This is a genomic window from Streptomyces sp. NPDC001617, assembly GCF_053596855.1.
The window spans coordinates 1-105,836 of record NZ_JBSFHA010000029.1 but is presented as its reverse complement, the minus strand read 5'-3'; the positions used below and the strand labels follow the sequence as shown (position 1 = coordinate 105,836).

At 68.4% G+C, this 105,836-nt stretch carries 106 protein-coding genes, 1 tRNA gene and 6 pseudogenes; 81 read left to right on the top strand and 32 right to left on the bottom strand.

Features of this window, described 5'->3' with window-relative positions; all coding sequences use genetic code 11:
* Positions 1 to 8: 8 nt before the first annotated feature.
* The 3 genes from ACWC09_RS22980 to ACWC09_RS22970 all read left to right on the top strand — a co-directional run bounded on the left by ACWC09_RS22980 (position 9) and on the right by ACWC09_RS22970 (position 952).
* Positions 9 to 227 (top strand): DUF7737 domain-containing protein, encoded by a 219-nt coding sequence (locus ACWC09_RS22980; RefSeq protein ID WP_450852439.1) that lies wholly within the window; start codon positions 9 to 11, stop codon positions 225 to 227.
* On the top strand, positions 227 to 619 hold the full coding sequence (locus tag ACWC09_RS22975) for a hypothetical protein (protein ID WP_450852429.1): 393 nt from the start codon (positions 227 to 229) through the stop codon (positions 617 to 619). Before ACWC09_RS22980 ends, ACWC09_RS22975 begins: the two co-directional genes overlap by 1 nt.
* A 144-nt stretch (positions 620 to 763) precedes the next feature.
* The gene (locus ACWC09_RS22970; RefSeq protein WP_450852428.1) at positions 764 to 952 is read left to right on the top strand and encodes a TIGR02679 domain-containing protein; all 189 of its coding nucleotides are present in this window, start codon (positions 764 to 766) and stop codon (positions 950 to 952) included.
* Here ACWC09_RS22970 and ACWC09_RS22965 read toward each other — a convergent pair.
* The gene (locus ACWC09_RS22965) at positions 879 to 1,391 is read right to left on the bottom strand and encodes an ATP-binding protein (protein ID WP_450852427.1); all 513 of its coding nucleotides are present in this window, start codon (positions 1,389 to 1,391) and stop codon (positions 879 to 881) included. The two genes, ACWC09_RS22970 and ACWC09_RS22965, sit on opposite strands and share 74 nt — an antisense overlap.
* 151 nt (positions 1,392 to 1,542) lie before the next feature.
* Between ACWC09_RS22965 and ACWC09_RS22960 the strand changes: the two genes are divergently transcribed.
* From ACWC09_RS22960 to ACWC09_RS22945, 4 genes are all read left to right on the top strand, one after another.
* Entirely contained in the window at positions 1,543 to 2,394 is an 852-nt protein-coding gene (locus tag ACWC09_RS22960) for a helix-turn-helix domain-containing protein (RefSeq protein WP_450852438.1), read from the top strand.
* Positions 2,391 to 2,606, top strand: coding sequence for a DUF397 domain-containing protein (locus ACWC09_RS22955; RefSeq protein WP_450852426.1), 216 nt, complete (start codon positions 2,391 to 2,393; stop codon positions 2,604 to 2,606). The genes ACWC09_RS22960 and ACWC09_RS22955 overlap by 4 nt, the downstream gene beginning before the upstream one ends.
* 361 nt (positions 2,607 to 2,967) lie before the next feature.
* Positions 2,968 to 3,621, top strand: a complete 654-nt coding sequence (locus ACWC09_RS22950; protein WP_450852425.1) for a hypothetical protein — start codon at positions 2,968 to 2,970, stop codon at positions 3,619 to 3,621.
* Between the two features lie 640 nt (positions 3,622 to 4,261).
* The gene (locus ACWC09_RS22945) at positions 4,262 to 5,188 is read left to right on the top strand and encodes a phosphotransferase family protein (protein WP_450852437.1); all 927 of its coding nucleotides are present in this window, start codon (positions 4,262 to 4,264) and stop codon (positions 5,186 to 5,188) included.
* A 9-nt stretch (positions 5,189 to 5,197) separates the two neighbouring features.
* On the opposite strand, the gene ACWC09_RS22940 is transcribed toward ACWC09_RS22945, so the two are convergent.
* Positions 5,198 to 6,505, bottom strand: coding sequence for a hypothetical protein (locus ACWC09_RS22940; protein WP_450852436.1), 1,308 nt, complete (start codon positions 6,503 to 6,505; stop codon positions 5,198 to 5,200).
* Positions 6,506 to 6,850: 345 nt separating this feature from the next.
* Between ACWC09_RS22940 and ACWC09_RS22935 the strand changes: the two genes are divergently transcribed.
* The 3 genes from ACWC09_RS22935 to ACWC09_RS22925 are packed head-to-tail and all read left to right on the top strand — an operon-like array spanning position 6,851 to position 8,043.
* Positions 6,851 to 7,411 carry a bifunctional DNA primase/polymerase gene (locus tag ACWC09_RS22935; protein ID WP_450852424.1) on the top strand — a complete coding sequence of 187 codons (561 nt, stop codon included), beginning with the start codon at positions 6,851 to 6,853 and terminating at the stop codon, positions 7,409 to 7,411.
* The gene (locus ACWC09_RS22930; protein ID WP_450852423.1) at positions 7,401 to 7,718 is read left to right on the top strand and encodes a hypothetical protein; all 318 of its coding nucleotides are present in this window, start codon (positions 7,401 to 7,403) and stop codon (positions 7,716 to 7,718) included. Before ACWC09_RS22935 ends, ACWC09_RS22930 begins: the two co-directional genes overlap by 11 nt.
* Before the next feature lie 4 nt (positions 7,719 to 7,722).
* Entirely contained in the window at positions 7,723 to 8,043 is a 321-nt protein-coding gene (locus ACWC09_RS22925; protein WP_450852422.1) for a hypothetical protein, read from the top strand.
* A gap of 295 nt (positions 8,044 to 8,338) precedes the next feature.
* On the opposite strand, the gene ACWC09_RS22920 is transcribed toward ACWC09_RS22925, so the two are convergent.
* On the bottom strand, positions 8,339 to 8,926 hold the full coding sequence (locus tag ACWC09_RS22920; protein ID WP_450852421.1) for a hypothetical protein: 588 nt from the start codon (positions 8,924 to 8,926) through the stop codon (positions 8,339 to 8,341).
* Between the two features lie 670 nt (positions 8,927 to 9,596).
* Here ACWC09_RS22920 and ACWC09_RS22915 point away from each other — a divergent pair.
* The gene (locus tag ACWC09_RS22915; RefSeq protein ID WP_450852420.1) at positions 9,597 to 11,273 is read left to right on the top strand and encodes a hypothetical protein; all 1,677 of its coding nucleotides are present in this window, start codon (positions 9,597 to 9,599) and stop codon (positions 11,271 to 11,273) included.
* A 508-nt stretch (positions 11,274 to 11,781) separates the two neighbouring features.
* Here the strand turns inward: ACWC09_RS22915 and ACWC09_RS22910 are convergent.
* Together ACWC09_RS22910 and ACWC09_RS22905 are read right to left on the bottom strand one after the other, a co-directional pair.
* Entirely contained in the window at positions 11,782 to 13,080 is a 1,299-nt protein-coding gene (locus tag ACWC09_RS22910; RefSeq protein WP_450852419.1) for a hypothetical protein, read from the bottom strand.
* 447 nt (positions 13,081 to 13,527) lie between these two features.
* Positions 13,528 to 14,268 carry a GntR family transcriptional regulator gene (locus ACWC09_RS22905; RefSeq protein WP_450852418.1) on the bottom strand — a complete coding sequence of 247 codons (741 nt, stop codon included), beginning with the start codon at positions 14,266 to 14,268 and terminating at the stop codon, positions 13,528 to 13,530.
* Positions 14,269 to 14,470: 202 nt separating this feature from the next.
* Between ACWC09_RS22905 and ACWC09_RS22900 the strand changes: the two genes are divergently transcribed.
* From ACWC09_RS22900 to ACWC09_RS22870, 7 genes and pseudogenes are all read left to right on the top strand, one after another.
* Positions 14,471 to 14,818, top strand: coding sequence for an SCO3933 family regulatory protein (locus ACWC09_RS22900; protein ID WP_450852417.1), 348 nt, complete (start codon positions 14,471 to 14,473; stop codon positions 14,816 to 14,818).
* Entirely contained in the window at positions 14,818 to 16,137 is a 1,320-nt protein-coding gene (locus ACWC09_RS22895; protein WP_450852416.1) for an FtsK/SpoIIIE domain-containing protein, read from the top strand. The genes ACWC09_RS22900 and ACWC09_RS22895 overlap by 1 nt, the downstream gene beginning before the upstream one ends.
* 12 nt (positions 16,138 to 16,149) lie before the next feature.
* The gene (locus ACWC09_RS22890; protein ID WP_062234062.1) at positions 16,150 to 16,344 is read left to right on the top strand and encodes a hypothetical protein; all 195 of its coding nucleotides are present in this window, start codon (positions 16,150 to 16,152) and stop codon (positions 16,342 to 16,344) included.
* 32 nt (positions 16,345 to 16,376) lie between these two features.
* The gene (locus ACWC09_RS22885) at positions 16,377 to 16,667 is read left to right on the top strand and encodes a hypothetical protein (protein ID WP_450852415.1); all 291 of its coding nucleotides are present in this window, start codon (positions 16,377 to 16,379) and stop codon (positions 16,665 to 16,667) included.
* A gap of 361 nt (positions 16,668 to 17,028) precedes the next feature.
* Positions 17,029 to 18,398: pseudogene (locus ACWC09_RS22880) on the top strand (replication initiator).
* Positions 18,388 to 18,600, top strand: coding sequence for a helix-turn-helix transcriptional regulator (locus ACWC09_RS22875; protein WP_280849307.1), 213 nt, complete (start codon positions 18,388 to 18,390; stop codon positions 18,598 to 18,600). Before ACWC09_RS22880 ends, ACWC09_RS22875 begins: the two are co-directional and overlap by 11 nt.
* On the top strand, positions 18,597 to 19,982 hold the full coding sequence (locus tag ACWC09_RS22870; RefSeq protein WP_450852414.1) for a tyrosine-type recombinase/integrase: 1,386 nt from the start codon (positions 18,597 to 18,599) through the stop codon (positions 19,980 to 19,982). The genes ACWC09_RS22875 and ACWC09_RS22870 overlap by 4 nt, the downstream gene beginning before the upstream one ends.
* Positions 19,983 to 20,115: 133 nt before the next feature.
* Here ACWC09_RS22870 and ACWC09_RS22865 read toward each other — a convergent pair whose 3' ends face one another.
* Both ACWC09_RS22865 and ACWC09_RS22860 read right to left on the bottom strand, forming a co-directional pair.
* On the bottom strand, positions 20,116 to 20,322 hold the full coding sequence (locus ACWC09_RS22865; protein ID WP_450852413.1) for a hypothetical protein: 207 nt from the start codon (positions 20,320 to 20,322) through the stop codon (positions 20,116 to 20,118).
* Positions 20,319 to 21,122 carry a hypothetical protein gene (locus tag ACWC09_RS22860; RefSeq protein WP_266521563.1) on the bottom strand — a complete coding sequence of 268 codons (804 nt, stop codon included), beginning with the start codon at positions 21,120 to 21,122 and terminating at the stop codon, positions 20,319 to 20,321. The genes ACWC09_RS22865 and ACWC09_RS22860 overlap by 4 nt, the downstream gene beginning before the upstream one ends.
* 574 nt (positions 21,123 to 21,696) lie before the next feature.
* Here ACWC09_RS22860 and ACWC09_RS22855 point away from each other — a divergent pair.
* Entirely contained in the window at positions 21,697 to 22,701 is a 1,005-nt protein-coding gene (locus ACWC09_RS22855) for a hypothetical protein (RefSeq protein ID WP_450852412.1), read from the top strand.
* Positions 22,702 to 23,267: 566 nt separating this feature from the next.
* Here ACWC09_RS22855 and ACWC09_RS22850 read toward each other — a convergent pair.
* Together ACWC09_RS22850 and ACWC09_RS22845 are read right to left on the bottom strand one after the other, a co-directional pair.
* On the bottom strand, positions 23,268 to 24,239 hold the full coding sequence (locus tag ACWC09_RS22850) for a BsuBI/PstI family type II restriction endonuclease (protein ID WP_450852411.1): 972 nt from the start codon (positions 24,237 to 24,239) through the stop codon (positions 23,268 to 23,270).
* Positions 24,236 to 25,696, bottom strand: coding sequence for an Eco57I restriction-modification methylase domain-containing protein (locus ACWC09_RS22845; protein WP_450852410.1), 1,461 nt, complete (start codon positions 25,694 to 25,696; stop codon positions 24,236 to 24,238). The genes ACWC09_RS22850 and ACWC09_RS22845 overlap by 4 nt, the downstream gene beginning before the upstream one ends.
* A 501-nt stretch (positions 25,697 to 26,197) precedes the next feature.
* On the opposite strand from ACWC09_RS22845, the gene ACWC09_RS22840 reads away from it, so the two are divergent.
* Together ACWC09_RS22840 and ACWC09_RS22835 are read left to right on the top strand one after the other, a co-directional pair.
* Complete coding sequence (locus ACWC09_RS22840) at positions 26,198 to 27,433, top strand: helix-turn-helix domain-containing protein (RefSeq protein ID WP_450852409.1); 1,236 nt, start codon at positions 26,198 to 26,200, stop codon at positions 27,431 to 27,433.
* The gene (locus ACWC09_RS22835; protein ID WP_450852408.1) at positions 27,415 to 27,993 is read left to right on the top strand and encodes a flavoprotein; all 579 of its coding nucleotides are present in this window, start codon (positions 27,415 to 27,417) and stop codon (positions 27,991 to 27,993) included. Before ACWC09_RS22840 ends, ACWC09_RS22835 begins: the two co-directional genes overlap by 19 nt.
* A 216-nt stretch (positions 27,994 to 28,209) precedes the next feature.
* Here ACWC09_RS22835 and ACWC09_RS22830 read toward each other — a convergent pair whose 3' ends face one another.
* Positions 28,210 to 28,605, bottom strand: coding sequence for a GntR family transcriptional regulator (locus ACWC09_RS22830; protein WP_450852407.1), 396 nt, complete (start codon positions 28,603 to 28,605; stop codon positions 28,210 to 28,212).
* A gap of 162 nt (positions 28,606 to 28,767) precedes the next feature.
* On the opposite strand from ACWC09_RS22830, the gene ACWC09_RS22825 reads away from it, so the two are divergent.
* The 14 genes from ACWC09_RS22825 to ACWC09_RS22760 all read left to right on the top strand — a co-directional run bounded on the left by ACWC09_RS22825 (position 28,768) and on the right by ACWC09_RS22760 (position 39,093).
* A complete protein-coding gene (locus tag ACWC09_RS22825) occupies positions 28,768 to 29,064 on the top strand; it encodes a hypothetical protein (RefSeq protein ID WP_450852406.1) in 297 nt (98 codons plus the stop codon).
* A gap of 41 nt (positions 29,065 to 29,105) precedes the next feature.
* Complete coding sequence (locus tag ACWC09_RS22820; protein WP_450852405.1) at positions 29,106 to 29,327, top strand: hypothetical protein; 222 nt, start codon at positions 29,106 to 29,108, stop codon at positions 29,325 to 29,327.
* Positions 29,328 to 29,335: 8 nt separating this feature from the next.
* On the top strand, positions 29,336 to 30,322 hold the full coding sequence (locus tag ACWC09_RS22815; RefSeq protein WP_450852404.1) for a DUF2637 domain-containing protein: 987 nt from the start codon (positions 29,336 to 29,338) through the stop codon (positions 30,320 to 30,322).
* Positions 30,319 to 30,969 (top strand): GGDEF domain-containing protein, encoded by a 651-nt coding sequence (locus tag ACWC09_RS22810; RefSeq protein WP_450852403.1) that lies wholly within the window; start codon positions 30,319 to 30,321, stop codon positions 30,967 to 30,969. The genes ACWC09_RS22815 and ACWC09_RS22810 overlap by 4 nt, the downstream gene beginning before the upstream one ends.
* Positions 30,969 to 31,352, top strand: coding sequence for an RRQRL motif-containing zinc-binding protein (locus ACWC09_RS22805; RefSeq protein ID WP_450852402.1), 384 nt, complete (start codon positions 30,969 to 30,971; stop codon positions 31,350 to 31,352). Before ACWC09_RS22810 ends, ACWC09_RS22805 begins: the two co-directional genes overlap by 1 nt.
* A gap of 76 nt (positions 31,353 to 31,428) precedes the next feature.
* Entirely contained in the window at positions 31,429 to 33,672 is a 2,244-nt protein-coding gene (locus ACWC09_RS22800; protein WP_450852401.1) for a cell division protein FtsK, read from the top strand.
* A gap of 140 nt (positions 33,673 to 33,812) precedes the next feature.
* Positions 33,813 to 34,067 carry a hypothetical protein gene (locus ACWC09_RS22795; RefSeq protein WP_450852400.1) on the top strand — a complete coding sequence of 85 codons (255 nt, stop codon included), beginning with the start codon at positions 33,813 to 33,815 and terminating at the stop codon, positions 34,065 to 34,067.
* A 20-nt stretch (positions 34,068 to 34,087) separates the two neighbouring features.
* On the top strand, positions 34,088 to 34,282 hold the full coding sequence (locus tag ACWC09_RS22790) for a hypothetical protein (RefSeq protein ID WP_144315779.1): 195 nt from the start codon (positions 34,088 to 34,090) through the stop codon (positions 34,280 to 34,282).
* Positions 34,283 to 34,296: 14 nt separating this feature from the next.
* Positions 34,297 to 34,773: a hypothetical protein gene (locus tag ACWC09_RS22785; RefSeq protein WP_450852399.1), complete on the top strand. Its 477-nt coding sequence runs from the start codon at positions 34,297 to 34,299 to the stop codon at positions 34,771 to 34,773.
* 19 nt (positions 34,774 to 34,792) lie between these two features.
* Positions 34,793 to 35,302, top strand: coding sequence for a hypothetical protein (locus tag ACWC09_RS22780; protein ID WP_450852398.1), 510 nt, complete (start codon positions 34,793 to 34,795; stop codon positions 35,300 to 35,302).
* Positions 35,303 to 35,391: 89 nt separating this feature from the next.
* Positions 35,392 to 36,291 (top strand): bifunctional DNA primase/polymerase, encoded by a 900-nt coding sequence (locus ACWC09_RS22775; RefSeq protein WP_450852397.1) that lies wholly within the window; start codon positions 35,392 to 35,394, stop codon positions 36,289 to 36,291.
* Positions 36,288 to 37,445, top strand: coding sequence for an AAA family ATPase (locus ACWC09_RS22770; RefSeq protein WP_450852396.1), 1,158 nt, complete (start codon positions 36,288 to 36,290; stop codon positions 37,443 to 37,445). The genes ACWC09_RS22775 and ACWC09_RS22770 overlap by 4 nt, the downstream gene beginning before the upstream one ends.
* On the top strand, positions 37,442 to 37,636 hold the full coding sequence (locus tag ACWC09_RS22765; protein ID WP_450852395.1) for a helix-turn-helix transcriptional regulator: 195 nt from the start codon (positions 37,442 to 37,444) through the stop codon (positions 37,634 to 37,636). Before ACWC09_RS22770 ends, ACWC09_RS22765 begins: the two co-directional genes overlap by 4 nt.
* Entirely contained in the window at positions 37,633 to 39,093 is a 1,461-nt protein-coding gene (locus ACWC09_RS22760) for a tyrosine-type recombinase/integrase (RefSeq protein ID WP_450852394.1), read from the top strand. The genes ACWC09_RS22765 and ACWC09_RS22760 overlap by 4 nt, the downstream gene beginning before the upstream one ends.
* Positions 39,094 to 39,168: 75 nt before the next feature.
* Here ACWC09_RS22760 and ACWC09_RS22755 read toward each other — a convergent pair whose 3' ends face one another.
* Entirely contained in the window at positions 39,169 to 40,191 is a 1,023-nt protein-coding gene (locus ACWC09_RS22755; RefSeq protein WP_450852393.1) for a toll/interleukin-1 receptor domain-containing protein, read from the bottom strand.
* 179 nt (positions 40,192 to 40,370) lie between these two features.
* Positions 40,371 to 40,442, bottom strand: a tRNA-Arg gene (locus ACWC09_RS22750).
* Between the two features lie 220 nt (positions 40,443 to 40,662).
* Between ACWC09_RS22750 and ACWC09_RS22745 the strand changes: the two genes are divergently transcribed.
* From ACWC09_RS22745 to ACWC09_RS22620, 26 genes are all read left to right on the top strand, one after another.
* Positions 40,663 to 41,112, top strand: a complete 450-nt coding sequence (locus ACWC09_RS22745) for a response regulator (RefSeq protein WP_450852435.1) — start codon at positions 40,663 to 40,665, stop codon at positions 41,110 to 41,112.
* Between the two features lie 423 nt (positions 41,113 to 41,535).
* Complete coding sequence (gene nrtL / locus ACWC09_RS22740; RefSeq protein WP_450852392.1) at positions 41,536 to 43,092, top strand: ArgS-related anticodon-binding protein NrtL; 1,557 nt, start codon at positions 41,536 to 41,538, stop codon at positions 43,090 to 43,092.
* A 12-nt stretch (positions 43,093 to 43,104) separates the two neighbouring features.
* A complete protein-coding gene (gene lysA, locus ACWC09_RS22735; protein ID WP_450852391.1) occupies positions 43,105 to 44,496 on the top strand; it encodes a diaminopimelate decarboxylase in 1,392 nt (463 codons plus the stop codon).
* Positions 44,497 to 44,685: 189 nt separating this feature from the next.
* Positions 44,686 to 45,978 carry a homoserine dehydrogenase gene (locus ACWC09_RS22730; protein WP_450852390.1) on the top strand — a complete coding sequence of 431 codons (1,293 nt, stop codon included), beginning with the start codon at positions 44,686 to 44,688 and terminating at the stop codon, positions 45,976 to 45,978.
* 6 nt (positions 45,979 to 45,984) lie between these two features.
* Positions 45,985 to 47,043, top strand: a complete 1,059-nt coding sequence (gene thrC / locus ACWC09_RS22725) for a threonine synthase (RefSeq protein WP_450852389.1) — start codon at positions 45,985 to 45,987, stop codon at positions 47,041 to 47,043.
* Between the two features lie 240 nt (positions 47,044 to 47,283).
* On the top strand, positions 47,284 to 48,213 hold the full coding sequence (gene thrB / locus ACWC09_RS22720; RefSeq protein WP_450852388.1) for a homoserine kinase: 930 nt from the start codon (positions 47,284 to 47,286) through the stop codon (positions 48,211 to 48,213).
* Positions 48,214 to 48,630: 417 nt separating this feature from the next.
* On the top strand, positions 48,631 to 50,664 hold the full coding sequence (gene rho / locus ACWC09_RS22715; protein WP_450852387.1) for a transcription termination factor Rho: 2,034 nt from the start codon (positions 48,631 to 48,633) through the stop codon (positions 50,662 to 50,664).
* Positions 50,665 to 50,829: 165 nt separating this feature from the next.
* Positions 50,830 to 52,632 carry a trypsin-like serine protease gene (locus tag ACWC09_RS22710; RefSeq protein ID WP_450852386.1) on the top strand — a complete coding sequence of 601 codons (1,803 nt, stop codon included), beginning with the start codon at positions 50,830 to 50,832 and terminating at the stop codon, positions 52,630 to 52,632.
* A 206-nt stretch (positions 52,633 to 52,838) separates the two neighbouring features.
* The gene (locus ACWC09_RS22705; RefSeq protein WP_450852385.1) at positions 52,839 to 53,978 is read left to right on the top strand and encodes an LCP family protein; all 1,140 of its coding nucleotides are present in this window, start codon (positions 52,839 to 52,841) and stop codon (positions 53,976 to 53,978) included.
* 160 nt (positions 53,979 to 54,138) lie between these two features.
* Positions 54,139 to 54,363, top strand: coding sequence for a 50S ribosomal protein L31 (gene rpmE / locus ACWC09_RS22700; RefSeq protein WP_019326867.1), 225 nt, complete (start codon positions 54,139 to 54,141; stop codon positions 54,361 to 54,363).
* Positions 54,364 to 54,468: 105 nt separating this feature from the next.
* Entirely contained in the window at positions 54,469 to 55,545 is a 1,077-nt protein-coding gene (prfA, locus tag ACWC09_RS22695; protein ID WP_450852384.1) for a peptide chain release factor 1, read from the top strand.
* 40 nt (positions 55,546 to 55,585) lie between these two features.
* Positions 55,586 to 56,431, top strand: coding sequence for a peptide chain release factor N(5)-glutamine methyltransferase (gene prmC, locus ACWC09_RS22690; protein WP_450852383.1), 846 nt, complete (start codon positions 55,586 to 55,588; stop codon positions 56,429 to 56,431).
* 52 nt (positions 56,432 to 56,483) lie between these two features.
* Complete coding sequence (locus tag ACWC09_RS22685; protein WP_450852382.1) at positions 56,484 to 57,131, top strand: L-threonylcarbamoyladenylate synthase; 648 nt, start codon at positions 56,484 to 56,486, stop codon at positions 57,129 to 57,131.
* Positions 57,128 to 57,808 (top strand): arsenate reductase/protein-tyrosine-phosphatase family protein, encoded by a 681-nt coding sequence (locus tag ACWC09_RS22680; RefSeq protein WP_450852381.1) that lies wholly within the window; start codon positions 57,128 to 57,130, stop codon positions 57,806 to 57,808. Before ACWC09_RS22685 ends, ACWC09_RS22680 begins: the two co-directional genes overlap by 4 nt.
* Positions 57,809 to 57,923: 115 nt before the next feature.
* Positions 57,924 to 59,165: a serine hydroxymethyltransferase gene (locus tag ACWC09_RS22675; RefSeq protein ID WP_450852380.1), complete on the top strand. Its 1,242-nt coding sequence runs from the start codon at positions 57,924 to 57,926 to the stop codon at positions 59,163 to 59,165.
* Positions 59,166 to 59,314: 149 nt separating this feature from the next.
* On the top strand, positions 59,315 to 60,667 hold the full coding sequence (locus ACWC09_RS22670) for an MraY family glycosyltransferase (protein WP_450852379.1): 1,353 nt from the start codon (positions 59,315 to 59,317) through the stop codon (positions 60,665 to 60,667).
* 303 nt (positions 60,668 to 60,970) lie between these two features.
* Entirely contained in the window at positions 60,971 to 61,408 is a 438-nt protein-coding gene (locus ACWC09_RS22665) for a hypothetical protein (RefSeq protein WP_450852378.1), read from the top strand.
* A 273-nt stretch (positions 61,409 to 61,681) separates the two neighbouring features.
* Positions 61,682 to 62,452 carry a F0F1 ATP synthase subunit A gene (gene atpB / locus ACWC09_RS22660; RefSeq protein WP_450852434.1) on the top strand — a complete coding sequence of 257 codons (771 nt, stop codon included), beginning with the start codon at positions 61,682 to 61,684 and terminating at the stop codon, positions 62,450 to 62,452.
* Positions 62,453 to 62,527: 75 nt separating this feature from the next.
* A complete protein-coding gene (locus ACWC09_RS22655) occupies positions 62,528 to 62,764 on the top strand; it encodes an ATP synthase subunit c family protein (RefSeq protein ID WP_310766993.1) in 237 nt (78 codons plus the stop codon).
* Between the two features lie 39 nt (positions 62,765 to 62,803).
* Positions 62,804 to 63,355, top strand: a complete 552-nt coding sequence (locus ACWC09_RS22650; protein WP_450852377.1) for a F0F1 ATP synthase subunit B — start codon at positions 62,804 to 62,806, stop codon at positions 63,353 to 63,355.
* On the top strand, positions 63,352 to 64,167 hold the full coding sequence (locus ACWC09_RS22645; protein WP_450852376.1) for a F0F1 ATP synthase subunit delta: 816 nt from the start codon (positions 63,352 to 63,354) through the stop codon (positions 64,165 to 64,167). Before ACWC09_RS22650 ends, ACWC09_RS22645 begins: the two co-directional genes overlap by 4 nt.
* 129 nt (positions 64,168 to 64,296) lie before the next feature.
* Positions 64,297 to 65,886 carry a F0F1 ATP synthase subunit alpha gene (atpA, locus tag ACWC09_RS22640; protein ID WP_450852375.1) on the top strand — a complete coding sequence of 530 codons (1,590 nt, stop codon included), beginning with the start codon at positions 64,297 to 64,299 and terminating at the stop codon, positions 65,884 to 65,886.
* 21 nt (positions 65,887 to 65,907) lie between these two features.
* The gene (locus ACWC09_RS22635; RefSeq protein WP_450852374.1) at positions 65,908 to 66,825 is read left to right on the top strand and encodes a F0F1 ATP synthase subunit gamma; all 918 of its coding nucleotides are present in this window, start codon (positions 65,908 to 65,910) and stop codon (positions 66,823 to 66,825) included.
* Entirely contained in the window at positions 66,825 to 68,261 is a 1,437-nt protein-coding gene (gene atpD / locus ACWC09_RS22630; RefSeq protein WP_450852373.1) for a F0F1 ATP synthase subunit beta, read from the top strand. The genes ACWC09_RS22635 and atpD overlap by 1 nt, the downstream gene beginning before the upstream one ends.
* A 217-nt stretch (positions 68,262 to 68,478) precedes the next feature.
* A complete protein-coding gene (locus tag ACWC09_RS22625; RefSeq protein WP_450852372.1) occupies positions 68,479 to 68,853 on the top strand; it encodes a F0F1 ATP synthase subunit epsilon in 375 nt (124 codons plus the stop codon).
* Positions 68,854 to 68,995: 142 nt separating this feature from the next.
* On the top strand, positions 68,996 to 69,442 hold the full coding sequence (locus ACWC09_RS22620) for a DUF2550 domain-containing protein (RefSeq protein ID WP_450852371.1): 447 nt from the start codon (positions 68,996 to 68,998) through the stop codon (positions 69,440 to 69,442).
* On the opposite strand, the gene ACWC09_RS22615 is transcribed toward ACWC09_RS22620, so the two are convergent.
* From ACWC09_RS22615 to ACWC09_RS22605, 3 genes and pseudogenes are all read right to left on the bottom strand, one after another.
* Positions 69,429 to 69,578, bottom strand: a complete 150-nt coding sequence (locus tag ACWC09_RS22615; RefSeq protein ID WP_450852370.1) for a hypothetical protein — start codon at positions 69,576 to 69,578, stop codon at positions 69,429 to 69,431. The genes ACWC09_RS22620 and ACWC09_RS22615 overlap by 14 nt on opposite strands.
* 231 nt (positions 69,579 to 69,809) lie before the next feature.
* The gene (locus tag ACWC09_RS22610) at positions 69,810 to 71,630 is read right to left on the bottom strand and encodes a glycosyl hydrolase family 18 protein (RefSeq protein ID WP_450852369.1); all 1,821 of its coding nucleotides are present in this window, start codon (positions 71,628 to 71,630) and stop codon (positions 69,810 to 69,812) included.
* A 106-nt stretch (positions 71,631 to 71,736) separates the two neighbouring features.
* Positions 71,737 to 71,841 (bottom strand): annotated as a pseudogene (locus ACWC09_RS22605) (DNA-binding response regulator); the annotation flags it as partial.
* Positions 71,842 to 71,962: 121 nt separating this feature from the next.
* Here ACWC09_RS22605 and ACWC09_RS22600 point away from each other — a divergent pair.
* From ACWC09_RS22600 to ACWC09_RS22585, 4 genes are read left to right on the top strand one after another with little or no spacing between them, the layout of a single operon-like run.
* Positions 71,963 to 72,655: a response regulator transcription factor gene (locus tag ACWC09_RS22600; RefSeq protein ID WP_450852368.1), complete on the top strand. Its 693-nt coding sequence runs from the start codon at positions 71,963 to 71,965 to the stop codon at positions 72,653 to 72,655.
* Positions 72,652 to 74,115, top strand: a complete 1,464-nt coding sequence (locus tag ACWC09_RS22595) for a sensor histidine kinase (protein WP_450852367.1) — start codon at positions 72,652 to 72,654, stop codon at positions 74,113 to 74,115. Before ACWC09_RS22600 ends, ACWC09_RS22595 begins: the two co-directional genes overlap by 4 nt.
* Before the next feature lie 54 nt (positions 74,116 to 74,169).
* Positions 74,170 to 74,577 (top strand): hypothetical protein, encoded by a 408-nt coding sequence (locus tag ACWC09_RS22590; protein WP_450852366.1) that lies wholly within the window; start codon positions 74,170 to 74,172, stop codon positions 74,575 to 74,577.
* Entirely contained in the window at positions 74,577 to 74,783 is a 207-nt protein-coding gene (locus ACWC09_RS22585) for a hypothetical protein (RefSeq protein ID WP_450852365.1), read from the top strand. Before ACWC09_RS22590 ends, ACWC09_RS22585 begins: the two co-directional genes overlap by 1 nt.
* A 31-nt stretch (positions 74,784 to 74,814) precedes the next feature.
* Here ACWC09_RS22585 and ACWC09_RS22580 read toward each other — a convergent pair whose 3' ends face one another.
* Positions 74,815 to 75,387 carry a cob(I)yrinic acid a,c-diamide adenosyltransferase gene (locus tag ACWC09_RS22580; protein ID WP_450852364.1) on the bottom strand — a complete coding sequence of 191 codons (573 nt, stop codon included), beginning with the start codon at positions 75,385 to 75,387 and terminating at the stop codon, positions 74,815 to 74,817.
* 78 nt (positions 75,388 to 75,465) lie between these two features.
* Between ACWC09_RS22580 and ACWC09_RS22575 the strand changes: the two are divergent.
* From ACWC09_RS22575 to ACWC09_RS22560, 4 genes and pseudogenes are all read left to right on the top strand, one after another.
* Positions 75,466 to 75,612 (top strand): annotated as a pseudogene (locus tag ACWC09_RS22575) (TetR/AcrR family transcriptional regulator); the annotation flags it as partial.
* 138 nt (positions 75,613 to 75,750) lie between these two features.
* On the top strand, positions 75,751 to 76,599 hold the full coding sequence (locus ACWC09_RS22570) for a 3-hydroxyacyl-CoA dehydrogenase family protein (RefSeq protein WP_450852363.1): 849 nt from the start codon (positions 75,751 to 75,753) through the stop codon (positions 76,597 to 76,599).
* Positions 76,600 to 76,737: 138 nt separating this feature from the next.
* A complete protein-coding gene (locus ACWC09_RS22565; protein ID WP_450852362.1) occupies positions 76,738 to 77,061 on the top strand; it encodes an STAS domain-containing protein in 324 nt (107 codons plus the stop codon).
* A 230-nt stretch (positions 77,062 to 77,291) separates the two neighbouring features.
* Complete coding sequence (locus tag ACWC09_RS22560) at positions 77,292 to 79,829, top strand: ATP-binding protein (RefSeq protein ID WP_450852361.1); 2,538 nt, start codon at positions 77,292 to 77,294, stop codon at positions 79,827 to 79,829.
* 62 nt (positions 79,830 to 79,891) lie between these two features.
* Here ACWC09_RS22560 and nucS read toward each other — a convergent pair whose 3' ends face one another.
* Entirely contained in the window at positions 79,892 to 80,563 is a 672-nt protein-coding gene (nucS, locus tag ACWC09_RS22555; RefSeq protein WP_450852360.1) for an endonuclease NucS, read from the bottom strand.
* 256 nt (positions 80,564 to 80,819) lie between these two features.
* Between nucS and ACWC09_RS22550 the strand changes: the two genes are divergently transcribed.
* Complete coding sequence (locus ACWC09_RS22550; RefSeq protein WP_356357096.1) at positions 80,820 to 81,212, top strand: SCO5389 family protein; 393 nt, start codon at positions 80,820 to 80,822, stop codon at positions 81,210 to 81,212.
* 104 nt (positions 81,213 to 81,316) lie between these two features.
* Here ACWC09_RS22550 and ACWC09_RS22545 read toward each other — a convergent pair whose 3' ends face one another.
* Complete coding sequence (locus ACWC09_RS22545; RefSeq protein WP_450852359.1) at positions 81,317 to 82,345, bottom strand: LLM class flavin-dependent oxidoreductase; 1,029 nt, start codon at positions 82,343 to 82,345, stop codon at positions 81,317 to 81,319.
* A gap of 220 nt (positions 82,346 to 82,565) precedes the next feature.
* Between ACWC09_RS22545 and ACWC09_RS22540 the strand changes: the two genes are divergently transcribed.
* The gene (locus tag ACWC09_RS22540) at positions 82,566 to 82,907 is read left to right on the top strand and encodes an ATP/GTP-binding protein (RefSeq protein WP_450852358.1); all 342 of its coding nucleotides are present in this window, start codon (positions 82,566 to 82,568) and stop codon (positions 82,905 to 82,907) included.
* A 7-nt stretch (positions 82,908 to 82,914) separates the two neighbouring features.
* On the opposite strand, the gene ACWC09_RS22535 is transcribed toward ACWC09_RS22540, so the two are convergent.
* The 7 genes from ACWC09_RS22535 to mce all read right to left on the bottom strand — a co-directional run bounded on the left by ACWC09_RS22535 (position 82,915) and on the right by mce (position 93,035).
* Positions 82,915 to 83,790: an ABC transporter permease gene (locus ACWC09_RS22535; protein WP_450852357.1), complete on the bottom strand. Its 876-nt coding sequence runs from the start codon at positions 83,788 to 83,790 to the stop codon at positions 82,915 to 82,917.
* On the bottom strand, positions 83,787 to 85,160 hold the full coding sequence (locus ACWC09_RS22530) for an ATP-binding cassette domain-containing protein (protein ID WP_450852356.1): 1,374 nt from the start codon (positions 85,158 to 85,160) through the stop codon (positions 83,787 to 83,789). The genes ACWC09_RS22535 and ACWC09_RS22530 overlap by 4 nt, the downstream gene beginning before the upstream one ends.
* 147 nt (positions 85,161 to 85,307) lie before the next feature.
* A complete protein-coding gene (locus ACWC09_RS22525; RefSeq protein WP_450852355.1) occupies positions 85,308 to 86,078 on the bottom strand; it encodes an ABC transporter permease in 771 nt (256 codons plus the stop codon).
* Between the two features lie 2 nt (positions 86,079 to 86,080).
* Complete coding sequence (locus tag ACWC09_RS22520) at positions 86,081 to 87,040, bottom strand: ABC transporter ATP-binding protein (protein WP_450852354.1); 960 nt, start codon at positions 87,038 to 87,040, stop codon at positions 86,081 to 86,083.
* Positions 87,041 to 87,356: 316 nt separating this feature from the next.
* Positions 87,357 to 88,292 (bottom strand): cellulose-binding protein, encoded by a 936-nt coding sequence (locus ACWC09_RS22515; protein WP_450852353.1) that lies wholly within the window; start codon positions 88,290 to 88,292, stop codon positions 87,357 to 87,359.
* Between the two features lie 207 nt (positions 88,293 to 88,499).
* Positions 88,500 to 92,384 (bottom strand): polarized growth protein Scy, encoded by a 3,885-nt coding sequence (gene scy / locus ACWC09_RS22510; RefSeq protein WP_450852352.1) that lies wholly within the window; start codon positions 92,382 to 92,384, stop codon positions 88,500 to 88,502.
* 210 nt (positions 92,385 to 92,594) lie between these two features.
* Complete coding sequence (mce, locus tag ACWC09_RS22505) at positions 92,595 to 93,035, bottom strand: methylmalonyl-CoA epimerase (protein ID WP_367320744.1); 441 nt, start codon at positions 93,033 to 93,035, stop codon at positions 92,595 to 92,597.
* Between the two features lie 148 nt (positions 93,036 to 93,183).
* Between mce and ACWC09_RS22500 the strand changes: the two genes are divergently transcribed.
* From ACWC09_RS22500 to ACWC09_RS22485, 4 genes and pseudogenes are all read left to right on the top strand, one after another.
* Positions 93,184 to 94,386 carry an acetyl-CoA C-acetyltransferase gene (locus tag ACWC09_RS22500; RefSeq protein WP_450852351.1) on the top strand — a complete coding sequence of 401 codons (1,203 nt, stop codon included), beginning with the start codon at positions 93,184 to 93,186 and terminating at the stop codon, positions 94,384 to 94,386.
* A gap of 35 nt (positions 94,387 to 94,421) precedes the next feature.
* On the top strand, positions 94,422 to 95,378 hold the full coding sequence (gene meaB, locus ACWC09_RS22495; RefSeq protein WP_450852350.1) for a methylmalonyl Co-A mutase-associated GTPase MeaB: 957 nt from the start codon (positions 94,422 to 94,424) through the stop codon (positions 95,376 to 95,378).
* A 172-nt stretch (positions 95,379 to 95,550) separates the two neighbouring features.
* Positions 95,551 to 96,228, top strand: a pseudogene (locus ACWC09_RS22490) (MFS transporter); the annotation flags it as partial.
* A gap of 15 nt (positions 96,229 to 96,243) precedes the next feature.
* Complete coding sequence (locus ACWC09_RS22485) at positions 96,244 to 97,497, top strand: MFS transporter (protein ID WP_450852433.1); 1,254 nt, start codon at positions 96,244 to 96,246, stop codon at positions 97,495 to 97,497.
* A gap of 59 nt (positions 97,498 to 97,556) precedes the next feature.
* Here ACWC09_RS22485 and ACWC09_RS22480 read toward each other — a convergent pair whose 3' ends face one another.
* The gene (locus ACWC09_RS22480; RefSeq protein ID WP_450852349.1) at positions 97,557 to 98,015 is read right to left on the bottom strand and encodes a DUF4279 domain-containing protein; all 459 of its coding nucleotides are present in this window, start codon (positions 98,013 to 98,015) and stop codon (positions 97,557 to 97,559) included.
* Positions 98,016 to 98,072: 57 nt separating this feature from the next.
* Positions 98,073 to 99,269 carry an IS110 family transposase gene (locus ACWC09_RS22475; RefSeq protein WP_450852348.1) on the bottom strand — a complete coding sequence of 399 codons (1,197 nt, stop codon included), beginning with the start codon at positions 99,267 to 99,269 and terminating at the stop codon, positions 98,073 to 98,075.
* Between the two features lie 235 nt (positions 99,270 to 99,504).
* Between ACWC09_RS22475 and ACWC09_RS22470 the strand changes: the two are divergent.
* Positions 99,505 to 99,713 (top strand): annotated as a pseudogene (locus tag ACWC09_RS22470) (ATP-binding protein); the annotation flags it as partial.
* Here the strand turns inward: ACWC09_RS22470 and ACWC09_RS22465 are convergent.
* The 4 genes from ACWC09_RS22465 to ACWC09_RS22450 form a co-directional block, all read right to left on the bottom strand.
* On the bottom strand, positions 99,667 to 100,143 hold the full coding sequence (locus ACWC09_RS22465; protein WP_450852347.1) for a MarR family winged helix-turn-helix transcriptional regulator: 477 nt from the start codon (positions 100,141 to 100,143) through the stop codon (positions 99,667 to 99,669). The pseudogene ACWC09_RS22470 and the gene ACWC09_RS22465 overlap by 47 nt on opposite strands.
* A 95-nt stretch (positions 100,144 to 100,238) precedes the next feature.
* Positions 100,239 to 101,036: an AIM24 family protein gene (locus tag ACWC09_RS22460; protein WP_450852432.1), complete on the bottom strand. Its 798-nt coding sequence runs from the start codon at positions 101,034 to 101,036 to the stop codon at positions 100,239 to 100,241.
* A 2-nt stretch (positions 101,037 to 101,038) separates the two neighbouring features.
* A complete protein-coding gene (locus ACWC09_RS22455; protein ID WP_450852346.1) occupies positions 101,039 to 101,689 on the bottom strand; it encodes an AIM24 family protein in 651 nt (216 codons plus the stop codon).
* Between the two features lies 1 nt (position 101,690).
* Positions 101,691 to 102,323, bottom strand: coding sequence for an AIM24 family protein (locus ACWC09_RS22450; RefSeq protein WP_450852431.1), 633 nt, complete (start codon positions 102,321 to 102,323; stop codon positions 101,691 to 101,693).
* Positions 102,324 to 102,481: 158 nt separating this feature from the next.
* On the opposite strand from ACWC09_RS22450, the gene ACWC09_RS22445 reads away from it, so the two are divergent.
* The 5 genes from ACWC09_RS22445 (at position 102,482) to ACWC09_RS22425 (ending at position 105,344) form a co-directional block, all read left to right on the top strand.
* Positions 102,482 to 102,826 (top strand): DUF3817 domain-containing protein, encoded by a 345-nt coding sequence (locus ACWC09_RS22445; RefSeq protein ID WP_450852345.1) that lies wholly within the window; start codon positions 102,482 to 102,484, stop codon positions 102,824 to 102,826.
* Positions 102,823 to 103,116, top strand: coding sequence for an MTH1187 family thiamine-binding protein (locus ACWC09_RS22440; protein ID WP_450852344.1), 294 nt, complete (start codon positions 102,823 to 102,825; stop codon positions 103,114 to 103,116). The genes ACWC09_RS22445 and ACWC09_RS22440 overlap by 4 nt, the downstream gene beginning before the upstream one ends.
* A 142-nt stretch (positions 103,117 to 103,258) precedes the next feature.
* Positions 103,259 to 104,020 (top strand): hypothetical protein, encoded by a 762-nt coding sequence (locus ACWC09_RS22435; protein ID WP_450852430.1) that lies wholly within the window; start codon positions 103,259 to 103,261, stop codon positions 104,018 to 104,020.
* Complete coding sequence (locus ACWC09_RS22430; protein WP_450852343.1) at positions 104,017 to 104,703, top strand: DUF4166 domain-containing protein; 687 nt, start codon at positions 104,017 to 104,019, stop codon at positions 104,701 to 104,703. The genes ACWC09_RS22435 and ACWC09_RS22430 overlap by 4 nt, the downstream gene beginning before the upstream one ends.
* Complete coding sequence (locus ACWC09_RS22425; RefSeq protein ID WP_450852342.1) at positions 104,700 to 105,344, top strand: TetR/AcrR family transcriptional regulator; 645 nt, start codon at positions 104,700 to 104,702, stop codon at positions 105,342 to 105,344. The genes ACWC09_RS22430 and ACWC09_RS22425 overlap by 4 nt, the downstream gene beginning before the upstream one ends.
* A 123-nt stretch (positions 105,345 to 105,467) precedes the next feature.
* Here ACWC09_RS22425 and ACWC09_RS22420 read toward each other — a convergent pair.
* Positions 105,468 to 105,836: pseudogene (locus tag ACWC09_RS22420) on the bottom strand (hypothetical protein); the annotation flags it as partial.

Here is a 105,836-nt window from a genome sequence, read left to right as displayed (position 1 = left end):
GGCTCTCGGTGGCGTCACCGGGTCACCGATGCCAAACGCCTGCTACTTCGCGTCGATCTCAGCGATCAGGGCCTCGATGCGCTTCTGGATCTCGCTCGAACGGCAAGGTGTTCCTGCCGTTCGAGGACGACCGCCTCTCACTGATCCTCAGCAAGGCATTCCTGCTGGCCGCCGACACCGAGATAACCGACGAGTCCATCCTCATGCAGATCAAGCGAGGTGTCTGATGGCCACAGTGACATTCCGGGACGAGACCGCGACGGGCAAGCCGCTCACCGACTGGGAGGTCTCCGGGCTGCCCGAACGGATGACCGTACAGGAGCTCATCAGGCTCCGGGTCCGTGAGGAGGTCGCCCGGCACAACGCCCGACCGACCAACCGCTTCAACGGCCTCGTCCGCCCCGACGACGCCGAGACGGAGCTGAACGGCTACCGACTCCGCGAGCCCCGCCGCATCGACTGGGAGCGCCAGGCCGAGATCGCCGAGCGCGCCTTCCTGGCCAACGGCTTCTTCATCCTGGCCGGCGATCGCCAGGTCGTGGACCTCGAGGAAGTCGTGGACCTCACCGCCGACCCTGACCTGGTCTTCATCAAGCTCGTCGCGCTGGTCGGCGGCTGAGGGGTCGGTACTTTTCGGCTAGGTCGGCGTGCGACCGCGAGCCCGTTCCGCCCGACAGGTGGGAACCATTGTGGCAGTGCGGTTCGCGGGGTTTGGGGTGGCGAGGTCCTTCGCTGGCGCACGGTTCGATCCCGCCCTCTCACCTTGCGGCGGTGCGAACTGGCCACCTACCCAACGTATTCGGCCCACGGCCTGGACGATGGCACCCCGCCGGCCCGCCTGATCCTGCGTGGTGTCGCGACGGCCCAGGACGCCGGCCTCATTCCTCCAGAATCAGCATGCCGGCCTGAACAGTCCTGGTTGCAGACCGAGGGGTCGATTCGGAAGAGGTGATCACGGGGCAGGGAAGAGCGATCTCCGCCCACACGGCCTTGCCGGACGGCGGCCACGGCTCGCTGCCCCAGCTGGTGGCCAGCGCATCGATGAGGAGCAGCCCGCGGCCCGTGTCGCCGTCGGGGCCGGCGGTACGACGAGCGAGCGGCCAACGGTCCCCTCGAGGGTCGACCACCTCGATACGAAGCGTGTCCGAGTCCTCGACAGCGAGCGTGAGTCGGAACCCGCGGCCCTGCAGGCGCCCGTGCGTGACGGCGTTCGCTGCCAACTCGGCGACGACCAGAGCCGCGGACTCGCTCACCGCGCAGGTGGGCGGCCAGCCCCACTCGTCGAGCTGCTGCACAGCCAGCAGCCGGGCGAGGCGGGCACCGTGAGGTGTGGCGCTGAGGAGCTGGGTGTAGTGGTGAGTGAACTGCCGGGTGGAGATTTCTGGCTTCATGTCACTGAGCGTGTCCGCCACGCTCTACCCTGACCAGGGAGTCCTTCGGTACGGAGGGTACGTGTACCGGTACGGACGGTGTCCTGTACGGGGTGTCGGCCGTGACGGGTGAGGGTGTGCGTGACAGCAGCCTGGTGGGATCGGGGTGGCGATGACGGAGTCGCGGGAGACGTACGACGAGGGCGAGTATGCCGGCGATCTGAACCGCGCGATCGGCAAGCAGGTCAAGTTGCTTCGGGAGCGGGCCGGGCTCACGCAGAAAGAGCTGGGGGACCAGCTTGGATACAGCGAGGACCTGATCTCGTCGCTGGAGCGGGGGAGACGGACGCCGCAGCGGGAGTTCCTGGAGACGGCCGACGAACTGCTCGGCGCCGGTGGCCTGTTGAAGGCGACGATCGAGGATGTGGAGAAGGCAAAGGCGAAGGCGCGGGTTCGGCATCCGGCCTGGTTCCGGGACTATGCGCGGTTGGAGCGTGAAGCGGTCGAGATCAACTTCTACAACAACCACGACGTCCCTGGTCTTTTGCAGACCGAGTGGCGAACCCGGGCACTGTACGAGATGCGTAAGCCGCTGCTGGACGAGGAGACCATCGAGCAGCGCGTAGCCGCCCGGGTGGACAGGCAGAAGATTCTGACCGGCTGGCCTCTGCCTTTGGTGACGGCCGTTATCGAGGAGACCGTGCTGCGGCGCCCGCTCGGCGGACCGGAGGTGCACCGGGAGCAGCTGGAAAAACTGCTCAAGCTCGGACAGCTGCGCAATGTAGAACTTCAGATCATGCCGACGAACCTCCGCGAACACGCGGGGATGGGCGGCCCGTTCGTGCTCCTCACGCCGAGGGGCAAAGTGCAGCTGGGATACACCGAGGCACAGAACTCCAGCCGACTGATCACGGACCCCGAAGAAGTACGTATCCTGGCCGCACGGTACGGCAGCATCAGGGCTCAAGCGCTCACCATGCGGGAGTCCATGGCCATGATCGAGGACTTGCTGGGGGAACGATGACCGCTGAGGAACCCGCGCGACTCTCTTGGTTCAAGAGCAGCTACAGCGGCAACGAGGGCGGCGAATGCCTGGAGGCCGCCACGACTCATGCCGCAGTCCACATCCGGGACTCGAAGGACCCAGCCCGCGCCCAACTCGCCTTTCGTCCCTCGGAGTGGGCCGCATTCATAGGGTACGCAGGGCGACCCGGGGTCGGCGACGCACGAGACTAGGCCTTGCTCTCCCCGCCCCTCAGCGATGACAGGACCAGGCGCCCGTCCCAGCGGGCGATCTTGGCGAGCGGCAGATCGGTGCCGGTCAGTAGCCGGCCTGCCTCGGTAATCTCAGGGGTTCCCTCTGCGGGTCTACAGCGAAAGCGACGGCAGTCTGGGTGACTTCGACCTCGGCAGCGACGCCGATGAAGGCCGTGTCGAGGGATATACCTGCTGTTCTTCGAACGGGTGCTCCTCCTGAACCGCCCGCCTCCGCTCGACATCAGGCGCCAGTCCGAGACAGGGGCGGACGCCCGGTGAAGGCGCGTTCGTCCCTGTCTCTGCCCGAAAGGCACATTCTTTGTCCTCGACGCTCTACCGTGTGTGCGAATCCTTTCCCGACGCCGCGAGTGCGCTGGCGCGGGCGCGGGTGATCATGCGTGATCTGGCCGACTGGTCCACGGTCCCCTGGCCTCAACTGGAACCGATCAGCACAGCCGAGCAGTACACATACGCCCTTCGTTCCTTCGACACTGCCCGCATGGTCGCGGACCGGGATCCCGTCGTCGTCTTCCCCTTCCTGGACGAACTCGTGCGCCGTGATGCCATCGCGTTCGACGCGAAGCAGCCGAAGTTCTGTCTCACCGCGAACCTACATCTCAGCCCCAACCTGGCCGACCTCTGGCCGCTGCCCGAGGGCGTGATGCTCTCCCTGGACACGACCCTGCCCTTCGGTACCCCCGACAGCGAGGCCGACGACGACGCCACCGAGGAGGAACTGGACCAGATGGTCTCCGTGCTCGGGCCGCTGAGCCTGGACGTCAGCTGGGACTGTGGCTGGCGCGGCCTGTCCGATTCCAAGAACTGCGGCATGCAACTCTGTCTGAACGCGGTCTGGGATGAGCAGACCTCTGAACTGTCCCTCGGTGAGTTCGGCGTCTGGATCCGACTCGGCGCCCGCGTCGCCTGGACACCCGAGGGCGAAGCCTGGCGTCGGGAATCGGGACTCGCGCTGGGCGAACCCCAGCAGGGGTGACCCGGACGCCCCGAGGCCCTTACGCCCCGGTGGAGGCGAGAGATGCGCGACACTCGCGCGGGGTGACGCCGTGGGCAGGGCGGAATACCCGGGCGAAGCAACGGGGGTCGGGCAGGCCGACCCGGCGATCGACTCATCGACCGGCAGATCGGTGCCGGTCAGTAGCCGGCCCGCTTCGGTGAGCTCAGGGGTTCCAGCTGCGGGTCTACGGCGAAAGCGGCACCAAGCTGGACGACTTCGACCTCGGCAACAACGCTGACGAAGGCCATGTTGAGGGACATACATTCGGCGTTCCCATGTCCTGGGTGCCTCCAGGGGCACCCACCTGCGCAGAAACCCAGACCTGCCCCGGCCTGCGTAAGAACGGGAAAGCTGAGGGACCAGCCAGGAAAACCTAACTGTCCCTCAGCTACCGAGCTGCCCCAAGAAGCACACTGACCTGCAGTTATACCGCGCAGGCGAGCGCCCCCGGCAGGATTCGAACCTGCGCACACGGCTCCGGAGGCCAGCAGAGGCCGTTGCGCTTTTGGGGCGCTGACCTGCAAGGGAGGGGCGGGACAGACTTCGCTGAGCAAGATCATTACGCCCCTATTACGTGGGCGGTCTGTTGGGCGGTCGGTCCGGCCCGTATGGTCGAAGCATGATCTCGGGCAGCAGCGGGGGACCGGACGGCGGCGCGGAGTTCACGGCGGAGGGACTGGAGCCTGTCCTCCGGGAGGCATGTACGACGGTCGAACTCGACTCCCGCGGCGCGGAGTTGCTGCGGCTCGGCTCGAACGCGGTCTATCGCCTGACTTCGTTACCGGTCATTGTCCGCATCGCGCGTGATCCGGCGGTGCTCGGGGAGATGGAACGGGCCGTGAACGTGGCCCGGTGGCTTGAGACGCAGGATTTCCCGGCCATGCGCGTGCCAGCGTCGGTCACCCAACCGCTTGTCGTCGGCGGCTTCGTGGTGACCTTCTGGGAGAGCGTCCAGGAGCGCGAGGAGTACGCGACGGTCGGGGAACTTGCCGATCTTCTCCGCCGCTTGCACTGGCTTGAAGAACCTGAGTCTCTGCGCCTGCCGTACTTCGACCCGCTGGCCAAGGTGGCAGCGTCCCTTGAAGGGCTGGACGGTATCTCGGCGGAGGACCGAACGTTCCTGGAGGAGCGAGCGGCGAGACTCGGCAAGGACTACGACCGTCTGGACTTCGTCCTTCCCTTCGGCATGATCCACGGTGATGCCAGCATCGGGAACATCCTCCGCCATCGGGACGGGCACGCAGTGCTCATCGACCTGGACGGCTTCGCTCTCGCTCCACGCGAGTGGGACCTGGTCCAGACAGCAGTGTTCTACGAGCGGTACGGCTGGCACAGCAAAGCGGAGTACGCAGAGTTCGTGCACCGGTACGGCTTCGACCTGATGAATTGGCCCGGGTACGAGACTCTTGCAGACCTGCGTGAACTGATGATGGTGGCCTGGCTCGGTCATCAGGTCACGAGCAGCGACCGGGCAGCCGCCGAGTTCGCTCGGCGAGTAGGGTCCCTTCGCACTGGTGAGGGCCGAGACGAATGGGGCCCGTTCTGACCGGGCGTCTCAGGGACTGACGTGGTCGCCAGACGCGAGCCACAACCTGTGGTCTCTGACCTGATCGGTGAAGGTCTGTACGTCCTTGCTGCTACCCACACCTGCAAGGCTCTGCCGGAACTCGGCAAGGTAGCTGATGCAGCGAGCCGACTTGAGCTGCTCGCCCAGGTCGAGCGCATCGAGTGCGACACGGCAGGCTTCCTCGACGTCGCCGGCGCGTAGGTGGGCGCCTGCCAGCACCATGGTCGCGAAGAAGTCGCTCCGTACATGGCTGCCGCTCATGGCGTTCTCGGCGTGGGCGACGGCCTTTCGCGCGCTGTTGACGTCGCGGAAGCAGTGGGCGGCCTCAGCAGCAAGTTCAGCTTCGTCGAAGTAACTGATCCACTCGGGCTCGTCGTCGCTGTTCCTGCTCTCCAGTGCTTTCGTGGCCGCGGTCAGGGCGGCTTCGCAGGCCCGTACGTCGCCGGTGCGGGCAAGAGCGCGGGCCTCCATGGCGTGGAACTGGGCGCGCAGTGTTGGCGTGGCCACGGGCGAGATGCCCATGAGCGCCGCGCGGGCGAGCGTGGCGGCCTGCGTGTAGCGACCGAGGAACGTCGCCTGATGGCTCATGGCGGACAGGATGCTTCCGGCGAGCCGGCGGTCGTTGGCGTCCTGGGCCAAGCGGAGGGCCTGGAGGAAGTACCGCTGCGCCAAGCCGTGACGGCAGGCGTCGTACGACATCCAACCGGCCAGGAGGGTCGCCTCTGCCACAGTGGAGAAGAGGGCTCGCCCAACCTGCTCGGAATACTGCCCGCGCAGGAGCGGGGTAACTTCGGTGCTGAGGTACTGAACGGCTGCGTGCCGAGCGTGGTCGCCGCCGAACCGGTCGTCCAACTCGGCGAACATGTCCGCAGTGGTCTTGATGGCGGCCACGTCTCCGAAACCGACACGCATTCCGTCCCGACGCTGCCGAGGAACGGCCGGCTCGGGTGCGACCAGCCAGCGGAGCGAGGCTTCGTTCCACGCGGGCTCGGACGGCTCGGCCTGCAACAGGGGCTCGTACCGGTTGAGATCAGCGCGCCACAGTTGGCCCACCGTATCGATCGCGCCTTCGGGACTCGCCGGATAACTGGCGTCCAAGAGTCCCGTGTCCCGCTCGCCCTCGTGGTTCAGCCCCAACTCGGCGGCGCTGAGGTCGTACGCCTCGCACAGCAACGGGCCGTAGAAGTCGTCCGGCGTGCTGTGGCCATTCTCCCAACTGGCGATACGGCGCTTCACGCTGGCGTCCGACGGAAGTTGGTGGCCACGACGGAGCGCAACCTGACGCAACTCGCGCACCAACCGCGGCTGACTCCAGCCGCGACCCACGCGGGCTTGCCGTAAGCGAACGCTGATTGGCTGCAGCGAAGACGTGACCGTTCCCTCCTCACCTGAGTACGGGTGCGACTTCTGGGGCGCACGGCTCTTTGGCCTCACGACCGAATGTACGCGCTGTTTACTGCTACGCGCTGCAAGTAACCGGAGATCGTGGGCTGTTGGTTCGTGACGGGGGATGACGCGTCCACGCGTGACACGTCATCCCCCGTCACCTCTCGTCATCTGCCCCAGCCACCGTGGCGACCCCGAGCCTGGACACAGGGCGGCATTGCGGCCGCAACTCAGTCTCGACCGAGGTGAGATGACGTGCAGAGGATGACCAGGAGGGGCACGGAGTGGTTGTCCGCAGCAGCGGACAACCCCGCCGAGTGTCGGCAGATTTGGGCGGACGATCCCCGGAGGCCCTGCCTGCTTCCGACCGGCCGCTACTTCGACGTGCTGAGCGTGGAACAGCGCCTCGGGATGGAGATGTTCGACCGCCTACGGCGGAGTGGGATGCCCTTCGGACCGACGGTCGCCGACCGCAAGGCACAGCGAGTCGGGTTCTTTCTCGGCTCGGAGAGCCGCGAGACCTTCACGTACTACCTGGAACGCGAAACGTCATCACCACCGTCATACCGGTACCTCGGCGACGGCGGCGCTGTCGTCGTACCGGGCGCCATCCCGCTGCTCGATGACCGCTATCAGTGGCTCCGCGCGCCTACGCGTCGGCCGGAAGCCAATCCGCTGCGCCCGGTCGCTCTCGCCACTGCACTGGTCGCCTCCGCGGAACTCTTGGCAAGGATCGACCGCTTCGAAGAGCAGTACCCGACGCCTTACTCGGCGGTCGCTGCGCTCCCCGAGGAGACGATCACGGATGCCGGATAAGCCGACCGACGGACGCGACGCTGCCGCGTGGTCGCCTCTCGACAGCGACGGTTGGTATGCGGCCCGAAACGCGACCACCGCACTGCGAGACGCCCTCGTTCGCGCCGGCCTGGAGAAGGACGTCCCCTACCTGCGCGCGGACTTGAACGCTTTCGGACACGGCCTCGTCGAACTGGGCCGAGTGTCCCCCGCAACGGCCGAGCGCCTCTCAGAACTTCTGCGCCTGGCTCTGGCAAGCGGCTTCGGCCGAGACCGTAGCGATGGTCAGGGAACGACTGTTGCCGAACAACACAAAGGAAGGGCCTGAGGTCATGACTGACCGGCGCAGAGTGGTAGCCAATCGAGCGGAGAACCTGGCGCCTGGCGTGGCCTACGTCCGTGGTTGGAACCGCGCACGTCGGACCGCCGGCGCCCTGGCTGATCAATTGGTGATGCTCGGGCTGGACTCCGACTTTCCCGGCCTGGCGGCCGACGTGAACGTCTTCGGTGACGGGCTGGTGCAACTCGGGACTGTTCGTCCTGAAGCCGCTGAGCTGCTGGCGAGGCTGCTTATGGCAGGACTGGCGGCAGAGTCACGTGAGTTGACGACGGACGTGTCCCTGCCCCCTCATCGGGAAGCGCCTGCGGCTTGAACTGCTCCTCGGCGGTCAGTTGTCCTGCCGCTCGGCCGGGACCGGCGCCCCTGCGCCGCAGCCCGGACGAACGGCAGGACAACAGGAGAGAGCAGACAAGCTGCGATCATTTTGCGGGTGGTTCGGGCGCTGACCTGGGCAAACGGCCGAAGTGCGGCCTCGTCGGGCCCGATTCCTTTCACCGCGATTCCCTGCTGTTCCCCGCTCGATCTGGTGCGGCTATGGTGCGCTGCTAGGCAGCTCGATGGGTTAATCTGGTTGGACTGGCGGAAGTTGCCGAATATGGGCAGGTCTTCTACTCCTTCAACCTGGGGGCGGCAGACGTTTCTGAGCCTTCTTCGGCTTGTCCTTCATCTCCGTCCTGGTCCTCCATGTACGCGTAACCAGGCGGCGGAAGTGTGAGATCGGCTTCTGGTATTGAGAGGTTCTGCCGCATCAACAGGAGCATCTCAAGCTCAGCCTGATCGTACTTCTGCTGCCGGTCATGGAAGCTACGGTCGTCGGGAGCGTCGTACTCTCCGAACTGGCCCCAGGACCAGGCGGCGCTGTAGGCAGCAGAAGCGGCAGCTGCTACAGCGCGGTCGGCGTAGAACTCCAACTGCGCGAGCTTGGCGAAGGCATCAGACTGCCAACCTTCTGGCAACTCGGGCTCGTCCGTGATGCCGTAGCAATGGTTGTAGGCGGTCCTGGCCAGCGCTTTCACAGCTTCGTAAAATTCTACGTACGATTCTCGGCGGTGTTCGAAGGTGCGAGCCTGATCCTCGCGAGACCAGCGTTCGTGCTCACGCTGTCGCTCACGAGCCCAGGCGACGGTTTCACGGCGATCCGACCAGCGCTGCGTAATCAGAGCACTTATGGTCCCGGCGACCAGCGTGGCTGTCACGCCTATGCCAGCCACTACCAGCGGTACCCAGAGGGGAGTTGAAGTCACTCTTCGATAGTCTCAGCCGCGGCGCTGGCCGAGCGCTCCTCAGCCCAACACGATCTTCCGGCGCACTATTCAAGCATCGCGGCGAGGTCGTCCCGTTCCGCGAGCTGACGATCATCTCTGCATCGCTGCCTTAGACGGTGGATCTCCTGAAGGGCGGCTGCGGCTTCCGGCTCGTTCATCCATCACCGTACCAGGCGCTGGCAGTGAGCCGGCCGAGCGCTCCGAGGAGCTGGAGTGAGCCGGAGTGCATCGGCCAACGTGTCGCCGTGCCCGTAGGAGCTCAGCAGGAGCGTTGCGCGGGACTTCCGCCAATTGCGGATAGGCCGCGTTGAGTGCAATTCCAGATCAACCCGCACGCTCCGCTCCATGATGCACACGCTGAGCTGTTGCCCAGCCAGAGTTGACCGACGGCAGCTGTGACCCGCTTCATCGACCACAATGCGAGCAGCTTTTCGAGATTCAAAGATTGAAAGAAGCACTTAATGGTGAACGATTCGACTAATCGTTGCCAGTACGGTCCAGTTGACACGCGCGTCGCCGTGTGGCGTAGTGGGAACTAAGGTTCAAGTCGAACCGAGCAGCTGGAGCAGTACACCGGAGCACAAATTTCAGGTGAGCCGCAATGCAAAAGAACTGCTTTGTCATAATGCCCATCCGGAAAGCAGGGACCCCGGAGCATAAGCATTTTCGCTCATTGCGTGATTTGGTAATCGAGCCTGTTATAAAAAACCTAGGGCTCACGGTGACTCGCGCAGATGATATAGCAAAAGGTGGGGCGATAGTCGCTGGAATCATTCACCATCTCGCTACGGCGGATCTCGTGATTGCAGATCTGACCGACTTGAACCCCAACGTATTTTATGAGATCGGAGTTAGGCACGCCCTTCGGGGCAAAGGAACGGTGATGATTGTCGACACAAGTAGGACTGAAACACCGTTCGACCTGAAGCCATACCGCATGATCGAATTTACCCCCGACCTGGAGGGCATCGAAAAGCTCCGCATGCTGTTGGATCGATTCTCTCGCGATATACTGGAAGAAGCTGGGGAAGTGCAGAAGGATAACCCAGTACATGACTTCCTTCCATCCCTTCCGACCGACATCTTTTCGCACGTGGAGGGTTCCATTGAAGGTGAATTGAGGGAAGAGATATCCAGCCTTCGCGCGTCGCTGAGCAGATATGGATTTGATTCGGTGAGTGAAACGCGAACCGCGGACGCTGCTAGCGTTGTTTCAGAAGTCCTATCTAAATCCCAACGTGGCGAACTCCCTGCCGATCTCTTTAGTCAAGCACGGTCGGCGGCGCAGGACGAGAACCGAACAGAATTCTTGAATCTCATCATGCAGCTGGTGAATGATTCCCCCTTCGTTATTGCGGCACTAGACTGGGCGGCACTTTCCGGTGATGCCCAAAGACTAAATTTGCCCGAAATATCGCTGGTGCTGCGCGAGCGCGCTCTGCAGTTGCGCCCCAACGATCAAGGGCTCAAGCGTATGCACCTTTCTGCCCTCGCTCATTCCGAAGACCCGCGTCACCGCGAGCGAGCCCGCGAAGAACTCGCAGCGCTCCTTAATATGTCGTGGGATGACGGGGAACTAAGACTTCCTGCAGAACTTGAAAAGAGGCACCTTGGCACGTTCGGCTTGATGCTCGATGCGTACCACCGCGACGGACTGGATGGCCCAGCACTCAAAATTACTACGGCGCTAGTAGAGAAATATCCAGAGTGCACCGTTTCTCTCAGAAATCACGCTCGGGCATTGTCGCGTGCAGAACGCAAGGATGAAGCTGAGGATTGGTATCGCCGAGCTGTGCTGGCCGGTGACGTCGATGACGTCTCTGCGGAATGGTTGGGCAATGAGCTAGGAACCAATGCGGAGCGCCTTATAGATGCCATCGAAAGTTATCTGCGAGCATGTGAGCTAGACCCGCAGGATTCAGACCATTTCGCTCAGGTGGCGGACGAAATAGCCGAAGCTGCGGCGTACAAAGAACTCGGTGTCCATTCGAATCAACGACTGCTTCCGGATGAGATTTCTACGTCGTCTGTGGTTGACTTCCTGGCTGCCGCTTTTTCATGCACATCGCTGACGCCAGAAACTATCAAGTTGGCGAGATCTGCAATTCTAGAAGCAGAGCTCCGTCAGGGAATTCTTGATGATTTGGTTGCCGTGCGTCAGGGATCTACTAAGAAAATCGAGGGACGCGACATCTCCCTCCTTGCGAGGAGAGAGCGCTTGCAGCTAGTTCGGGAACATTATGCTCTCGTTCACAGTGACCTAACGAAACCAGAGTGACGGCGCAGCCGGCCGCACGCCAGTTGTGGAACACCTTTGCTGGTATCTGATCGTCCGACGAACACGGTTACCGGCTGTCAACTATGATCGGCAGGTCGGCTGAGCGAAAGCTGTTCGCATCCGTAAGAAGGACCGGTGCCGCCGGATAGCAAGAAGGTCCGAGACTCCGTGAGATGGCCACCCATGGAACAGCTTCGCCCTGGAGCGTGTGACGAGAATCGAACTGGCGCTCAGCTTGGGAAGCTGAGATGACCTAGGGCTCGCTGCCGCGCTGACCTGGGGTGGAGCGGCGCCAGCGGCTGGCGGGCGGGCGGCTGGTTTCCCAGTAATTCCCCGTGGCTATCCGCACGATCTGGCACGGGTCTGACCCGTAACCCGTAGGCGCCCTCGATCAAGGGAGTCCACGGGTTACGGGCTCGAGTAGTTCTCTGCTACCCACCCTTGGGAACCTGGCCGTGGCGTGTGCCGAAAACGCCTGAGAGATTCCCGGAAAGCCAGTGGGCCGCGATCAAATTACTTTTCCATGCTCGATGATTACTTGCTCTGCACAAAAGCGAATAAGTGGAATCTCTCTGGTCAATTCGGCATCATTCACGAATGGAAAATATTTCGGACGCGTGCCATCCTTGGCGTGAACGAGCGAATTTCGCGTCTGGTAAATGCGTTTCGCTAGCGCGGTGATGATCTCGGACTCCCGTTCGGCCTCAAGGTTGACTGGAAGGTTATCGGTAAACGAAGGGGAAGTGGTTCGGTAATGCTCAATTAGAGAGTCGTCGTTCGCTTTGATGTCGCCTATTAGCCGAGGGAGGTCGACATAGCGCTCAAGCACCAGTGCGAGTGCCTTTTGCTCGTCTACGCCTCCCTCGTCTCTAACTTTACGCTGCGTGTTTGTGACGAGCTTGATGACACCTTGGATATCTTTGGATCGCTTAAGGGAAAAAGACGGGTCTGCGATCTTCTTCCGTACTTGTTCAACGAAGTCATCATTGAACACCTTCTCAAAGAAATGCTCTGCGATGTGATAGTACGACAGGTACTTGAGCATCGGACTCTCGGCAGATACTGCCAATTGATAGTGGTGGACGAGGTCGGATGTGTATGTCATTCGAGGAGCATCCATGCCTGCATCCACAGCCCTTCCGCGTCGCCGTACTCGACCTCCGCCCGTAAGGTGATCGAGGTTGTACGCAGTGCGATATGAGATGTCATAGCTGTAAGCCAGCTGAAAAAGGAATGCTTCAGCCAGTTCAGCGTAGTCATTCCTCGGCCTTGCTGATTCCACTTTCAGGGTGAGGAGGGGAAAGGCGCCCCCGATAACCTCTGCGGTCGTTACAGGGTGTCGCTCCTGCCTGATGGGGTCCGGTGCGGAGAATGTGTAACGTCGATCACGGAGGCGACGTCGGATCGATTGGAGCATCACGGGCATGCGGGGCGCATCCTTCAACGCTCCGAGGAAGTTCAGTACGTAGGGGAGTGAAGGCTCTCCGATCGAATACTTAATTCCACTCTCGTCTGATGACGAGAGCTCTCCAAACTCCCTAATAATTGCCGCTCTGGGGCCGGTTGAATTGCTGATTAGCATGAGTTCGCATCTATTATTCCAGGCGAGAGTGCATCCACTTCTATCCGATGTCTCGTTAACGCTCGCAATAGCCGCCTTGATTTCGGTAATGTCTAGGCGGTCGAGTGTGGTCTCCGGGTCGACATAGATCGGCTGATCTAGGATTACTTGGCTGTCCGTCCATGCGTCGACTCCCACGATGAGCTTCAATGATTCGATTGCCTCTTCGAAAATCATCTCTGTCACGGGTCGACTCCTCAGGGTTCGGATGATCACCTACTTATATCTGACTGAGTGGCTGGATGCTGCTGGTTCCTGCCAACTGCACAAGCACAAGAGGCCGGTGGAAGGGCTTTGGGCTGGAGCTGCTTTGGCGCGAGTGATCATGGCCCCGTAAGCTTCCGGCGCGTCGGGCGGTCTGTGGACCTGCCCGCTAAAGCACGACGTTGGGGCCATGATCTTCGAGGCTCGCGCCAAAGTGGCTGCCTAAAGCCGTTTCATCGACCGCCCCAGCCACGACGTACCCCTTCTCACCTCAAGCGGCTGACTGCTGCAGCGCGCGGCACGGGCGCCGGCCGGGCTGGAGCGGGGCGGAGACATGAGCGCAGGCCCGGCCGGGGGTCGGGACGCGCGCGGGGAGCGAAGCGAGCCGCCTTGATCACGTGAAGAAAGTTTGAGCCAACTCGGGTTCGGCTACAGCTTGAACGACAGCTCCAACTCGTCGCCCGGCAGGTGGAACTCCTCTAGAGCCAAGGGCTTGTACGCCGCTGCGAGCGTGACGCGGATGACGTGCAGGAGTGGCACCCCATCCGTGAGCCGGAGGGCCTGGGCCTGGTCCGGGAGAGGCATCCGGGTGCGGACGTACTCCGTGAAGTGGAGTTCGTGGCCCAGGTCGGCGAGTGCGCTGTAGAGCTCCGGCGCCGGCGGCGGTGCCTCCTCCTCGTACTTGGTATCGATCAGCACCGAGAACGGCACGTACGTCCGGTGGAGTTGGCGGAGGCGGCCATGGTCTGCCGTTTGTAGGGCGTCGTACGTGAACATTGGCTCGCCCGGCGGGATCCGGAGTAGATCCGCCAGGGCCAACGGGGCGTCGGTGCGGGTGGCTACGGGTGGCTCGGCGTCGGTCCAGCGGATGCCGTCGGCCTCGACGTAACGGCCGTCGGGAACTCTGCGTACGCCGCGCGGGCGCGTGTGGCTGGGGCGGCTGTGAGGGGAGCGGGCGAAGGTGCCGCGGCCCATGATGGCCTCGACGAGACCTGATGCTCGTAGCTCGGCGAGGCCCTGACGGACTGTGGGACGCGTCACGCTGAACTGTTTCGCCAACGCCTCTTCCGACGGGAGCGGCTGGCCGGCCGGGAAGGTGCCGTCCAGGATGCCATCGCGCAGGTAGTCGGCGATCTGCCGATACTTCGGCTGCGTGTTCTTCGGCGGCATGCGGGCCCTCCGTGGCCGTGGCTTCTGCGGCTGTGCGTCGGCGTAGACGGCTTGTCTACTAGCGTGCACAGCTTCTCTCATCGCTAGGTCGGTTGACAACCCGTACTACGGGTTGCACTCTTGTCTGGGTCACCCGTACTACGGGTGGTCTAGCAACCCGGAGGATCGGCCTTCGGGTGCCAGAGAAGAGGAGATCCGAAAAGTGGCAAGCCTTCCGATCGACACCGCGAAGTACACGGGGATCATCTGCGCCGTGCCCCCGGCTCCGCGGGTCGCGAACCGAGAGACCGGTCAGGTTCGCGTCGACCGCGAGACCGGCAAGACCATGTACCAAGTCGGGCTCTGCCTGATGGCCGGGTCGTCGGCGGACGTCGTGAACGTGAGCGTGGCCGGTGAACCGAGCGGTGTGCAGCTCGGTATGTCGGTGGCCGTGCGGGACCTGGTCGCGACGCCCTGGGAGAACGAGGGGCGGCACGGGATCGCGTTCCGCGCGGCGGAGATCCGGCCCCTCAGCGCTCCCGCCCCGGCGGGTAAGGGGGCCGCGCAGTGATGAACCTGGCCTCCGCCACTTCGGCCGGTGCGTCCGGGCCGAGTTGGGTTCTGGTGGTGGCCGCGGTGCTGGTGTCGGGCCTGCTCCTGGCGGGCCCGGCCCTGCGCCGCCGCTATCCCGTTGCCGGGTGGCTGTTACTCGGCTTCCCGGTCGCTGCCTTCCGTGTCATGCAGACTTGGCGGCCCTTGATGGCCGGGTGTGGGCTCGCCGTGAGTCGGCGACCGGCGCTGACGGTCGTGTCCGGGCTCGTCGGCAATGGGGCGCCACCGCCTCAGCCGCGGGTGCCGCGTCGCGGTCTCATACGCCCGACCGCTGGCGGCTTCGTGTTGCTGGTACGGCTGTTACCGGGCCAGGTGCCGGAGGACTTCGTCAAGGCTGCGCCTGCTATGGCGGAGGACTGGCAGGTTCACGCGGTGCGGGTGACCTCCTGGAAGCCGGGGGTCGTACGGATCGTAGCTTCGGCGGCCGACCCGTTGGCTGCTCCTCGGGTGCCGAAGCAGCGGGGCCCTGGCCACCTGCTCCGGGTGACTGTGGGCGCACTGGAGACCGGGGCCGCGTGGGTGCTCGACCTGCGGCGCGTGCCGCACTGGCTGATCGTGGGTGCCACCCGCTCCGGCAAATCCACGCTGATCAACGCACTCGTCGCGGGGCTTGCTCCGCAACCCGTCGCCCTCGTCGGCATCGACTGCAAGGGCGGCATGGAACTGTCCCTCTACGAACCGCGGTTGTCCGCCCTCGCGACCAACCGTGAGCAGGCGGTCCGGCTGCTGGCCGCGCTCGTAGACCTGACCCTCGACCGCATGACCGTCTGCCGGGCGGCTCGTGTCCGCAACATCTGGGGTCTGCCGGACAAGGAACGTCCGGTCCCTGTCGTCGTGATCGTTGATGAGCTCGCGGAACTGTTCCTCGTCGCGAGCCGGAACGAGAAGGACGAAGCTCAGGCGGCCGGTACGGCACTGATCCGACTGGCCCAACTCGGCGCGGCACTCGGGGTGTTCCTCGTCGTCGCCGGCCAACGTGTCGGCTCCGACCTGGGGCCCGGTGTCACCGCCCTTCGGGCACAGCTCGGCGGCCGGGTCTGCCATCGCGTGGCCGACCCCGGTACAGCCGAAATGGCGCTCGGAGATCTGAACCCCGACGCCCTGAAGGCTGCGCAGGCCATCACGCCGGAACAGGCCGGTACGGCCGTCCTCGCCTCCGGCGACGGCTGGGAGCGGGCCCGGTCACACCTGATCACGGAGGCAGAAGCGGAAGCCGTCGCCGCCGAGTACGCGCACCTGACTCCCGTCCTGTCCGAACTGGACGTCGAAGCACCGTGAAAGGGGCCTGCCGTGCTGGTGTCCATGTCCGCCGTCCTGCTGCTGGGCCTACTGATCTGGTTCCTGCTGCGCATCCGGTACCTGCGGTGGGTCGACGCGCTGCTCTGCGGAGCGTTCGGCTTCCTGCTCTCCAAGACCGTGGCCGCGCCGTTCGCTCAGGCCTTCCTCGACGGTGTGAACGGCTTCCTGGGCCAACTCCGCTTCTGAAACGACCCGTTGACCCGAGAGGGGGACATCCCGTGTCCGCGTACGTCATCCGCTCCGGTGATCGCGCCGCGTTCCTGGCCGGTCTGCGGGAGCTGGTCGACTTCCTGGCAGCCAACCCCGCGGTCGTCGTACCGCGCCAGGCATCCATCGCCGTCCTGGTCGATGCGTCCGACTCCGCCGGTCGGCGAGAGGGAGTGGCGTCGGTCGCCGTTCCGCTCGGCGTGCCGACGGAAGACCTCGGCCAGGGCTACTTCAACGCTCGCCGCGAATTCGGACCGATCGCGTACGTCGCCGTCGCGATCCCGCCCGAGGAGCAGCAGTGATCGCCCGTATGACGGGCTCCCGACGGGGCGCGAAGTCGCCAAACCCGACCCCGTCAGGAACCCACTCCATCCGCCACATGAGCAGTGATAGGAGTACTCACACTTTGTCCAGCGCGCCTCATTCGCGCAAATCCCCGTTGCCCGACTGCGAGCTCAGGCAGCGAGACTCGGAGGTCTCGACCTGCGCCGGACGGGAACAGGTCGTCCTCGTCGAGCTCGACGACACCGAGCGGTGGGTGTGCCCCGCGCACGCTGCCGCTCTCTGGCTCACCGACCCGACGCTTCGCTTCAGTGCCAAGACCCGACCCGAGGGCATCTCGGCCGTGATGGGGCACGCGTTCGGCGGCGGGGGTGGTCGCCGATGACCACGGTCCTGCCGAACAACGCTGCGGCCCTGATCGCCAGGGCCTCAGAGGCGGACTTCGCGGCCTGGCGCCGGAACATCGTCCGCCTCGGCGGCTGCACCAACCCGATTCATCTGGTCGGTGCAGCGACTGTCTACGACACGACGACGGGTGCGGCCCTGCTCTCCTACGGGTCGGACGTCAATGGCGGTCGCCTGCTCATCGCGTGCGGCAACCGGCGGGCGACGGTTTGCCCGGCCTGCTCGGGGTTGTACCGGGCGGACACGTATCAACTCGTCCGGGCCGGACTCGTCGGCGGCAAGAATGTCACGGAGGCGGTGAGCGGGTACCCGCGCGTGTTCGCCACGCTCACCGCTCCCAGTTTCGGTCCGGTTCACACCCGCCGGGAACACGACGGGCTCGTACGGGCCTGCCGTCCTCGTCGGCCGGGGGAGCGCTGCCCCCACGGGCGGCCGGCTGGATGCCGTGAACGTCATCCGTCGGACGATGCCCGTCTCGGTGAGCCGCTGTGCCCGCGCTGCTACGACTACGCGGGAGCTGTCCTCTGGCACGCGTTCGCCGGTCGGCTCTGGCACCGGTTCGGGCTCGAGTTGCGGCGGGACGTTGCGCGGCGTGCCGGGCTGTCGCGTACCGAGTTTGGGGAAGTCGCCCGGCTCTCGTACACGAAGTCGCCGAGTACCAAAGGCGCGGCCTGGTCCACTTCCATGGCGTGATCCGCGTCGACGGACCGGACGGACCCGACTCGCCCCCGCCGGATTGGGTGACTGTCCCACTCCTGACGGACGCCGTAAGGGCGGTGGTCGGCCGGGTGCGGCTGACCGCTCCGGGTGCGGCCGTCGTCGGCCCGCGGGAGCTCCGCTTCGGTACGCACGTCGACGTACGACCGGTCACCTCGTACGGCAGGGACGTGGGGGAGCGGCCTGCCTCGGCGGCGGCCGTGGCGGGTTACATCGCCAAGTACGCCACGAAGGGAGCGGAGTCTGCCGGCGCGGTGGACGGCCGGATCTACCGCGCGCGAGACATGGTCATGTTGCCCGTGCGAGCACACGTGCTGCGCATGATCGGCACGTGCTGGTGGCTCGGCGGCCTGCCGGAGTTCGAGCCGCTCGGGCTGCGTCGCTGGGCTCACATGCTGGGGTACGGCGGGCACTTCTCCACCAAGTCACGCCGCTACTCGACGACGCTGACTGCGCTCCGGCAGGCACGTGCCGATCACCGTGCGGAGCAACAACGGGTTTCCCTCGGCCTGGCCGACGGCCCGACCATCACGGTCGGCCAGTGGCGTTACGCGGGACGTGGCTACTCGCCGGCGGCCGCGCTCCTGGCCGCTTCCGTGCGGGAAGGCGGTGGTCTCCATGGCGCGTGACAGCCGCGCGAAGACCGCTGAGCTGCTCACCGTGCGGCAGGTGCTCGACGAACTTGGCGGCATCTCCCGACGAACCTTCTACCGCTGGCGGGAACTGCGACTGGCTCCGCCCTGCATACGGCTACCCAACGGGGAGCTCCGGGTTCGGCGTGACGTGCTCAACGACTGGTTGGAGGAGCGGGCGGAGGGGGCTGCGTCGTGAAGTCGTACAAGGTCTCCGTCTGGAAGATCTCGGTCAACAAGACGACCAAGAAACCGACGTACCTCGTGCGCTGGGTCGTCGACGGACAGCCGTTCAGCGAGTCGTACAAGACCAAGACGCTGGCCGACCGCTTCCGCGCGAAGCTGGTGCGGGCGCTCGACAAGGGCGAGCCGTTCGACACGGTCACCGGTCTGCCCGACTCGCTGCGCGGGGGCAAAGCTGCCCTGTCGTTCCTCGACTTGGCGGTGAAGTACCTGGACGCGCGTTGGCCGGAGGCATCGGCCAAGCAACGGGACAGCATGACCGATGCACTGGCGACGGTCGTTCCCGTCGTGGTCAAACCGGCACGGGGGCGGCCTGCGCCGGAGGTGCTTCGGAAGGCGTTGCGCTCGTACGTCCTGCCGGTTCCGCGAAGGGAGCGGGAACGGCCCGAGGAGATCGCCGCGGCCGTGCGGTGGATCGAGAAAGCGTCGCTTCCGGTGGGAGAGCTCCAAGAGATCGCCCGGGTACATGAGCTGATCGATGCGCTCGGCCGGAAGCTCGACGGTAAACCGGCTGCGACTCAGACGTACCGGCGACGGCGGGCCGTGGTGTTCAACGCCCTTGAGTACGCAGTGGAGTTGGAGCACCTTCCGTCAAATCCACTGACGCGGGTTCGGCGCAAGCGCGGCAAGCGGGCGGTGCAGGAGGTCGACCGCCGGGTGGTGGTCAATCCTCGGCAGGCTCGGGAGCTCCTGACCGCACTCACGTACGTGGGCGGCTACGAACGGGCGAGCGGCCAGCGACTGCGGGCGTTCTTCGGGTGCCTGTACTACGCGTCGATGCGACCGGGGGAGGCGCTGGGGCTCCGCCGCTCCGACTGCACGCTTCCGGCCTCCGGTTGGGGCCGCATCGAGCTGGCGGAGACCCGTCCCACGGCGGGCAAAGCCTGGACGGACTCCGGTGAGGCTCACGATCGGCGCGGCCTGAAACAGCGAGCCCAGGGTGAGGTGCGCATCGTGCCGATACCCCCTCCGCTCGTGCGCCTGCTCCGTGAGCACCTGGAGGAGTTCGGTACGGCGAAGGACGGCCGGCTGTTCTCCAGCGAGCGGGGCAACGTGATCGCGGCCTCGTCGTACTCCCGGGCGTGGAAACAGGCTCGGGAACTGGCGCTCGTCCCTGATCAGGTGGCCTCGGTCCTGGCCTTCCGGCCGTACGACCTCCGTCACGCGGGCGTGTCCCAGTGGCTTAACTCCGGCGTTCCGGCCCCGGAGGTCGCGGCTCGCGCCGGCCACTCGGTGGACGTCCTTCTGAAGATCTACGCCAAGTGCATAGACGGCCAGGAGCAGGAGATGAACGACCGGATCATGAAGGGCCTTGAGGAGGGGGACCTCACGGACTGACACAACCACCTGGCCGACGCACGGGTGCCGCGGGCCACCACTCGGATGCCGTTGGCGAATTCACGAATTCGCCAACGGCATCCTGCGGTCCGGGTGGGTTCATGCTGCCCTCCCAGGCCGTAGGCGGTACGGGTCACAGCCCGAACTTGTCCTCGATCTTGAAGACGAGGCACGTGACAGCGATGAAGGATCCAGCGCCCCAGGCCAGAGCCCGTCCCAGGTCGGGAGACGTGTGCCGGGCGAGGATGTAGGCCACCAGGGCGGCCACGGCTCCGCAGAGCAGTGCCACGAGGATGGACAACACCTTCATGGCCGGGGGGTTGGTGGGGTTCGACGTCACGACGCGCTCCCGGGCTTCTTGCCGCGGGCGGGCCGCATCCACTTCTTGAGGTTGTACTCGTAGACCAGGGCGTGGCCGCTGGGAGACAGCGGCGCCTTCACGTACGCCTCGCGCCGGTCGGCGAGTCCGAGGTCGATCAGCTTCCGCAGCCCGCGCTCCGTCGTGTCGGGAGACCACCCGTACCACTCGGGGGAACGCTCAGCGGGGAACCGGGACCATGCCTTGCCCGCCGCGACTGCGAGCAGCATCGCGAGCCCCGGGACGTCGATCCGCTCGTCAACCTGCCGCTTCCAGAAGGCGATCGGCAGGTTGACCCACCGGTCCTCCTCCTTGGCGCTGGCGGGCCGGGTGTACGGGGCTCCCTGGCCATCCTCCCGCAGGAGGGTGGCCGAGATGCGGGTACTGCCCCGAGGCCTGTCGCAGACCAGGAGGCCGCGGTCCTCGAGCCGCTGGAGCGTGCGCCAGGCCGCCGTGCGGGCCGACTGCGCGGTCACGTTGATGTGGGTGTCGAACAAGCGCGCCCACACCATGCTGTCGTGCGTGGTGGTCCAGCCGTCCTCGTTGGCCTTGCTGCAGGCGCCCACCACCATCAGGTACGCACGGATCCCGCGAAGATCGCCGTTGTTGACGAACTCCTTGAGGGGGCCATGGCGACTGTCGGTGCCGCGCGGCGCTTGTATGAACGTCTTGCGCAGGGGCACGGCCTTGCGCCCGGCGCGGTGGAACATTTCCATCCGCGTGTCGTGCCCGGTGACCTCAGGCGGCTGTACGTCCGAGGTCTTCGGCGTCATCTGCTTCATGCCGCCAAGTTTGACCAGACCGACGGGAGCGAATCCAGTCTGATCATGGGCACCTGGTCTGGAGGCTGGAGCGGGTGCTATGTGAGAGCCAAGTGAGAGATCCAGATGGGAGTACAGGTGACAGTCCAACTGAGAGGACCGTGAGCGCCGCAGACGGACGGGCGGTTACATCTGCACGGCGCGCTCGGGGTGGGGGCCTGAAGCAGCGCATCACCCTCACCGCTTCAACGTATTGTTGAAATCACGTCATGTGTGACTGACATCACATGGTGTGTGTGGTGCCAGGCTCGAAAAGGGCTTGCTCTCGATCCGATCTTGGGAATCTGCGGGGCTTGGGGGTCCACATCCGGGCTTCGGGAACGCTGGAGAGGATCAGCGCGAGCTCGGAGTCGTAGGGGGCCGTCAGCCCTCCGGCTGCATCGCCAACGAGCGATGCGGATCCGGCTGTTGAGGGACGGAGGGCAGTCCGTCGCGAGCTCCCGTAAACCCGGTGCGGCCTGATCTCGCCCGTGCGTACGCTGGCCGTGCCGCAGGCGTGACCACCTCCGTCCGGCACGGCTCCGAAGGACATCACATGAGTACGTCATTCCCTTTCCTGCAGGCGTGGATGGACAAGACCCGGCAGGATCACCCGCTGCGCGACTACGTAGGCGAGGCCGTCGGCAGCGGCGCCCCGGACAGCGTCGCGTCGATCTTCTGCAGGGCCTTCGAGGAAATCATCGAGGCACTGGAGAAGGCGCAGCCCCAGCGGCTCGACAGCGTGCGCGGGGTCTTCCGTAAGGCCCGCACGTTGGACGACGTGCTGATCGTGCGGGCAGAGCTCGTGGCCGGCGCCAAGCTCGCGCGCGCTGGCGTTCTCTTCGACTTCGGTCGGCGCAATGGCGCCACTGAACCGGACCTGGTGCTGCGCGAGATGGACCTCGGCATCGAGGTCAAAGCCCGCCGCCTGGACGGTTTGCGGGACCTGCACGATGAACTGGAGGCCGCGCTCGCCGGTCTCCACCCGCCGGTCCTCGTACACCTCACGCCCGACTCGCAGCCGCTTATCATCAAGGCCGATGTGCGGGCCAAGGTGGTCGAAGAAACCGTCCAGCGGGTGCACAGAGGGAACTCGGGCGCCGTAGTGTTCGAGGTGGAGCAGCCCTGGTCGGCCCGCAAGCGCCTCCTGCTCCGTGTCGACATCCTCCCCGCGGTCGAGCTGCCCAGCGGCTCGCGGGTCGTCGTCACGAACCTCTTCTGGGGCAACGAGCCGGGTGCGCACCTGGTGGACACCGAGGACGAGGTGCGAGCCGCCCTAGAGAACAAGCAGAAGACCCGGCAGGCCGAGTCCATGCCCACGATCCTCCTGGTCGACGCGGCCCGCACGGGCATGGCCTGGATCCGCTCGCCGCAGGTCTGGGCGCAGCGTCTAGCGATGCTGTTGCCCGACACCACCCCGTTCGTCGGTGTCGCCGTGATGATCCCGACGCTCGACGATCCGGATGTGGGGATCTCCCTGGGCCTGCGCGCGAACTTGTCCGACAAGGATCGCCGCGCCGTGAATGAGCTGGTCAACTGCCTCGGGCTCACGGCAGTCTGAGGGAGGGATCCAGGATCTCCTGCCGGGTGAGTCGTCGCGCCGAATCCAGCGGCGACTCGATGCTCTCCGATCTGTCCGCGCGTGGTCCCCACGGCTACGCTAAGGGGCCCACGGGACGCCTGCTGACCTGCCGCGAAGCACCTCAAGATCAACACGCTATTACAACGTGATCACTGGCAAACGGCTGCTTTTGGCGGCATCCGCCTGCGCATACGCGAAGACCCCGCATCCAGCTAACGCGCTGGTGGCGGGGTCTTTAGGCACCTCATGCGAAGTGCCCCCGGCAGGATTCGAACCTGCGCACACGGCTCCGGAGTGATTGCGCCATTCGAGCCATGCAGGCCCGCTGACCTGCGCGGCAACTAGTCTCTTGTGGTACGGGGATACACAGTGTGTCGGAGCTGTGTCGCAGGAGATCCTCAGTTGGAGCGGCCGGGCATTGCGTCGGCCACTCTCGGTCGTGTGCTCGTCCGCGTGCAGGTGCTGAGGCTAGAAGCGGCAGCCGCGGCAGGGATCGTGTCTCGTAGCCCGCCGAGGAACCGACGGCCCCGTCACGAAGATCGAGGCTAGCCCTCGTAAGGGCCTAGAAAGCGCGAGCCGTTTAGGTGAATCAGATGATCAGGATCGTCCGCCACCCATGCCTCAGTCTCCCAAGCGAGCTCGGGGAGCCACTGACGCATCGCCTCACGGTTCTCGAAGCAATTTACGAAAACGAGTCCCGCTACAGGCGTTGCAAATATTTCTCGTAGGGTGCGGTGACGCTCGTCATCGAACGGCCCTTTGCTTTTTACAGCTTCCATAAGGAACAGCCACCCACGGACTTCGTCGTATAGGACGAGATCCGGCATTCGTCCGTGGGGATCGAAAGTCAGTCCAAGCGTCTCCTCGAAGAATCTTTCCTCGAAGTGAGCGTGCTTTCCCCGGGTGTCTCCGAGGTAGAGCACCTTCGCGCCGGGTGCAAAGCGAGGCTTAAAGTCCATGACCATTTTCCGCAGCAACGGATTCTGCCCACCTGGAGAAAGTAGGAAATCTTCCCCGTCGGACAGATCAACAGGGATCATCGCCGCATGGAGGGCTTCCGCCCGCGCTTTGACTGCTTGTGTCGCTTCATTGAGGAAGCTCACAAGAGCTTCCTCGAAAGCGTCCGTGCCGTACGACTTGACCGCTTGAACTGCCTCGTCAGACAGGCAGTACTCGTTGAGTTGCGAGTTTGTAGCGATATTCAAGTTGTCCGGATTGAGGACCGCGAATCCGTTATCAACCCACTGACGTAGGGTCTTCTTACGGAAATCTTCCCGGCTACCGGTGGCGTAGGGCTTAGCCCAATGCGTGCCAGACCAGTCCATGATCTTCTGCACGCCAAGACGCGGGGTGGTCGAGTCGGCCCAGCGGTCTCCAGGCTTCAGGCCGGCAAGCGCGAGCAGCGTCACGGCGCTGCGGACATTGTGCCGCTGTGCATCGAACCCGAAGCTTTTCAGCAGCGCCTGTGCGGTGTCGATGGTCGCTAACGTCTCGTCGATTTCGTTGCTGGTGGTCACGCAGCGGAGTCTGACATCTGCGAGAAGAGTTTGGCTACCACGGCATCCAAGGTCTCCTGGTTGGGCAGGCCGTGGGGCGCGGTCTTGGCGAGAAGAACTAGGTCCTCGCGGGATGGGAACGGGAGTCGGCGCAGGTCGCCCGCGTTGACCTGAGTGTGGCCCGAGAATGCTCGGAAATACCGATCCAATACGGTCGAGTTTAGCCAGAGCATGAGACCGCGGGCGAGGTTTTTCTCAAGCGGATTATTCGATTCGTGTAGATAATTCGTCTTGTTGTCGAGCGCGACCCTACTCGGTCCGTCCCAGACTGCAGCAATGACGCGTCGTCGGTCCTCCTTTGCGGTTTGACGTTTCACGACAACGTATGAGCCTTGAGGGAGGAGTTGGCGGATTGCAGCATCGTCGACGGCAATGAATCCCTGCGGTTTTCTTGCTTTCGCTTGAGGCCATTCGATCCCACCGGATCGAATGTTTGACTGGTAAATCATTGGAGTGACGCCAGGGGTATCGAGGTTATCGGTCAGGTATTGGCGGTTGCGAAAATCGACCACCTTTCCAGTGCTGACGCTGATGCCGAGGTCGGCCAGAGTGAATCTCGCCGCCGAGGGTACCGATACGCCGTCGGCGAAGTGGATAATTTTGTCATCGTCTTCAGTATGGACAATCATGGAGAAAGGTACGGAGCGCGCGATGGGCTCCTCGTCGTGCGCAATCGATTTCGAGAGGATCACATTGGGAATTTGGGGTCTCAGAGTGAAAGCAACAATGACATTCTCTTGCTTAACTTTTGTATCCGCGAACACTTTGGTGCGGCTTTCGAACTCGTGGAGAACGTCGAGACTTGTGGTCGATAGAAGCCAGCGGCGAAAAGTGCGATAGTAAGGCCCGTTTGCCCATGAGCGGGGAACAATAAAAACTCCCTGCCCTTCCTTCTTGAGTGACGCGACCGCCCGTGCCCAGAAGGCCACGTAGACGTTTGGGGTGTCGACGGCGCGCGCTGCCGTTGCAAGCCGCGCGGGAGAATCTGAGGCAAGCTTTCCGTACGGCGGATTGGCGATCACGACGTCGAACGGACCATCTAGTTCGGCCCCTTCGCCAAGCAGGTAGTCACCCTCTACCAAGTCGTAGGAGATGCCGTAGGCAGACCGGCATTCCTCGAGAGTGGCGCGTAGGTAAGGCGTAAGGGAGGGGTCGGTTTCCACGGCCACGACGTGAACCGCAACGTCGGGCCGCTCGGTATGCAGTCGATCGACGAGGGCGGCGCTCAGAGATCCCGCGCCAGCCCCTGGATCGAGTACCCGGACCGTGCCACTGAGGTCGTCGACTCGAAGCATTGAAGCCATCAGCGCGGCGGCCTTCACGGGAGTGAAGAACTGTCCTAGGACCGCTTGGGTGCTCGGGTCTAGTTTGCCGAGAGCAGCTTGGCGCCGGGTCTCAGTGTTGGCGATCGGATCCACGCAGAGAGACTAACGGCTCAAGCGTGAAAGGCAGTGCCGGCCGTCCAGCCGCGGAGGGTCGAGGTACCAGGTCGCGCGCCGCCGCTCTGCGTGGGCGGCAGCGCCCTGATCAGATAGGGAGCTTCCGAACCCCTCTGTGGACCCATCGCGAGCCAGAGCAGATCGGAAGTAGCCTCCGGCTCCTACGTCCATCGAGAGGTCGGCTTCGCCGACGGGCTGTAACACCCACTGCGTGTTACAGCCGTCTGTGACCGGACAGCCCGGACAGCGGCAGTTTGAGCTGTCCGGGCTGTTTGTGCAGGTGAGAGCCCTAACCGGACAGTCGGACAGCGCGGACACCTCCCGGCACGGTTACATCAGACCCGGACAATCCGTCCGGGTCCGCTCCTGCTCAGCACCGCACCCTGGTCGTTGGCGGTAAGGGCTGAGATCACTTACCCCCTCCCCGCCGCATCGGTACCGTGAAAGACGCCCCTACTCAGCAGAGGGAGACAACACCACATGCGTGGTCTTGGAGATCACCTGAGCATCGGCGAGCGCATCGCGTTCTACCGGAAGCGCCGTGGCTACACGCAAGAGGTGCTGGCTGGGCTGGTCGGTCGTAGCACTGACTGGCTCGCGAAGATTGAGACGGGGCGCCGGAACCCGCCCCGGATCGACATGCTCACCGAGCTATCGCGCGTCCTCCGTGTTTCCCTCGGAGACCTGCTCGGACAGACCGTCCTCATGGAAGACGAGCGCCAACAGGACGACGTCCCCGCGGTACGCGACGCCCTCATGACCCCGCGTCGCCTCTCGCGTCTGCTCTTCGGCCCCGAGGCTGAGACTCAGCTGCCGACACCCGCCCCGGCGGCCGTACGGGTGGAGCAGGCATGGAACGACTACCAGGGCGGACGACTCGGCAGTGTCATCGCCGCTCTTCCTGCGTTGCTTCAGACCGCACAGGAATTGGAGGATCGTGCTGCGCGCCGCGGCGACGACCGTAGTGATTGCTGGGCAGTGTCAGCCCGTACGCACCATCTAGCCGCTACGACGCTCGCGAAGATCGGTGAGTCCGACATATCGTGGCTCGCTGCCGAGCGCGCGATGCGAGCCGCTGATGAGTCGGACGACCCGCTCGTGTTGGCCTCCGCGGCGCGGTCTGGCACGCATGCTCTGCTTGCCAACGGGCGCTACGACGACGCTCTCGAACTGGGCAACACGGCGGCAAGGTGGCTGTCGTCCCAGGTGACAGAGAACGACCCAGCCGCGCTCAGTTTGCTCGGGATGATCCACCTGCGTGCCGCAGTCGCGGCAGCACGGCATCAGGACCGGCCCACCGCCACGGGGCTTTTGGACCGCGCCGAAGAACTCGCGGACGAACTCGGGTCGGATGAGAACTACTGGCAGACCGGATTCGGGCCGACGAACGTCCTGCTCCATCGCCTGTCCGTTGAGCTGGACCTCGACAACGTCTCGTACGTGGTGGAACACGGCCGGATCAACGTGGACCACATGCCGCAGGAGCGCAGCGTCTCCCACCGCATCGACTACGCCCGGGCTCTGTCGCTCGCTGGCCAGGGAGACGAAGCGTTTGCGGAACTGCGTACGGCTGAGCGCACGTCGCCGCAGCTCGTACGCAACAATCCGAGGGTGCGTGAGACGCTGCGGGATCTGATCAAGCAGTCCCCCGTAACCGGCGGTTCGCGTTCGTCCGAGGTGTTCGTGATGGCGCAACGGTGCAGGGCGGTGCAGTGAGTTCAGGCAAGCGCGGGGTGCTAGGGGTAGTCGGGTCGGCGGCCGGGGGCGTAGAGGCACTGCGTACCGGCCTTGTCGAACCCGCGATGGACCGCGGATGGCAGGTGGCCGTCACGCTCACGCCGACCGCAGGTCAGTGGCTGCGGATGAGCGGGGAGGTTAAGCGGCTGGAGAAGCTCACCGGCCTGCCCGTACGCGATGAACCGCGCCTGCCCGGTGAATCTCGGCCGCATCCGCTAGTTGATTGCTACGTGGTTGCTCCCGCATCCGCAAACATGGTCGCCAAACTCGCGACCGGCCTGATGGACAACCAGGCACTGACCCAGGTTGGCGAGGCTATCGGCACCCTTGGTCTGCCGGTCGTCGTTTTCCCGCGGGTGAACGCGGCCCATGCTCGCCACCCCGCGTGGCAAGGCCACATCGACGCTCTTCGGGCCGCGGGAGTGCACGTCGTCTACGGCCCCGACGTCTGGCCGCTGTACGAGCCGAGGGAGGCGCCGGCGGGGCGCGAACTTCCGTGGGCCGCGGTGTTGGACGCCGTGGAGGAAGCTACGCGATGACGAGTCGTCAACCTGCCTGACCTGCAAGAAAAGAGGACCCGGACAGTCTGTCCGGGTCCTCTTCCATTTCCGGTCGCATGCTCATTGCCATGTCAGGGATCAACGAGCGAAGCGGCGAGTCGGGAGGTCTGACTCCCACGGAACTTGCCTTGATCGAAGCGAGTTTGAGCGAGGCACGCGCCGCGGTTGAACGACTGCTGCGGCATGCGGACGAACTCATGGCGAGGGTGGAGTCTCGTCGCCGACACGCTGTTCAAGGCGGTCGAGTCGCTCACCGAGCTGGCGGAGAGCGTCATGAATCGAGCTGAGCTCTGTGGCCAAAGCGGTGAACGCGGGGCTGCTGCCCGGCTCGGTGCCGAGCGGCACCGAAGGGTCACGTACGAATGTGCCGCGTCCTTGCTGGGTGAGGACCAACCCCTCGTCGCGGAGCTGGCCGAACGCGCTCTGCACGGTCATGAGCTGCACGCCAAGGTCTTTGGCGAGCTTGCGAGCGGCAGGGAGCTGGTCTCCCGGGGCGTACTCGCGGTTGGGGCCTGTGATCTTCTCACGGAACTCCGCAGCGATCTCCTTGGCCGTGGGCGTTTGCTTGGGCGCTTCTGGGCTCTGCTCCATGGGTTCGAGAGTAGCCGGACCTAGGTCAATCTCTACCTTTCGCTGGACCTCTTGACAGTCGGATTGACCTAGGTCAATCTGAAGAAACTGCGGCGCTGGGACTCCCCAGCAAGGTCGCCCTCCGCCGCGGTCCTCCCTGCCCATCGACTGAGGAGAACGTCAATGCGCACGTACGTCGGCCACCAACAGGCCGTCTCGGCTGAGGACTTCGTGGAGCTGGCCCTGGGCACCCCGGTAGAGCTGTGGCTCGGGGTGCAGGGCGAGAACGAGATGGAGCGCGCGGCCCGGTTGGACGCGGCGCGGGACATCCTCGCCACCCCGGAGTACTCCAGCCTTCCGGACGACGTGGCCCGCATCGCCGCCGAGGTGATCGAGGCGTACGCCCCGGAGCTGTTCAACGTCCTGCCTCTGACGCGGCCCACCGCGCGGCGGCGGTCGCCCCGGAAGGCGGTGGCGTGATGGGAATCCGTAACCGGGTCCGGGATGCCGCATATCGCGCCATGACGAACGATGACGGCTCGCCCGCCTCCGCCCGCCGCGCCACGCAGATTGCCTCCGTCGCCGCTCACGCCGCTGCTCAGCACAGTCACAGCGGGACCGCTGCCGCCGTGGCCGGACTCGGAGCCGTCGCGGTCGCGGCCGAGGGCGCGCTGACGAACTACGTCTACCCGCCCGGTGAGTACGCCACCTTCCGCGACGACCGGAAGGGAGGTCGGCGATGACGGTCACCATGCAGCACGGCGACCGGCCGATCGTTCCACCGCTGACGCAGCCGGAGATGGGCCTTGCTGGACTGGGCGCGTTGGCCGCGGCCGGCGTCGGCGCCCTGGGGCTGATCGCTTCGTTCGATGCGGTTTCCACTGCCGCCGCCCGGTGGGGTTTCGGCGAGCCGTGGATGCTGCCGGTCGGTATCGACGTGGCCATTCCGGTGTTCACCGTGGCCAACCTGCTGCTGATCCGGATGGACATGGCGTTGGCGTGGGTGCGGTTCGTGCCCTGGGCGCTGACGCTGGTCACGTGCGGGCTGAACGTCGCCGCTGGGCACTCGCTGTGGGCGAAGGTCGCCCACGGCACGATGCCCCTGCTGTGGGTGGTGTTCTCCGAGATCGGCGCGCACGTCTACGCCGTACGGATTGGCGCCGCGACCGGGCGGCGGATGGAGAAGGTGCGGTTCTCCCGCTGGATGCTCGCTCCGCTGTCGACGTTCGCCTTGTGGCGGCGGATGACGTTGTGGGAGATCACGTCGTACTCGGAGGCGCTGAAGCGGGAGCGTGAGCGGCAGTTGGCCCGCGCCCGGCTGCGGGAGCGGCACGGTCGGAGGTGGCGGGCGAAGACCCCGCGCCCCGAACGCGTACTGCTGAAGCTGGGCGAGCTCACCCCGGCGAGCGATGACGTGCCGCCCGTTCCGCCGGAGGAAACGGTGCAGCCGAAGCCGGAGGCGCCCAAGCCGTCGCGTAAGCGCGCCGCCAGCACCAAGGGCAAGGCCAAGAGTGGCAAGACGCCGCGGACCCCGGCGGAACTGCTCGCCGAAGCGCGGGAGGCTACTTCCGAGTGGGCCGATGACGCGATCAACGCGGAAGCCATCCGGACCACGCTGCACTGCTCTGCGGCCAACTCTCGCGTGCTGCGTGACCTGTTGCTGACCGAACGGGCCGAGGGACGCCGTCTGCACTCGGTCGACGGCGACGACGAGGGAACCGAGGGGGCGGCGGCATGAACGCTCTGTTGACCATGCTCGCCGCGGCCGCTCCGGTCGCCTCCGGCTGGACAGCGCACACGCTGTGGCTGCGCCGGCGCCTGAACGTCGCCCGCCGCGACCCGCTGACCGGCTTACGGACGCGCGAGGCGTTCACCCGCCGCGCGACGGCGCTGCTGCGGGACCCGCGGGCGGTCGTGGTGCTGGCCGACGTCGACCGCTTCAAGCACATCAACGACACCTTCGGCCACGCGGCCGGAGACGAGCTGCTGAAGGCGACCGCGGACCGGCTCGCCCACCACGTCGGCCGCTCCGGCGTGGCCGGGCGGCTCGGGGGCGATGAGTTCGCCGCCGTCCTCATCGACGACCACGGCACCGCCGCCGACCTGCTCACCGTCCTGCACAGCGTGCTCGCCCGCCCCGTTGACGGCCAGGACCCGGCCGTACACACCACTGTCTCCCTGGGCTGGGTGCGCGCCGCGGACTTCCCCGGCGACGACCTGTCCGGGTTGCTGCGCCGGGCCGATGAGGCGATGTACGCGGCCAAGCAGGCGCGCGCCGGCACTCGCCGGGCGGGGTTCGGGCGGCTGTTCGCCACCGTCACCGGACGGCGTGCCGGACGCGCCGGAGCCCGGACCGAGGCACCGGTCGTGGGGGTGGCTGCCTGATGTCCGCCTACGCCAAGTGCTTCGACCCGTCCGGCACCCGGTTCGGCATCCCCACCTTCCCGTGGCACTTCGCCCCGGACGGCTACGCCACCCGCCGTCAGCTGCGTGCGGCCGGTCTGCGGCCGGGCGGTCAGCCGGTCGCCGCGCAGGTGATGCGGCGCCACCGTGGCCGCAAGGCCGGGGTGCAGGTCGCCTACCTCTACCGTGTCGACCGCGCGAAGCCGGTCCGGCCGATGACCTCCCGCAAGTGGGGTGCGCTCGCCCTGGCGATGCTCGCCCGCCGTACCTGTCCCAAGTGCCAGATCACGTACGGCTACTGCCTCCCGACTTCGCTCGGGATGTGCGTCCTCTGCGCCTACCCCGAGGAACAGCGCGCCGCATGACCCGCACGGGGCCCGGTCTCAACCGACCAAAGCAGCGGCCGGGCCCCGTATCCCTCCCAGAGAGAAGGAACCCTCAGTGAAGCACCCCGACGACGACAACGAACTCTTCAACCGGCTGGAAGCCGAGATGGCCGCCGACACCCGCCCCGACTCCGGGGGCGAAGTGGTCGACCTCGACAAGGCACGGTCCGCCCGCTCGGAGTCGGCCGACCCGACCGCTCTAACCGACGCCGACCCGTCGCCCGACTCCGGCCCCGGCGGGTCGGGTGTCGAGTCGGCCGACCCGACCGCGCCCGTGATGGTGGACCAGTCGACCCCGAGGGTGACCGGTCCGGGCTACCTCGGTCGGCTCGCCGCCGCCAAGCGCCGGGACGTCGTCCCCGTCTGGCTGCGCTCGGTCGCCGAACTCAAGACGGCTACGGCGTGGGTTGCCCGCCACTACGCTCACTCGGTCGGCTATCACGCGCTGCGGGCCCCGGTCTACGCCGCCCGCCTTACCCTCCAAGCCCCCACGGGCGCCGCGAAGTTCGTAGGCGGCACCCTGCGCTGGGTGGCCGACCGCGAGGGCGAGCCGGTCCGACTCGCCGCGGTCCGCCGCGAGGACGCCGCGGAGTACCTGAAGCTATCCCGGCAGCGCGACGGACGGGTCCGACTGCGCACCCTCGTTGCCGTGCTGGCCATGTTCGTCGGGCTCGGCTCCGCGCTCGCCATGTACGTGCTCGCCCCTGACTGGCTTCAGGCGGTGTCGGTGAGCGCAGTCGTGATGGCGCTCGGGTTCGCCGGCCGCAAGGCAGATGACCCGGTCATCCACCGCGCGGTAGAACTGCCCAAGGCCACCAAGCTCACCAGTGACATCGTCCTTCGGGCGCTCGGGGCGCTGGGCATCCCGGCCATCAACCAGGCGCAGGCCAAGGGCCGGGACGGGTTCGAGTTCACCGCCCCCATCACCCGCGACGGGCCCGGCTGGCGCGCGCAGGGCAACCTCCCCTTCGGCGTGACCGTGACCGACGTCATCGAGCGCCGCGACCGGCTCGCGTCCGGCCTGCGCCGCCCGCTGGGCTGCGTGTGGCCCGAAGCGGTACCGGATGAGCACACCGGGCACCTGGTGCTGTGGGTGGGCGACCAGGACATGAACAAGGCCAAGAAGCCTGCGTGGCCGCTGGCCAAGTCCGGCACCGTGGACCTGTTCAAGCCGGTCGCGTTCGGCACCGACCAGCGCGGACGCTGGGTCGAGATCACGCTCATGTACATCGCGGGCGTCATCGGCGCCATCCCGCGCATGGGCAAGACCTTCCTACTGAGGCTGCTGCTGCTCATCGCCGCCCTGGACCCGCGCGCTGAGCTGCACACCTACGACATGAAGGGCACCGGCGACCTGGACCCGGTCGGCAACGCCGTCTCCCACCGCCACGCCGCGGGCGACGACGACGAATCGATCCTGTACGCGCTCGCCGACTTCCGCGCCCTCCGTGAGGAACTGCGCCGGCGCACCAAGGTGATCCGCTCCCTGCCTCGGGACATCTGCCCCGAGTCCAAGGTGACCAGCGCCCTCGCCGACAAGCGCTCCCTCGGGCTGCACCCGATCGTGATCGGGGTGGATGAGTGCCAGGTCCTCTTCGAACACCCCGACCACGGCAAGGAGTTCGAGGAGATCATCACCGACCTGGTCAAGCGGGGCCCGGCCACCGGCATCGTGGTGCTGCTGGCCACACAGCGCCCGGACGCCAAGTCGCTGCCCACCGGGATCAGCGCGAACGCGTCGGCCCGCTGGTGCCTGAAGGTCATGGGCCAGCTGGAGAACGACATGGTGCTTGGCACCTCCGCCTACAAGCGGGGGGTACGGGCGACCATGTTCGCCTGGGGCGACAAGGGCATTCACTACTTCGTCGGCGAGGGCGCCGACGCCCGCATCGTCGCCTCCGTCTACGTCGACGCACCCGGCGCCGAAGCCATCGGCGCCCGCGCCCGCAAGGCCCGCGAAACGGCCGGACTCCTGTCCGGCTACGCGCTCGGCGAGGCCCCCGAGGAGGTTACGGGCCCGGCCTACGACCTGCTTGCCGACATCGCCGCCGTGGTGGCGGAGAAGGAAGAGCGGGTGTGGAACGAGCGGATCGCCGCCCGCCTCGCCGACCTGCGGCCCGACGTCTACGGAGGCTGGAAGGGCGAGAACGTCACCAGCGCGCTCAAGCCGCACGGCATCAAGACCCGCGACGTGGCGGGCACCACGGACGAGGGCACCCGCACCACCCGCCGCGGCATCGCCCGCGCCGACCTCATGAAGGCGATTGCGGAGCGTAGCGAAAAGCCGGGCGCCGCATAGGCCCGGTGGGGTGCTACCGGTAGCACCCACACCTGCTACCGGTAGCACCCCCGCTAGCACCCCAAATACGCCCCCATCTGCGATCTAGCGGATAGCACCCCACCTGCGGAAACCCTCGGAAACCGCCTGGAAGGGCCCCGATGACCCCCACCCTCCTTGCTATCGCCTGCCTGCTCATCGTCACACTCAGTTACGTCGGGCTGTGTGCAGCCTCGCCGTTCGGCAACTGCCGCAAGTGCTCCGGCTGGGGCTTCGAGATGAAGACCGACCGCAAAGGACGCCTCAAGCGCGGCAAGGACTGCCGCCGCTGCAAGGCCACCGGCAAGCGCATACGCGCCGGCCGCTGGCTCTACAACCGCTGGGCCCGCATCTACCGCGCCGGCACTGCCGACTGACCCCGTCCGGAGGAAACCCGATGGTCCTGAACATCTCCGCCGTGCTGCTGTTCGGCGCCGCATCCGCCCTCGCCGTCAAGACCAAGTCCGCCGGGGGCGGCGCCGCCCTGGTGCTGTTCCTGTTCGGGTTCTTCGTCGCCGGGACCGGCGCGTACGAGCCCATCCACAACCTCGTGCAGGCGTCCGCCGACGCCCTCTCCGCCCTCGGCAAGTGAGAGGAGACCGACTCGTGAACGAACACCTCCCCGCCCTGCGGCCAGACACGCCGACCGCCGCCGCGTACGACCCGGCATCGCTGGAGCTGTACGCGCCCACCCCGGCCGCCGTCGAACTGGCCGCCGAACGCGGCCCCGTGGTCTGGGTGCCCGACGCCTACGGGCGCATGGTCCCCATGCCCAAGCACCTCACCCCGCCGCCCATGCGCATGCCGGAGCCGCGCGACCTCACCCCGCTGCCCCTGCTTGACCCGATCACTCAGCGCTTCCTCGGCGCCGGGATCGGCGGGGGCGCCCTCGCGGCCGGCGTCGGCTGGGGCATCGGCGAAGTCATCAACGCCGCCGCCGGGTTCACCTCCGGCGCCGCCATGTGGATCGCCCTCGCAGTCCTCGCGTGGCGCATGCCCGTCCGCGCCATCGCCGACGGCCAGCGCGGCAGCACCGTCCACATCCGCAAGGCCGTCATCAAGCGCAGCCACTTCCACGGCTGAACACCCCGAGAGGACAACCATGTTCGAGATCCGCGTCATCTGCGAGCCCGACGACACCGACCGCATCACCACCGCCCTGCGCGAGGCGTTCGCAACCGGCGCCGTGCGCCAGTCCTACACCCGCGACCGCAAGCGACACCGCCTGTACGTCACCGCCGACCACCGACCCGAGCCGGTCACATGGCCCGCACCGCAGGAGGCGTACGCACTCGCCCCGAGCATCATCAACGAGATCGGCTGGACCGCCGACCGCGCCCGCAGGCACCTCACCGGCAGCGCCGTCGACCGGGAGTACTGGCTGCGCAAAGCCGCCCTACTGGACCGCATGGCCCTGGACGACGAGACCGCGCGCATCCACTCCGACGTGCCCACCGTGGCCCTGGGCGCCGCCCTGCGCCTCCTGGAAATCGACTGCAACGGCAGCGGCAACTACAGCGGTGACCCGTACTGGCCCGAACACCCCGCCACCATCGCCAACCCACGCGGCTACGTCCGCCAGGAATACGCCGCTTGGGCCAAGCACCAGTAGCAACGCCGCGGCGGCGGGACTCCCCAGCAAGGTCGCCCGCCGCCGCGGTTCTCCCTGCCCATCCGAAGACAGAACAGGAGAACCCAAGGATGCCGCACCCGGACGGCTCTGCCCAGCTCACCGCCGCGCTTGACGCAGCGTCGCGTGACTGGCGCGTCTTCCCCCTCATCCCCGGCGACAAGCGCCCGGCCGTCTCCGACTGGGAGACCCGCGCCACCACCGACCCGGAGCGCATCGCCTGCGCGTGGTCCGTCGCCGCCTTCAACCTCGGCATCGCCACCGGACCTTCCGGCCTGGTCGTCATCGACCTGGACAAGCCCAAGCACCCCGACGACACCCCGCCGGCCGTTTGGGCGGAGCACGGCGTCACCGATGGCGCCGACGTGCTCGCCGTACTCTGCGAACGCCACGCCCAGCCCTTCCCCGCGGATACCTACACCGTGCGTACGTGGAGCGGCGGCACCCACCTGTACTTCGCCTCCCCCGAGGGCGAGCCCCTGCGCAACACGGCCGGGGACAGTGCCCGCGGGCTCGGCTGGAAGGTCGACACTCGCGCGTGGGGCGGGCTCGTGGTCGGCGCAGGCAGCACCTTCGCCGGACTCCCGTACGAGGTCACCCACGATGCCCCTGTGGCGCCTCTGCCGGGCTGGCTCGCCGACCTTCTGCGCCCGGCGCCGCTGCCCCCGCAGACGCCCATCACGATCGCCCTCACGGGCCAGGGGCGGCGCACCGCCTTCCTGCGGTCCGCCGTCAACGGGGAAGTTGCGCGGGTCACCGGCTCCGGCCCACACGAGCACAACAACGCGCTGTACGTCGCCGCGGTCGCCCTCGGGCAGCTGGTCGCTGGGGGCGAGCTGAGCGAAGCGGACGTCACCGGCTGGCTCCTCACGGCCGCGCTCCAAGTCGGCCAGGGCGAGCGCGAGGCACGGCGCACCATCGCTTCCGGCCTGCGGGCCGGAGCACGGCGCCCCCGGACGGTCGCAGCATGAGCGCCCACCCCATCCCGCCCCTGCACCTGTACTCCGTGCCCAGCGACCCCGAGACGGCCCCCACGGCGCCGCCGAAGCGGGAGCGCCCACGGACCGCATGGACGGCCGATCAGCTCATGGCCGCGCACTTCCCCGAGCCGAAATGGGCCGTGCCCGGCATCCTCGCCGAGGGCGTCAGCGTGCTCGCCGGACCGCCCAAGGTCGGCAAATCCTGGCTTTCCCTCGGACTGGGCCTGTCCGTTGCGGCCGGAGGCAAGGCGTTCGACTCCGTGCCCGTCCAGGGCGGACCGGTGCTGTACCTCGCCCTGGAAGACACCCCGCGCCGTCTCCAGACCCGCATGGGCAAGCTCCTAGGGGGCCAGCCTGCGCCCGCCGGTCTGACGCTGGTCACCGAGTGTCCGCCCTTCCCCCAGGGCGGCACCGAGGCCATCGCCCAGTGGCTGGAGCGCAACCCTGACGCACGCATGGTCGTCATCGACGTGTTCGCCAAGATGCGCGGACAGGCCCCGGCTGGCGTATCGGCCTACGACGCGGACTATGTTGCCGTCGGCTACGCCAAGCGGCTCGCCGACCACTACGGCGTGGCCGTCGTCCTGGTCCACCACGTCCGCAAGGCAGGCTCCGAGGACTTCCTCACGGAGGTGTCCGGCACCAACGGGATTGCCGGAGCTGCTGACGCCACTCTCGTACTGAAGCGGGCCCGGGGGCAGGCGGACGGCGTCCTGCACGTCACCGGCCGCGACGTGGACGAAGCCGAATACGCCCTCAGCTTCCAACCCGCCTCCGGAGCCTGGCACTTGCTGGATGGCCCAGTCACCGACCACACCGTCAGCGACACCCGCGCCACGATCCTGCGCTACGTCCGCTCCCACCCCGGCGCAAAGCCGAAGGACATGGCGGGGGAGCTGCCGAACGTCGACCTCGACACGATCCGGCGCACCTGCAACCGCATGGCCGACGCCGGACAGCTCACCAAGGACCCCGGCGGCCGGTACTACCCGGACACCGACGCCCGGACAGAGGGCGTGCAAGAGGTGTCCGCACTGTCCGGCTGTCCGGTTACCTCATCTGACCAGCACGAACACCCCGGACAGTCGGAATTGGAGCTGTCCGGCCTGTCCGGTGCCGACGAAGCCGAAGGGATGGCGGAATGAGCGCCCGCACGCGGGACGAAAAGATGACCCTCAAAGAGGTCATCACTGATCTGAAGGTCGCCCCGTCGACCTTCTACCGGTGGCGCCAGCTCGGGAAGGGCCCCCGCTCGATCAAGCTCCCGAACGGCGACGTGCGGATCAGGCGTTCGGAGTACGAGCGTTGGCTTGCGGAGCGGGAGGACGCTGCGTGAGCACCCAGAATGACATCCCTGCCGGGCGCCCTCGTGGGTCGGCCCGGCTGGGCTACTCCTTCGACGTCAAGCTATGGAAGGTGTCCAAGACCGGGCGCAAGTCGCGCCCATGGCGCCTTCGGTGGGTGGTCGCAGGGCGGGTGCATGGCGACACGTTCACCACGTTGGCTCTCGCGGAGAGCCGACGGTCCGAGCTATGGCAGGCCATGAACCGCCGCGGTGAGGCATTCGAGATCGAATCCGGGCTGCCTGAGTCCGAGGTGCGCGCGGCGGCCGAAGTCGCCGAAGCAGCGGACGCCGAACCGCCGTTGCGGTGGTTCGAGTTCTGCCGGAAGTACGTGGCCGGGCGGTGGCGGACGGCTGCGGCCAAGACCCGTGAAGGCATGGCCGACGGTCTGGCGGCGGTGACCCTCGCCATGGTCAAGCGCGGGGATGACGTTCCCGACGACGAAACCCTTCGGCTGGCCTTTCGGTGGGGGATCGTGCCCGCGAACGGGGGAGAGGACCCGCCGGCCGAACTCAAGGCCGCGTACGAGTGGGTCACAACGACCGACCGGCCCTTGGGCGACCTTGCCGATACCGAGGTGTTCGAGGACGTGCTGTACCGCCTCAGCTACAAGCTGGACGGCACTCCGGCCGCGGGCGACACGTACAAGCGGCGGCGCCGCGCTCTGAACACCGCTCTCGAACACGCTGTGGTTGCGGGGGAGCTCCCGGAGAACCCCCTTCAGCGCGTCCGCCGGAAGCACGTCGGCTCCAATGAGGTGGTGGACCGTCGCGTCCTGGTGAACGCCGCGCAGGCCCGACAGTTGCTCACCGCTGTCTCCTACGTCGGGTCATGGGATCGCTGCCGCGGACGGCGCCTGGTCGCTTTCTATGCCGTCCTGTACTACGCGGGCCTGCGGCCCGCTGAGGCGGTCGGGCTGAAGCGGTCTGACTGCCACCTGCCGGACACGGGTTGGGGCACACTCACGCTGCGGGAGACACGCCCCGTCTCCGGCAAGCAGTGGACCGACTCAGGCGAGCGGCACGACCGCCGCGGCCTGAAGGCGCGGGAGGCGACGAGCGACCGCCCGGTGCCCATCCCGCCCGTCCTGGTCGCCATCCTCCGGGCCCACCTGAAGGAGTTCGGGACCGCCAAGGAAGGGCGCGTGTTCGGCAACGAACGTGGGGGAGTGGTCGGCTCTTCCACCTACTGGCGGGTGTGGGAGGAGGCGCGGAGTTACGCCCTACCGCCGGAGCGCGCTGACTCACCATTGGCAGGGCGCCCGTACCACCTGCGGCATGCATGCATCACGCGGTGGTTGAATGCTGGAGTACCCATCGCTGAAGTGGCCCGTCGAGTCGGTAACTCCCCGGAGGTGATCCACCGCCGGTATCACGGCTGCATTGACGGTCACGAAGAGGCGGCGAATGTGAAAATCATGAAACTGCTGGAAGTAGAAGGTGACCTTTGATAGTCGCTAGGGCTGAGTGAAAAGTCTTTAGTGGTACGGCCCTCCAGTAACCCGTCATGGTTATTGGGCTTAGGGCTACTCAAGAACTTCGTCCCCCTCTCTTCGTTCGCGGCGGAAGTGGAGACTTAGTCCCCGGCTTCGAGCCAACTCGTTTAGTGTGCTCGCTGATTGCGGATCGATCCTGACGCCTGCAGGCACGCGAACTTGAATGCGGTCTGGCCTGAGCATTCGTACTTCTATTGATTCGCCGATTTCCTCTGTGAGGCGGTCTGAAATTTCGTGCATTATATGGTGAACTTCGTCAACGGATGGGTGCAGCGACCATGAGTCGCCCAGTGATGGCGTGCGTTGACGTCGGGTGGACTGGTCCGTGAACCTGGCCGCTTCAAGGCTGTCGATGCGCCGCTGATTCTGTCGTGCCAGTCCAAGCAATTCGTCAAGCTTGTCTTCGGCTGACCTGGCTTCTTGAGATGGTGCAGGCTCGACTGTTGAGGGCGTCCGCTTGACTTCGTCGAGAGCATCCATGAGTTCCGGCCATAGCCGAGCGAAGTTTTTTTGTAGTTGAATGAGGCTGATATTTGAGTCAGGGCATGTATCCCAAATCGACTCTACCAGCCTCAGCATGTCCTTTTCAGAAAAAAGCTCGGTGTACTGGAACTCTCGTAATGGCCCTTGCAGGTCAGATCCGGGGAGGTCGATGAGAACGGGAAATACCCGGGACTTCTCTACCTGCTTGGATATCGCGCCAGCCTCAAAGTTTAGCCATGGTGCACTCTGGTTGGCTCGGCTTACGCAGATAATGCCGTGACTGGCCCCTTCGAGTTCGCGGGCAATTACGGCCAGTCCGCGTTCCCCTTTGGCGATGTCCAAAGAAGATACGAAGGGTTCCAGGGCATGGATCATGTCTTTGAGCCAGTCCCGCAGAGCTTCCGCCACAACTTGGGCATGAGGCGTTGACCAGCTAATGAACATTTTCACCGTGGTCACCTCCGCGCTGCAGCGTGACTGGGCATCTATGAAAAACGATATGGCGCAAGGTGTTTGTGAGCCAGTCGAGGCGAGCGGTTGAAGCATGCCGAGGAGCGCAAGCCCTGCCACCAGGCACGCTGTTAAGAGGCAGCCAGGCGACACCTGATGTCTGACCCGGTGTGTCGGAGGTGTGTCGCGGACACTGAGAGACAACTAGAGAGGGCGGGAGTCAGTGAGACTGAACTCCCGCCCTCTTCTGTCGGCATCCGCCCTGGTCAGCTCCCAAACTTGGGAGGTGGTGAGGCGAGTGCCCCCGGCAGGATTCGAACCTGCGCACACGGCTCCGGAGGCCGTTGCTCTATCCCCTGAGCTACGGGGGCGTGTCGGGCGCCTTGCTTGGCGGCGACGGGTAGAACCCTACCAGCTCCTTCGGGGTGTTCATGAACGGTTTATCGGGGGTGGAGCGTGGCGGCAGGAGGGGCGTCGGGACTGTCGCGCACTACCTCCCCATGTCGCCCGCGCGAGGCAGAAGTGGGGAAAAGCCGGACGCGCTGGCCGGTCTCGACCTACTCTCGAGTTGTGCCAGGCGCGTCAGGCCGAGTGCTTGTTGTGGACGACAACAAGGTCATCCGGCAGTTGATCAGGGTCAATCTCGAGCTGGAGGGGCTTGAGGTCGTGACCGCGGCCGATGGTGCCGAGTGTCTGGATGTCGTTCATCAGGTGCGGCCCGATGTGGTGACGCTGGATGTGGTCATGCCACGGTTGGATGGGCTGCGGACGGCGGCCCGGCTGCGTTCCGATCCGCGTACCCGTGATCTTCCGCTTGCCATCGTCAGTGCCTGTACCTCCTACGAGGTCGAGACCGGGCTTGATGTCGGCGTCGACGCGTTTCTCGCCAAACCCTTCGAGCCGGCCGAACTCGTCCGTCTCGTACAGCAGTTGATGGAGCGCAGTAGGAGTGGGGGTGGTGGGGGAGACGAGGATGCGTCCTCCCTCGGGCCCGTCTTCGGCGTCGGCGAGGCCGAGCGGGCCGGGCGCGCCGGAGCCTGATCCAGGCCGCCGACCTCGGCTCCGGGTTCGTCGTCTGTACGGGCCGACTCCGTTCCCGGCTTCACTCGTACCCGCCGACTCCGTTGCCGGCTTCACTCGTACCCGCCGCCCCGCACCAGCACCGCACCCCGCACCCTGGACTCTCACCCCGCACCCGCACAGGCAGCCTCCGTGTCAGGGCTCACTCGCAAAGAACGGGGCCTCATCCTCGGGTTCGCCCCAACAGGCAACCACCTCCGATGGCATCCCTGACCCAGGCCGCCCCCCCCGTCGCCGTACCCGCACTCCGCCTCATACGCGAAGCCCGCCCGTACCCCCCGCCGCTCGCCGCGCCCGGTCCACGCGCCCCACCCCGTCCCACATCCCGGACCGTCGCCCAAACCGGCTCGCCTACCCACCCCCCTCCTCCCATACGCTTGTCCCGTGACCCCCGTCGAGCTCTCCCGTACCGTGCTGTGCGCGGTGCGTCGTGCTGTCGACGAAGGGGAGCTCAGCGTCGCGGTGCCGGCACGGGCTGTCGTCACCCCGCCCGGTCCCGGTGGCTGTGGGGACTACGCCACCAACATCGCCCTCCAGCTCGCCCGCCCGGCCGGCCAACCGCCCCTGCGCGTCGCGGAGATCCTGCAGCGGCATCTGGCCCACGCCACCGGCCTTGCCGACGTCACCGTCACCGGGCCCGGGTTCCTCAACATCAGCCTGCGGGACGGCGCGACCTCCGCAGCCGCCCTCACCCGCGAGATCCTCGACCAGGGCCAGGCGTACGGCCACAGCGACACCCTCGCCGGCCGCATCATCACACTGCGCATCCCGTACGACATCCGTGCCGAGGTCGTCGCCGACGCCCTCACCCGCATCATCGCCTCCCAGGGCGGCCGCACCGAGGTCGAGCACCGGAAGCCGACCAATCTTCGGCCCGTCCCGGCCTCCGATGGCCCCGCCCCCCTAGGTCCCCACGCCGCCCCCACCGAGGTCGAGCCCCTCGCTCCCGTCGGCCTACCCCCGGTCCCGTCCTCAGGGGACCCCGGCCCCGCCCCCCTAGGTCCCGACGCCGCCCCCACCGAGGTCGAGCCCCTCGCTCCCGTCGGCCTACCCCCGGTCCCGTCCTCAGAGGACCCCGGCCCCGCCCCCCTAGGTCCCCACGCCGCCCCCACCGAGGTCCAGCACCACACCCCCGTCGACCTCCGTCCCGTCCCGGCCCCGGAAGACCCCACCCCACTCGGCCCCGACGCCGCCCGCTGGGCGCTCCTCCATCCCGCCGCTCACGACCGGCCCCGTATCACCGCCGACCACCTGGTCCAGCGCGAGAGCAACCCCCTCTTTCGCGTGCGTTACGCGTACGCCCGCACCCGGGCCCTCAGCCGCAACGCCGCCGACCTGGGTTTCACCGCGGAACCGGGAGACGTACGCCTTTCCGAGCCGGGAGACGGTCGTCTCACCGAACCCCCGGCCGCCCGCCTCCCCGACTCCGCAGACGCACCGCTCGCCGAGTCGACGCCCGCCCAACCCCCCACCGGGCCCAGCCCCTTCTCCCTCCGTGAAGTCGGCGCCTTCTCCACCCGCGAACTCGGCCCCTTCTCCACCGGTGAAGTCGGCCCCTTCCCCACCCGCGAACTCGGCCCCTTCTCCACCGATGAAGTCGGCGCCTTCTCCACCCGCGAGCCCAGCCCCTTCTCCACCCCTGAAGTCACCCCCCTGCTCGCCCCCCTGCTTGCCCCCCCGCTCGCCCCCCTGCTCACCGCCCTGGCCGACCACCCCCGCGTCCTGGCCCGGGCTGCGGCACACCGCACGCCCGACCGTCTCTGCCGGCACCTCGTCACCGTCGCCGATGCCGCGCTCCCCTTTCTCCTCACCGTCCTTCCGATCGGCGAGGAGAAACCCTCGGCCGCCCACCGTGCCCGGCTCGCGCTCGCCGAAGCCGTCGGGGCGGTGCTGGCCGGTGGCCTGTCCCTGCTCGGCATCGACGCACCCGAACACCTCTGAAAGACGACAAAGATGAGCCGTTCCGCACACCCCGCCGGGCCCCGTCACGCCGACGTCCTTCCCGAGGGGCATTACTCCGCCCCGCCCACTGACCTCAACGCCCTCGACCCCAAGGTCTGGGCCCATACGGTCACGCGTGACGCCCAAGGTGTCGTCACCGTCGGCGGCATCGACGTCAAGAGCCTCGCCGAAGAGCACGGCACCCCCGCCTACATCCTCGACGAGGTCGACTTCCGGGAACGCGCCCGCGCCTGGCGTACCGCCTTCGGCCACGACGCCGACGTGTTCTACGCCGGCAAGGCGTTCCTCTCCCGTGCCGTCGTGCGGTGGCTGCACGAGGAAGGGCTCAACCTCGACGTCTGTTCCGGCGGTGAGCTCGCCACGGCCCTCTCCGCCGGCATGCCCGCCGACCGGATCGCCTTCCACGGCAACAACAAGTCGAAGGAGGAGATCGAGAGGGCCGTCCGCGCCGGCGTCGGGCGTATCGTCCTCGACTCCTTCCAGGAGATCGTCCGGGTCGCGCACATCGCCCAGGCACTCGGCAAGCGGCAGCGCGTGCAGATCCGTATCACCGTCGGCGTGGAAGCCCACACGCACGAGTTCATCGCCACCGCACACGAAGACCAGAAGTTCGGGATTCCGCTCGCAGGCGGTCAGGCGGCCGAGGCGGTCAGGCGTGCCCTTCAGCTCGACGGGCTCGAACTCATCGGTATTCACAGCCACATCGGGTCGCAGATCTTCGACATGTCCGGCTTCGAGGTCGCCGCCCACCGGGTGGTCGGGCTGCTCAAGGACATCCGTGACGAGCACGGCGTCGAGCTGCCCGAGATCGACCTGGGGGGCGGGCTGGGGATCGCGTACACGAGTGATGACGATCCCCGTGAGCCCCACGAGATCGCCAAGGCCCTGACAGAGATCGTCACGCGTGAGTGCGAGGCCGCCAAGTTGCGTACGCCTCGGATTTCCGTCGAGCCCGGGCGCGCCATCGTCGGGCCCACGGCCTTCACGCTCTACGAAGTCGGCACCATCAAGCCCCTCGACGGGCTGCGTACGTACGTCTCCGTCGACGGCGGCATGTCCGACAACATCCGCACCGCGCTGTACGACGCCGAGTACAGCGTCGCGCTCGTGTCGCGGACCTCGGACGCCGCGCCCATGCTCGCCCGGGTCGTCGGCAAGCACTGCGAGAGCGGGGACATCGTGGTCAAGGACGCGTTCCTGCCCTCCGACCTGGCACCGGGTGACCTGATCGCCGTGCCGGCGACGGGTGCGTACTGCCGTTCCATGGCCAGCAACTACAACCATGTGCTCCGCCCGCCCGTCGTCGCCGTGAACGATGGTGAGGCGCGGGTCATCGTCCGTCGCGAGACCGAGGAGGATCTGCTGCGTCTCGACGTCGGGTGAGGCCCCGAACCGCCCCGAACAGGCCCGAGCGGGCCCGAACAGGCCCGCACGAGACAGGGGTGGAAGATCTTCGGTCTTCCACCCCTGCACAAATGAAATCGATGTCTCATGATGCGGACGAGGGACAGAAACCCCCGTCCGGTGAGTGAGACTGGTCCAACCGTAGACGGTATGAGGAAACGAGGTCGGATGATGCGTACGCGTCCGCTGAAGGTGGCGCTGCTGGGCTGTGGGGTTGTCGGCTCAGAGGTGGCGCGCATCATGACGACGCACGCCGACGACCTCGCCGCCCGGATCGGGGCCCCGATCGAGCTCGCGGGCGTCGCGGTACGACGGCCCTCCAAGGTCCGTGAGGGCATCCCGGCCGAACTCGTCACCACCGACGCCACCGCCCTCGTCAAACGCGGCGACATCGACGTCGTGGTGGAGGTCATCGGGGGGATCGAGCCCGCTCGCACCCTCATCACCACCGCCTTCGAGCATGGTGCCTCCGTCGTCTCCGCCAACAAGGCGCTGCTCGCCCAGGATGGCGCCGCCCTGCACGCGGCCGCCGAGCAGCACGGCCGGGATCTCTATTACGAGGCCGCCGTCGCCGGGGCCATCCCGCTGATCCGGCCGCTGCGCGAGTCCCTCGCTGGTGACAAGGTCAACCGGGTGCTCGGCATCGTCAACGGGACGACCAACTTCATCCTCGACAAGATGGACAGCACGGGGGCGGGGTACCAGGAGGCCCTCGACGAGGCCACGGCGCTCGGCTATGCCGAAGCCGATCCCACCGCCGACGTCGAGGGCTTCGACGCCGCCGCCAAGGCCGCCATCCTCGCCGGCATCGCCTTCCACTCGCGTGTGCGCCTCGACGACGTCTACCGCGAAGGTATGACCGAGGTCACCTCCGCCGACTTCCGCTCGGCCAGGGAGATGGGCTGCACCATCAAGCTGCTCGCCATCTGCGAGCGGGCCGAGGACGGGCAGTCCGTCACCGCGCGCGTGCATCCCGCGATGATTCCGCTGATCCACCCGCTCGCCTCCGTGCGCGGCGCGTACAACGCCGTGTTCGTCGAGTCGGATGCCTCCGGGCAGCTCATGTTCTACGGGCCCGGCGCGGGCGGCGCCCCCACCGCCTCCGCCGTCCTCGGCGACCTCGTCGCCGTCTGCCGGAACCGGCTCAACGGAGCGACCGGGCCCGGCGAGTCGGCGTACGCCGCGCTGCCGGTGTCGGGGATGGGTGAGGTCGTCACCCGCTACCACATCAGCCTCGACGTCGCCGACAAACCGGGTGTTCTCGCCCAGGTTGCCACCGTGTTCGCCGAGCACGGGGTTTCCATCGATACGGTTCGCCAGCAGGGCAAGGACGGCGAGGCCTCTCTCGTCGTCGTCACCCACCGAGCCTCCGACGCCTCCCTGTCCGGGACCGTCGAGGCGCTGCGCAAGCTCGACACCGTGCGGGGTGTCGCCAGCATCATGCGGGTTGAAGGAGAGTAAGCAGCAATGACCCACCAGTGGCGCGGAATCATCGAGGAGTATCGGGACCGGTTGCCGGTGTCCGACACCACGCCGGTCGTCACCCTCCGCGAGGGCGGCACGCCTCTCGTGCCCGCGCAGGTGCTCTCCGAGCGCACGGGCTGTGAGGTTCACCTCAAGGTCGAGGGCGCCAACCCCACCGGATCCTTCAAGGACCGCGGGATGACCATGGCCATCAGCCGGGCCAAGGAGGAGGGCGCGAAGGCTGTGATCTGCGCCTCCACCGGTAACACGTCGGCGAGTGCCGCCGCGTACGCCGTGCGGGCCGGCATGGTGTCGGCCGTCCTCGTGCCGCAGGGCAAGATCGCCCTCGGCAAGATGGGCCAGGCGCTGGTGCACGGCGCCAAGATCCTCCAGGTCGACGGCAACTTCGACGACTGCCTCACGCTGGCCCGCGCGCTGAGCGACAACTACCCCGTGGCGCTGGTGAATTCGGTCAACCCGGTGCGTATCGAGGGGCAGAAGACGGCCGCCTTCGAGATCGTGGACATGCTGGGCGACGCCCCCGACATCCATGTCCTCCCGGTCGGCAACGCGGGCAACATCACGGCGTACTGGAAGGGCTACAAGGAGTACGCCGCCGACGGTGTCGCGCGGCAGACCCCTCGGATGTGGGGTTTCCAGGCCTCCGGCTCCGCCCCGATCGTGCGCGGCGAGGTCGTCAAGGACCCGTCGACGATCGCCACCGCCATCCGCATCGGCAACCCGGCGTCCTGGCAGTACGCGCTCGCCGCGCGGGACGAGTCCGGTGGCTTCATCGACGAGGTGACGGACCGTGAAATCCTGCGCGCCTACCGGCTGTTGGCCGCGCAGGAGGGTGTCTTCGTCGAGCCGGCGTCGGCCGCTTCCGTCGCCGGTCTGCTGAAGGCCGCCGAGCAGGGCAAGGTCGACCCGGGCCAGACCATCGTGTGCACCGTCACCGGAAACGGCCTGAAGGACCCGGACTGGGCCGTCGCCGGCGCCCCGCAGCCGGTCACCGTCCCGGTCGACGCGGCGACGGCGGCCGACCGCCTCGGCCTCGCCTGACGGAAGCCTCTACGGGGGATTCCCGCACAGGGGTGCACAGGGGGCTTACGACACGCATCGTGCGCCTCCTGTGCGCCCTATGTCGCCACAGAACCTTCCTTCGATAGGCTGTACCGAACCCGCCCCCTGCATATGCCTTCGCGTATGGCAGGGTGCCGCGCCGTCTCCACGGCCCGAAGGGTCTTCGTACGACATCGAATGTCTTCGACAATCACGCAGCTCAAGGAGAGTCATCGAGCGATGGCCGGTCCAGCTTTCCGCGCCGCCGCCGTAAGGGTGCGCGTCCCCGCCACCAGCGCCAACCTCGGCCCGGGCTTCGACGCCCTCGGCCTGTCGTTGGGGCTCTACGACGACGTGGTCGTCCGGGTGGCCGACTCCGGGCTGCACATCGACATCGCGGGCGAGGGCAGCGAGACGCTGCCGCGTGACGAGAACCACCTTCTTGTACGGTCCCTGCGCACCGCCTTCGACCTGCTCGGCGGGCAGCCCCGCGGCCTCGAGATCGTGTGCGCCAACCGCATCCCGCACGGCCGTGGCCTGGGGTCTTCCTCCGCCGCCATCTGCGCCGGCATCGTCGCCGCGCGCGCCGTGACCATAGGCGGGGAGGCGCGGCTCGACGACGCCGCGCTGCTCGAGCTCGCGACCGAGATCGAGGGGCATCCCGACAACGTGGCGGCCTGTCTGCTCGGCGGATTCACCCTCTCCTGGATGGAGTCGGGGGCCGCGCGGGCGATCAGGATGGAGCCCGCCGATTCCATCGTTCCGGTGGTTTTCGTGCCCGGAAAGCCGGTCCTGACCGAGACCGCGCGCGGACTGCTCCCGCGCACCGTGCCGCACGTCGACGCCGCCGCCAACGCGGGCCGGGCGGCCCTGCTCGTCGAGGCCCTCACCAGGCGCCCCGAGCTGCTGCTGCCCGCCACCGAGGACCGTCTCCACCAGGAATACCGCGCTCCCGCCATGCCGGAGAGCGCCGCCCTGGTGGAGCGGCTGCGGGCCGACGGAGTCCCGGCAGTCATCTCAGGAGCAGGACCCACCGTGCTGGCGCTGGCCGACGCCGACAGCGCCGACAAGGTGGCCCATCTGGCAGGCGAGGGCTGGGCCGCGAACCGGCTCGACCTCGACGCACAGGGAGCGAGCGTGTTGCCGCTCGCACCTTCCGGTGACATGTGAAAGCGCGCCGTCACCGGATTTCGAGAGGGGGAATGTTTGTTGGATCCGGTAGTGTTAACCTCAAGTCTGCACCCGACCCCACCATGGCGAGGTGCTTCGTGTCCCCGTCCGGGACAGACATTCTTCCGGGAGCCTCCCAAGCCGCACTGTGTTCCGTACGAGGTACGCGGGCAGTACCTCGTACGCGAGCACTGAGCGACTCGCCGGGCACGCTCCGGAATCGGTGCTACCGAGCCACGTGACACCGGCACCCGGTGCCACGGCCCAGGTCTCGGTAAGCGCCATCCCAGATATTCCCTCCGCCACCTTTGGCGGACCACCGCCCCGGCACGGTCCACACAGCAAGGACCACTGCCGGACAGCACAACCGGTCGCCGAGCCAGACAGGCCGACGTCCGCTCCAGGGAAGGACCCTTCGTGAGCGACACCACCGATCTGATGGGCGCACGTGTCGAGGAGACCGCTGCCGCGCCCGCCACGGACGCCTCCGCGCCTGCCACCGGTGCCGGCTCCCGGCGGCGCCGCGGTACCGGCCTCGAGGGCATGGTGCTGGCCGAGCTGCAGCAGGTCGCATCCGGCCTCGGCATCAAGGGCACGGCGCGTATGCGCAAGAGCCAGCTGATCGAGGTCATCAAGGAAGCGCAGGCCGGAGGAGGTGCTGCGGCTCCGAAGAGCGAGGCCGCCGCCGAGACCAAGCCGAAGCGCCGGGCCACCTCCAAGGCCCGCACCGGCGAGGACGCCGCGCCCGCCGCCGACAAGAAGTCGGCCGAGGCCCCCGCCGAGACGGCCGTGGCCCAGCAGCAGATCGAGATTCCCGGCCAGCCCGCCAGCGACGACGCGCCCACCGAGCGCCGCCGTCGCCGTGCCACCGCCGAGGCCGGCGCCCCGGCGTCCGCGGGCGTCGAGACCATCGTCGCCGAGGCGAAGAGCGAGCCGAAGGCCGAGACGCCCGCTCCGCAGGCGCAGAACGACGCCAAGGGCGACGCCGGTGACGGCGACGGCCGTGGCCGCCGGGACCGCGGCCGGGATCGCGGCCGGGAGCGCGGCGACCGCAGTGACCGCGACCGCAGTGACCGTGGCGACCGCGGTGACCGTCGCAAGAGCGACGACCAGCAGGGCGGCCAGCGCGGTCAGCAGCAGAGCCAGCAGCAGGGCGGCGGCCGTCAGGACCGTCAGCAGCGCGACAACGGCCCGCAGGACGACGACGACTTCGAGGGCGGCCGCCGTGGCCGTCGCGGGCGTTACCGGGACCGCCGTGGCCGTCGTGGCCGTGACGAGATCGGCGGCGCCGAGCCGCAGCTCGCCGAGGACGACGTCCTGATCCCGGTCGCGGGCATCCTCGACATCCTCGACAACTACGCGTTCATCCGGACCTCCGGCTACCTGCCGGGCCCGAACGACGTGTACGTCTCCCTCGCCCAGGTCCGCAAGAACGGCCTGCGCAAGGGTGACCACGTCACCGGCGCGGTCCGCCAGCCCAAGGAAGGCGAGCGGCGGGAGAAGTTCAACGCGCTGGTGCGTCTCGACTCCGTCAACGGCATGGCGCCCGAACACGGCCGCGGACGCCCGGAGTTCAACAAGCTCACGCCGCTGTACCCGCAGGACCGGCTCCGTCTGGAGACCGACCCGGGCGTGCTGACGACCCGCATCATCGACCTCGTCGCGCCCATCGGAAAGGGCCAGCGCGGTCTGATCGTGGCCCCGCCGAAGACCGGCAAGACCATGATCATGCAGGCGATCGCCAACGCGATCACGCACAACAACCCCGAGTGCCACCTGATGGTCGTCCTGGTCGACGAGCGTCCGGAAGAGGTCACCGACATGCAGCGGTCGGTGAAGGGCGAGGTCATCTCCTCGACCTTCGACCGCCCGGCCGAGGACCACACCACGGTCGCCGAGCTCGCCATCGAGCGCGCCAAGCGCCTGGTGGAGCTGGGCCACGACGTGGTCGTGCTGCTCGACTCGATCACGCGTCTGGGCCGTGCGTACAACCTCGCCGCGCCCGCCTCCGGCCGTATCCTCTCCGGTGGTGTCGACTCGACCGCGCTGTACCCGCCGAAGCGCTTCTTCGGTGCGGCCCGCAACATCGAGGACGGCGGCTCGCTGACCATCCTCGCCACCGCCCTGGTGGACACCGGGTCGCGCATGGACGAGGTGATCTTCGAGGAGTTCAAGGGCACCGGCAACGCCGAGCTCAAGCTCGACCGGAAGCTCGCCGACAAGCGCATCTTCCCGGCGGTGGACGTCGACGCGTCCGGTACCCGTAAGGAAGAGATCCTGCTCGGCTCCGACGAGCTCGCCATCGTGTGGAAGCTGCGCCGGGTGCTGCACGCGCTCGACCAGCAGCAGGCGATCGAGCTGCTCCTCGACAAGATGAAGCAGACCAAGTCGAACGCCGAGTTCCTGCTCCAGATCCAGAAGACGACGCCGATGCCGGGCAACGGCGACTGAGTCACAGTCTTCACAAAGGGCGCCCTCCGTCACATGAGTGACGGAGGGCGCCCTTTGTGCGCTGAGAGGAACAGGCGTGTGCACGCGCCTCTCCCATCACCTGTGTCCCCTGGGGGAACACCCTTGTCCACACCCATGTCCGGCAGCGGTCGGCACAGACGCCGGATGCGTCTCGTCCTGCCCATCGGTGCCGCCGGCATCGCCGCGGCCGTCGCCGCCGCGGTGCTGTCCTCCTCGGCCAGCGCCGCGTCCTCCGTGCCCACGCCGAGCACCAAGCCCGCCACCCGTTCCGTGTCGACCGCCGAGCTGACCCAGCGGATCGCCGGGGCGCTCGCCACCGACGGAACCGCGGGGGAGACGACGGCGAAGAAGTCGACGCTCAGCGCGAGCACCACCGGCTCCTCCGGCTCGACCGTGAGCCCGTACGTCATCGGCGGCACCGACACCGCCATCACCTCGGCGCCCTGGATGGCGCAGCTCTGGTACTACGACGACAACGGCACCAGCAGCGACACCAGCGACGACATCGGCTTCTTCTGCGGCGGCACGGTCGTCTCGCCGACGAAGATCCTCACCGCCGCGCACTGCGTCAAGGACGAGAACGGCAACAGCTACGACTGGAAGTCGTACGGCGCCGTCCTGACCGGCACCAACCAGCTGCCGACGACGGACAGTTCGGGCAACACCGACCTGCACGGCGGCACGGTCTCGCTGCCGCTGCGGCAGTGGAACCACCCGTCGTACAGTCCGACGACCATCAACAACGACATCGCCGTCCTCACCCTCGCCGCGCCCGTCAAGGCGACACCGCTGCGCATGACGACGTCCGGGGACACCACCTCGTACGCCGGCGGCACCAGCGCCACGGTCTACGGCTGGGGGCGCACCAGCTCCAGCAGCGACGACATCTCCGACACCCTGAAGTCGGCCTCGCTGACGATCCACACCGACACCACCTGCACCGGCGTGTACGGCTCCGAGTACGTCAAGGGCCACATGATCTGCGCCGGCGTGCAGAGCGGCACCGACACCGGGACCAAGGCCGCCTGCAACGGTGACTCGGGTGGGCCGCTGGTCGTGGGCAACCGCATCGTGGGCGTCGTTTCGTGGGGCGTCCAGGACTGCGTCGACAAGGGCTACTACAGCGTCTTCTCGAAGGTCAGCACCTACATCGGTGCCGCCTACGCGAACGTCGACGACACCAACCTCAGCTACACGGACGGCAAGGCCGACCTGTTCGTGCGCAGCTCCTCCAGCAAGGAGGCGTTCGAGAAGGACTCCCAGGGCACGTCGTTCGCGGCGCGGGTCTCCCTGGGGTCGTACTCCGGCGTCAACCTCGTCCTGCAGACCGACCTGAACCGGGACGGCTACCAGGACCTCGTGCTGCGCCAGAGCTCCAGCGGTGACGTGTACTGGCTGCACTACGTGCCGTCCAGCGACTCCTGGTCCCAGACGAAGATCTTCAGCGGCTGGACGACCCGGACCCGGATCATCGCGCCGGGCGATGTCACCGGCGACTACCTGCCCGACCTGCTGTCGGTCGACTCCGGCGGGACCCTGTGGATCTACCCCGGCAAGGGCAACGGCACCTTCGCCTCGCGCGTGGAGGTCGGCACCGGCTGGAACCAGTACAACATGGTGCGCGGCAAGGGCGACTTCACCGGCGACGGCAAGGCCGACCTGCTCGCCCGCAACAAGAGCACCGGCGACCTGTACCTGTACAAGGGCACCGGCAAGTCCGGCACGGGCGCCTTCTCGGCCCGTATCAAGGTGCGCAGCGCCTGGACCGGATACAACGCCTTCGACGCGATCGGGGACGTCAACGGCGACGGCAAGGCCGACTTCCTGGCCCGTACGTCCGGAGGGACCCTGTACCTGTACAAGGGCACCGGTAAGGCCACGAGCGAGATCTTTGCCACAAGAATCTCGGTCGGTACCGGTTTCCAGCAGTACGACATCTTCGGCTGACATCGCAGGTGAGCCGGGTCTGAACCGTTTACATCATCACGCTCTGTGCCCAATCCTCCACGGGTTGGGCACAGTGCGTTGTGCAACCCTTTCCCGAGTTTCCCCGTCTGACCCGACGGAGCGACGATGGTGCGGTATCAGCCGCATCGATTGAGGCCTGTCCCTGAAAGCAGGGGGTAACCGACCGGACGAGATTCGAGGAGCACATGTCCGCCGAGAGCACGCCGGAGCCCGGCATACCGGGCGAGAACGGCACGAACGGTTCGCAGGGCCGCGGCAAGGGCCGCCGCCGCAAGCCCCGCAGCGGGCGTCGCAAGGGCCTGCTGATCGCGGCCTGGACCGCCGCGGGCATCGTCGTGCTGGGTGGTACCGGCGCCGGTTACCTGTACTTCAAGCTCAACGGCAACATCAAGAACGTCGACATCAACAGCGCCCTCGGCACGGACCGGCCGAAGAAGGTCGACAACGGCTCCGAGAACATCCTGGTCCTCGGCTCGGACTCCCGCTCCGGCTCGAACAGGAAGCTGGGCGGCGGCACGGACGACGGCAGCGCCCGCTCCGACACGGCGATGATCGTCCACGTCTACAAGGGCCACAAGAAGGCAAGCGTGGTCTCCATCCCGCGTGACACCCTCATCGACCGCCCCGAGTGCACCGACACCAAGGGCACCACGCACGACGCGGCGTCCGGCGTGATGTTCAACAGCGCGTACACCACGGGCGGCGCGGCCTGCGCGGTGAAGACCGTCGAGTCCCTCACCGGTCTGCGCATGGACCACTACCTCGAGGTCGACTTCGCCGGCTTCGAGAAGCTCATCAACGAACTCGGCGGTGTTCCGGTCACCACGACCAAGAACATCAGCGACAAGCAGAGCCACCTGAACCTCAAGGCCGGCACCCACACGCTCGACGGTCAGCAGGCCCTCGGCCTGGTCCGCACCCGCCACGGCGTCGGCGACGGCTCCGACCTCGGCCGCATCCAGCTCCAGCAGGCCTTCATCAAGGCCCTGGTCGACCAGGTCAAGCACGTCGGCATCTTCACCAGCCCGGAGAAGCTGTACAACCTCGCCGACACCGCCACCAAGTCCGTCACGGCCGACTCCGACCTCGGCTCGATCGGCTCCCTGGCCTCCTTCGCCGGCGGCCTGAAGGGCATCAGCTCCTCCCACATGCACATGATCACCATGCCGGTCGAGTACGACCCGGCCAACCCGAACCGGGTGATCGTGAAGAAGGCCAAGGCCGAGCAGGTGTGGACGGCCCTGAAGAACGACCAGGCGATCCCGAGGACGGCCACGCAGGGCACGGCGACGGGCGAGGCCAAGGGCGTGGTGACGGCGTCGTAGGCGTCGGGCGAACCACCCCCGACGCCCCCAGGGAATAGATCACGGCAACCCCCGGTTTTGGGGGATGGCCCCAGTCCTGGCAGACTGGTACGTCGGCTCCGGTTCACGCCCCCGTATCCCGCGTAGGCGACCCGGCGCCCTCCCGAAACTAGGAGACACCTTGAAGCGCGACATCCACCCCGAGTACGTCGAGACGCAGGTCAGCTGCACCTGTGGCGCGTCGTTCACCACCCGTAGCACGATCGAGAGCGGCACCATCCGTGCCGAGGTCTGCTCCGAGTGCCACCCGTTCTACACGGGCAAGCAGAAGATCCTCGACACCGGTGGCCGTGTGGCCCGCTTCGAGGCCCGCTTCGGCAAGGCTGCAGCCGGCTCCAAGAAGTAGCGAGCTCCCATTCGCCGGTCCACGGCCGCGCCCTGAAACAGGCGCGCCGGGACCGGCGTTTTTGGTCGCCCGCACTTCATCCCCGTACGCATACAGGAGCCCAAGATGTTCGAGGCCGTCGAGGAACTGCTCACCGAGCACGCCGACCTGGAGACGAAGCTCGCCGACCCGTCGGTCCACGCCGACCAGGCCAACGCGCGCAAGCTGAACAAGCGCTACGCCGAGCTCACCCCGATCGTCGCCACGTACCGCTCCTGGAAGCAGACCGGCGACGACATCGGCACGGCGAAGGAACTCGCCGCCGACGACCCGGACTTCGCGGCCGAGGTCAAGGAGCTGGAGAAGCAGCGCGAGGAGCTCACCGAGAAGCTGCGCCTGCTCCTCGTGCCCCGGGACCCGTCCGACGACAAGGACGTGATCCTCGAGATCAAGGCCGGCGCCGGCGGCGACGAGTCCGCGCTGTTCGCGGGCGACCTGCTGCGCATGTACCTCCGCTACGCCGAGCGCGTCGGCTGGAAGACCGAGATCATCGACTCCACCGAGTCCGAGCTGGGCGGCTACAAGGACGTCCAGGTCGCCGTGAAGACCAAGGGCGGCCAGGGCGCGACCGAGCCCGGGCAGGGCGTCTGGGCGCGGCTGAAGTACGAGGGCGGGGTGCACCGCGTGCAGCGCGTGCCGGCGACCGAGTCCCAGGGCCGTATCCACACGTCGGCCGCCGGTGTGCTCGTCACGCCCGAGGCGGAGGAGGTCGACGTCGAGATCAACCCGAACGACCTCCGCATCGACGTCTACCGCTCCTCCGGGCCCGGCGGCCAGTCCGTCAACACCACCGACTCCGCCGTGCGCATCACGCACATCCCCACCGGAGTCGTCGCCTCCTGCCAGAACGAGAAGAGCCAGCTGCAGAACAAGGAGCAGGCACTGCGTATCCTGCGCTCCAGGCTGCTTGCCGCGGCACAGGAGGAGGCGGAGAAGGAAGCCGCCGACGCCCGCCGCAGCCAGGTCCGCACCGTCGACCGCTCCGAGAAGATCCGTACGTACAACTTCCCGGAGAATCGCATCTCGGACCACCGCGTCGGCTTCAAGTCGTACAACCTGGACCAGGTCCTGGACGGCGACCTCGACGCGGTGATCCAGGCCTGCGTCGACGCGGACTCGGCGGCCAAGCTGGCGGCCGCGTAAGGCGCACATACGCACGACCCAGTACGACACGGAGGAATGCGTGAACCTGCTGCTCGCAGAGGTGGCACAGGCCACCCAGCGGCTGGCCGACGCCGGCGTGCCCTCGCCGCGCAACGACGCGGAGGAGCTCGCCGCGTTCGTGCACGGCGTGAAGCGGGGCGAGCTGCACTCCGTGAAGGACTCGGACTTCGACGCCCGCTACTGGGAGGTCATCGCCCGGCGCGAGCAGCGCGAGCCGCTGCAGCACATCACCGGGCGTGCCTACTTCCGGTATCTCGAACTCCAGGTGGGGCCGGGCGTGTTCGTGCCGCGCCCGGAGACCGAGTCCGTGGTCGGGTGGGCCATAGACGCCGTGCGCGCCATGGACGTCGTGGAGCCCCGCATCGTCGACCTGTGCACCGGCTCCGGCGCCATCGCGCTCGCCCTCGCCCAGGAAGTCCCGCGCTCCCGCGTGCACGCCGTGGAGCTGTCCGAGGAAGCGCTCCAGTGGACCCGTAAGAACGTCGAGGGCTCCAGGGTCGACCTGCGCCAGGGGAACGCCCTGGACGCCTTCCGCGACCTCGACGGCCATGTCGACCTCGTCATCTCCAACCCGCCCTACATTCCGCTCACGGAGTGGGAGTACGTCGCTCCCGAGGCGCGGGACTACGATCCCGAACTCGCCCTGTTCTCAGGGGAGGACGGCCTCGATCTCATCCGCGGTCTGGAACGGACCGCACACCGGCTCCTGCGCCCCGGCGGCGTCGTCGTCATCGAGCACGCCGACACCCAGGGCGGCCAGGTGCCGTGGATCTTCACCGAGGAGCGGGGCTGGGCCGACGCGGCCGACCACCCGGACCTCAACAAGCGCCCCCGGTTCGCCACGGCCCGCAAGGCACTGCCGTGACCACCGCCCCGACTTCCATCAGGCAGTACGTGTACGAGGAGGCCCGCTAGACATGGCTCGGCGATACGACACCAACGACGCGACCGACCGCACGACCGGTCTGCGCGAAGCCGCGTCCGCCGTCCGCCGTGGCGAGCTCGTGGTCCTCCCGACCGACACGGTGTACGGCATCGGCGCGGACGCGTTCTCCTCGGAGGCCGTCGCCGACCTGCTCGACGCCAAGGGCCGGGGCCGCAACATGCCCACCCCTGTGCTGATCGGGTCCCCGAACACCCTCCACGGTCTCGTCACCGACTTCTCCGAGCCGGCCTGGGAGCTGGTCGACGCCTTCTGGCCGGGCGCGCTGACGCTCGTCGCCAAGCACCAGCCGTCCCTCCAGTGGGACCTGGGCGACACCCGCGGCACGGTCGCCGTGCGCATGCCACTGCACCCGGTCGCCATCGAGCTCCTGACGGAGGTCGGTCCCATGGCCGTCTCCTCCGCCAACCTGACCGGCCACCCGGCGCCCGAGGACTGTGACGCCGCCCAGGAGATGCTCGGCGACTCCGTCTCCGTCTACCTCGACGGCGGCCCGACCCCGGGCAACGTCCCGTCGTCGATCGTCGATGTCACGGGCCCCGTGCCCGTGCTGCTCCGCGAGGGCGCCCTCTCGCCCGACGAGCTGCGGAAGGTCGTACCCGACCTCGAGGTGGCCAATTGACAGCCCCTGACGCGGGGCGTGGCATAGGCAACGGGGAAAGTGCGGCGGAGATCACGACGACGTTCGTGGGGCTGCCGCGCGACAGCTTCCGCATCCTCCACGTCAGCACCGGCAACGTGTGCCGCTCGCCCATCACCGAGCGGCTGACCCGGCATTACGTGAAACAGCGGCTCGGCATCCTGGGCGGCGGGCTGATCGTGGAGAGCGCGGGCACCTGGGGTCATGAGGGCGCCCCCATGGAGGCCAACGCGGAGACCGTGCTGGCCGACTTCGGCGCGGACGCCTCCGGCTTCTTCGGCCGGGAGCTCCTCGACGAGCACGTCATCATGGCCGACCTGGTCCTCACGGCCACCCGCGACCACCGCGCCCAGGTCATCTCCATGGGCCACTCGGCGGGCCTGCGCACCTTCACCCTGAAGGAGTTCACCCGCCTGGTCCGTGCGATAGACCCGGCGACCCTGCCGCCCCTGGAGGACGGCGTGGTGGTCCGCGCGCGTGCCCTGGTCCGAGCGGCGGCGGCTCTACGCGGGTGGCTCCTGGCCCCGACCCTGGAGGCCGACGAGGTCTACGACCCGTACGGCGCCCCGCTGGGGTTCTTCCGCTCGGTCGGCGACGAGATACACCAGGCGCTGGATCCGGTCGTCACAGCGCTCACGGGCGTACCCGCGAGGACGTAACAACCGAGCACCCCACGGGTCCCGGGCCTACATTGGTCGTACGTCATCACGGCGAGTGAGCCGAAGGGGACGCCCCGGAGGCTGACCGCCCACACAGCGTCGCTCGGAGTCCACCATGTCGGTCACCCATGCCCCTCAGACCGCCGACGTCCTGCGGCGCCAGGACCCCGAGCTGGCCGAGATCCTGCTCGGTGAGCTCGACCGGCAGTCGACGACGTTGCAGCTGATCGCCGCCGAGAACTTCTGCTCGCCGGCCGTGCTGGCCGCGCTCGGGTCGCCGCTCGCGAACAAGTACGCCGAGGGGTATCCCGGGGCCCGGCATCACGGCGGGTGCGAGATCGTCGACGTGGCGGAGCGGGTCGCCGTCGACCGGGCGAAGGCGCTGTTCCGGGCCGAGCACGCCAATGTGCAGTCCCATTCGGGGTCGTCGGCCGTGCTGGCCGCGTATGCCGCGCTGCTGCGGCCCGGGGACACCGTCCTCGCTCTTGGCCTGCCCTACGGCGGTCACCTCACCCATGGCTCGCCCGCCAACTTCTCCGGCCGCTGGTTCGACTTCGTCGGGTACGGGGTCGACGCCGAGAGCGGGCTCATCGACTACGACCAGGTCCGGACACTGGCCCGCAACCACCGGCCCAAGGCGATCGTCTGCGGTTCCATCGCCTACCCCCGGCACATCGACTACGCCCTCTTCCGCGAGGTGGCCGACGAGGTGGGGGCCTATCTGATCGCCGACGCGGCCCATCCGATCGGGCTCGTCGCCGGGGGAGCGGCGCCCAGTCCGGTGCCGTACGCCGACGTCGTCTGCGCGACCACCCACAAGGTGCTGCGCGGGCCCCGCGGCGGGATGATCCTGTGCGGGAGCGAGCTGGCCGAGCGGGTCGACCGGGCCGTCTTCCCCTTCACCCAGGGCGGCGCGCAGATGCACACCATCGCCGCGAAGGCGGTCGCGTTCGGCGAGGCGGCGACACCGGCGTTCTCCGTGTACGCCCATCAGGTGGTCGCCAACGCGAGGGTTCTCGCGGCCGGGCTCGCGGCGGAGGGCCTGGTCGTGACGACCGGCGGGACCGACACGCATCTCATCACCGCCGACCCCGCACCCCTCGGCGTCGACGGCCGCACCGCGCGCGGACGGCTCGCCGCGGCCGGGATGGTGCTGGACTGCTGCGCCCTGCCGCACGGCGACGCGCGCGGGCTCAGGCTCGGTACGGCGGCCGTGACCACGCAGGGAATGGGCGAGGAGGAGATGGCGTATATCGCCGCACTCTTCGTGGGAGTGCTGCGCGGGGAGGTCGAGAGTCAGAAGGCGCGTGATCAAGTGCGCGAGCTGGCCGGTAGATTTCAGCCGTATCCGGGCTGAGCGGGGGTAGGCGCACCCGCGTACACCTGCGTGCAACCGCACGCACAGCCACGCGTGCAACCATCGTCGCTACCCGGAAGTCCCCACTCGTATGCGTCCGTCGCTAGGGTGTGGGGCTGAGATGGCCAGCGAGACCTGTGGGGAAGCCTGTGCGTGAATACCTGCTGACGCTCTGCATCACGGCCGCGGTGACGTATCTGCTGACTGGGCCGGTACGGAAGTTCGCGATCGTGGCCGGAGCCATGCCGGAGATCAGGGCCCGTGACGTGCACCGGGAGCCCACTCCGCGTCTCGGCGGTATCGCGATGTTCTTCGGTCTGTGCGCCGGCCTGCTGGTCGCGGACCATCTGACCAACCTCAACCAGGTCTTCGAGAAGTCGAACGAACCGCGGGCGCTGCTCTCCGGAGCGGCGCTGATCTGGCTCATCGGCGTCCTCGACGACAAGTTCGAGATCGACGCGCTCATCAAGCTCGGCGGCCAGATGATCGCCGCGGGCGTGATGGTCATGCAGGGTCTGACGATCCTGTGGCTGCCCGTCCCCGGCGCCGGCAACGTCGCGCTGACCCAGTGGCAGGGCACCCTGCTGACGGTGGCGCTCGTCGTCATCACCATCAACGCGGTGAACTTCGTCGACGGCCTCGACGGCCTCGCCTCCGGCATGGTGTGCATCGCGGCCGCCGCGTTCTTCCTGTACGCCTACCGGATCTGGTACTCGTACGGCATCGAGGCGGCCGCCCCGGCCACGCTGTTCTCGGCGATCCTGATGGGCATGTGCATCGGCTTCCTGCCGCACAACATGCACCCTGCGCGGATCTTCATGGGCGACTCCGGCTCGATGCTGATCGGGCTGGTGCTGGCCGCGGGTGCGATCTCCATCACGGGACAGGTCGACCCGGACGCGCTGAAGCTGTTCGCCGGGTCCGAGAAGGCGGCCGTGCACCAGACGGTGCCCGTCTACATCCCGCTGCTGCTCCCGCTGACGATCATCGCCATCCCGGCCGCCGACCTGGTCCTGGCGATCGTGCGGCGCACCTGGCGCGGTCAGTCGCCGTTCGCCGCGGACCGGGGTCATCTGCACCACCGGCTGCTGGAGATCGGCCACTCGCACAGCCGGGCCGTGCTGATCATGTACTTCTGGTCGGCGCTGATCGCGTTCGGTGCGCTCGCCTACTCGGTCAACTCCGCGTCAATGTGGATCGTGCTCGGCATCGTGATCCTCAGCGCGATCGGCCTGGTCCTGCTGCTGTTGCCGCGCTTCACCCCGCGCACCCCGCGCTGGGCCGAGGCCTTCGTGCCGCCCCGCTACCGTCGCCGTCGCGCCGCCCGTATCGCCGCGTCAGCTCCCTTGCAGGAGGCGGCAGTTGAGGCCGCGGAGGCCGCCACGGACGACGCGGAGCCGCGCACTCCGGTCGTGGCAGGTGTGTCGGGAGTCAACGGAGCGACCGCTCTGAGCGCCCGTTCGCGCTTCCTGGACAGGCGAAAGGCCGGAACGTCGCGCTGACGTCGGCAAGGTAAGAATCTGACTAGAGCATTGCCAAGTCGTGGGGGAGCAAAGCTCCCCAATACCAGACAAGTCACCCCTGTTTTTGCGCAGACGGGCACGGTCACTCTCATGTGTGACAGCGAGCACACCCACTTGGTAAAGACCGCATCAAATAGTTTGTGATACGGTTCACGAGAACCCAGGAGAGAGCTGAAGGACCGTAGTGCGACGGTCCATTGGCCGCGAGTTCCCCACTCGCCCCGGGACTACGCTCGTCCATGACGACACCCCCCCGCCCCCTGTGAAAGCGGAGTTGCCGCCATGCCGTCCAATGACGTCCGGAACCTCTTGCAGACCGCTGTGCCCACAGCGGCTGTCGGCGTGATCACTGTCGCCGTCAGCGCTGCGGTCGCCGGCGGCAAGGGTGCGCTCGGCGCGGCGGTCGGTGTGGTGCTCGCGATCCTGTTCATGGGAATCGGCCTGTACGTCCTGCAGTGGACGGCAAAAACGCTCCCGCAGTTGTTCCAGGCCATGGGGCTGATGCTTTATGTCGCCCAACTCCTGCTGCTCCTGATCTTCGTGGCCGTCTTCAAGGACACCACTCTCTTCAATGCGAAGGCGTTCGCCGTCTCGCTCGTCGTCTCGACCGTCGTGTGGATGGCCGCGCAGGCTCGTGCGCATATGAAGGCCAAGCTTTTCTACGTCGACCCGGACTCGGAGAAGAGCGGTAAGTCCGAGAAGACAGGGTCGTCGTCGTGAGGGGTAGGGGTGGGATAAAGGCTTACGAGATCTCCTGCTATCGTCCGGTGCCAACTGCGGCATCGCGGGCGCGGGCATCCGAGCTGACGCCTGCTCAAGCGCGAGGCTCGATGCCCCTCAGCCGCCCCCACATTCGTCACACCAGTCCGGTGCCGACCCGCGGCAGCATGCCGCGCCGACACAACGAGGTTGCCGTACCCATGCGTCACGCCGAAGGAGCCCGCGGTGAGTGCTGACCAGACCCAGCTCGCCTTTGACTGGAGTTGTCGGATCATGTCCGACAACGGGTGCGGCTTCCCGGCTCCGGGCCTGCACTCGTTCCTGTTCGAGCCGATCGCCACGGTCGGGGGCGTCGAGTTCAACAAGGTGATGCTGCTCTCGCTCATCACCAGCGTTCTCGTAGTCGTCTTCTTCTGGGCGGCCTTCGGAAAGGCGAAGGTGATCCCGGGCAAGCTGCAGATGGTCGGCGAAGCCGGTTACGACTTCGTGCGCCGCGGGATCGTCTACGAGACGCTCGGAAAGCGCGAGGGCGAGAAGTGGGTGCCGCTCATGGTGTCCCTCTTCTTCTTCATCTGGATCATGAACATCTGGTCGGTGATCCCGCTGGCCCAGTTCCCGGTGTCGTCGGTCTTCGCCTTCCCCGTCGTCCTGGCCGCGCTCGTCTGGCTCCTCTGGGTCGGTCTGACGTTCAAGCGTCACGGCTTCGTCGGTTTCTTCAAGAACATCACCGGCTACGACAAGTCGCTCGGCGCGGTGCTGCCGCTCGTCATGGTCATCGAGTTCTTCTCGAACCTGCTCGTCCGCCCGTTCACGCACGCGGTGCGACTCTTCGCCAACATGTTCGCGGGTCACCTGATGCTGGTGATGTTCACCGTCGCCTCCTGGTACCTGCTGAACAGCTACATGATCCCGGCCGCCGGCGTCTCGTTCGTGATGACCATGATCATGATCCTCTTCGAGCTTTTCGTGCAGGCCGTCCAGGCGTACGTCTTCGTGCTGCTGGCCTGCTCGTACATTCAGGGCGCTCTCGCCGAGCACCACTGAGCACCACCTGCCTGCAACCCCCCAGTCGTCCGGTGGCCAACCCCCACCGGTCCGTTAAGAGAAGGAAGAATCAGCATGGCTGCCACTGAGACCCTTGCCGCCGTCTCCGGCTCGATTGGCTCCGTCGGTTACGGCCTCGCCGCCATCGGCCCCGGCGTCGGCGTCGGCATCATCTTCGGTAACGGCACCCAGGCCCTCGCCCGCCAGCCCGAGGCGGCCGGCCTGATCCGCGCCAACCAGATCCTCGGCTTCGCGTTCTGTGAGGCGCTCGCCCTCATCGGCATCGTTATGCCGTTCGTGTTCGGTCAGTAATTCGGTCCTGACCCACACGTAGCGACGAAAGGCACTGATGTGATCGCCAACCACTTGGTACAGCTGGCGGCCGAGGAGAAGCAGAACCCCCTCGTCCCGGCTGGTCCCGAGCTGCTCGTTGGAGCCATCGCCTTCGCCATCGTGTTCTTCTTCTTCTGGAAGAAGCTGCTCCCGAACATCAACAAGGTTCTGGAGGAGCGCCGCGAGGCGATCGAGGGTGGCATCGAGAAGGCCGAGGCGGCTCAGGTCGAAGCCCAGAGCGTTCTCGAGCAGTACAAGGCCCAGCTCGCCGAGGCCCGGCACGAAGCCGCGCGTCTGCGCCAGGAGGCGCAGGAGCAGGGTGCCACGCTGATCGCCGAGATGCGCGCCGAAGGCCAGCGGCAGCGCGAGGAGATCGTCGCCGCCGGTCACGCGCAGATCGAGGCCGACCGCAAGGCCGCCGCGTCCGCGCTGCGGCAGGACGTCGGTCAGCTCGCGACCGAGCTGGCCGGCAAGCTCGTCGGCGAGTCCCTCGAGGACCACGCCCGGCAGAGCCGCGTCATCGACCGCTTCCTCGAGGACCTTGAGGAGAAGGCCGAGGCCGCGCGATGAACGGAGCGAGCCGCGAGGCCCTGGCAGCCGCACGCGAGCGTCTCGACGCGCTGACGGACTCGACGTCCGCCGACGCGGCGAAGCTCGCCGACGAGCTGGCCGCCGTCACCGCGCTGCTCGACCGCGAGGTGTCGCTGCGTCGGGTCCTGACCGACCCGGCGCAGGCCGGTGAGGCCAAGGCCGAGCTGGCCCAGCGCCTGCTCGGCGGTCAGGTCGGCGGCCAGGCCGTCGACCTGGTGTCCGGCATGGTGCGTTCCCGCTGGTCGCAGTCCCGCGACCTGGTGGACGCCCTGGAGGAGCTGGCCGCCACCGCGGACCTCACCGCCGCGCAGAGGGCCGGCGCGCTCGACGACGTCGAGGACGAGCTGTTCCGCTTCGGGCGGATCGTCTCCTCGAACACCGAGCTGCGCGCCGCGCTGACCGACCGCGCCGCCACCACCTCGGCCAAGATCGAGCTGCTGCACCGGCTGCTCGGCGGCCGTGCGAACGCGGTGACCGAGCGTCTGGTCACGCGCCTTGTGACCGCGCCGCGGGGACGTAGCCTGGAGTCGGGACTGGAGTCCCTGTCCAAGCTCGCCGCCGAGCGCCGGAACCGCCTGGTCGCGGTCGTCACCTCGGCGGTGCCGCTGAGCGACACGCAGAAGCAGCGCCTGGGCGCCGCCCTCGCGAAGCTCTACGGCCACACGATGCACCTCAACATCGACGTGGACCCCGAGGTCCTCGGCGGGATCCGGGTGCAGGTCGGCGACGAGGTCATCAACGGCTCGATCGCGGACCGCATCGAGGACGCCGGCCGCCGCCTGGCGGGCTGAGCAGCAACTTCATAAGCAGTAAGCAGTACGTACCTACGGCCCGGTTGGGTCGTGCAGAGGATTCCTGGGGGTCGCCCCCAGACCCCCAAGTTGAAACTTCGGGCCCAACAAGGAGAGCAGGGAACCCAGATGGCGGAGCTCACGATCCGGCCGGAGGAGATCCGGGACGCGCTGGAGAACTTCGTCCAGTCGTACAAGCCGGACGCGGCCTCGCGCGAGGAGGTCGGTACGGTCACCCTTGCCGGCGACGGCATCGCGAAGGTCGAGGGCCTCCCCTCGGCCATGGCCAACGAACTGCTGAAGTTCGAGGACGGCACGCTCGGCCTCGCGCTCAACCTCGAAGAGCGCGAGATCGGTGTCGTCATCCTCGGCGAGTTCAGCGGCGTCGAAGAGGGCCAGCCGGTCACCCGCACCGGTGAGGTCCTGTCCGTCGCCGTGGGCGAGGGCTACCTCGGCCGCGTCGTCGACCCGCTCGGCAACCCGATCGACGGCCTCGGCGAGATCGAGACGTCCGGCCGCCGCGCCCTTGAGCTGCAGGCCCCCACGGTCATGCAGCGCAAGTCGGTGCACGAGCCGATGGAGACCGGCTACAAGGCCGTCGACGCGATGACCCCGGTCGGCCGTGGCCAGCGTCAGCTGATCATCGGTGACCGCCAGACCGGCAAGACCGCCCTGGCCGTCGACACGATCATCAACCAGCGCGACAACTGGCGCACCGGCGACCCGAAGAAGCAGGTCCGCTGCATCTACGTCGCCATCGGCCAGAAGGGCTCCACCATCGCGTCCGTGCGCGGTGCGCTGGAGGAGAACGGCGCGCTGGAGTACACGACCATCGTCGCCGCCCCCGCGTCCGACCCGGCCGGCTTCAAGTACCTGGCGCCGTACACCGGTTCGGCCATCGGTCAGCAGTGGATGTACGAGGGCAAGCACGTCCTCATCATCTTCGACGACCTGTCGAAGCAGGCCGACGCCTACCGCGCCGTGTCGCTGCTGCTGCGCCGCCCGCCGGGCCGCGAGGCCTACCCGGGTGACGTCTTCTACCTGCACTCCCGTCTGCTGGAGCGCTGCGCGAAGCTCTCCGACGACATGGGCGCCGGCTCGATGACCGGTCTGCCGATCGTCGAGACCAAGGCCAACGACGTCTCGGCGTTCATCCCGACCAACGTCATCTCCATCACCGACGGCCAGTGCTTCCTGGAGTCGGACCTGTTCAACGCCGGTCAGCGCCCCGCGCTGAACGTCGGTATCTCCGTCTCCCGAGTCGGTGGTTCCGCGCAGCACAAGGCGATGAAGCAGGTCGCCGGCCGGCTCCGCGTCGACCTCGCCCAGTTCCGTGAGCTGGAGGCGTTCGCCGCCTTCGGTTCCGACCTGGACGCCGCGTCGAAGGCGCAGCTGGAGCGCGGTCAGCGCATGGTCGAGCTGCTGAAGCAGGCCCAGTACCAGCCGATGTCGACCGAGGACCAGGTCGTCTCGGTGTGGGCCGGCACCACCGGCAAGATGGACGAAGTCCCGGTAGCCGACATCCGCCGCTTCGAGAAGGAGCTCCTGGAGTACCTGCACCGCAAGGAGCAGGGCCTCATGACCTCCATCCGCGAGGGCGGCAAGATGTCGGACGACACCCTCACCGCTGTTGCCGACGCGATCGCCGAGTTCAAGAAGCAGTTCGAGACCTCGGACGGCAAGCTTCTCGGCGAGGACGCCCCGGCCGCCGCCAAGTGACGTAAGGAAGGGACCTGACTCATGGGAGCCCAGCTCCGGGTCTACAAGCGTCGCATCCGATCCGTCACCGCGACCAAGAAGATCACCAAGGCGATGGAGATGATCGCCGCCTCGCGCGTCGTCAAGGCGCAGCGCAAGGTGGCGGCGTCCACGCCGTACGCGCAGGAACTGACGCGTGCGGTCACGGCGGTCGGTACCGGCTCGAACACCAAGCACCCGCTGACCACGGAGGCCGAGACGCCGACCCGTTCCGCGGTGCTGCTCCTCACGAGCGACCGTGGTCTCGCCGGTGCCTTCAACTCCAACGCCATCAAGGCCGCGGAGCAGCTGACCGAGCGTCTTGAGGCCGAGGGCAAGGAGGTCGACACGTACATCGTCGGCCGCCGCGGTCTGGCCCACTACAACTTCCGCGAGCGCAAGGTCGTGGAGTCGTGGTCGGGCTTCACCGACGAGCCCACGTACGCGGACGCGAAGAAGGTCGCGGGTCCGCTGATCGAGGCCATCGAGAAGGACACGGCCGAGGGCGGCGTGGACGAGCTCCACATCGTCTTCACCGAGTTCGTGTCGATGATGACGCAGACGGCGCTCGGTGACCGTCTGCTGCCGCTCAGCCTCGAAGAGGTGGCGAAGGAGGCGGCCCCCAAGGGCGAGATCCTTCCGCTGTACGACTTCGAGCCCTCGGCGGAGGACGTCCTCGACGCCCTGCTGCCGCGCTACGTGGAGAGCCGGATCTACAACGCGCTGCTCCAGTCGGCCGCCTCCAAGCACGCCGCCACGCGGCGCGCGATGAAGTCGGCCACCGACAACGCGGGCGAGCTGATCACCACGCTCTCCCGACTTGCCAACGCGGCCCGCCAGGCCGAAATCACCCAGGAAATCAGCGAGATCGTCGGTGGCTCCGCAGCCCTGGCCGACGCGACCGCGGGGAGTGACAGGTAATGACGACGACAGTTGAGACGGCCGTTGCCACGGGCCGCGTCGCCCGGGTCATCGGCCCGGTCGTCGACGTGGAGTTCCCCGTCGACGCGATGCCGGAGATCTACAACGCGCTTCACGTCGAGGTGGCCGACCCGGCCAACGCCGGCGAGAAGAAGATGCTGACCCTGGAGGTCGCCCAGCACCTGGGTGACGGCCTGGTCCGCACCATCTCCATGCAGCCCACCGACGGTCTGGTCCGCCAGGCCCCGGTCACCGACACCGGCTCCTCCATCACCGTGCCGGTCGGCGACTTCACCAAGGGCAAGGTGTTCAACACCCTCGGTGAGGTGCTGAACGTCGACGAGAAGTACGAGGGCGAGCGCTGGGGCATCCACCGCAAGGCCCCGAACTTCGACGAGCTCGAGTCGAAGACCGAGATGTTCGAGACCGGCGTCAAGGTCATCGACCTGCTGACCCCGTACGTCAAGGGCGGCAAGATCGGTCTGTTCGGCGGCGCCGGCGTCGGCAAGACGGTGCTCATCCAGGAGATGATCTACCGTGTCGCCAACAACCACGACGGTGTCTCCGTGTTCGCCGGTGTCGGCGAGCGCACCCGTGAGGGCAACGACCTGATCGAGGAGATGTCCGACTCGGGCGTCATCGACAAGACCGCGTTGGTCTTCGGTCAGATGGACGAGCCCCCGGGCACCCGTCTGCGCGTGGCCCTCGCCGGTCTGACCATGGCGGAGTACTTCCGCGATGTGCAGAAGCAGGACGTGCTGTTCTTCATCGACAACATCTTCCGCTTCACGCAGGCCGGTTCCGAGGTCTCGACCCTGCTCGGCCGTATGCCCTCCGCGGTGGGTTACCAGCCGAACCTGGCCGACGAGATGGGTCTCCTCCAGGAGCGCATCACCTCGACCCGTGGTCACTCGATCACCTCGATGCAGGCGATCTACGTCCCCGCGGACGACCTGACCGACCCGGCCCCGGCCACCACCTTCGCCCACCTCGACGCGACGACGGTTCTGTCCCGTCCGATCTCCGAGAAGGGCATCTACCCGGCCGTGGACCCGCTGGACTCCACGTCCCGCATCCTGGACCCGCGCTACATCGCGCAGGCCCACTACGACGCCGCCATGCGCGTCAAGACGATCCTGCAGAAGTACAAGGACCTCCAGGACATCATCGCGATCCTCGGTATCGACGAGCTCGGCGAGGAGGACAAGCTCGTCGTCCACCGTGCCCGTCGTGTGGAGCGCTTCCTGTCCCAGAACACCCACGTCGCCAAGCAGTTCACCGGCGTCGACGGGTCGGACGTCCCGCTGGACGAGTCGATCGCGGCCTTCAACTCGATCTGCGACGGCGAGTACGACCACTTCCCGGAGCAGGCGTTCTTCATGTGCGGTGGCATCGAGGACCTCAAGGCCAACGCCAAGGAGCTGGGCGTCTCCTGAACTCCCTGAGTTCGAAGTGAACCCTGCGGTTCACGGCTGAGGGGGCGGGGTACGTCCCGCCCCCTCTTTCACACCCACTGCTGCATTGCCCGGGGGGCGACCCCCAGATCCCCGGCAGTATCCCGGGGCGGGCCCCGGCATATTGGTGCTCGGCGCCCTACTAGACTTGCCAACGACACCCGGCATGAGACGTCGGGTGGTGACCCGAGGAGCCACCTTGGCTGCTGAGCTGCACGTCGCGCTGGTCGCGGCCGACCGAGAGGTCTGGTCCGGCGAGGCCACCCTGGTCGTCGCGCGCACCACGTCCGGCGACATCGGCGTCATGCCCGGTCACCAGCCGCTGCTCGGTGTGCTGGAGTCGGGCCCGGTGACCATCCGTACGAGTGATGGTGGAACGGTCGTCGCCGCGGTGCACGGCGGTTTCATCTCGTTCGCGGACAACAAGCTGTCGCTGCTGGCCGAGATCGCCGAGCTGTCGGACGAGATCGACGTCCAGCGCGCCGAGCGCGAGCTGGAGCGTGCGAAGGCGGAGGGCGACGCCGCCGCCGAGCGGCGCGCGGACGTACGACTGCGTGCGGCGACGACGAGCTGAACCCCCGCGAGCCTGTATGACGTCACTCAGCCGCGGTCGGCACCGGAGCGATCCGGAGCCGACCGCGGCTGAGGCAGATATGGATGTTTTTTCCGTTCCGTTACCTATTTTCGGTACCTAGGAGACGAGGAGGTCGGTGTCGATGATCCTCGCTCTGACTGTGTGCGGAGTCGTCGTGGCCCTGGTGGTACTGGGGCTGTTCGTGTTCGGACTGCGCCGCAGACTCATCCAGCGCTCCGGCGGCACCTTCGACTGCTCCCTGCGCTGGGACGTCCCCGAGAAACCGGACACCTCCGGCAAGGGCTGGAGCTACGGCGTCGCCCGCTACAACGGGGACCGCATCGAGTGGTACCGCGTCTTCTCCTACGCCTACCGCCCCCGCCGCGTCCTGGAACGCGCCGCGATCGAGGTGGCCGGCCGCCGCCTCCCCGAGGGCGAGGAAGAGCTGGCGCTGCTCTCCGACGCCGTCGTCCTGACCTGTCTGCACCGGGGCACACGCCTCGAACTCGCCATGAGCGAGGACGCGTTGACCGGTTTCCTGGCCTGGCTGGAGGCGGCTCCCCCCGGTCAGCGCGTCAACGTTGCCTGACACAGACCGGGTTCGGGGCGTCGTTCTGGGCGACGACGACCTGGTGCTGCTCCGGGCTGAACGTCACCGTTATGTTCACCGGCGACACGGCCAGCAGAGCCGCGACCGCCGCTCCCGCGAAGCCCCCGTAGTTCATCCCCCTGGAAGCGGCCGGCTGGTCGGTCTTATGGGACCTGTGGGACCTGCGCTTCATTCTTCCCCCCGAATGAGTTATTCCGTTTGCTGTCTGAGATACAGGATGTGCCCGGTCAGAGGCCTGCCGCACCCGCCGACCTTCCTGCCGCGGGGACCGAACGGCCCCATGCCGCGCACGCCTGGGGCGCGCGGCCTGTGCCGCGCGCCCCAGATTTGGATATATGCGTATCTGTCAGCCGAGTCCGCTGTTGATCGCGCTCACCAGCTCTCCGTCGCTGGTGTCACCGCTGAACTCCCAGAAGAACGCTCCGCCGAGCCCCTGGGACTTGGCCCAGCTCATCTTCCCGGCGATGGTCGACGGGGTGTCGTACGACCACCAGTTGCCGCCGCAGTGTGCGTAGGCCGTTCCGGCGATCGTGCCGGTCACCGGGCAGGACGTCTTCAGCACCTTGTAGTCCTCGATGCCCTGCTCGTACGTCCCCGCGGCCGCGCCTGTGGCGGTGCCGCCCGGGGCATCCTGCGTCACCCCGGTCCAGCCGCGGCCGTAGAAGCCGATGCCGATGAGCAGTTTGCTCGCGGGGACGCCGATCGCCTTGTACTTGGCCATCGCGTCGGCGGTCGTGAAGCCGGCCTTCGGGATGCCGGAGTACGAGGTGAGCGGGGAGTGCGGGGCGGTCGGTCCGGTCGAGTCCCAGGCGCCGAAGAAGTCGTACGACATCACGTTGTACCAGTCGACGTAACTCGCGGCGCCCGCGTAGTCGGCGGCCTCGATCTTGCCGCCGGAGGAGCCGTCCGCGGTGACGGCGGCCGTGACCAGGGCGCTGGAGCCGAACCTGGCGCGCAGCGCGGACATCACGTTCTTGAAGGCCGCTGCTCCGCTGGTGTCGCAGGAGAGGCCGCAGGCGTTCGGGTACTCCCAGTCGATGTCGATGCCGTCGAAGACGTCGGCCCAGCGTGAGTCCTTCACCAGCTTGTAGCAGGAGTCGGCGAAGGCGGCCGGGTTGGCCGCGGCCTGGGCGAAGCCGCCGGACCAGGTCCAGCCGCCGAAGGACCAGATCACCTTGAGGTTCGGGTACTTGGCCTTCAGCTCGCGGAGCTGGTTGAAGTTGCCGCGCAGCGGCTGGTCCCAGGTGTCCGCGACGCCGCTCACCGACTGGTCGGCGGTGAAGGCCTTGTCGTAGTCGGCGTAGGAGTCGCCGATCGCGCACTGGCCGTTGGTGACGTTGCCGAAGGCGTAGTTGATGTGCGTGATCTTCGACGCCGAGCCCGAGGTCACCAGGTTCTTGACGTTGTAGTTGCGGCCGTAGATGCCCCACTCGGTGAAGTAGCCGAGTTTGACCTTGCCGCTCGTCGTCGGGGGAGTGGTCCCGCCGGTGGTGTGCACGGCGACCGCGCCGCTGACCGGGCCGGTCTGGTCGGCGGTGTCGCGGGCCTGGACGGTGTAGGAGTAGTCGGTGCCGGCGGTGAGGCCGGTGTCCGAGTAGCTCGTGGTGGTGACGGTCGAGACGACCTTGCCGTCCCGCAGGACGTCGTAGTTCTTGACGCCCTTGTCGTCGGTGGCGGCGGACCAGCTCAACTTCACCGAGGTGTCGGTGACGGAGGAGGCGGTCGGGGTGCCGGGCGCGGAGGGAGCCGTGTCGCCGGGAACGGTGGTCCCGTCACAACTGTCGCCGTTGAGCTTGCAGTTGCTCGGCGATCCCGAACCCGTGCCGTTGAAGCCGAAGGAGACGGAGGCGCCGGGGGCGAGGGTGCCGTTGTAGGACTTGTTCTTGGCGGTCCAGTGGGTGCCGGAGGACGTCACGTCCGCGTCCCAGGCCGAGGTGACGGACGTACCGGAGGGGAAGTCCCACTCGACCGTCCATGAACTGATCGACGCGCTACCGGTGTTGGTGACCGTCCACTTGCCCTCGAAGCCGGTGCCCCAGTCCTGGGTCTTGGCGTAGGTGGCGGTGGCGTTGGTCGCGGCCTGGGCGGGGCTCGCGAGACCGACCAGGCCGGCCAGCGGGAGCAACAGGGTCGCGAACCCTGCCAGCGCTCTGTGTCTGAAGCGCATGTCGCGCCTCCTTAGCGGGGGTTGGGGGCGTGACTGAGCCTTCACACCCACGGTGCCGCGAGAATAGAAAGGTCTGTACCATCGGTCAATAGGTCTGGACCACTTATCAGAAAGCTCGCTGGATCCCCAACTCCTGTGCCAGTAGCGCTGATTGGACCCGGCTGCGCAGCTCCAGCCTCCCGAGGAGACGGCTGACGTGCGTCTTCACCGCCACGGCCTGGCCCGCGCCGGCCACGAGGGCTGCCTGGGCACTGCTTCCGGCGGCGATCCGGTACCTCGGCGACGGCGACGTGTCCTCGTCGTACGCTGGCCGAGCGCTGAGGGGAGGGTGCATGAGTGAGACGGGCGGTTCCGGCGCGGTGCTGGTCGTGGACGACGACGCGGCCATCCGGCGCTCGCTGGAGCGCGGGCTGCGGTTGAGCGGCTTCCGGGTGCGTACGGCGGAGGGCGGCCGTGAGGCGCTCGCCGCGATCCAGGAGGCGCCCCCGGACGTGCTCGTCCTGGACGTCTCGATGCCCGGCATGAGCGGCATCGAGGTCTGCACCCGGCTTCGCGACGACGGCCGGGACCTGCCCGTCCTGATGCTCTCCGCCCTCGACGAGACCGCCGACCGCATCGCCGGGCTCCAGGCGGGCGGTGACGACTACCTGGTCAAGCCGTTCGCCCTGCAGGAACTGGTGCTGCGGCTGCGCGCGCTGCTGCGGCGCAGGCCGCCCGTGGGGGAGCCGCTGCGGGTGGCGGGGCTGGTCATCGACCCCGGTGCCCGCACCGCCGCGCGGGACGGACGGCCGCTGGAGCTGACCCGGCGCGAGTTCGAGCTGCTCGAGGTGCTCGCCCGCAACGCCGGGATCGTGCTCACCCGCGACCAGCTGCTCGACCGGGTGTGGGGCTACGACTTCGACGTGCGCACCGACGCCGTCGACACGTTCGTCAGCTATCTGCGGCGCAAGCTGGAGGCGGACGGGCGGTCCCGGCTGGTCCACACCGTGCGCGGAGTCGGCTTCGTACTGAGGGAAGAACCGTGAGGCTGTCCACCCGCATCGGGCTCGCCGTCGGCGTCACCGTCCCGCTCCTCGTCCTGGCCTCCGGCTGGCTGCTCCTCCAGCTCGTCAACCACGACCTGCACAGCGTCGAGGACGACCATCTCCGCACCCGCGCCACCGCCCTGACCTCTCAGGCCCGCGCCCTGCTCCGGGCCAGCGCCAACAACCGCCCCAAGGCCGCCGACACCCGCGAACGGCTGCTGTTCAGCGCGGCCCTCGACGTCGGCGTACGTGTCGTCGGCCCGGACGCCACCTTCAGCGGCGGCCCGCAGCCGGACGCCTCGGCACGGCTGCCCGCGCAGGCGACCACCCCGGTCACGGTCCGGGACGGCGGCACCAGCTGGCGCGCGCTGTCCGTGCCGATCACCACCGCCCGCGGCTCCGGCACCCTGTGGGTCTTCGCGCCCAACGCCGCCGACCAGGCCCAACTCCGGCTCGTCCGGCGCCGGGTGGCCGTGACGACCCTGCTCGCCGCGCCCCTGTCCGGCCTGCTCGCCTGGGGCGTGGCCACCGGGGCGACCGGCCCCCTGCGCCGCCTCGGCCGCCGTACCGCGGGCCTCGACCCGCGCACCAGCACCGCCCGCCTCCCCGACGAGCCGAGCGGGGTCACCGAGGTCGACGACCTGGCCGCCACCCTCCGCACCGTCCTCGCCCGCTACGACGAACAGGCCGCCCGCACCGCCGAGGCCTTGGACACCGCGCGCTCCTTCTCCTCGGCCGCCGCCCACGAACTGCGCACCCCGCTCATGAGCATGGGCACCAACCTCGACATCCTCACCGCCCACCCCGACCTCCCCGAACCCGACCGCACCGAGGTCCTCACCGACCTGCGCACCGAACACGCCCGGCTGCTCAACCTGCTGGTGATGCTGCGCGAACTGGGCCGCGGAGACCTGGTGGAAGCGGAGGCCTTCCGGACGGTCGACCTCACCGAGGTGGCGGACGCGTCGGTGGCGGAGGCCCGTCGGCGGGTTCCCGAGGCGCGGATCACGCTGGAGGCGGCACCCGGGCCGACGGTCCATGGCTGGGAGCCGGGGCTGCGGCTGCTGCTCGACAACCTGCTGACCAATGCGCTGGCACACGGGCGGGACGCGACCGGCCGGGCGACGGTGACCGTCGGGGTGCGGCGCGCGGGTGATCAGGTCGTGGTGATGGTCGACGACAGCGGCCCGGGGGTCCCTCCGGACGCCCGCACCCGCATCTTCGACCGTTTCGCACGCGGCCCCGCCAGCTCCGGCTCCGGGCTCGGCCTGACCCTGGTCGCCCAGCAGGCGGCCCTGCACCGGGGAGCCGTCACGGTCACCGACACCCCGTCCGGCACCGGCGCCCGCTTCGAGGTACGGCTGCCCTCCACCGGCGGCCCGCTCCCCGCCCACCGCGACTGGCTGATCGACACGGCCGGGACAAACCGGTCACAGAGTTTCCCCAAAGACGGTTCCTAGCCTCCCTCGCATGCGGACGGACGAAGGGGGCCGTCCGCGGGAACGGAGGATCAGATGAACGTACGACGACCCCGGCGCACCGTCCTGGTGGGACTCGCCGCTGCCGCGGTGCTGGCGACCGGCACGGGGGCGGCGGTGGCCGACGGCACGACCACGCCGGCACCCGCGGCCACGCCGACCGGCGACGGGGCACAGGCCCTGTGCAAGCGGGCGCCGAAGATCGACCAGCGCATCGACCGCGCGCTGAAGCGGCTGAACGCGGGCGCGGACAAGCGCGGCTCGATCGCCCGCCTGCAGCAGCGTGTGGACAACGCCAAGTCGGCCGGTCACCACGAGATCGCCACGTATCTCCAGGACCGCCTGACCTTCCGCAAGTCCCTGCTGCCGACGCTGGAGCAGCGGCAGAAGGACCTGGCCGACGTCCAGACCTGGTGCAAGGACAACAACGGGGGCGCCGGCTGATGCGTCTGAAGGTCGCGGCCATCGCGGTCGTCCTGCTGGCGGGCCTGACGGCGGGCTGTACGCACGACGGAAGTACGGCGGAGAAGGCCCCCGCCACCACCTCCGGCCCCTCCGGCTACTCGGAGATGCAGAACAAGGTGGCCGCCGCCGAGTCCGCGCTCGCGCAGGCGGACAAGGACGCGGCCCAGGACGACACGGGCCGCTGAGAAGAGATGGGGAGGGCGGGGGGCGGTGTGGTCAGCGCTCCCCGCCCGGCACCCACAGGACGTCCCCCACGGCCTTGTTCGCCGTCCTCGCCAGGATGAACAGGAGGTCCGACAGACGGTTCAGGTAGGTCGCGGTGAGGGGGTTCATCACCTCACCGTGCACCTCCAGTGCCGCCCACGTGGAGCGCTCGGCCCGACGTACGACCGTGCAGGCCTGGTGCAGCAGGGCCGCGCCCGGGGTGCCGCCCGGCAGGATGAAGGAGCGGAGCTTCTCCAACCGCTCGTTGAAGCGGTCGCAGTCCGCCTCCAGCTTGTCGACGTAGAACTGCTCGACACGGAGGGGCGGGAACTCCGGGGTCTCCACCACCGGCGTCGACAGGTCCGCGCCCACGTCGAACAGGTCGTTCTGGACGCGGGTGAGGACCTTGACGATCTCCTCGTCGAGCCCGCCCAGCGCGATCGCCGTGCCGATCACCGCGTTCGCCTCGTTGGCGTCCGCGTACGCGGAGATCCGCAGGTCGGTCTTGGCGACCCGGCTCATGTCACCGAGGTTGGTGGTGCCCTTGTCGCCGGTCTTCGTGTAGATGCGCGTCAGATTGACCATGCGACCAGCGTAATGAGGCTCCGTCCGTCAGGAGCATGTCTGTGCCCACTGTCACGGTGAGCGCGGCGGAGGTGGCGGAGGACGGTCGTCGCAGCCATCGGCCGCCGGATGCTCGGCGGGCGCAATCCGGACGAAGTGTCACGGGAGGTACTCGCGCTTCTCGACTGCGTCGAGGACCTGTTGGGCGAGAAGGTGCTCAACTACTCCGTCCGAGGGGCTCGATGACCCGCCCCGGTGTGATGTCCGTCAGATGAGACGTGACGCGCATTACTTACCGGTCACACAGCCCCTCACGAGCGCTAAGGTCCGCCGAAGAGGCATGGATAAACAGCGTGTAAGGCGTTTCAAAGGGGAGTCGCAAACGTGGCACGGAAGCTTGCCGTCATCGGCGCCGGCTTGATGGGTTCCGGGATCGCCCAGGTCTCCGCTCAGGCGGGCTGGGACGTCGTCCTCCGGGACGTCACCGACGAGGCACTGAAGCGTGGCACCGACGGCATCAAGGCCTCGTACGACAAGTTCGTGAGCAAGGGGAAGCTGGAGGCGCACGACGCCGACGCCGCCCTCGGCCGCATCACCGCGACCACCGACCTGGACGCCGCCGCGGACGCGGACATCGTCGTCGAGGCCGTCTTCGAGAAGCTGGAAGTCAAGCACGAGATCTTCCGCGCGCTCGACAAAATCGTGCGCCCGGACACCGTGCTCGCCTCCAACACCTCCGCGATCCCGATCACCAAGATCGCGGCGGCCACCGAGCATCCCGAGCGGGTCGTCGGTGTCCACTTCTTCTCGCCGGTCCCGATGATGCAGCTCGTCGAGCTGGTCCGCGGGTACAAGACGAGCGACGAAACCCTCGCCACCGCACGGGAGTTCGCCGAGTCCGTCGGCAAGACCTGCATCGTCGTCAACCGGGACGTCGCGGGCTTCGTGACGACCCGTCTGATCTCCGCCCTCGTCGTCGAGGCCACCAAACTCTATGAGTCCGGTGTCGCGACCGCCGAGGACATCGACCTCGCCTGCAAGCTGGGCTTCGGACACGCCATGGGCCCGCTGGCCACCGCCGACCTGACCGGGGTCGACATCCTGCTGCACGCCACCAGCAACATCTACACCGAGTCGCAGGACGAGAAGTTCGCGCCGCCGGAGCTGATGCGCCGGATGGTTGACGCCGGTGACATCGGACGCAAGAGCGGGCAGGGCTTCTACACGTACTGAGCATTCGTGCGGGGCGTCGCCCCCTAGGGTGAATTCGGTATCGGTTCGCTTACAGACGGCAACCTGTCCGCCGCTGAAGCAGTCAGACGATGCACAGCCACCGTCACGGAGTACGCAACGCACTCACGGGGAGCGCATATGTTCATCAGGGGCGACCACGCCGAGCTGGTCGTCGGGGGCCGCCTCGACGTCCGCAGCGCGGCGGACGCCCGTACGGTCCTGCACACGGCCGTCGACGACGGAGTCGGCGACCTGGTGCTCGACCTGTCCGAACTGGACTCCTGGGACGCCACCGGACTCGGGGTGATCATGGGTGTCCACCGACGGGCCGGCCGCTGCGGCCGACGACTGGTGCTGCGCGACGTACCGCCGCAGATGCAGCGCCTGCTGGTGGCCACCCGACTGCACCGGATCCTGGCGATCGAGGGAGGCATCGGGGTGGAGTCGCTGCCCAGGGTGTGATCGTTCCGGCTGCGAAACACAGGTCGAGCGCAATCCTCACGAGACTGTGACGTCTCGGGCGGCGCGGTACCCCGGGCTGTCGTAGATACTGTGCGAAGGTTTAGGGTTCGGCTGCCCGCCACCCGGAGAACCACCCCGAGCGGGCACCGGACCAGAAGCGACAGCGTGGTGTGCGGCAAGGCCGGGAGGGGCTGTATCGGCACACGAGCGCTTTTGGGGGGCTTGAACCTATGGACCCGAACAACCGGGGACCCGAGGAGTACGGCCATGACGGCGACGGCAGCGCGCCGCGCCAGCGCCCGCCCAGGGACCCCCTCACACCCGACTTCGGACAGCACACGCCGACGCTGGCGCGCACGGTGCAGCTCGTCACGGGCGACCATCTGCTGACCGTCAACCCCGTCGACGGCAGCGAGATAGAGGCCTGTCCGCCCGGCGAACGACCGGACCGGCCCGAGAAGCTCACCCCGGCCGAGCGGGTCGAGGTGGACCGCGCGGCCAAGCCGCCCGTCCCGCCGGGCCCGGCCCTGCCGTCCCTGCCGCTCCTGGAGCGCCAGGACGAGCGCGAGCGCCTGGTCCGCCTGCTCGCCCGTGGCCGTTCCGTACGCCTCACCGGCCCCGCCGGCTCCGGCCGCACCGCGCTCCTCGACCTGGTCGCCGAGGACTGCTCCGACCTCGCCCCCGACGGCGTGGTCCGCCTCAACGGCTTCCACCGCACCGCCGACGAGCTCCTCCACGACCTCTTCTACGCCGTCTTCAACGCACCCCTGCACCGCCCGGAACGGGACGAACTGCGCGGGTACGTCCGAGAGATCGGTGCCGTCGTCGTCCTGGACGACGTCGAGTTCGGCGGCGCCGTCCTCGACGACCTGCTCGACGCGACCCCCGAGTGCGCCTTCCTGATCGGCGCCACGCCCGACGTGCCCTCGCCGTCGGCCGACTCCGTCCTGGAGGAGGTCTTCCTCGGCGGGCTGGAGCGCGCGGGCGGCGTCGACATCATCGAGCGCGTCGTCGGCCGGGTCCTCACCGAGGAGGAGGCCAACTGGGCCGGCGACCTCTGGTTCGAGTCCGAGGGCCTGCCCCTGCGGTTCGTGCAGGCCGGCGCCCTGCTGCGCCAGCGCGACCAGCAGCGGGTCGGCACCGGCGTCGTCGACGAGTTCGGTGTCTTCGCGGACGCCCTGCCCGTCGACGCGCCCTTCGAGACGCCATTCGGTGTCGAGGAGGGCGACGAGATACCTCTGCCCTCGCTCGGCGAGGCAGCCGCGCCCGCCCCGCTGCTCGCCTCCAAGCTGAGTGCCTCGGCCCGCGCCACGCTGCGCTTCGCGGTCGCCCTCGGCGGCGAGGTGCCGCACCAGGCCCACCTCCCCGCACTCGTCGGCGACACCCACGCGGACGCCGCCCTCGGCGAGCTGGCCTCCTGCGGCCTGGTCTCCCCGGTCGGCTCCCGCTACCGCCTCGCGGCCGGAGTGCTGCAGCAGCTGGAGGCCGCCGGCTACAACGACGACGTCGACGCCCGCGCCCTGACGGCCGCCCAGCACTACGCCTGGTGGGCCGGACACCCGTCGGTCACCCCGGAGCGGGTCTGCGCGGAGGCCGACGCCCTGCTGGCCGCCCTCGGCCTCCTGGTGCCGGACACGACCGCGCCCGCCGAGGGCGAGGAGTCCGTCACCGTTCAGCTGGCCCGCACGGCCGCGCCCGCCTTCGCGGCGGGCCTGCACTGGAGCGCCTGGGAGCGGGCCCTGCGGTCCGGCGCCGAGGCCGCCCGCCTCTCCGGCGAGGTGTCCGAGCAGGCCTACTTCCACCACGAGTTGGGCATCCTCGCGCTCTGCCGCGGGGACTTCGACCAAGCCCGCACCGAGCTGGAGACCTCGCTGGGCCTGCGCGGCGCGATCGCCGACAAGCGCGGCACGGTCTCCGCCCGCCGGGCCCTCGCCCTGGTCGCCGACCGCACCGGCACGGCACCGGGCCTGGTCGCGATGGCGGGCGAGGAGGTCCCCGACGCCCGCTACGAGGAGTCGCAGTCACCCCCAGGGGGCGTACCGGCGGCCTTCTCGGGCTTCCCGCCCCTCCAGCCCCCGGTCCCCTCCACCGGCGAGACCTCGACGATCGTCGTGAACCGTGCCGCGTCCGGCTCGGCGCCCAAGCAGCACCGCGCCGGCATCCGGGGCCTGGCCCGCCGCAACCTCGTGGCGGCCGGCGCGGGCGCGCTCCTGGTGGCGGTCCTCGGCACGGTGGTCACCCTCGGCGCCACGTCCAACAACGACGCCAACAACCCGTCCGACAAGGTGGGCGTCAATCCGTCGGCCAGCCAGGGCCTCGACGACGGCTCTCTCGGCGCGGACAAGCCGAAGACCGACAAGGGCGACACCGGCACCGCGACGAGCAGGCCCACCGACCCGGGCCCGGACGGCACCTACGGCACCTCGGACGACCCGACGCCCCCGTCGGACAACGGCAGCACGCCGTCGGACAACCCGAGCGGCACGAAGGGGTCGGGCGGTTCGTCGAGCACGCCGTCGAAGTCGTCCACGCCCACGAAGTCGACATCGCCGACGCCCACGAAGTCGACGTCGCCGACGCCTACGAAGTCGGCGGACCCGTCACCGAGCGACACGTCTTCGCCGACGCCGACGGAGACGACATCACCGACCACCACCAACTCGGCCAGCGCCCCGATCACCTCCACCGCCCCCATCACCAGCGCCCCGGCGGAGACGAGCAGTTCGGCCGTCGCGACGCAGAGCACCAGCTCGGGCGACGTGATCTGAACGGCAGCACGAAGGGGGCCGGGTTCCTGGAAAGAACCCGGCCCCCACTCTCGTAGAACCGCCTAGAACAGCCGCAGCTTGTCGTCCTCGATGCCCCGCAGCGCGTCGTAGTCCAGCACCGCGCACCCGATCCCGCGGTCGGTCGCCAGGACCCGTGCCTGCGGCTTGATCTCCTGCGCCGCGAAGATGCCGCGGACCGGGGCGAGATGGGGGTCGCGGTTCAGCAGCTCCAGGTAGCGCGTGAGCTGCTCCACGCCGTCGATCTCGCCGCGCCGCTTGATCTCCACCGCGACCGTCTGCCCGTCCGCGTCCCGGCAGAGGATGTCGACGGGCCCGATGGCGGTCATGTACTCGCGCCGGATGAGGGTGTAGCCGTCGCCGAGGGTCTCGATGCGGTCGGCGAGGAGTTCCTGGAGGTGTGCTTCCACGCCGTCCTTGATCAGGCCGGGATCGACGCCGAGTTCGTGCGAGGAGTCGTGGAGGATCTCCTCCATCGTGATGATGAGTTTCTCGCCCGCCTTGTTGATGACGGTCCAGACGCCTTCGTCGTCGTCCGCGCCCTCCTTCAGTGTGCAGGGCGGGGACATCCAGTTCAGCGGCTTGTAGGCACGGTCGTCCGCATGGATCGACACGCTGCCGTCCGCCTTCACCAGGATCAGGCGGGGCGCCGAGGGGAGATGGGCGGTGAGCCGGCCCGCGTAGTCGACGGAGCATCGGGCAATGACGAGACGCATGGTCGGCAACGCTACTCGACGGGCACCGGTGCACGCGATTCGCCCCGTAAAACCACTGACCACCCCTGTTCAGTTGTGGCCGATTGTGTGCCTAAAGAGGAGTCCCTATGTACGCAATCTCCTGGTGCCGTCACCGTCCGTTGCCTACCGTAGTAACCGGGAGGTCGCGAGGCATGTACTGAGCGTGTTCGGCATCGCGAACTCCCTTTTCTGTCCGGCAACCCCTGTCGACCACGGGGGTGCGAGAGGAGAACCCATGTCGCTCGACGTCTCACCGGCCCTACTCGAAAAGGCCGAGCGAGGCGAGGTCGACGAAGCGGAATTCGTCGACTGCGTCCGGACCTCCCTGCCCTACGCATGGGAGATGATCAGCTCCCTGGTGGCCCAGCTGAAGGTGGACGGTGGACAGTTCGCCGACAACCAGACGCCCCCGCCGGACGAGCAGGCACGCGGTCAGCTGCTGCGTGCGCTCGCGAGTGACGCGATACGCGGCGCGCTCCAGCGGCACTTCGGTGTCCGGCTGGCTTTCCAGAACTGCCACCGAGTGGCGGTGTTCCCGTTGGACTCGACCGTCGACGAGACGCTGGCGCGCTTCACCTCGGTCCGCAGTCAGCTGCTCAACCAGTCCCCGGAGTTCCGGGACTGCTGACCAGCAAGCCGCTTGCTTGCCGCTCCGTACGCGGGAGGTGCATCAGTACCGGAGCGGCAAGCTCCTTGCAGGACGGGGCCGGTCGACATCCCCGTCGGAGAGATTCAGCCGAGATGGGGGAGCACTTCGGCACCCAGCCGCCGTACGTTCTCCTCGGTGGCCGCCAGGTCTCCCGAGCCCTCGACCAGGAGGGCGAAGCGGTAGATGCCGGTGCGCTCGCTGGTCGCCGCGAGCCGGTCGGCGCACAGCCGCGGGGTGCCCACCGGGTGCAGCCCGCAGAGCAGTTCGGTGTACGCCAGCGGGTCGCGCATCTGCCGCAGCCGGCCGTCCACCGTGACATGCGCTTCCAGCCCCTGCTTCAGCCAGCCCGGCATCGCCTTCGTCAGCGCCTCCACCGCGTCCGTGCGCCGGTCCGCGATCTGGCAGACGCCGGCCGACACATGCGCGGCGCCGACGACCCGCTCCGGGGCGTGTCCGGCCGCGCGCGCCAACTGCCGCCACAGGGCGACCATTTCCGCCTTCTCCTCGTCCCCGACATGCATCCCGAGCAGCATCGGCAGCCCGCGCTCGGCGGCCAGCCGCACGCTCTTCGGGGAGGTGCACGCGACGACGACCTCCGGACCTTTTGCCTCCGACAGGGACTCCGACGGCCTTGGTACGACGGGCACTTCGCGGAAGCCGAACCGGTCTCCCGTGGCCCCGACGGACGGTTCGCGCAGCCAGCGCACCAGCAGATCGAGTGATTCCGGGAACCCTTCCTCGTAGGCCGCCAGACCCGATCCGAACACCTCCAGGTCGACCCATGGCCCGCCGCGCCCCACGCCCAGCGAGAACCTCCCGCCGGAGGTGATGTGCAGCAGCGCGGCCTGCTCGCCGAGCGCGACCGGGTGGACGGTGGGCAGTACGCTCACCGCGGTGCCGACCCGCAGCCGGCGGGTGCGGCCCAGCAGCAACGCCGCCAGCGTGATCGCCGACGGGCAGGTGCCGTACGGGACGAAGTGGTGCTCCGCCAGCCAGACCGAGTCAAGACCGGCCTCCTCGGCGACCTCGGCGGAGCGGACCGCGCGGTGCAGCGCCTCCCCCTGACCCTGTCCCGGGAACTGGGCCGCCAACACGAAACTTCCAACGCGCATTGCTTTTCCTGCTTCCTTGGCTCCGACGCGGAGCTCCCCCACCCGGCATAACCGTCTGACACGTGCCGAGGTCACGGCCTGGCGAAGAGATTTGCGGATTGTCTGCAGAACGGGCGGCGGCGGCCGGGGCCGAGCGGGTCGGTGCCCTACACGTACCCCGGTTGCGGACCCGTAGGCTGGACAGGACCCGTGCTTCCTGTATAGCCCCGTGAGGTGTCCCGTGTCCCCGCGTCGCAACCGACCCAAGGGATCCGACCCGTCGGGCTCGTCCGGCCGCAGCGCCGAGGACGACCGCCCCGGCCGCTACGGCGGCTGGCAGTCCACCGAGAGCTGGCAGGGCGAGGAGTGGAGCGTGCGGCACGTCGCGGGCGCGAGTGCGCAGGGCAAGACGTACCGCTGCCCCGGCTGCGACCAGATGATCCCCTCCGGCGTCCCGCACGTGGTGGCCTGGCCGGAGCACTCGGGCGTCGACGACCGCCGCCACTGGCACAAGGCGTGCTGGAACGCGAAGGACCGCCGCACCACGAGGGTGCAGCGGTCCCGTAACGCGCCGAAGTTCTGAGCGCGGGCTACACGTCCCGGCTCTGCAGCAGTGCGACCGCGCCGGCGAACGCGGCGGCCGTCACGCCGAGGGCGATCCACAGCGGGTCCCAGCCGGTGGGCCCGCTGTTGCTGAGGGAGTGCGTGTAGAAGACGCTCAACTGGCTCGGGATCGAGTAGTCGAAGAGGGCCTCGCGCACCGAGCTCAGCGATTCCGAGAACATGAACAGCGCCATGACCAGCGGGGCCAGCACGAGGGCGATCATGATGGTGATGGCGCCGGCGGAGTGCCGGATGATCGAGCCGACGAGCAGCGAGAGCAGCCCGAGCAGCGCGATGTAGAGGGAGATCCCGAGGGTCCCCTTCAGCCACTCGGACCCGGACGGCGCCTTGGCGCCCTGGAGCAGGGACACATCGGCGAGGGCGACGAGCAGCACGGACACGAACGTGACGCTGAATGCCACCGCGAAGAACACGATCGCCTTCGCCGCCAGCACGCGCGCGCGTGAGGGGCAGGCGGTCATCGTCGTGCGGATCATGCCGGTGCCGTACTCCGAGGCCGTGGTCAGCACGCCGAGCGTGATGATGCACATGCTGCCCAGCAGCAGCCCGAACACCCCGAAGGACAGCGGGTTCTCACCGGCCAGGCTCTGCTCGGAGGCCTGCGCGGACACGAGCGCGGCAACCAGCAGCCCGATCCCCGCGACCAGCACGACGAACACCCCGAGCGTCCACATCGTCGACCGCACCGACCGGATCTTCGTCCACTCGGAGGAGATCGCATGCCCGAGGTGCGTCCGCACGACGGGAATCGGCGAGGTGTAGCCGGGGTAGGGCGAACCGGCCCCGACCGCCTGCCAGTCGGGTACGGCGGCCTGCGGCATCGGGGGCTGCGGGGTACTCATCGGACGTCCTCGGGCTTGGTCAGGTCGGAGGGGGTGGCGGAGGCGGCCTGCGGCGCCTGGGCGGGCTGCTGCGGGGCGGCGGCTGTCGCGGGAGCCGGGGATGGGGGGACCGCAGGGGCGGGCGGGCCTGCCGGGGCTCCAGGGGCCCCCTGGGCGGGCGGCGCGGCGGACGGGGCCGTCGGGGCCGGGCCCTGCGGTACCGGGGCCCCCTGAGGCGCCTGAGGCGCCTGAGGTGTCGGCTGGGCGTACGGGTTGGACTGGCCCGCGCCCGGAGCCCCGTACAGGCCCGCAGGAGGCTGTCCGGGGCCGCCGTACGGGTGGGGCATCGCGAAGGGCTGGCCGCCCTGTTGTGGGGACGGCGGGGCGTACCAGCCCGGCTGGCCCTGGCCCGGTACCGGCATGGGGGGCTGGGCGCCGGGCGGGAGGGGCTGCATCAGGCCCTCCTTCTGGTCGGCCGTCGAGCGGTAGTCGACCGCGCCCTGCGTCATCCGCATGTACGCCTCCTCCAGCGAGGCCTGATGCGGCGACAGCTCCCACAGGCGTACGTCGGAGTCGTGCGCGATGTCGCTGATGCGGGGGAGCGGCAGCCCCGTGACGCGCAGCGCCCCGTCCTGCTCCGGCAGCACATGGCCGCCCGCCTCCGTCAGCGCCGACGTCAGCTTCTCGCGCAGCTGCGGCTCGGTGTCCGGAGTCCGCACGCGCGCGAAGTCGGCCGAGTTCGCGGAGATGAAGTCGCGGATGCTCATGTCGGAGAGCAGCTGTCCGCGCCCGATCACGATGAGGTGATCGGCCGTCAGCGCCATCTCGCTCATCAGGTGGGAGGAGACGAAGACCGTACGGCCCTCCGCCGCCAGCGCCTTCATCAGGTTGCGGACCCAGAGGATGCCCTCGGGGTCGAGGCCGTTCACCGGCTCGTCGAACAGCAGCACCTGCGGGTCGCCCAGCAGCGCCGCCGCGATGCCGAGCCGCTGTCCCATGCCGAGCGAGAAGCCCTTGGACCGCTTCTTCGCCACGTCCTGGAGACCCACGACGCCGAGCACCTCGTCCACCCGCCGGGCCGGGATACCGGACAGCTGGGCCAGGGACAGCAGGTGGCTACGGGCGGACCGGCCCCCGTGCACGGCCTTGGCGTCGAGCAGCGCGCCCACCTGACGAGGGGCGTTCGGCAGTTTCGCGTAGGGGTAGCCGGCGATCGTCACCTGCCCCGCCGTGGGGTTGTCCAGCCCCAGGATCATCCGCATCGTCGTCGACTTCCCGGAGCCGTTGGGCCCCAGGAAGCCGGTGACGGCACCGGGCCGTACCTGGAAGGAGAGGTTGTACACAGCGGTCTTGTCGCCGTAGCGCTTGGTCAGGCCGACTGCCTCGATCATGCTCCGCACCCATCGAGAGGTTCAGGACAGCGGGGCACACGCCCCCGTAAGGGTTAGGAGGATATCGAGCGGCTGACGGTTCCGCTCAAGAGCAAGTAAAAGGTTGGCCCCCGCCTGACACCTTCTGTCACGCGCTCACGACTCCGGTCATGCATCCCGCCGCTTGAGCAACGCGTATCCGCCGAGCAGCGCCGCTACCACCCACAGCACCATGATCCCGAGCCCGCCCCAGGGCCCGTAGGGAGTGTCGTCGTCGATCCTCGGCACCACCTGCATGATCTTGCTGCCGGCCTGGTCGGGCAGGAACCGGCCGATCTTCTTGGTCGCGGAGACGTTCCCCAGGATGTTGGAGATCAGGAAGAAGAACGGCATCAGGATGCCCAGCGACAGCATCGGCGAGCGCAGCATCGAGGCGACGCCCATGGAGAACACGGCGATGAGGGTCATGTAGATCCCGCCGCCGATGACCGCGCGCAGGACGTGTGCGTCACCGAGGGCCGCCCGGTGCGAGCCGAGCATGGCCTGTCCGAGGAAGAAGGCGACGAAGCCGGTCGCCATGGAGACGACGAGCGCGAGCCCGGTCGCCACCGCGATCTTGCTGAACAGGAAGGTCCCACGCTGCGGTACGGCGGCCAGCGAGGCGCGGATCATGCCGGTGCTGTACTCGTTGGAGACGACCAGCACCCCGAACACGATCATCGCCAGCTGTCCGAGGCTCATCCCGGCGAAGCTGATGTAGGTCGGGTCGAAGGAGAGCCGGTCCTTCTGGCTCATGTTGCCGAACTCGCGCTCCGACAGCGCCGAGATCAGCATGCCGAGGGCGATGGTGACGACCACGGCGAGGGACAGTGTCCACAGGGTCGAGGCCACCGACCGGATCTTGGTCCACTCGGACCGCACGACCTGGATCGCCGCCATGCTCAGCTCCTGTTCCAGTCGTCGCCCCACGCCTGGGGCTGCCGTTCGGCGGGCGTCTCGGAGTGCGCGTGGTACTCGACCGACTCCGCGGTCAGCCGCATGAACGCCTCCTCCAGCGAGGCCTGCTGCGGACTGAGCTCGTGCAGCACGATCTGGTGCTGCGCCGCCAGTTCCCCGATGCGCTCGGCCTTGCCCCCGTCCACCTCCAGCGCCCCGCTCCCGGACTCGACGACGGTGACCCCGGCCTCGTGCAGCACATCGAGCAGCCGCTCCCGCTGCGGGGTGCGGATACGGACGTAGGACCGCGAGTTCTCCTCGATGAAGCCGGACATGGAGGTGTCGGCGAGCAGCCTCCCCTGTCCGATGACGACCAGATGGTCGGCGGTCAGCGCCATCTCGCTCATGAGATGACTCGACACGAACACGGTCCGCCCCTGCGCGGCCAGCGATTTCATCAGGTTGCGGATCCAGTGGATGCCCTCGGGGTCGAGCCCGTTGACCGGCTCGTCGAACATCAGGATCCGCGGATCGCCGAGCAGCGCCCCCGCGATCCCGAGCCGCTGCCCCATGCCGAGCGAGAACCCCTTGGCCTTCTTCTTCGCCACGGCGGTGAGCCCGACCGTGTCGAGGACCTCCGCCACCCTGTTCTTCGGGATGCCGTTGCTCTGGGCGAGGCAGAGCAGGTGGTTGTAGGCGCTGCGCCCGCCGTGCATGGCCTTGGCGTCGAGCAGGGCGCCGATGTACTTGAGCGGGTCCTTGAGACGGTCGTAGTGCTTGCCGTCGATCCGCACATCGCCCGCCGTCGGCCGGTCGAGCCCGAGCATCATCCGCATCGTGGTGGACTTGCCGGCGCCGTTCGGCCCGAGGAACCCGGTCACGATGCCGGGTCTGACGGTGAAGCTGAGGTTGTTGACCGCCACCTTCTCGCCGTAGCGCTTGGTCAGGCCCGAGAGCTCGATCATGCGGCCACGCTAAGACGCCGGTTGGACCACTGCCACCCGGGCGGGCAGACAGAGGCCGACGCCGCCGGCAACAACCGTGAACGCCGTCGTCCAGGCGAAGGTGTGGGCGAAGGCCGGGTCCGTGCCGCCCCCCCCGCGTTGCAGCAGGACGGCGAGGACGGCCGTGCCGAAGGAGCCGCCGAGCTGCTGGACGACACGCTGCCCCGCGTCTCTCGGTACGCCCCGCCGGGCGAGCGCGATTGCGCAACGAGAGCCGGGTACGCCAAGGGCCCGCACCCTCGGGGGAGACGGTGCGGGCCCTTGATCGCGCTACTGGTTACCGGGACTGCTGAGCCGGAACCCCACGGGAGATCGGCTCGTCGTCGGCCGGTGAACCGGCCGCGGCCACCGCGGCGCCCGTGAGCGTGGCGAGCATCTCGCGGACGTTCGTCAGCTGGGCGTTGATCGAGTCGCGGCGGTTGGTCAGCGCAGCGAGCTCGCGCTCGGATTCCGAACGGATGCGGTCGGCCTTGGCGTTGGCGTCGGCCACGATGTCCTCGGCCTGGCGCTGGGCCGTCTCCACCGTCTGGCGGGCGCGGCGCTCCGCGTCCGTGCGCAGCTTCTCGGCCTCCAGGCGCAGCTGCTCCGCGCGGTGCTCGATCTCGGCGAGGCGCTTCTCCGCCTTGGCCTGACGGGACGCCAGGTCGCGCTCGGACTGCTCGCGGCGCTTGGCGAGGTTCGTCTCGAAGTCGGCGGCGGCCTGCGCGGCCTTGGCGCGGGTCTCCTCGAAGAGGGCGTCCGCCTCCTCACGCTTCGACTGCGCGTCCTTCTGCGCCTCGGAGCGCAGCTGCGACGCGTCACTCTTGGCCTTCTCGACGATCCGGACGCCTTCGTCCTCGGCCTTGGCCTTGCGCTCCGCGGCGAACGATTCCGCGTCGTTACGGACCTGCTGCGCCGCCGACTCGGCGAGCTCGCGGTGCTGCTCGGCCGCGCGCCGGGCCTCCTCGCGCAGATCCTTGGCCTCCTCCTCGGCGAGGCGGAGGATCTTCTCGACACGCGCGCCGAGGCCGGCGTACGACGGCTCGGCGTCGCTCACCTGCGCCTGGGCGTTCTGCGTCTCGAGATGGAGCTCCTCGATGCGCTTTTCCAGAGCGGTGATGCGGGCGAGAGCGCTGTCACGGTCGGAGACGAGCTTGGAGATGCGTTCGTCCACCTGAGCGCGGTCGTACCCACGCCGCACAAGCTCGAAGCCGTAGGGGGAAGTGTCGCTCATGGGGTTCCTGTCAAATGAGACCGGTGAGGTGATAGGGGGAATCCTAGGGGCCGAAGCGGTGTGTCATCGAGCGGATACGTGTTTGATCTGGAGAATGACACCCCTTTTGAGTGGCTGCCCCTGGGACGGCTCACCCGAAACCAGGTCAAAGGCCCCAGACGGCACCGGTTTTGAGTCTGTCGATCAGCTGTCCGACTGGCCGTACGGCTAGCCGTCCGACGGCTTACCCGAACGAGGGGCTCCCACGGCCGCGCCCGCCTTGACGCCACCGTCCTTGCCCCCCGCGGGGGCCTCGAAGGACTCCAACGCCTCCAGGACGTCCTGGACACGGGAGATCTCGGCGTTGATGTCCTCGCGCCGGCGCACCAGGATCTCCAGCTCGCGCTTTCCTTCCTCGACCGTGCGCTTGGCCTCGCGGATCGCCTCGGCCTTGAGCTCCTCGGCCTCCCGGACGAGGGTGTTCTTCTTCTGCTCGGCCTCCTTGAGCAGCCCCTCGGCCTTCTTCACGGCGGCGATACGGACCTTGCCGGCCTCCGAATTGGCCTCCGAGACCAGCTCCTTGGCCTTCGCCTGCGCCTTGGCCAGCTGCTCCTCGGAAGCCTTGATGAGCGCGTCGCAGCGGTCGCCGGTGGACTTCATCGTCTCGGCGGACTCACGGCGGGCCCGCTCGTGCAGCGCCTCGATCTCGCCCGTGATCCGGTCGCGCAGCTCCTCGGCGCGCTCCCGGATCTGGGTGGCGTCCCGGCGGGCGCCGACGAGCAGCTCGTCCGCGTCCGTACGGGCCTTCTCCACTCGCGCGTTGCCCTCGACCGTCGCCTCGGACACCAGTCGGTCGGCCTCCGTGCGGGCCGCGCCGACCATGGTGTCGGCCTGTGCCTCCGCCTCGGCGGTGGTCTTGTGGGCCTGCTGCTGGGCCTCGGTGAGCAGCTTGTCGGCCTCGGCGGTGGTCTCCGTGATGAGGGTGTCGACCTGCTCGGCCACGTCCTGGCGGCGCTTGTTGGCGTCCTTGCGGGACTCGTCGAGGGTCCGCGCCGCCTCCTCTCGCGCCGCGTTGACCAGCCGCTCGGCCTCCGCCGCGGCCTCCGCCTTGACCCGCTCGGACTCGCCCCGGACGCGCTCGGCGTGCTGCTGGGCGGAGCCGACCGTCTCGGCGGCCGCGGCCCGCAGCCGCTCCGCGTCGCCGGTGGCGTCCGAGATCAGCTTCTCCGCCTTGGCGATCGCCTCGGCCCGCACCCGCTCGGCCTCGGCGACCGTGTCGGTGCGCAGCTTGTCGGTGTCGCGGACGGTGTCCGAGGTGAGTCGCTCGGCCTCGTTGCGTGCCTCGGTGATGAGGGTGTCGGCCTGGGTCGCCGCGTCCGACCGGATGCGGTTGGCGTCCTCGCGGGCGTCGGCCCGGGTGCGCGAGGCGGCCTGGTCGGCCTCGGCAAGGGCGTCCGAAGCCTCCGTACGCACCCGCTGGGCGTGCTCGGCGGTCTCCGAGCGCAGCCGCTCGGCCTCCTCGATCGCCTCCGAAACGGTGCGCTCGGCAAGCGACTTGGCGGCGTCCGTCTCCACGGAGGCCTCGCGCCGGATGCGGTTGGCGTCCTCGGTGGCCCGCTCGCGCTCGGAGTAGGCGTCGGCGCGGACCCGGTCCGCCTCCTCCTGCGCCTCGCGCCGGGTGCGGTCCGCCGCGTGCTCGGCGGCGCTGCGCAGACCGGTGATCTCCTCCTGGGCCTGCTCGTGCAGCCCGGACACGGAGTCCCGAACCTGCTGGGCGTGCTGCTCGGCGGCCGACACCATCTCGTTCGCCCGCCGGTCCGCCTCCTCGACCAGCCGCAGCGCCTCGGTCTGCGCCTCCTCGACGCGGTTGCGCGCGGAGGCCAGCAGTTCCTCGCTCTGCTCGCGGGCCCGCCGGCGCTCCTCGTCGGCCTCGCCGCGCGCGGCGCCCAGCAGCTCCTCGGCCTCGCGGCGGCGCCGGTTGGCCTCCTCCTGCGCGGCGGCCAGCGTCTCGGACGCCTCGGTGCCGAGCCGCTCGGCGGCGGCCTGTGCCTCGGCCCGTACACGATCGGCGGTGTCCTGCGCCTCCGACTTCAGCCGCTCGGCCTCCGCCGCCGCCTCGGACCGCAGACGTACGGCGATCGCCTCGCCCTCGGCACGGGACGCGGACGCGTCCGACGCGGCCTCGTTGCGCAGCCGTTCGGCCTCCGCCTCGGCCTGCTGCTGGAGCGTACGGATGCGCTCGGCGGCCTCGGAGCGCAGCCGGTCGCTCTCCTCGGCGGCCTCGCGGCGGATGCGGGACGCCTCCTCGCGGGCGTCCGTCAGCGCCTGCTCGGCGGCGGCGAGGCGCTCCTCGGCGTCCGTGTGCAGCCGCGTCAGCTCGTCGGCGGCCTCCACGCGGCGGGCCTCTATGGCCCGCTCGGTCTCCTCGTGCAGCTCCCGGGCGGCCCGCTCGGCGTCGGCCTTGATGCCCTCGGCCTGCTCGACGACCTCCTCGCGGTGCCGCTCGGCCTCCTGCCGGGTGCGCTGCAGGGTCTCCTCGGCCTGCCGGCGCAGCGTGGTCGCCCGCTCGATGGCCTCCGTACGGACCTTCTCACTGTCCGTGGTGGCCTTCTGGCGCAGCTCGTCCGCGTCCTGCTTGGCCTTCGCCAGCAGCTCCTCGGCGGTCTTGGCGGCCTCCTCGATCTGCTGGACGGCTTCCCTGCGGGCCTCCGCGCGGATCCTCTCGCCCTCGGCGACCGCCTCGGAGCGCAGCTGCTCGGCCTCGCCGCGCAGCCGGCGCGCCTCCTCCTGCAGCTCGACCGTCTTGGCGCGGTACTCCTTGGTGTCGTCCTTCGCCGAACCCTTGAGCTGCTCGGCGATGTCGTGCGCCTCGGCGCGCAGCCGGTCCGCCTCGGCCTCGGCCTCGCGGCGGATCCGCTCGGCCTCCTCGGCCGCCGCCTTGGTCGTGTTCTGCGCGTCCTCCTGCGCCCGGTTGAGGACGTCCTCGGCCGTCTTGGCCGCCTTGGACAGCTGGGTGGCGCTCTCCTCGGCGGTGATCGTGCGGGCCTTCTCGGAGGCCTCGGCGACGATCTTCTCGGCCTCGGCGCGCGCGTCCGCGACGACCTGCTCGGCGTCCGACTTGGTGGTCTCGGCCTCCTTGGTGGCCTCCTCGACCAACCGGGCGACCTGCTCCTTCGCCGTACGCGTGCGCTGCTCGTTGGCCGACTCGGCGCTGGCCAGGGCCTTCTCGGCGGCCGCCGTGGCCTCGGTGACGAGCTTGTCGGCCTCGGCCTGCGCCTTGCGCAGTGCCTCCTCGGCCTCGGCCATCCGCTGCTCGGCGCCCCGGCTCATCTCCTGCGCCTGGCGGCGGGCCGAATCCGACTCCGTGGCAGAGGAGCTGCGCAGCTGCTCGGCGTGGTCGGTGGCCTCCTGGGCCTGCGTGGACGCGGCGTTCAGCAGCCGCTCGGCGTCCGTGCGGGCCCTCAGCAGCAGCTGCTCGGCCTCCGCGCGGGCCTTCTCGGCGTCGGCCTCCAGCCGCTGCCGTGCCTCGCTCGCGACCCGCTCGGCCTCCGCACGCGCGGCGGCCATGGCCTGCTCGGCCTCGGCACGCGACTCCTCGAGCAGCCGACGGGCCTGCGACTCGCTGCGAGCGCGCAGCTGTTCGGCCCACGCCACGTTCTCGTTGACGTGCGACTCGACGGTCTGCCGGCGCTCGGCCAGCTCCTGGTCCAGCTGCTGACGGCGGGTGACCGCCTCTTGGTGCAGCTCCGCCTGGAGCCGGGCCGCGTTCTCCGCGTGCTCCTGGAGGATGCGCTGGGTCTGCGCCCGCGCCTGGCTGAGCTCGCGCTCGGCGTCCTGGCGCAGCTGGTCGGCCTGGATCTGCGCGTTCCGCAGCAACTGTTCGGCCTGATAGCCGAGGTCCCCGCCACCGACGTCGTAGGCGGGCCGGGACATGATGGTGCGGCGCGCCTCGTGCAGCTTGGCGCGCAGCACCTCGACCTGGTAGCCGAGGTCCTCGGCGTGCTGAATCGCCTTTTCCCGCTCGGTCTTCAGCCGATCCATCTCGGCCTCGAACCGAGAGAGGTGGTCGACGTCAGCCGCCGGCTCTCGCTCCTGGCGTTCGTAGCCCCGCACTGCGCGGTCCCATCCGTCCCCTGGTCGCAAGTCTGGCCAAACGAGCTCCGTCCGTCCGCCGAACGGAACCCCCGGGGAATGGTGTCAGATCAATGGCGGAGCACGGGCTGCTGCCCCGACGCTCGCCCCCCGAAACCGGGCCCCGGCATGCGGCCACCCCCCTTTCCGGGAGCGACCGCCCCCAACCCTACCGGCCCATATGTACGAGGGTCAGTGCTCAGGTGACTCAACAGGCGCCGAAGTGACCAGTTCTGTCAGTACGCCGTGGCAATCCTTGGGGTGAAGGAAGGTGATCCGTGACCCCATGGAGCCGCGTCGCGGCTCTTCGTACAGAACGCGTACGCCCTTGTCGCGGATGTCCGCGGCCTCCCCGTCGACATCTGCCGTACCGAAAGCGATGTGGTGGACGCCCTCGCCGTTCTTGTCGAGCCACTTCGCGACCGTGGAGTCCGGCCGGGTCGGCTCCAGAAGCTGCAGGTAGGAGGCTCCGCCGTCGGAGGTATCGTTGATCTTGAGCATCGCCTCGCGGACGCCCTGCTCCTCGTTGACCTCGGAGTGGAACACCTCGAAGCCGTACGTGGCCCGATAGAACTCGACGGTCTTGTCGAGATCGAAACAGGCGATTCCGATGTGGTCGATTCGCGTCAGCATGTTTGTCAGTGCAGCGCGCTTCGGATGGTTACGCAACGTGCCAGCGATCACACCGACCGCCGGGTGACGGCACGGAGTGCCACTCAGTACATTCGAAGTAAACCCTCGTTCACTCCTCGGCAGTGCAGCCGGAAGGGGATCGCAGCTCATGTCTGGATCGAACAGCACGACCTCGGTGATCGTCGCGGGGGCGCGTACGCCCATGGGACGGCTGCTGGGCTCCCTCAAGTCCTTCTCCGGAGCCGACCTCGGCGGCTTCGCGATCAAGGCCGCCCTCGACCGTGCGGGGATCGGTGGCGACCAGGTGCAGTACGTGATCATGGGCCAGGTGCTCCAGGCCGGGGCAGGGCAGATCCCGGCGCGCCAGGCCGCAGTGAAGGCCGGCATCCCGATGAACGTCCCGGCGCTCACCATCAACAAGGTGTGCCTGTCCGGCCTCGACGCCATCGCCCTCGCCGACCAGCTCATCCGCGCCGGCGAGTTCGACGTGATCGTCGCCGGCGGCCAGGAGTCCATGACCAACGCCCCCCACCTGCTCCCGAAGTCCCGCGAGGGCTTCAAGTACGGCGCCATCGAGATGCTCGACGCCATGGCCCACGACGGCCTGACCGACGCCTTCGAGAACATCGCCATGGGCGAGTCCACGGAGAAGCACAACACCCGCCTCGGCATCGCCCGCCCCGAGCAGGACGAGATCGCCGCGCTCAGCCACCAGCGGGCGGCCGCCGCGCAGAAGAACGGCGTCTTCGAGGCCGAGATCACCCCGGTCGAGATCCCGCAGCGCAAGGGCGAGCCGGTCGTCTTCAGCAAGGACGAGGGCATCCGCGGCGACACCACGGCCGAGTCCCTCGGCAAGCTCCGCCCGGCGTTCACCCGCGACGGCACCATCACGGCGGGTACGAGCTCCCAGATCTCGGACGGTGCGGCGGCCGTGGTCGTGATGAGCAAGGCCAAGGCGCAGGAGCTGGGTCTGGAGTGGATCGCCGAGATCGGCGCCCACGGCAATGTGGCGGGACCGGACAACAGCCTCCAGTCCCAGCCGTCCAACGCGATCCTGCACGCCCTGAAGAAGGAGGGCCTGGAGGTCGAGGACCTGGACCTGATCGAGATCAACGAGGCCTTCGCCGCGGTCGCCGTCCAGTCAATCAAGGACCTCGGGGTGTCCACGGAAAGGGTGAACGTCAACGGCGGCGCCATCGCCCTGGGCCACCCGATCGGCATGTCCGGCGCCCGACTCGTCCTGCACCTGGCCCTGGAGCTCAAGCGCCGGGGCGGCGGTGTGGGCGCGGCCGCGCTGTGCGGCGGCGGCGGTCAGGGTGACGCGCTGATCGTCCGGGTACCCAAGGCCTGAGTTCTCTCGTACGCCGATCTCTGAACGGAGCTGTGATGCAGGACGTCCCCACGCTCGTCGCCCAGGCGAGGGAAGGCCGGCCGCGGGCCGTGGCCCGGCTGATCTCCCTGGTGGAGGGGGCGTCCCCGCAGCTCCGGGAGGTCATGGAGACGCTGGCCCCACTGACGGGCAACGCGTACGTGGTCGGCCTCACGGGCTCGCCGGGCGTCGGCAAGTCGACGTCCACCTCCGCGCTCGTCACGGCGTACCGCAAGCAGGGCAGGCGGGTCGGCGTCCTGGCCGTCGACCCGTCGTCCCCGTTCTCGGGCGGCGCCCTCCTCGGCGACCGGGTGCGCATGTCGGAGCACGCCTCCGACCCCGGCGTCTACATCCGCTCCATGGCCACCCGCGGCCATCTGGGCGGCCTCGCCTGGGCCGCCCCGCAGGCGATCCGCGTCCTGGACGCGGCGGGCTGCGACGTGATCCTGGTGGAGACGGTCGGGGTCGGCCAGTCGGAGGTCGAGATCGCCTCCCAGGCGGACACCTCGGTGGTCCTCCTGGCCCCCGGGATGGGCGACGGCATCCAGGCGGCGAAGGCCGGAATCCTGGAGATCGGTGACGTCTACGTCGTCAACAAGGCCGACCGTGACGGCGCCGACGCCACCGCCCGCGAGCTGAACCACATGCTCGGCCTCGGCGAGTCCCGCGGCCCCGGCGACTGGCGCCCGCCGATCGTCAAGACGGTCGCCGCGCGCGCGGAGGGCATCGACGAGGTGGTCGAAGCCCTGGAGAAGCACCGCGCGTGGATGGAGGAACACGGCGTCCTGACCGAGCGCCGACTCGCCCGCGCCTCCCGCGAGGTCGAGACCATCGCCGTGACGACCCTGCGCGAACGCATCGGTGACCTGCACGGCGACCGGCGGCTGAGCGCGCTGGCGGAACGGATCGTGGGCGGGGAACTGGACCCGTACCGCGCGGCGGACGAGCTGGTGGCGGGGCTGACACAGGGCTGACGGCGGGCTCTTCGCTGTTCAACTCCCCTCGGCCACTGTTACGTTGACCGACATGTACCTCCTCTTGGCATAGGGCACGCCCGGCCCGCGCACGGCACACGGTGACCGACCGCAGCCGGCGCGCGGCGATCAGGCGTCCCCTGTCCGCCTCGAGTCGAGGAACCGAACTCCCATGTCTTCCACACCGGTTGGACGGCCGTCGTACGCTGCCGTCCTGCATATCCCGTACGCCCGCCGCACGTTCGCGGCCGCCCTGCTCGGCAGGCTGTCCTACGGGATCGTCCCGCTGTCCGTGATGCTCGCCGTGACCCGCGCCTGCGGGTCCTACGCGGTGGCGGGCACCGCCATGGCGCTGTTCAGCGGAACCAGCGTCTTCCTGTCGCCCGCGAGGGCGTCCCTGATCGACCGCTACGGGCCGCGCCGCGCGCTGGTGCCGATGTCCGCGCTCTACGCCGCCCTGCTGGGGCTGCTGACGGCACTGGTCTGGCGCCCCGGCGCCGCCTCCCCGCTGCTCGTGGGAGCGGTGACCGCGGCGGCGGGCGCGTGCACGCCACCACTGGGTCCGACGATGCGGGCGGTGTGGGGCCGACTTGCCCCCGACCGGGCGCTGTTGCAGCGGGCGTACAGCCTCGACGGCGTCGCCGAGGAACTGCTGTTCGTCTCGGGGCCGTTGATCGTCGGGCTGGTGGTGGGGTTCGCACCACCGACGGTCGGGATCGTCGCCGGGACGGCCTTGATGGTGACCGGGGTCGGGTCGTTCGTCAGGTCACCGGCGGTGCGGCACATCCGACCGTCCGAACCGGAAGGCCGGCGGAGCGGAACCGATCGGGGTGTCCTACGGGCTCTTCTCGCCGGGTGGGGTGCTGTGCGGGGAGGGTTTACCGGGTGGGGTGCTGTGGGGCGGCCGCTCGCCGGGCGCGGCGCTCTGCGAGGACGGCTTGCCGGGCGGGGCACCCTGCGGCGGCCGCTGGCTGGATGGGGTGCTGTGCGGGGAGGGTTTACCGGGCCGGGCGCTGTGGGGCGGCCGCTGACTGGGCGCGGCGCTCTGCGAGGACGGTTCGCCGGGCGGGGTGCTGCGCGGGAACCGCTGAGCGGAGTCTCCGCCGGGCGGGGCGCTTGGCGCGGAGGCCGTCCCCGGCGTACGGGCGTGCGGGCGGGCGCTGCGCGGAACGTGCTGTGGGGCATCCTTCAGCCCGTCGTGGCCTCCGCCGGCGTGGGTCTCGCCCTCGGCGTCGTCGACCTGGTCGTCGTGGCCTTCGCCGAGCAGCGGCACTACGGCGACGACGCCGTGGCCTGGACGCTGGCCGCGCTGTCGGCCGGGAGTGCGGTCGGGGGCCTGCTCAACGGGGCCGTCGCCTGGCGTGTCCCGGCCCGGGCGCGGCTGGCCCTGACGCTCGCGGGCCTCGGCCTGGCGCTGGTCGGCGCCGGGCTCGCCTCCGGGCTCGGCACACTCGCCGTCGCTCTCGCGTGCGCCGGATTCTTCGTCGCGCCGGCCCTGACCACCGCCTACCTGATCGCCGACGAGACGGCCGCCCCCGAGGCCCGCGTCCGGGCCGGCGCCTGGGTCAACACGGGCGTGAACGCGGGCAGTACGGCGGGCGCGGCCGCAGCCGGCCTCATGGTGGGCGGCGTCCCGACGGCCCTGTGCTTCGCGGCGGCGGGCACGGCGGCCCTGCTGACGGCGGCGGCCGTGGGCGGAGGCGGCCGCGCCGGGCTCCGCCCAAAGGCAGGCCACGGGCACGCCCTCGAGCGAAGTTCTCCCGACACCGACTCTGGGGACGCCTTCGACCGGAGCGCCCGTTTCGCGGGTTCTGGGGATGCCTTCGACCGGAGCGCCTGTGACGCGGATTCTGGGGACGCCCGCAACCGGAGCGCCCGTTTCGCAGGCTCTGGGGACATCCGGGAGCGGAGGGCCCCTGGCACCGGTTCTGGGGACGCCTCCGAGCGGAGCGTCTGTGTCGCGGGTTCTGGGGATGCCGCTGACCGGAGCGGCCGTTTCGCAGGCCCGGGGGACATCCGGGAGCGGAGGGCCCCTGGCACCGGTTCTGGGGATGCCTCCGAGCGGAGCGTACGTGAGGTGTCGGATCGGGGCGGTGAGGAAGCCTTCCCCGCTTCCTAATGCTGTTGTCAAGCCGTCGGAGTGCGACGCGTGTGCGAGGTGAGTACGGGGTCATGTGTTCACGTGGTGTCCTCGGCTCCGGCCATGTCGTACTCGTCGATGTCGAGCTCGGCGCCGGTGGAGTTGAGGAAGTCCAGGACCTTGCGGTCCAGGTGCCAGCCGAAGAGGTTGGGGGCGTCCGCTGCGCCTGGCTGGCCTTGGTCGGTCTCGTTGAAGTAGCGCACGATTTGAAGCACTGCTCCGCCGCCGGTGCGGGCCAGATGCCTGGTGAGGTCGCAGATGCGGTCTGTGTGGGGCTGGAGTCTGTCGAGAATGCGGGTGATCTGCTCGTCGACGCGCAGACCCGGCTCCCTGCAGGCAACCATCCACGAGTGGTCGACCGGAACCACCGTCGGCTCGGTGAACCGGCTTCCGCGAACAGTCACCTCGTCAGGAGTGATGCCCAGCTGGGAGGTCATGTCGTCTGCCGAGGTGTGCCGGCTGAACAGTGCGAAGTAGGCGTACTGGCGAAGTGGCATCCCGTGGAGGATAGCCGCGCGAGAAGTGGGCCGACTGTGATTATGCGTGCCCGGCAGTCAGACAGCCTCGGTGACCGGAGGTGTGACCTGGTAGCACCGTCGGTCACGGATCAGGGCCCAGATGACGTTGACGCGTCGGCGGGCGAGCGCGAGCACGGCCTGGACGTGCTTCTTGCCTTCGGTGCGTTTGCGGTCGTAGAACTTCCGCGAGTTCAGGTCGTAACGGACGCTGACCAGCGCGGAGGTGTAGAAGACCCGCTGGAGTCTGCGGTGGTAGGTGACCGGCCGGTGGAGGTTGCCGCTGACCTTGCCCGAGTCGCGGGGCGCGGGGGCGACGCCGGCGAAGGCCGCCAGCGCGTCCGGGGAGTCGAACTCGTCCAGGCCGCCGCCGACAGCGGCCAGGAACTCCGCGCCGAGCACGGTGCCCATGCCCGGGACGCTCAGGACGATTTCGGCGAGCTCGTGCTCGTGAAACCGGCCCTCGATGAGCTTGTCCACCTCGGAGATCTGCTCGTTGAGGGCCATCACCTCCCCGGCCAGGGTGTGGACCAGCTTCGCGATGGTCTTCTCCCCGGGGATCGCGGTGTGCTGCCGCTCGGCCGCCTCGACGGCCGCGACGGCCAGAGCTCCGGCATTGCGGACCTTGCGGTTGGCCAGCCACGTCGTCAGCCGGGTGATCCCGGCGCGCCGGATCGCGGCTGGGGTCTGGTAGCCCGTCAGCAGCCTGAGCGGGCCGGTGTTGGTCACGTCCAGGGCCCGTTCCAGGGCCGGGAACATGCTCAGCAGTGTGCCGCGCAGGCGGTTGACCACACGGGTGCGGTCCGCAACCAGGTCGGCCCGGCGTCCGGTCAGCAGCTTGAGCTCGATGGCGGCTTCGTCGCCGGGGCGGATGGGCCGCAGGTCGCGGCGCATCCTCGCCTGGTCGGCGATCACGAAGGCGTCGCGGGCGTCGGTCTTGCCCTCGCCGCGGTAGCCGTCGGCCGCCCGGTTCACCAGCCGGCCGGGGATGTAGAGGACCTCCTGGCCGTGGTTGACCAGCAGCGCCAGCAGGAGCGCGGGCTCGCCGCCGGTCATGTCGATCGCCCAGGTGACCTCGCGGCCATCGGCCAGATCCAGGACGTCACCGATCAGCTTCAGCAACTCGGGCTCGTCGTTGGCGACCCGCCGCGACAGCAGCGTCTTGCCCTCGGCATCCAGGGCGAGGCTGTGATGGTGGCCCTTGCCGCTGTCGATCCCCGCCCATATCCGGCTCATCGTGCTCCTGACGTACGTGTTTGCTCTGTTCGTGCCACGGACGACCTCGCCGGCATTGCTCTACGCAGCGACTTGTTCGCACTTCCTAATCGGCGGCCGAGTCGTCGTGGGGTGCCGGGCGGCGAAGCAAGGAAAGCCACGAGACGGCAGCCGCCTGATAGCCACACCCAGCACCCCTGGGCGACCCAACCCTACGAATGGCTCGATCAACCCGATCAAGACGGTAGAGCCGCCTGACCGTCGCAGCCGGGACGGCGGTGGCGCCGGTCTGGGCCTCGCCATCGCCCGGGACGTCGCCGCATGCCACGGCGGCACGCTCACGGCCGCAACGCGCCGACAGGCGGAGCCCTGTTCGAGCTCCGCCTGCCGATCGCCGCGTCGGGTGGTCAGTCGATGGTCAGGGACGCCCCCGCTGCCCGCGCAGGTGCTGTGCGACGGGCTTGAGCGCCTTGTCGAGTTCCGACAGGGACTCGGGGGCCAGGAGATCGATGAAGTGCCTCCGCACAGACGCCACATGATGCGGCGCGACCTTCTTCATCGTCTCCATGCCGTGCTCGGTCAGGACCGCGTAGAGCCCGCGCCGGTCGGACTCGCAGTTCTCGCGGCGGACCAGGTTCGCGTTCTCCATGCGGGTGATCTGGTGGGAGAGGCGGCTCTTGGACTGGAGGGTGGCGGACGCGAGGTCGCTCATCCGCATCCGTACATCCTCCGACTCGGAGAGATTCACCAGGATCTCGTAGTCGTTCATTGTCAGGCCGAACGGCTGCAGGTCCTTTTCGAGCTGGTACGTCAACAGCCTGTTGACCTCCAGGTGGGTGCGCCAGGCGCACTGCTCCGCATCGGTCAGCCAGGGCGTGGCCGTCTCGGTCTCCATGAATGAAGTCTACCTAAGAGGTTGAAAAGCGAACTAGTGAGGGTTTTCGCGTGACGGCGCGCACACGTTCGACGTCACACTCCGCAGACTACCGCTCACAGCCCGAAGCGACGCTGGAGGTCCCCCAGCTGTCCGGGAAGGCGCGGTACGCCTGCTTGCTGTGAGGGGCCTGTGGGCACCCCACCGCCACCGGGCACGCCCGGCTCGTGAGGAACCGCCCCCGTGGCCTGCTCGGCCATGAGGGTCTCGGACGACTGGAGCAGGACCGTGCCCGCCCCGACGAACTCGAACTGGTGCTCCTCCCCGGAGGCTCCGCCGAGGCCCGTCATCGCACGTAGACCGCCCATGAGGCCCGTCATGTAGCCGTGGTCGTAGTGATGACACGGCGACGGGCAGTCGGCCCACCCGACGAGCGCCTGCGGATCCACCCGGATCGGGGGTTCCATGAACACCACCGGACCGTTAGATGCGGCCACGAACTTTCCGGTTCCGATCAGTGTCAGAAAACCCGGCACGATCGACTGCTTGAGCGCGAGACTTGGCTGAAAAGCGAGCAGATTGCCGGAGCGAATGGTCAGGTTGCCGTCTTCGAGGTCGTACGAGTTCACATCGAAGGCCCGGTCGGCGAGGAGCATCTTGCCCGAGCCCTCGGCCACGACCCAGTCGCTCGCGTGCAGTGGCGAATGAAAGGACGTACGGACAAGTCGGTCGAGTCGGCCGTGTCCGATCCCGTTGAACTCCATCGCCCCGTAGTAGGCGATCATCTTCCCCTTCTGCAGGAACCACTGGCTCCCCTTGAGCTCGACGCAGAAGGTGTACTTGTTCACGTTGTCGTCGACCGGCAGTGTCATGGGGTCGTAGACCGTCGGCCCGGCGCCCGCAGCCCCGTACATGCTCACAGCTTCTCCTCCGAGGCCTGGACGTACACCGCACCGCTCCCGCTGAGCTCCAGCTGGAAGGCCTCGCCGGAGCCGCGCCCCACCATGTCCCGCCAGCCGAGCGCGGTGGACAGCTTGTTCCGCACATCCCCGTGGTGGGCGACATAGGCCTGCGGATCGACATGCACGGCCCGCCCCGGAGTGATCGGCAGCTCGAAAACGCCGCCGTGTGCCATGACGGCCACCGACCCGTGCCCCTTCAGGGTGGTGGTGAACAGCCCCTGCCCGGTGACCTGCCCCCGGACCATGCCCATCACCCCGCCCTGCGAGCCCATGAACATCGTCCCCTGCTGAAGGGTGCCCTCGAAGGCCAGCAGCCGGTCCGCCTCCACGTACAAGGTGTCCCCGGTGAGGTTGATGATCTGCACGTGATGCCCGCCGTGCCCGAACAGCACGGTCCCGCTGCCCTCGACGCTCATCAGGGGAGTCGCCTCATTGGCGACCCGGCGCCCGATCATCGACATGATCCCGCCCTGCCCGCCCTGCATATTGGGCGTGAAGGACACCTCGCCCTTGTAGGCGAGCATCGCACCGCGCTGACTGAACAACCGCTGCCCGGGCATCACGGTCGCCTCGACCATCTTGGAGTTGATCTCACGGAAGGCCATGTCACACATCCCCCGCGATGGTGTTCCGCTCGCTCGGTTGTACGTACACCAGCCCGTCCCCCTCGAACCGGATCTGGAAGGCCTCGCCCCCGCCCTCCCCGAAGAAGGTGCGAAACGTCACACCGGACTGAAACGACTGCCGCAGATTCCCCTGATGGGCGATGTAAGCCCCCGGATCGACGATCAACGGATACTGCGCACTCACCCGCAGCACGACCGCCGGCCCGTCCGACATGATCGCGGCCTGTCCATGCCCCTCCACGGTGGTCGTGAACAGCCCGTTCCCCTGCGAGGCCCCACGCAGCCCGGTGAAGGTGGTGCCCGTCCGCAACCCGGCGTCGGTCGCGAGCAGGTTGCTGGACTCCACGAACAGCTTGTCCCCCTGGAGGGCGACGAGATTGATCTCCGACGCACGATCGGCGAACCAGCAGGTCCCCTGTCCTCTCACCTCCATCACGGTCATCTGCTCACCGGTGAGGCGCCGCGTCACCATCCCGCGCAGCCCCTCGCCACCCCCGCTGAGCTTCTTGAACGCCATCTGACCGTCGTACGCGACCATCGAGCCGTTCTTCGCCTTCACGGCGTCCCCGGTCATGTCGACGGCGAGCACCTTGCTGCCTTGAAGTCGGAACATCGCCACGCTGTGAAGGTAGCCGCCGGACCGGTGATCGAACAGAACCCACGGGTGGAGAGGGACCCTGAGCACACCCTTAGGGAAACCGTTTGTCACAATGGGCGAACGCTTGTGCTTCCGTTCACAAAGAGCGACCTGTCTCCCACCGAAGGTGACCCGTGGACATCAAGACCGCCACCGCCCTCCGACGCCTGCGCCTCGTCTCGGCCCCCGAGGCCGTCTCGTTCCTGCTCCTGCTGGTCTGCTCGGTCCTCAAGCGGACCACGCCCTTCAACGGGGTGCCGGTGATGGGCATGGTCCACGGCGTGCTGTTCATCCTCTACGTGATCTTCTGGGCGGACGCCTGGAACCGCACCAAGTGGTCCCTGAAGACCGCGGCCCTCTTCTTCGTTCTCTCGGTCCTCCCGACCGGCGGCTTCTTCGCCGAGCGCAAGCTCAAGCGCGCCGCCGAGGACGAGGTCATCGCGGCCCGGGCCCGCAGGGAAGGGGTGGTGAGCGCATGATCGTCGCCTTCTCCGTGACCCCGCTCGGGGTCGGCGAGGACGTGGGCGAGTACGTCGCCCACGCCGTCCGCGTGGTCCGCGAGTCGGGCCTGCCCCACCGCACCGACGCGATGTTCACGTCCATCGAGGGCGAGTGGGACGAGGTCATGGACGTCGTCAGGCGCGCGGTGGCCGCCGTGGAGGAAAGAGCACCCCGCGTCTCCCTGGTCCTCAAGGCGGACATCCGCCCCGGCGTGACCGACGGCCTCACCTCCAAGGTGGAGACGATCGAGCGACATCTCGCCGGCTAGCAGCGCCCCCGAGCAGAACCCCGACCCACCCGGGCCGGGGTTTTCTCGTACCCGCCCTTTGAGCGATCGCTCAAAAACCCGTATCCTCATGTCCACGACCTTTGAGCATGCGCTCAAAAACCGGCTGACCTGGGGGAATCGCATGGCCCGCACAGGGCTCTACATTGAGGCGCGCATCCAAGCGCACCTCGACGACCTCTGGACCCACACCCAGAACCCCTCCCAACACCAGCGTTGGGACCTCCGCTTCACCGAGATCGCCTACCTCCCGCGCGTAGAGGGAAGGCCACAACACTTCCGCTACGCCACGCGCGTGCTGCCCTTCCTCAAGATCGCCGGCACCGGCATCTCGGCAGGCGAACGGGAACGCCCGGACGGCACCCGCACCTCGGCCCTCCGCTTCTCCTCCCCGCACCCGCTCTCACTCCTGGCCGAGGGCAGCGGCTACTGGCGCTACATCCCCGACGGGGACGGCGTCCGCTTCCTCACCGGTTACGACTACCAACCCCGCTGGGGCGCGTTCGGAAGGATCACGGACCGCCTCCTCCTCCGCCCTCTCATGGGCTGGGCGACAGCCTGGTCCTTCGACCGCCTCCGCCTCTGGCTGGAGCACGGCATCAGCCCCGAGCGAGCACGGCGCAACTGGCTCACCGAACTCCTCCTACGGGCCCTCGCCACCACCCTCGCCTGCACGGCCTTCGGCTACGGCAGCCTGCTGCACCTCACCGCCCCACTGTCCCCGCTCCTCTTCTACGCCATACCGCCCCTGGCACTGGTAGCCCTTTCGCTGGCCCTCTTCGCACCCCCACTGCCCACCACCCCGGCCGCCCGCCGCTGCCTGCGCACGCCACCCCGGCGCACACGCGCTCCCCGACTCCTCCGCACCCTGGAGAGCCACCGATGACGACGACATCGATCTTCCGCACCGTCATGGGCGCCGACTTCGACAAGCTCCACCCCCAGCTCCAGCGCCGCTTCTCGGTCGGCCTGGCGAGCGGCGAGGCATGCACCGGCCGGGGCGTGATGGACCGGATCTGGCACGGCGGACCCTGGGTGAAGCCCTTCCTGGCCCTGGGCGGCACGCGCAACATCCTCGTCCCCAGACCCGGCCGCAAGGTCCCCTTCGTGATCGAGAACGTCCCGTACACGGACACCTTCGGCCGTGAGACGGTGACGTTCGTGCGCACCTTCGCCCTCCCCGGCCGCCCCCGCCGCTTCGACGCCCAGATGGTCATGAGCCCCAAGGGCGACCGCATCCTCGACTACCTGGGCACCCACCAACACCTCGCCACCGACCTCCACTTCCAGGCCGAGCCCGACGGCTCCCTCCTCATCCGCTCCGGCGAACACCGGTTCCGTGAGGGGGTGGTGGACGTGCGCGTGCCGGAGCTGATCGGCGCGAACGCCGAGGTCCGGGAGTCGTACGACGACACGGCCGGCCGCTTCCGCATCCGGGTCCGCGTGGTCAACAGGTACTTCGGGCCGCTCTTCGGCTATGAGGGCTCCTTCACGGCGACGTACACGGACATCCGCACCTGTGGCGTACGGCGCGGACTCCGGCCCGTGCGCGAGGAGCTGCGCGCGTGAGCGCAGAAACCGCCAAGTCCCAGGAGACGAAGACCAAACTCCTCCAGGGAGCGCTCAGGACGCTCACCGAGCAGGGCATCGCGAAAGCGTCGGCCCGCTCGATCGCGACGACGGCCGGCGTCAACCAGGCCCTGGTCTTCTATCACTTCGGTTCGGTCGACGAACTCCTCGCGGCGGCCTGCCGACACGGCACCGAGCAGCGAGTCGACCGGTACCGCGACCGACTCGACCGGATCGCCTCCCTCGGCGAACTCCTCGCCTTCGGCCGGGAGATGCACGAGGAGGAGAAGGCGGCCGGACATGTGGCGGTCCTCGGCCAGCTGCTGGCCGGCGCGCAGACACACGCCCCCCTCGCCCCGGCGACGGCGGCCGGCCTCGACCTCTGGATCGCCGAGATCGAGAAGGTCCTGACCCGCGTCCTGGCCCAGACCCCCTTCGGGGAGTTCGCCGACCCTGTGGGGCTGTCCCGGGCCGTGGCGGCGTCGTTCGTCGGCATCGAACTGTACGAGGGTGTCGATCCGGCGGGGGCGTACGCGGCCCTGGACGCGCTGGAGCAGTTGGGTGCCCTGATGGCGGCGCTGGAGGACCTCGGGCCGGTGGCCCAGCGGGCGGTTCGCCATCATCTGCGTCGTCGGCGGTGAGGGGTGGTTGTGCGCGGGAGGTTGTAGGGCGGGTGCGGGTGTGTGGGGGCTGGTCGCGCAGTTCCCCGCGCCCCTTGGGGCGTGCAGCGGGCCTGCGCCGCGTTGAGCCGTCCGGCACTCGGATCACAGTGCGGCGCCGTCGTGGCTGGTCGCGCAGTTCCCCGCCCCCCTGGCGGCGTGCGGGGGGCCTGCGCCGGGATGGGCCGTCAGTGGCCCGTGGATCACAGTGCGGCGCCGTCGTGGCTGGTCGCGCAGTTCCCCGCGCCCCCTGGCGGCGTGCGGGGGGCCTGCGCCGGGATGGGCCGTCAGTGGCCCGTGGATCACAGTGCGGCGCCGTCGTGGCCGGTCGCGCAGTTCCCCGCGCCCCCTGGCGGCGTGCAGGTAGTCGGCGTTTGCGATGTGGCCGTCAGTCGCCCGCGGCGAGAAGCCGGGACGGCCGTGGGCGGGTGCAGCCGCGTACGGCGGGAAGGGGACGGGGCGGGGGGTGTCCGC

Coding starts and splice junctions, on each gene's coding strand:
- ACWC09_RS22975 (WP_450852429.1), top strand. CDS start 227: ATGGCCACAGTGACATTCCGGGACGAGACCGCGACGGGCAAGCCGCTC.
- ACWC09_RS22965 (WP_450852427.1), bottom strand. CDS start 1,391: ATGAAGCCAGAAATCTCCACCCGGCAGTTCACTCACCACTACACCCAG.
- ACWC09_RS22960 (WP_450852438.1), top strand. CDS start 1,543: ATGACGGAGTCGCGGGAGACGTACGACGAGGGCGAGTATGCCGGCGAT.
- ACWC09_RS22955 (WP_450852426.1), top strand. CDS start 2,391: ATGACCGCTGAGGAACCCGCGCGACTCTCTTGGTTCAAGAGCAGCTAC.
- ACWC09_RS22945 (WP_450852437.1), top strand. CDS start 4,262: ATGATCTCGGGCAGCAGCGGGGGACCGGACGGCGGCGCGGAGTTCACG.
- ACWC09_RS22930 (WP_450852423.1), top strand. CDS start 7,401: ATGCCGGATAAGCCGACCGACGGACGCGACGCTGCCGCGTGGTCGCCT.
- ACWC09_RS22925 (WP_450852422.1), top strand. CDS start 7,723: ATGACTGACCGGCGCAGAGTGGTAGCCAATCGAGCGGAGAACCTGGCG.
- ACWC09_RS22915 (WP_450852420.1), top strand. CDS start 9,597: ATGCAAAAGAACTGCTTTGTCATAATGCCCATCCGGAAAGCAGGGACC.
- ACWC09_RS22905 (WP_450852418.1), bottom strand. CDS start 14,268: ATGCCGCCGAAGAACACGCAGCCGAAGTATCGGCAGATCGCCGACTAC.
- ACWC09_RS22895 (WP_450852416.1), top strand. CDS start 14,818: ATGAACCTGGCCTCCGCCACTTCGGCCGGTGCGTCCGGGCCGAGTTGG.
- ACWC09_RS22875 (WP_280849307.1), top strand. CDS start 18,388: ATGGCGCGTGACAGCCGCGCGAAGACCGCTGAGCTGCTCACCGTGCGG.
- ACWC09_RS22860 (WP_266521563.1), bottom strand. CDS start 21,122: ATGAAGCAGATGACGCCGAAGACCTCGGACGTACAGCCGCCTGAGGTC.
- ACWC09_RS22855 (WP_450852412.1), top strand. CDS start 21,697: ATGAGTACGTCATTCCCTTTCCTGCAGGCGTGGATGGACAAGACCCGG.
- ACWC09_RS22840 (WP_450852409.1), top strand. CDS start 26,198: ATGCGTGGTCTTGGAGATCACCTGAGCATCGGCGAGCGCATCGCGTTC.
- ACWC09_RS22830 (WP_450852407.1), bottom strand. CDS start 28,605: ATGGAGCAGAGCCCAGAAGCGCCCAAGCAAACGCCCACGGCCAAGGAG.
- ACWC09_RS22825 (WP_450852406.1), top strand. CDS start 28,768: ATGCGCACGTACGTCGGCCACCAACAGGCCGTCTCGGCTGAGGACTTC.
- ACWC09_RS22820 (WP_450852405.1), top strand. CDS start 29,106: ATGACGAACGATGACGGCTCGCCCGCCTCCGCCCGCCGCGCCACGCAG.
- ACWC09_RS22815 (WP_450852404.1), top strand. CDS start 29,336: ATGCAGCACGGCGACCGGCCGATCGTTCCACCGCTGACGCAGCCGGAG.
- ACWC09_RS22810 (WP_450852403.1), top strand. CDS start 30,319: ATGAACGCTCTGTTGACCATGCTCGCCGCGGCCGCTCCGGTCGCCTCC.
- ACWC09_RS22805 (WP_450852402.1), top strand. CDS start 30,969: ATGTCCGCCTACGCCAAGTGCTTCGACCCGTCCGGCACCCGGTTCGGC.
- ACWC09_RS22795 (WP_450852400.1), top strand. CDS start 33,813: ATGACCCCCACCCTCCTTGCTATCGCCTGCCTGCTCATCGTCACACTC.
- ACWC09_RS22790 (WP_144315779.1), top strand. CDS start 34,088: ATGGTCCTGAACATCTCCGCCGTGCTGCTGTTCGGCGCCGCATCCGCC.
- ACWC09_RS22780 (WP_450852398.1), top strand. CDS start 34,793: ATGTTCGAGATCCGCGTCATCTGCGAGCCCGACGACACCGACCGCATC.
- ACWC09_RS22775 (WP_450852397.1), top strand. CDS start 35,392: ATGCCGCACCCGGACGGCTCTGCCCAGCTCACCGCCGCGCTTGACGCA.
- ACWC09_RS22770 (WP_450852396.1), top strand. CDS start 36,288: ATGAGCGCCCACCCCATCCCGCCCCTGCACCTGTACTCCGTGCCCAGC.
- ACWC09_RS22765 (WP_450852395.1), top strand. CDS start 37,442: ATGAGCGCCCGCACGCGGGACGAAAAGATGACCCTCAAAGAGGTCATC.
- lysA (WP_450852391.1), top strand. CDS start 43,105: ATGAGCCGTTCCGCACACCCCGCCGGGCCCCGTCACGCCGACGTCCTT.
- ACWC09_RS22730 (WP_450852390.1), top strand. CDS start 44,686: ATGATGCGTACGCGTCCGCTGAAGGTGGCGCTGCTGGGCTGTGGGGTT.
- thrC (WP_450852389.1), top strand. CDS start 45,985: ATGACCCACCAGTGGCGCGGAATCATCGAGGAGTATCGGGACCGGTTG.
- thrB (WP_450852388.1), top strand. CDS start 47,284: ATGGCCGGTCCAGCTTTCCGCGCCGCCGCCGTAAGGGTGCGCGTCCCC.
- ACWC09_RS22710 (WP_450852386.1), top strand. CDS start 50,830: ATGCGTCTCGTCCTGCCCATCGGTGCCGCCGGCATCGCCGCGGCCGTC.
- ACWC09_RS22705 (WP_450852385.1), top strand. CDS start 52,839: ATGTCCGCCGAGAGCACGCCGGAGCCCGGCATACCGGGCGAGAACGGC.
- prfA (WP_450852384.1), top strand. CDS start 54,469: ATGTTCGAGGCCGTCGAGGAACTGCTCACCGAGCACGCCGACCTGGAG.
- ACWC09_RS22685 (WP_450852382.1), top strand. CDS start 56,484: ATGGCTCGGCGATACGACACCAACGACGCGACCGACCGCACGACCGGT.
- ACWC09_RS22675 (WP_450852380.1), top strand. CDS start 57,924: ATGTCGGTCACCCATGCCCCTCAGACCGCCGACGTCCTGCGGCGCCAG.
- ACWC09_RS22665 (WP_450852378.1), top strand. CDS start 60,971: ATGCCGTCCAATGACGTCCGGAACCTCTTGCAGACCGCTGTGCCCACA.
- atpB (WP_450852434.1), top strand. CDS start 61,682: ATGTCCGACAACGGGTGCGGCTTCCCGGCTCCGGGCCTGCACTCGTTC.
- ACWC09_RS22655 (WP_310766993.1), top strand. CDS start 62,528: ATGGCTGCCACTGAGACCCTTGCCGCCGTCTCCGGCTCGATTGGCTCC.
- ACWC09_RS22645 (WP_450852376.1), top strand. CDS start 63,352: ATGAACGGAGCGAGCCGCGAGGCCCTGGCAGCCGCACGCGAGCGTCTC.
- atpA (WP_450852375.1), top strand. CDS start 64,297: ATGGCGGAGCTCACGATCCGGCCGGAGGAGATCCGGGACGCGCTGGAG.
- ACWC09_RS22635 (WP_450852374.1), top strand. CDS start 65,908: ATGGGAGCCCAGCTCCGGGTCTACAAGCGTCGCATCCGATCCGTCACC.
- atpD (WP_450852373.1), top strand. CDS start 66,825: ATGACGACGACAGTTGAGACGGCCGTTGCCACGGGCCGCGTCGCCCGG.
- ACWC09_RS22620 (WP_450852371.1), top strand. CDS start 68,996: ATGATCCTCGCTCTGACTGTGTGCGGAGTCGTCGTGGCCCTGGTGGTA.
- ACWC09_RS22615 (WP_450852370.1), bottom strand. CDS start 69,578: ATGAACTACGGGGGCTTCGCGGGAGCGGCGGTCGCGGCTCTGCTGGCC.
- ACWC09_RS22610 (WP_450852369.1), bottom strand. CDS start 71,630: ATGCGCTTCAGACACAGAGCGCTGGCAGGGTTCGCGACCCTGTTGCTC.
- ACWC09_RS22600 (WP_450852368.1), top strand. CDS start 71,963: ATGAGTGAGACGGGCGGTTCCGGCGCGGTGCTGGTCGTGGACGACGAC.
- ACWC09_RS22590 (WP_450852366.1), top strand. CDS start 74,170: ATGAACGTACGACGACCCCGGCGCACCGTCCTGGTGGGACTCGCCGCT.
- ACWC09_RS22585 (WP_450852365.1), top strand. CDS start 74,577: ATGCGTCTGAAGGTCGCGGCCATCGCGGTCGTCCTGCTGGCGGGCCTG.
- ACWC09_RS22580 (WP_450852364.1), bottom strand. CDS start 75,387: ATGGTCAATCTGACGCGCATCTACACGAAGACCGGCGACAAGGGCACC.
- ACWC09_RS22565 (WP_450852362.1), top strand. CDS start 76,738: ATGTTCATCAGGGGCGACCACGCCGAGCTGGTCGTCGGGGGCCGCCTC.
- ACWC09_RS22560 (WP_450852361.1), top strand. CDS start 77,292: ATGGACCCGAACAACCGGGGACCCGAGGAGTACGGCCATGACGGCGAC.
- nucS (WP_450852360.1), bottom strand. CDS start 80,563: ATGCGTCTCGTCATTGCCCGATGCTCCGTCGACTACGCGGGCCGGCTC.
- ACWC09_RS22550 (WP_356357096.1), top strand. CDS start 80,820: ATGTCGCTCGACGTCTCACCGGCCCTACTCGAAAAGGCCGAGCGAGGC.
- ACWC09_RS22545 (WP_450852359.1), bottom strand. CDS start 82,345: ATGCGCGTTGGAAGTTTCGTGTTGGCGGCCCAGTTCCCGGGACAGGGT.
- ACWC09_RS22535 (WP_450852357.1), bottom strand. CDS start 83,790: ATGAGTACCCCGCAGCCCCCGATGCCGCAGGCCGCCGTACCCGACTGG.
- ACWC09_RS22530 (WP_450852356.1), bottom strand. CDS start 85,160: ATGATCGAGGCAGTCGGCCTGACCAAGCGCTACGGCGACAAGACCGCT.
- ACWC09_RS22525 (WP_450852355.1), bottom strand. CDS start 86,078: ATGGCGGCGATCCAGGTCGTGCGGTCCGAGTGGACCAAGATCCGGTCG.
- ACWC09_RS22520 (WP_450852354.1), bottom strand. CDS start 87,040: ATGATCGAGCTCTCGGGCCTGACCAAGCGCTACGGCGAGAAGGTGGCG.
- ACWC09_RS22515 (WP_450852353.1), bottom strand. CDS start 88,292: ATGAGCGACACTTCCCCCTACGGCTTCGAGCTTGTGCGGCGTGGGTAC.
- mce (WP_367320744.1), bottom strand. CDS start 93,035: ATGCTGACGCGAATCGACCACATCGGAATCGCCTGTTTCGATCTCGAC.
- ACWC09_RS22500 (WP_450852351.1), top strand. CDS start 93,184: ATGTCTGGATCGAACAGCACGACCTCGGTGATCGTCGCGGGGGCGCGT.
- meaB (WP_450852350.1), top strand. CDS start 94,422: ATGCAGGACGTCCCCACGCTCGTCGCCCAGGCGAGGGAAGGCCGGCCG.
- ACWC09_RS22480 (WP_450852349.1), bottom strand. CDS start 98,015: ATGCCACTTCGCCAGTACGCCTACTTCGCACTGTTCAGCCGGCACACC.
- ACWC09_RS22475 (WP_450852348.1), bottom strand. CDS start 99,269: ATGAGCCGGATATGGGCGGGGATCGACAGCGGCAAGGGCCACCATCAC.
- ACWC09_RS22465 (WP_450852347.1), bottom strand. CDS start 100,143: ATGGAGACCGAGACGGCCACGCCCTGGCTGACCGATGCGGAGCAGTGC.
- ACWC09_RS22460 (WP_450852432.1), bottom strand. CDS start 101,036: ATGTACGGGGCTGCGGGCGCCGGGCCGACGGTCTACGACCCCATGACA.
- ACWC09_RS22455 (WP_450852346.1), bottom strand. CDS start 101,689: ATGGCCTTCCGTGAGATCAACTCCAAGATGGTCGAGGCGACCGTGATG.
- ACWC09_RS22450 (WP_450852431.1), bottom strand. CDS start 102,323: ATGTTCCGACTTCAAGGCAGCAAGGTGCTCGCCGTCGACATGACCGGG.
- ACWC09_RS22440 (WP_450852344.1), top strand. CDS start 102,823: ATGATCGTCGCCTTCTCCGTGACCCCGCTCGGGGTCGGCGAGGACGTG.
- ACWC09_RS22435 (WP_450852430.1), top strand. CDS start 103,259: ATGGCCCGCACAGGGCTCTACATTGAGGCGCGCATCCAAGCGCACCTC.
- ACWC09_RS22430 (WP_450852343.1), top strand. CDS start 104,017: ATGACGACGACATCGATCTTCCGCACCGTCATGGGCGCCGACTTCGAC.